The sequence below is a fragment of the Mycobacterium sp. WUMAC-067 genome, from assembly GCF_020217485.1.
In the GTDB taxonomy this organism is placed as follows: domain Bacteria; phylum Actinomycetota; class Actinomycetes; order Mycobacteriales; family Mycobacteriaceae; genus Mycobacterium.
In genome coordinates, this window is the sequence record NZ_JAEKMI010000014.1 from 55,582 (window position 1) to 137,066 (window position 81,485).

General features: G+C 65.9%; 89 protein-coding genes (1 of these 89 running past the window's edge). 45 read left to right on the forward strand and 44 right to left on the reverse strand.

Annotated elements, in window-relative coordinates:
- Window positions 1-439 carry the 5' portion of a TetR/AcrR family transcriptional regulator gene (locus tag JF781_RS12375; RefSeq protein ID WP_225327364.1) on the reverse strand. 98 nt of this gene lie to the left of the window's left edge, so the window shows 439 of its 537 coding nt (coding positions 1-439); its start codon is at window positions 437-439; its stop codon lies off the left edge, out of view.
- A 79-nt stretch (window positions 440-518) separates the two neighbouring features.
- Here JF781_RS12375 and JF781_RS12380 point away from each other — a divergent pair, with 79 nt between their 5' ends.
- The 3 genes from JF781_RS12380 to JF781_RS12390 are packed head-to-tail and all read left to right on the forward strand — an operon-like array spanning window position 519 to window position 3,277.
- Complete coding sequence (locus JF781_RS12380; RefSeq protein WP_225327365.1) at window positions 519-1,727, forward strand: FAD-dependent monooxygenase; 1,209 nt, start codon at window positions 519-521, stop codon at window positions 1,725-1,727.
- Between the two features lie 55 nt (window positions 1,728-1,782).
- On the forward strand, window positions 1,783-2,643 hold the full coding sequence (locus JF781_RS12385; RefSeq protein WP_225327366.1) for an LLM class F420-dependent oxidoreductase: 861 nt from the start codon (window positions 1,783-1,785) through the stop codon (window positions 2,641-2,643).
- A gap of 28 nt (window positions 2,644-2,671) precedes the next feature.
- Window positions 2,672-3,277, forward strand: a complete 606-nt coding sequence (locus JF781_RS12390; protein WP_225327367.1) for a class I SAM-dependent methyltransferase — start codon at window positions 2,672-2,674, stop codon at window positions 3,275-3,277.
- 71 nt (window positions 3,278-3,348) lie between these two features.
- Here the strand turns inward: JF781_RS12390 and JF781_RS12395 are convergent, their stop codons facing one another.
- Together JF781_RS12395 and JF781_RS12400 are read right to left on the reverse strand one after the other, a co-directional pair.
- Complete coding sequence (locus JF781_RS12395) at window positions 3,349-5,493, reverse strand: 3-hydroxyacyl-CoA dehydrogenase NAD-binding domain-containing protein (protein ID WP_225327368.1); 2,145 nt, start codon at window positions 5,491-5,493, stop codon at window positions 3,349-3,351.
- Between the two features lie 4 nt (window positions 5,494-5,497).
- Window positions 5,498-6,709: an acetyl-CoA C-acetyltransferase gene (locus tag JF781_RS12400; protein WP_225327369.1), complete on the reverse strand. Its 1,212-nt coding sequence runs from the start codon at window positions 6,707-6,709 to the stop codon at window positions 5,498-5,500.
- Window positions 6,710-6,983: 274 nt separating this feature from the next.
- On the opposite strand from JF781_RS12400, the gene JF781_RS12405 reads away from it, so the two are divergent.
- Window positions 6,984-8,168, forward strand: a complete 1,185-nt coding sequence (locus tag JF781_RS12405) for a pyridoxal phosphate-dependent aminotransferase (protein ID WP_225327370.1) — start codon at window positions 6,984-6,986, stop codon at window positions 8,166-8,168.
- On the opposite strand, the gene JF781_RS12410 is transcribed toward JF781_RS12405, so the two are convergent.
- From JF781_RS12410 to JF781_RS12425, 4 genes are read right to left on the reverse strand one after another with little or no spacing between them, the layout of a single operon-like run.
- On the reverse strand, window positions 8,161-8,616 hold the full coding sequence (locus JF781_RS12410) for an SRPBCC family protein (RefSeq protein WP_225327371.1): 456 nt from the start codon (window positions 8,614-8,616) through the stop codon (window positions 8,161-8,163). The two genes, JF781_RS12405 and JF781_RS12410, sit on opposite strands and share 8 nt — an antisense overlap.
- Window positions 8,617-8,674: 58 nt before the next feature.
- On the reverse strand, window positions 8,675-9,130 hold the full coding sequence (locus tag JF781_RS12415; protein ID WP_225327372.1) for an SRPBCC family protein: 456 nt from the start codon (window positions 9,128-9,130) through the stop codon (window positions 8,675-8,677).
- A gap of 58 nt (window positions 9,131-9,188) precedes the next feature.
- Window positions 9,189-10,271, reverse strand: a complete 1,083-nt coding sequence (locus JF781_RS12420; RefSeq protein WP_225327373.1) for a CaiB/BaiF CoA-transferase family protein — start codon at window positions 10,269-10,271, stop codon at window positions 9,189-9,191.
- A 5-nt stretch (window positions 10,272-10,276) separates the two neighbouring features.
- Entirely contained in the window at window positions 10,277-10,720 is a 444-nt protein-coding gene (locus JF781_RS12425; RefSeq protein WP_225327374.1) for an SRPBCC family protein, read from the reverse strand.
- Between the two features lie 35 nt (window positions 10,721-10,755).
- Here JF781_RS12425 and JF781_RS12430 point away from each other — a divergent pair, with 35 nt between their 5' ends.
- Window positions 10,756-12,471, forward strand: a complete 1,716-nt coding sequence (locus JF781_RS12430) for an alpha-keto acid decarboxylase family protein (RefSeq protein WP_225327375.1) — start codon at window positions 10,756-10,758, stop codon at window positions 12,469-12,471.
- Between the two features lie 21 nt (window positions 12,472-12,492).
- On the opposite strand, the gene JF781_RS12435 is transcribed toward JF781_RS12430, so the two are convergent.
- The 5 genes from JF781_RS12435 to JF781_RS12455 all read right to left on the reverse strand — a co-directional run bounded on the left by JF781_RS12435 (window position 12,493) and on the right by JF781_RS12455 (window position 16,450).
- Complete coding sequence (locus JF781_RS12435; protein WP_225327376.1) at window positions 12,493-12,678, reverse strand: bacterioferritin-associated ferredoxin; 186 nt, start codon at window positions 12,676-12,678, stop codon at window positions 12,493-12,495.
- Window positions 12,679-12,688: 10 nt separating this feature from the next.
- Complete coding sequence (locus tag JF781_RS12440) at window positions 12,689-13,315, reverse strand: fatty-acid--CoA ligase (RefSeq protein WP_225327377.1); 627 nt, start codon at window positions 13,313-13,315, stop codon at window positions 12,689-12,691.
- Complete coding sequence (locus tag JF781_RS12445; protein ID WP_225327378.1) at window positions 13,312-14,727, reverse strand: FadD3 family acyl-CoA ligase; 1,416 nt, start codon at window positions 14,725-14,727, stop codon at window positions 13,312-13,314. The genes JF781_RS12440 and JF781_RS12445 overlap by 4 nt, the downstream gene beginning before the upstream one ends.
- A 23-nt stretch (window positions 14,728-14,750) precedes the next feature.
- A complete protein-coding gene (locus JF781_RS12450; RefSeq protein ID WP_225327379.1) occupies window positions 14,751-15,941 on the reverse strand; it encodes an amidohydrolase family protein in 1,191 nt (396 codons plus the stop codon).
- A gap of 89 nt (window positions 15,942-16,030) precedes the next feature.
- The gene (locus JF781_RS12455; RefSeq protein WP_225327380.1) at window positions 16,031-16,450 is read right to left on the reverse strand and encodes a lipoprotein LpqH; all 420 of its coding nucleotides are present in this window, start codon (window positions 16,448-16,450) and stop codon (window positions 16,031-16,033) included.
- Between the two features lie 107 nt (window positions 16,451-16,557).
- Between JF781_RS12455 and JF781_RS12460 the strand changes: the two genes are divergently transcribed.
- Together JF781_RS12460 and JF781_RS12465 are read left to right on the forward strand one after the other, a co-directional pair.
- Window positions 16,558-17,313 (forward strand): enoyl-CoA hydratase/isomerase family protein, encoded by a 756-nt coding sequence (locus JF781_RS12460; RefSeq protein WP_225327381.1) that lies wholly within the window; start codon window positions 16,558-16,560, stop codon window positions 17,311-17,313.
- Between the two features lie 71 nt (window positions 17,314-17,384).
- Entirely contained in the window at window positions 17,385-17,750 is a 366-nt protein-coding gene (locus JF781_RS12465) for a hypothetical protein (protein WP_225327445.1), read from the forward strand.
- On the opposite strand, the gene JF781_RS12470 is transcribed toward JF781_RS12465, so the two are convergent.
- Window positions 17,666-18,367 carry a TetR/AcrR family transcriptional regulator gene (locus tag JF781_RS12470; protein WP_225327382.1) on the reverse strand — a complete coding sequence of 234 codons (702 nt, stop codon included), beginning with the start codon at window positions 18,365-18,367 and terminating at the stop codon, window positions 17,666-17,668. The two genes, JF781_RS12465 and JF781_RS12470, sit on opposite strands and share 85 nt — an antisense overlap.
- A 194-nt stretch (window positions 18,368-18,561) precedes the next feature.
- Here JF781_RS12470 and JF781_RS12475 point away from each other — a divergent pair, with 194 nt between their 5' ends.
- Complete coding sequence (locus JF781_RS12475) at window positions 18,562-19,857, forward strand: cytochrome P450 (protein WP_225327383.1); 1,296 nt, start codon at window positions 18,562-18,564, stop codon at window positions 19,855-19,857.
- Here JF781_RS12475 and JF781_RS12480 read toward each other — a convergent pair whose 3' ends face one another.
- Genes JF781_RS12480 through JF781_RS12495 form a run of 4 tightly spaced genes read right to left on the reverse strand, consistent with a single transcriptional unit; the run spans window position 19,858 to window position 22,326 of the window.
- Entirely contained in the window at window positions 19,858-20,142 is a 285-nt protein-coding gene (locus JF781_RS12480) for a cytochrome C oxidase subunit IV family protein (RefSeq protein ID WP_225327446.1), read from the reverse strand.
- Window positions 20,142-20,732 (reverse strand): cytochrome c oxidase subunit 3, encoded by a 591-nt coding sequence (locus JF781_RS12485; protein WP_225327384.1) that lies wholly within the window; start codon window positions 20,730-20,732, stop codon window positions 20,142-20,144. The genes JF781_RS12480 and JF781_RS12485 overlap by 1 nt, the downstream gene beginning before the upstream one ends.
- A complete protein-coding gene (locus JF781_RS12490) occupies window positions 20,729-21,544 on the reverse strand; it encodes a hypothetical protein (RefSeq protein WP_225327385.1) in 816 nt (271 codons plus the stop codon). Before JF781_RS12490 ends, JF781_RS12485 begins: the two co-directional genes overlap by 4 nt.
- Window positions 21,541-22,326 carry a hypothetical protein gene (locus JF781_RS12495; protein WP_225327386.1) on the reverse strand — a complete coding sequence of 262 codons (786 nt, stop codon included), beginning with the start codon at window positions 22,324-22,326 and terminating at the stop codon, window positions 21,541-21,543. The genes JF781_RS12490 and JF781_RS12495 overlap by 4 nt, the downstream gene beginning before the upstream one ends.
- 100 nt (window positions 22,327-22,426) lie before the next feature.
- On the opposite strand from JF781_RS12495, the gene JF781_RS12500 reads away from it, so the two are divergent.
- Window positions 22,427-23,029, forward strand: coding sequence for a TetR/AcrR family transcriptional regulator (locus JF781_RS12500; RefSeq protein ID WP_225327387.1), 603 nt, complete (start codon window positions 22,427-22,429; stop codon window positions 23,027-23,029).
- A gap of 5 nt (window positions 23,030-23,034) precedes the next feature.
- On the opposite strand, the gene JF781_RS12505 is transcribed toward JF781_RS12500, so the two are convergent.
- A complete protein-coding gene (locus JF781_RS12505) occupies window positions 23,035-23,424 on the reverse strand; it encodes a hypothetical protein (protein WP_014379207.1) in 390 nt (129 codons plus the stop codon).
- Between the two features lie 213 nt (window positions 23,425-23,637).
- Here JF781_RS12505 and JF781_RS12510 point away from each other — a divergent pair, with 213 nt between their 5' ends.
- The 3 genes from JF781_RS12510 to JF781_RS12520 all read left to right on the forward strand — a co-directional run bounded on the left by JF781_RS12510 (window position 23,638) and on the right by JF781_RS12520 (window position 25,684).
- Window positions 23,638-24,429 carry a hypothetical protein gene (locus tag JF781_RS12510; protein ID WP_225327388.1) on the forward strand — a complete coding sequence of 264 codons (792 nt, stop codon included), beginning with the start codon at window positions 23,638-23,640 and terminating at the stop codon, window positions 24,427-24,429.
- A complete protein-coding gene (locus JF781_RS12515) occupies window positions 24,426-25,031 on the forward strand; it encodes a hypothetical protein (protein ID WP_225327389.1) in 606 nt (201 codons plus the stop codon). The genes JF781_RS12510 and JF781_RS12515 overlap by 4 nt, the downstream gene beginning before the upstream one ends.
- Before the next feature lie 131 nt (window positions 25,032-25,162).
- Entirely contained in the window at window positions 25,163-25,684 is a 522-nt protein-coding gene (locus JF781_RS12520) for a hypothetical protein (protein ID WP_225327390.1), read from the forward strand.
- A gap of 61 nt (window positions 25,685-25,745) precedes the next feature.
- Here the strand turns inward: JF781_RS12520 and JF781_RS12525 are convergent, their stop codons facing one another.
- From JF781_RS12525 to JF781_RS12570, 10 genes are all read right to left on the reverse strand, one after another.
- On the reverse strand, window positions 25,746-27,479 hold the full coding sequence (locus JF781_RS12525) for an MCE family protein (protein ID WP_225327391.1): 1,734 nt from the start codon (window positions 27,477-27,479) through the stop codon (window positions 25,746-25,748).
- Window positions 27,480-28,814, reverse strand: a complete 1,335-nt coding sequence (locus JF781_RS12530) for an MCE family protein (RefSeq protein ID WP_225327392.1) — start codon at window positions 28,812-28,814, stop codon at window positions 27,480-27,482.
- An 8-nt stretch (window positions 28,815-28,822) separates the two neighbouring features.
- On the reverse strand, window positions 28,823-30,250 hold the full coding sequence (locus JF781_RS12535; RefSeq protein ID WP_225327393.1) for an MCE family protein: 1,428 nt from the start codon (window positions 30,248-30,250) through the stop codon (window positions 28,823-28,825).
- Window positions 30,247-31,365 carry an MCE family protein gene (locus tag JF781_RS12540; RefSeq protein ID WP_225327394.1) on the reverse strand — a complete coding sequence of 373 codons (1,119 nt, stop codon included), beginning with the start codon at window positions 31,363-31,365 and terminating at the stop codon, window positions 30,247-30,249. Before JF781_RS12540 ends, JF781_RS12535 begins: the two co-directional genes overlap by 4 nt.
- A complete protein-coding gene (locus JF781_RS12545) occupies window positions 31,365-32,387 on the reverse strand; it encodes an MCE family protein (protein WP_225327395.1) in 1,023 nt (340 codons plus the stop codon). Before JF781_RS12545 ends, JF781_RS12540 begins: the two co-directional genes overlap by 1 nt.
- Entirely contained in the window at window positions 32,384-33,547 is a 1,164-nt protein-coding gene (locus tag JF781_RS12550; protein WP_308011543.1) for an MCE family protein, read from the reverse strand. Before JF781_RS12550 ends, JF781_RS12545 begins: the two co-directional genes overlap by 4 nt.
- Window positions 33,548-33,676: 129 nt before the next feature.
- Window positions 33,677-34,525 carry an ABC transporter permease gene (locus JF781_RS12555; protein WP_225327396.1) on the reverse strand — a complete coding sequence of 283 codons (849 nt, stop codon included), beginning with the start codon at window positions 34,523-34,525 and terminating at the stop codon, window positions 33,677-33,679.
- A 26-nt stretch (window positions 34,526-34,551) separates the two neighbouring features.
- Complete coding sequence (locus JF781_RS12560; protein WP_225327397.1) at window positions 34,552-35,358, reverse strand: ABC transporter permease; 807 nt, start codon at window positions 35,356-35,358, stop codon at window positions 34,552-34,554.
- A gap of 368 nt (window positions 35,359-35,726) precedes the next feature.
- Window positions 35,727-36,932, reverse strand: coding sequence for a CaiB/BaiF CoA-transferase family protein (locus tag JF781_RS12565; protein ID WP_225327398.1), 1,206 nt, complete (start codon window positions 36,930-36,932; stop codon window positions 35,727-35,729).
- A complete protein-coding gene (locus JF781_RS12570) occupies window positions 36,929-38,506 on the reverse strand; it encodes an aldehyde dehydrogenase family protein (protein ID WP_225327399.1) in 1,578 nt (525 codons plus the stop codon). The genes JF781_RS12565 and JF781_RS12570 overlap by 4 nt, the downstream gene beginning before the upstream one ends.
- Before the next feature lie 253 nt (window positions 38,507-38,759).
- On the opposite strand from JF781_RS12570, the gene JF781_RS12575 reads away from it, so the two are divergent.
- The 6 genes from JF781_RS12575 to JF781_RS12600 all read left to right on the forward strand — a co-directional run bounded on the left by JF781_RS12575 (window position 38,760) and on the right by JF781_RS12600 (window position 43,143).
- Window positions 38,760-39,461 (forward strand): SDR family NAD(P)-dependent oxidoreductase, encoded by a 702-nt coding sequence (locus JF781_RS12575; RefSeq protein WP_225327400.1) that lies wholly within the window; start codon window positions 38,760-38,762, stop codon window positions 39,459-39,461.
- 57 nt (window positions 39,462-39,518) lie between these two features.
- The gene (locus tag JF781_RS12580; protein ID WP_009951811.1) at window positions 39,519-39,716 is read left to right on the forward strand and encodes a ferredoxin; all 198 of its coding nucleotides are present in this window, start codon (window positions 39,519-39,521) and stop codon (window positions 39,714-39,716) included.
- Between the two features lie 47 nt (window positions 39,717-39,763).
- Entirely contained in the window at window positions 39,764-41,128 is a 1,365-nt protein-coding gene (locus JF781_RS12585) for a cytochrome P450 (RefSeq protein WP_225327401.1), read from the forward strand.
- 100 nt (window positions 41,129-41,228) lie between these two features.
- Window positions 41,229-41,672, forward strand: a complete 444-nt coding sequence (locus JF781_RS12590; protein WP_225327402.1) for a hypothetical protein — start codon at window positions 41,229-41,231, stop codon at window positions 41,670-41,672.
- Window positions 41,673-41,704: 32 nt separating this feature from the next.
- On the forward strand, window positions 41,705-42,574 hold the full coding sequence (locus JF781_RS12595; protein WP_225327403.1) for a hypothetical protein: 870 nt from the start codon (window positions 41,705-41,707) through the stop codon (window positions 42,572-42,574).
- A complete protein-coding gene (locus JF781_RS12600; RefSeq protein WP_225327404.1) occupies window positions 42,571-43,143 on the forward strand; it encodes a hypothetical protein in 573 nt (190 codons plus the stop codon). The genes JF781_RS12595 and JF781_RS12600 overlap by 4 nt, the downstream gene beginning before the upstream one ends.
- A gap of 129 nt (window positions 43,144-43,272) precedes the next feature.
- Here JF781_RS12600 and JF781_RS12605 read toward each other — a convergent pair whose 3' ends face one another.
- The 3 genes from JF781_RS12605 to JF781_RS12615 form a co-directional block, all read right to left on the reverse strand.
- A complete protein-coding gene (locus JF781_RS12605) occupies window positions 43,273-44,448 on the reverse strand; it encodes an acyl-CoA dehydrogenase family protein (protein ID WP_225327405.1) in 1,176 nt (391 codons plus the stop codon).
- Window positions 44,432-45,430, reverse strand: a complete 999-nt coding sequence (locus JF781_RS12610; RefSeq protein WP_225327406.1) for an acyl-CoA dehydrogenase family protein — start codon at window positions 45,428-45,430, stop codon at window positions 44,432-44,434. Before JF781_RS12610 ends, JF781_RS12605 begins: the two co-directional genes overlap by 17 nt.
- A gap of 124 nt (window positions 45,431-45,554) precedes the next feature.
- Complete coding sequence (locus tag JF781_RS12615) at window positions 45,555-46,205, reverse strand: nitroreductase family protein (protein WP_225327407.1); 651 nt, start codon at window positions 46,203-46,205, stop codon at window positions 45,555-45,557.
- A gap of 235 nt (window positions 46,206-46,440) precedes the next feature.
- On the opposite strand from JF781_RS12615, the gene JF781_RS12620 reads away from it, so the two are divergent.
- The 6 genes from JF781_RS12620 to JF781_RS12645 all read left to right on the forward strand — a co-directional run bounded on the left by JF781_RS12620 (window position 46,441) and on the right by JF781_RS12645 (window position 51,563).
- Window positions 46,441-46,821, forward strand: a complete 381-nt coding sequence (locus JF781_RS12620) for a carboxymuconolactone decarboxylase family protein (protein ID WP_225327408.1) — start codon at window positions 46,441-46,443, stop codon at window positions 46,819-46,821.
- 2 nt (window positions 46,822-46,823) lie between these two features.
- Window positions 46,824-47,717, forward strand: a complete 894-nt coding sequence (locus JF781_RS12625; RefSeq protein ID WP_225327409.1) for an NAD(P)-dependent oxidoreductase — start codon at window positions 46,824-46,826, stop codon at window positions 47,715-47,717.
- 271 nt (window positions 47,718-47,988) lie between these two features.
- Window positions 47,989-49,080 carry an amidohydrolase family protein gene (locus tag JF781_RS12630; protein WP_225327410.1) on the forward strand — a complete coding sequence of 364 codons (1,092 nt, stop codon included), beginning with the start codon at window positions 47,989-47,991 and terminating at the stop codon, window positions 49,078-49,080.
- 40 nt (window positions 49,081-49,120) lie between these two features.
- Complete coding sequence (locus tag JF781_RS12635) at window positions 49,121-50,266, forward strand: amidohydrolase family protein (protein WP_225327411.1); 1,146 nt, start codon at window positions 49,121-49,123, stop codon at window positions 50,264-50,266.
- A 1-nt stretch (window position 50,267) separates the two neighbouring features.
- Window positions 50,268-50,681 (forward strand): Rieske (2Fe-2S) protein, encoded by a 414-nt coding sequence (locus JF781_RS12640; RefSeq protein WP_064933395.1) that lies wholly within the window; start codon window positions 50,268-50,270, stop codon window positions 50,679-50,681.
- 15 nt (window positions 50,682-50,696) lie between these two features.
- Window positions 50,697-51,563 carry an alpha/beta fold hydrolase gene (locus JF781_RS12645; RefSeq protein WP_225327412.1) on the forward strand — a complete coding sequence of 289 codons (867 nt, stop codon included), beginning with the start codon at window positions 50,697-50,699 and terminating at the stop codon, window positions 51,561-51,563.
- A 26-nt stretch (window positions 51,564-51,589) separates the two neighbouring features.
- Here the strand turns inward: JF781_RS12645 and JF781_RS12650 are convergent, their stop codons facing one another.
- A complete protein-coding gene (locus JF781_RS12650; protein ID WP_225327413.1) occupies window positions 51,590-52,063 on the reverse strand; it encodes a hypothetical protein in 474 nt (157 codons plus the stop codon).
- 36 nt (window positions 52,064-52,099) lie between these two features.
- Here JF781_RS12650 and JF781_RS12655 point away from each other — a divergent pair, with 36 nt between their 5' ends.
- The 3 genes from JF781_RS12655 to JF781_RS12665 are packed head-to-tail and all read left to right on the forward strand — an operon-like array spanning window position 52,100 to window position 54,900.
- Window positions 52,100-53,404 carry an NADH-ubiquinone oxidoreductase-F iron-sulfur binding region domain-containing protein gene (locus JF781_RS12655; RefSeq protein WP_225327414.1) on the forward strand — a complete coding sequence of 435 codons (1,305 nt, stop codon included), beginning with the start codon at window positions 52,100-52,102 and terminating at the stop codon, window positions 53,402-53,404.
- A complete protein-coding gene (locus JF781_RS12660) occupies window positions 53,401-53,697 on the forward strand; it encodes a ferredoxin (RefSeq protein ID WP_225327415.1) in 297 nt (98 codons plus the stop codon). The genes JF781_RS12655 and JF781_RS12660 overlap by 4 nt, the downstream gene beginning before the upstream one ends.
- A 27-nt stretch (window positions 53,698-53,724) precedes the next feature.
- The gene (locus tag JF781_RS12665) at window positions 53,725-54,900 is read left to right on the forward strand and encodes an acyl-CoA dehydrogenase family protein (RefSeq protein ID WP_225327416.1); all 1,176 of its coding nucleotides are present in this window, start codon (window positions 53,725-53,727) and stop codon (window positions 54,898-54,900) included.
- Here JF781_RS12665 and JF781_RS12670 read toward each other — a convergent pair whose 3' ends face one another.
- The 3 genes from JF781_RS12670 to JF781_RS12680 are packed head-to-tail and all read right to left on the reverse strand — an operon-like array spanning window position 54,901 to window position 57,557.
- Entirely contained in the window at window positions 54,901-55,857 is a 957-nt protein-coding gene (locus JF781_RS12670; RefSeq protein ID WP_225327417.1) for an LLM class F420-dependent oxidoreductase, read from the reverse strand.
- 21 nt (window positions 55,858-55,878) lie between these two features.
- Window positions 55,879-56,622: a hypothetical protein gene (locus JF781_RS12675; protein WP_225327448.1), complete on the reverse strand. Its 744-nt coding sequence runs from the start codon at window positions 56,620-56,622 to the stop codon at window positions 55,879-55,881.
- A gap of 17 nt (window positions 56,623-56,639) precedes the next feature.
- A complete protein-coding gene (locus JF781_RS12680; protein WP_225327418.1) occupies window positions 56,640-57,557 on the reverse strand; it encodes an NAD(P)-dependent oxidoreductase in 918 nt (305 codons plus the stop codon).
- A gap of 184 nt (window positions 57,558-57,741) precedes the next feature.
- On the opposite strand from JF781_RS12680, the gene JF781_RS12685 reads away from it, so the two are divergent.
- The 7 genes from JF781_RS12685 (at window position 57,742) to JF781_RS12715 (ending at window position 63,993) form a co-directional block, all read left to right on the forward strand.
- On the forward strand, window positions 57,742-58,065 hold the full coding sequence (locus JF781_RS12685; RefSeq protein WP_225327419.1) for a hypothetical protein: 324 nt from the start codon (window positions 57,742-57,744) through the stop codon (window positions 58,063-58,065).
- Window positions 58,066-58,180: 115 nt separating this feature from the next.
- Window positions 58,181-59,836, forward strand: a complete 1,656-nt coding sequence (locus JF781_RS12690; RefSeq protein ID WP_225327420.1) for an OB-fold domain-containing protein — start codon at window positions 58,181-58,183, stop codon at window positions 59,834-59,836.
- Between the two features lie 44 nt (window positions 59,837-59,880).
- The gene (locus JF781_RS12695; protein WP_225327421.1) at window positions 59,881-60,852 is read left to right on the forward strand and encodes an alpha/beta hydrolase; all 972 of its coding nucleotides are present in this window, start codon (window positions 59,881-59,883) and stop codon (window positions 60,850-60,852) included.
- Window positions 60,852-61,667 carry an NAD(P)-dependent oxidoreductase gene (locus JF781_RS12700; protein ID WP_225327422.1) on the forward strand — a complete coding sequence of 272 codons (816 nt, stop codon included), beginning with the start codon at window positions 60,852-60,854 and terminating at the stop codon, window positions 61,665-61,667. The genes JF781_RS12695 and JF781_RS12700 overlap by 1 nt, the downstream gene beginning before the upstream one ends.
- Window positions 61,664-62,464, forward strand: coding sequence for an NAD(P)-dependent oxidoreductase (locus tag JF781_RS12705; protein ID WP_225327423.1), 801 nt, complete (start codon window positions 61,664-61,666; stop codon window positions 62,462-62,464). Before JF781_RS12700 ends, JF781_RS12705 begins: the two co-directional genes overlap by 4 nt.
- A 112-nt stretch (window positions 62,465-62,576) precedes the next feature.
- Entirely contained in the window at window positions 62,577-63,782 is a 1,206-nt protein-coding gene (locus JF781_RS12710) for a cytochrome P450 (protein WP_225327424.1), read from the forward strand.
- Between the two features lie 10 nt (window positions 63,783-63,792).
- Window positions 63,793-63,993 (forward strand): ferredoxin, encoded by a 201-nt coding sequence (locus JF781_RS12715; RefSeq protein ID WP_007777398.1) that lies wholly within the window; start codon window positions 63,793-63,795, stop codon window positions 63,991-63,993.
- A 3-nt stretch (window positions 63,994-63,996) separates the two neighbouring features.
- On the opposite strand, the gene JF781_RS12720 is transcribed toward JF781_RS12715, so the two are convergent.
- The 8 genes from JF781_RS12720 to JF781_RS12755 all read right to left on the reverse strand — a co-directional run bounded on the left by JF781_RS12720 (window position 63,997) and on the right by JF781_RS12755 (window position 70,994).
- Window positions 63,997-64,281: a DUF1330 domain-containing protein gene (locus JF781_RS12720; protein ID WP_225324041.1), complete on the reverse strand. Its 285-nt coding sequence runs from the start codon at window positions 64,279-64,281 to the stop codon at window positions 63,997-63,999.
- A 30-nt stretch (window positions 64,282-64,311) separates the two neighbouring features.
- Complete coding sequence (locus tag JF781_RS12725; protein ID WP_225324042.1) at window positions 64,312-64,500, reverse strand: ferredoxin; 189 nt, start codon at window positions 64,498-64,500, stop codon at window positions 64,312-64,314.
- Window positions 64,497-65,771 (reverse strand): cytochrome P450, encoded by a 1,275-nt coding sequence (locus JF781_RS12730; RefSeq protein WP_225327425.1) that lies wholly within the window; start codon window positions 65,769-65,771, stop codon window positions 64,497-64,499. Before JF781_RS12730 ends, JF781_RS12725 begins: the two co-directional genes overlap by 4 nt.
- A 136-nt stretch (window positions 65,772-65,907) precedes the next feature.
- Complete coding sequence (locus JF781_RS12735; protein WP_225327426.1) at window positions 65,908-66,435, reverse strand: hypothetical protein; 528 nt, start codon at window positions 66,433-66,435, stop codon at window positions 65,908-65,910.
- Window positions 66,432-67,046, reverse strand: a complete 615-nt coding sequence (locus tag JF781_RS12740; RefSeq protein WP_225327427.1) for a TetR/AcrR family transcriptional regulator — start codon at window positions 67,044-67,046, stop codon at window positions 66,432-66,434. The genes JF781_RS12735 and JF781_RS12740 overlap by 4 nt, the downstream gene beginning before the upstream one ends.
- Window positions 67,047-67,170: 124 nt before the next feature.
- Window positions 67,171-68,325: a thiolase family protein gene (locus tag JF781_RS12745; protein WP_225327428.1), complete on the reverse strand. Its 1,155-nt coding sequence runs from the start codon at window positions 68,323-68,325 to the stop codon at window positions 67,171-67,173.
- 107 nt (window positions 68,326-68,432) lie between these two features.
- Window positions 68,433-69,599: an acyl-CoA dehydrogenase family protein gene (locus JF781_RS12750; RefSeq protein WP_225327449.1), complete on the reverse strand. Its 1,167-nt coding sequence runs from the start codon at window positions 69,597-69,599 to the stop codon at window positions 68,433-68,435.
- A 96-nt stretch (window positions 69,600-69,695) separates the two neighbouring features.
- Complete coding sequence (locus JF781_RS12755; protein ID WP_225327429.1) at window positions 69,696-70,994, reverse strand: amidohydrolase family protein; 1,299 nt, start codon at window positions 70,992-70,994, stop codon at window positions 69,696-69,698.
- Window positions 70,995-71,392: 398 nt separating this feature from the next.
- Between JF781_RS12755 and JF781_RS12760 the strand changes: the two genes are divergently transcribed.
- The 8 genes from JF781_RS12760 (at window position 71,393) to JF781_RS12795 (ending at window position 77,471) form a co-directional block, all read left to right on the forward strand.
- Window positions 71,393-71,926, forward strand: a complete 534-nt coding sequence (locus tag JF781_RS12760; RefSeq protein WP_225327430.1) for a carboxymuconolactone decarboxylase family protein — start codon at window positions 71,393-71,395, stop codon at window positions 71,924-71,926.
- Window positions 71,927-71,940: 14 nt separating this feature from the next.
- Window positions 71,941-73,218, forward strand: coding sequence for an aromatic ring-hydroxylating dioxygenase subunit alpha (locus tag JF781_RS12765; protein WP_225327431.1), 1,278 nt, complete (start codon window positions 71,941-71,943; stop codon window positions 73,216-73,218).
- Entirely contained in the window at window positions 73,202-73,525 is a 324-nt protein-coding gene (locus JF781_RS12770) for a hypothetical protein (RefSeq protein WP_095576547.1), read from the forward strand. Before JF781_RS12765 ends, JF781_RS12770 begins: the two co-directional genes overlap by 17 nt.
- 3 nt (window positions 73,526-73,528) lie before the next feature.
- Window positions 73,529-74,743 (forward strand): amidohydrolase family protein, encoded by a 1,215-nt coding sequence (locus tag JF781_RS12775; RefSeq protein WP_225327432.1) that lies wholly within the window; start codon window positions 73,529-73,531, stop codon window positions 74,741-74,743.
- Window positions 74,727-75,170 (forward strand): nuclear transport factor 2 family protein, encoded by a 444-nt coding sequence (locus JF781_RS12780; protein WP_225327433.1) that lies wholly within the window; start codon window positions 74,727-74,729, stop codon window positions 75,168-75,170. Before JF781_RS12775 ends, JF781_RS12780 begins: the two co-directional genes overlap by 17 nt.
- An 11-nt stretch (window positions 75,171-75,181) precedes the next feature.
- Window positions 75,182-76,291, forward strand: coding sequence for an acyl-CoA dehydrogenase family protein (locus tag JF781_RS12785; protein WP_225327450.1), 1,110 nt, complete (start codon window positions 75,182-75,184; stop codon window positions 76,289-76,291).
- 75 nt (window positions 76,292-76,366) lie between these two features.
- Window positions 76,367-77,122, forward strand: coding sequence for an acyl-CoA dehydrogenase family protein (locus JF781_RS12790; RefSeq protein WP_225327451.1), 756 nt, complete (start codon window positions 76,367-76,369; stop codon window positions 77,120-77,122).
- A 79-nt stretch (window positions 77,123-77,201) separates the two neighbouring features.
- A complete protein-coding gene (locus JF781_RS12795) occupies window positions 77,202-77,471 on the forward strand; it encodes a DUF4190 domain-containing protein (protein WP_225327434.1) in 270 nt (89 codons plus the stop codon).
- A gap of 8 nt (window positions 77,472-77,479) precedes the next feature.
- Here the strand turns inward: JF781_RS12795 and JF781_RS12800 are convergent, their stop codons facing one another.
- Window positions 77,480-78,655, reverse strand: coding sequence for an acyl-CoA dehydrogenase family protein (locus JF781_RS12800; protein WP_225327435.1), 1,176 nt, complete (start codon window positions 78,653-78,655; stop codon window positions 77,480-77,482).
- Window positions 78,656-78,898: 243 nt separating this feature from the next.
- Between JF781_RS12800 and JF781_RS12805 the strand changes: the two genes are divergently transcribed.
- From JF781_RS12805 to JF781_RS12815, 3 genes are all read left to right on the forward strand, one after another.
- On the forward strand, window positions 78,899-79,549 hold the full coding sequence (locus tag JF781_RS12805) for a TetR/AcrR family transcriptional regulator (RefSeq protein ID WP_225327436.1): 651 nt from the start codon (window positions 78,899-78,901) through the stop codon (window positions 79,547-79,549).
- A gap of 239 nt (window positions 79,550-79,788) precedes the next feature.
- Complete coding sequence (locus tag JF781_RS12810) at window positions 79,789-80,637, forward strand: mycofactocin-coupled SDR family oxidoreductase (protein ID WP_225327437.1); 849 nt, start codon at window positions 79,789-79,791, stop codon at window positions 80,635-80,637.
- 23 nt (window positions 80,638-80,660) lie between these two features.
- Window positions 80,661-81,485 (forward strand): SDR family NAD(P)-dependent oxidoreductase (locus JF781_RS12815; protein WP_225327452.1); only part of this gene is annotated, 825 nt, incomplete at its 3' end.

The following is an 81,485-nucleotide window of genomic DNA, read 5'->3' on the forward strand; positions in this document are numbered from 1 at the left end:
CGAACGCGACGACCGCGCGGGTGGACTGCGCGAGCGTCGGCGTCTCGCCGAACACCAGCCGCGCCAACCGCTCGCGCCACGCGAGCACGGTGTCGATGAGGTCCAAATCGATAAGCGTCGACAACTCGGTCAGCAACAGCACCAGATCCCGGCGGTGCCGGTAGTGAAAATCGAAATAGCCTTCCAACAACTCGCGCGCATCGACGGCGCCGCGGACCTCGTGGTCGGCGACGAATCGCTCGCCCTCGTCGATCAGCGGCACCAGGATGCTGCGCACCAGGTCCTCGCGTGACGGAAAGTGGTAGTACAGCGCGGGTTTGGTGATGCCCAACTGGTTGGCGATGTCCTGCAGGCTGGTGCGCTGCACGCCCCGCTGCAGAAACAGCTCGCGAGCGGCCTCCTGAATCCGCTCGCGCGTGTCCGACCGGGGCCTGCTCACCCCCAGAGCTTACCTGACTTACCGATCGGTAAGTGGGATGTTATGCTTACCGAACGTTAAGTAAGTCGGGAGGTGGATCGTGCGGATACTCATTTCCGGCGCCAGCGTCGCCGGCCCGGTCCTGGCGTACTGGCTGTCCCGTTACGGCTTCGACGTCACCGTCGTCGAGCGCGCCCCGGCACTGCGCAAAACCGGCGGCCACGCCGTCGACTTGTTCCGTCCCGCGATGGAGATCTCGGCGAAGATGGGCGTCCTGCCGCGCATCGAGTCGTTGGCCACCGGAACGAACCGGATGGCGTTGTACCGGGAAGGCCGGCCGCGGGCCACCGAGATCGACCTCACCAAGATCTACGCCGCCAGCTCCGACCGGCACGTGGAAATCATGCGCGACGACCTCAGCGAGATTTACTACGACGCCGCCCGCGACGAGGTCGAGTACCTGTTCGGCGATTCGATCACCGCGATCGAGCACGACGGCACCGTGACATTCGAGCGCTCCCCGGCGCGCGGCTTCGACGTCATCGTCGGCGCCGACGGCCTGCATTCCAATGTTCGGCGCCTCACCTTCGGCGAGGAGGCCGGCCTGACGCGCTTCCTCGGCGGATACCTGTCGGTGTTGTCGGCGCCCAAGACGCTGGTCGAGCCCGGCGAGATGGTCGGCCACCTCGGCGTCGGCCGCTTCGCCGGGATCTACACCGCGGACCACCTGGACGACGCGCGGGTGGTGTTCCTGTTTCGCAATAAGGAGGGTTTGGACTACGACCACCGTGATGTGTTGCGGCAGAAGGGTTTACTGCGCGACGCGTTCGCCGGGATGCATGACCAGGTGGACGGCTGGCTGGCCGAAATCGAGCGCACGCCCACCTTCTACTTCGACTCCATCACCCAGCTGCGCACGGACAGGTGGTCGCGCCGCCGCGTCACCCTGGTCGGCGACGCCGGATACTGCCCCGGGCCGGCGGTGGGCGGCAGCACCAGCCTCGCCGTCCTCGGCGCCTACGTGCTGGCCGGAGAGCTCGCCCGGGCCGACGGCGACCACCTGCGCGCCTTCGCCGCCTACGAACTGCAGATGCGCGAACCGGTGCATCGGAGCCGGTCCTTCGCCCGCGGCGCCGCCAAGGGGATCATTCCCGGTTCCCGCGCTGGAGTCTGGGCGTTAACCCGTGGAGCCCAACTGATCTCGGCGATGCCCGGGTCGCTGTCCCAGTCGCTGGCCAAGCTGAACACCAAGGGCGTCCGCATGCACGATTCGATGCCGGTCCCCGACTACACCGGATGCGACGTCTGACAGCATGTCCGGTAGGACGCGGACCGAAGCGCATGCCAAGAAGGGAAGGTCTCAGATGGAACTGACCGGTGTTGGGATCTGGAGCAGTCAGCTGCGCTACGGCGACCCGGCCGAATCCGCCGACGCGGCAGCCGAACTCGATGAACTCGGCTTCCCTGCGCTGTGGATACCCGACGTCGGCGGCCCGGTGTTCGACGCGGTGGGTCATCTGCTCGCCGCGACCAAACGGACCGTGATCGCGACCGGCATCCTGAATTTGTGGATGCATGCGCCCGGCGACGTCGCCGAATCCTATGCGACGCTGACCGCCGAGCACGGGGACCGCTTCCTGCTGGGAATCGGCGTCAGCCACGCACCGCTGATCGATGCCGGCCAGCCCGGGCGCTACCGCAAACCGCTGGCGGCGACGGCGTCCTTCCTGGACGGGCTGGATGCCGCGCCGCGGCCGGTTCCCATCGAGCGCCGGGTTCTTGCCGCGCTCGGACCGAAGATGCTGAAGCTGTCCGCGAGCCGCGCCGCGGGCGCCCACCCTTACCTCGTCACTCCCGACCACACCGCTTCTGCGCGTTCGGCTTTGGGCCAGGGTCCGCTGCTGTTGCCGGAGCAGACGGTGATCCTGACCGACAGCCCCGACGAGGCACGCCAGATCGGAATTGAGTGGCTGCGGTCCTATTTGGCGTTGCCCAACTACGCCAACAACCTGCTGCGCAGCGGCTTCTCCGAAGATGATGTGGCGCAGGTGAGTGACCGGCTCTTCAACGCGATCATCGCCTGGGGTGACGAAGACGCCATCATGCGCAGGGTCGCCGAGCATCGTTCCGCCGGCGCCGATCACGTCTGCGTGCAGGTGCTGCGGGCCGATCCGAGGGCCTTCCCGCGGGAGGAATGGCGCCGGATCGCCGCCGCCACCCGATAAAAGGTGACCGGCACGCTTAGGGTGAGCTATGGCTTCCAAGCAGACGCTGTTTCGGATCTTCTACCGCATCGGTTTCACCCCGTGGGACGGTCATCCGCTCGCCCAAAGCGTCCGGGACCTGGTCGAGGGAACCCGCGACGCCGTCGCGCTTCCCGCCAGGTCCGCCCTTGAACTCGGATGCGGTACCGGGGACTGTTCGATCTACCTCGCCCAACACGGCTGGAAAGTCACCGCGGTCGACTTCGTGGCCAAACCCCTCGAACGGGCGCGGGCCAAGGCCGGCGCGGCCGGCGCGGCGGTGGACTTCGTCCAGGCCGACGTCACGCAGCTGAGCCAGGCCGGAATCGGTGCGAACTTCGAGTTGATCGTCGACAACGGGTGCCTGCACAACATGAGCGACGCGGACCGCGACGCCTATGTGCGGGAGATCAGCGCCGTGGCGGCCCCGGGTGCCCGGCTGTTGATTGTCGCGTTCGTGCCCGGCGGCCGGGTCGGGGTGCGCGGCGTCGATCACGCCGAGATGGAACAGCGGTTCACGCAAAGCTGGACGCTGTTGTCCGCGGGCGCCGAACGCGAGTTGGACCGCGCGGAGAAAACCCCGGCTCGCTACTACCTGTTCCAGCGGCGCCCCTGACCGGCGAGCAGACGCAGAATCGCACGCGGAATCCCCGCGCAGTGCGATTCCGCGTCTGCTCGCGGTAGGGCTTACGTCAGCGACGCGGGCGGCAGGAAGCGGTCGCCGTACTTGGCGGCCAGTTCCTTGGCGCGCGCCACGAAGGCGTCCTTGCCCGTGCCGCCGGCACCGGAGTAGCCGACGATGAACTGCGCGCTGCCCCCGGTGTACGGCGGGAAGCCGATACCCATGATGGAACCGATGTTGGCGTCGGCGGTCGACGTCAGCACGCCCTCGTCCAGGCACTTCTGCGTCTCGAGCGCCTCGGCGAACAGCATGCGATCGATCATGTCCTGCAACGGAATGTCCGCGCTGCCCGACTTGAACGTCTCCTGCAGGCCCGGCCACAGGCGGGTCCGCTTGCCGTCCACGTACTCGTAGAAGCCGGCGCCCTTCAAACGGCTGGGCCGTCCGATCTCGATCATCTTCTCGACCACCGCCTCGGCCGAATGCGGCTCGTAGGTGCCGCCGGCGTCCTCGACGCCCTTGCGGGTGGCGGCGGCGATCTTGTGCATCAGCTCCAGGTTGAGCTCGTCGGACAGCTGCAGCGGCGGCGCCGGGTAGCCGGCCTGCGAACCGGCGTGCTCGATGCTGGCCGGGGCCACGCCCTCGCCGAGCATCGCCAGCGCCTCGTTGACGAACGTGCCGATCACGCGGCTGGTGAAGAAGCCGCGGCTGTCGTTGACGACGATCGGGGTCTTGCCGATGGCCAGTGTGTAGTCGAACACCCGGGCCAGGGCCTCGTCGGATGTCTTCTCGCCCTTGATGATTTCCACCAGAGGCATCTTGTCGACCGGCGAGAAGAAGTGGATCCCGATGAAGTCCTCCTGCCGCTTGACTCCGGTCGCCAGACCGGTGATCGGCAGCGTGGAGGTGTTCGACCCGAGCAGCGCGTTGGGTTCGACGATGTCCTCGATCTCCTGGAATACCTTGTGCTTGAGTTCCTGGTTCTCGAAGACGGCCTCGATCACGAAGTCGACGCCCTTGAGGTCGGCGGGGTCGGCGGCCGGCGTGATGCGCTCGAGCAGCGCCTTGCTCTTCTCCTCGGTGGTCTTGCCGCGCTGAAGCGCCTTGGCCTCAAGCTTTTCCGAGTAACCTTTGCCCTTCTGCGCGGCTTCGAGGCTGACATCCTTGAGCACGACGTCGAAGCCGGCCTTGGCCGAGACGTACGCGATGCCGGCGCCCATCATGCCCGCACCCAGCACGCCGATCTTGTTGATCTTGACCGGCTCGATGCCGTCGGGGCGGGAACCGCCGCCGTTGATGTGCTGTAGGTCGAAGAAGAACGCCTGGATCATGTTCTTGGCGACCTGGCCGGTGACCAGCTGGGTGAAGTAACGGCTTTCGATGCGGCTGGCCGTGTCGAAGTCCACCTGCGCGCCCTCGACGGCCGCGTCCAGGATGGCCCGCGGCGCCGGCATCGGGGCGCCCTTCAGCTGCTTCTTGAGCAGCGCCGGGAACGACGGCAGGATGCCGGCCAGCGCGGGGCTGGCCGGGGTGCCGCCGGGCATCTTGTAACCCTTTTTGTCCCAAGGCTGTTCGTGCGAGTCGGGGTTGGCCTTGATCCATGCCTTGGCGGCGGGCACCAATTCCTCCACGGAGCCGACGAGCTCGTCGACCAGGCCGATCTCCTTGGCCTTGTCCGGCTTGAAACGGGTGCCTTGGGACAGGATGTTCATGAAGGCGTTCTGGATGCCGAACATCCGCACGGTGCGGGTCACCCCGCCGCCGCCCGGCAGCAGGCCCAGCGTCACCTCGGGCAGACCGACGACCAATCCCTTGACGTCGGCGGCGATCCGGTGGTGACAGGCCAGCGCGATCTCCAGGCCACCGCCCAGCGCGGCGCCGTTGATGGCGGCCACCACCGGCTTGCCCAGGGTCTCCAGCGCGCGCAGGTCGCGCTTGACCGACTCGACGGTGTCGAACGCCTCGCCGGCGTTCTCGGGGCCGAGGTTGATCATGCCCTTCAGGTCACCCCCGGCGAAGAACGTCTTCTTCGCGCTGGCGATCACCACACCGGTGATCGAATCCTTCTCCGCGACAAGGCGTTCGACGGCGTTGTGCATGGACTCGCTGTAGTGCTCGTTCATCACGTTGGCCGACCCGGTGGGGTCGTCCATCGTCAGGGTGACGATGCCGTCAGCGTCCTTATCCCACTGAATTGTGTTCTCTGCCATGGCCTTAAACCCTCTCGATGATGGTGGCGACACCCATGCCGCCGCCGATGCACAGTGTGACCAGGGCGCGACGCGCGTTGCGGCGCTCGAGCTCGTCGACCATGGTGCCGGTGATCATGGCGCCCGTGGCGCCCAGCGGGTGGCCCATCGCGATGGCGCCGCCGTTGACGTTGAGCTTCTCGTCGGGAATGTTGAGGTCCTTCTGGAACTTCAGCACCACCGACGCGAACGCCTCGTTGAGCTCGAAAAGGTCGATGTCGTCGACGGTCAGCCCGGCCCGGTCGAGGACCTTCTGCGTGGCGGGCGTCGGGCCGGTCAGCATGATGACCGGGTCCGCGCCGCTGGTCGCGGTCGCGACGATGCGCGCCCGCGGGGTCAGCCCCTGCGACTTGCCGGCGGCCTCCGAACCGACCAGCACCAACGCGGCGCCGTCGACGATGCCGGAGCTGTTGCCGCCCGTGTGGACGTGGTTGATCTTTTCGACCCAGTGGTACTTCTGCAGCGCGACGTCGTCGAAGCCGCCCATCTCGCCGACGCCGTCGAACGCCGTCTTGAGCTTGGCCAGGCCCTCCATGGTGGTCTCGGGCCGCATGTGCTCGTCGTGGTCGAGCACGACCAGGCCGTTCTGGTCGCGCACCGGCACGATCGACTTGGCGAAGTAGCCGCCCGACCACGCCTCGGCGGCCTTCTGCTGGCTGCGCAACGCGTAGGCGTCGACGTCCTCGCGGGAGAAGCCCTCGATGGTGGCGATCAGGTCGGCGCCGATACCCTGCGGCACGAAGCCGATCCGGTAGTTGGTCTCGGGGTCGGTCGCCCACGCGCCGCCGTCGGAGCCCATCGGCACGCGGCTCATCGACTCGACGCCGCCGGCCAGCACCAGGTCGTCCCAGCCGGAACGCACCTTCTGCGCGGCGGTGTTGACGGCTTCCAGGCCGGAGGCGCAGAACCGGTTGAGCTGGACGCCCCCGGTGGTCTCCGGCAGGCCCGCGGCCAGCACCGCGGTGCGGGCGATGTCGCCGCCCTGGTCGCCGACCGGGGACACGACGCCCAGGATCATGTCGCTGATCAGGTTCTCGTCCAGGTCGGGGTAACGCCGGCGCAGCTCGTCGACCAGGCCCACGACCAGGTTGAGCGGCTTCACCTCGTTGAGCGAGCCGTTTTTCTGCTTGCCCCGCGGCGTGCGGATGGCCTCATAAATGAAAGCTTCTTCGGACATGACGACTTCCTTGTTCGCGAATAGGGTTCGAATCCCGTCTTCAAGACTAGGTCCCGCACCACCCTAACAGCAGGGCCCGGCCAACCTGTTGGTTGAGCCGGTCGGCGCAGGTCAGGGCCTCGAGCGTGACGCGACAGTCACGTTCGGCGGCGAGCGTGACGCTGCAGTCACGCCCGGGGCGGCGCGCATCGCCGCCGGGCCTAAGCTCGATTGCCCGCCTCCTCCTCGCGCCGCACCGCGGCGCGCATCGTCGCCGGGCCTAAGCTCGTCCACCATGACGGTCTCGCGACTGCGTCCGTACGCGACCACGGTGTTCGCCGAGATGTCGGCCCTGGCCGCGCGGATCGGGGCGGTGAACCTCGGCCAGGGATTTCCCGACGAGGACGGGCCGCCGGCCATGCTGAAGGCCGCCCAGGAGGCCATCGCCCACGGCGTCAACCAGTACCCGCCGGGGATCGGCATCGCGCCGCTGCGGCACGCGATCGCCGCCCAGCGTCGCCGCCAATACGGCATCGAGTACGACCCCGACACCGAGGTGCTGGTGACGGTCGGGGCGACCGAGGCCATCGCCTCGGCGGTGATCGGCCTGATCGAGCCCGGCTCGGAGGTCCTGCTCATCGAGCCGTTCTACGACTCCTACTCGCCGGTGGTGGCGATGGCCTCCGCGCGGCGGGTCGCCGTGCCGCTGGTCCCCCACGGCCGCGGTTTCGCCCTGGACGCCGACGCACTGCGCCGCGCGGTGACGCCGAGGACCCGCGCGCTGATCGTCAACTCACCGCACAACCCGACCGGCACGGTGCTCGGCGCGACCGAGCTGGCCGCCATCGCCGAGATCGCCGTCGCGGCCGACCTGTTGGTGATCACCGATGAGGTGTACGAACATCTGGTGTTTGACGGCCGCCAGCACGTGCCGCTGGCCGGTTTCGACGGCATGGCCGAGCGGACGATCACCATCTCCAGCGCCGCCAAGATGTTCAACTGCACCGGCTGGAAGATCGGATGGGCTTGCGGCCCAGCGCAACTCATCGCCGGAATGCGCGCGGCCAAACAGTATCTGAGCTATGTCGGCGGCGCGCCGTTCCAGCCGGCCGTGGCTTTGGCGTTGGAGCGGGAGGGCGCGTGGGTGGACGACCTGCGCGCCACGTTGCAGGCCAGGCGCGATCGGCTGGCCGCCGGGCTGACCGACATCGGGTTCGAGGTGCACGACAGCGCCGGCACGTACTTCTTGTGCGCCGATCCGCGCCCGCTGGGCTACGACGACAGCTCCGCGTTCTGCGCGGCGCTACCCGAAAAGGTCGGGGTCGCGGCGATCCCGATGTCGGCCTTCTGCGATCCGGACACCGTGCACGGGCCGGCCGACGTGTGGAATCACTTGGTGCGCTTCACCTTCTGCAAACGCGACGACACGCTCGATGAGGCGATCAAGCGATTGTCCGCGCTCAAGGACGGCGCTACCTAGCCGGGCCGAAGCCCTCGCGGCCCATCACCCGCTTGCGCAAGCCCTCCAGCGCGGCATGAAGGATTTTCTTGCGGGCCCGCGCGACCCAGAACTCCGGCAGCGGGGCCCACGGTTCGACGGTGATGGTGAACCGCACCCTGGTCTTGTCGTCGCCCACCCGGCTCAGGTTGTACTCCCCGTGCTGCCCGTGTTGCTGGGCGGTCTTGTGGGCGTCCCACACCATCCAGTCGGGCCCCCAGTGGTATTCGAGCAGTTCCGTGTCGTGGATGCCGGTCACCGCGATCGTGACCTTCACATGGTGCGGCCGCCCGTCCGGGTGCTTGTCGACGACCTCGACCCGCTTGTGCACCGACGACCACGACGGCACCGCGTCCATATCGGCGAGCGCCTCCATGATGACCTCCGGAGGCGCATCGATCACGATTTCCGACGATGCTTGTACAGCCACTACTAATAAGTTAACAACAGCGCCGCAACCGGTGAGGCCCTAAAACCACAGACACCCTCTATTCCGGCTCGGCTGAACGATTGGCGCGCATCACCATGTCGCGCAATCCCTTTTCCGCCCCGTCGAGGGCGCTTTCGCTTGCCCGCCGGACGATGAACGCGGGCATGGGCCGGCCCGGTTCGACGGTGATGTCGAAACGCACCCGGGTCTGGCCGACGCCTTCGGGTTTGACGTTGTACTCGACGTGTTGGCCGTGCTGCTGTGAGGTTCCCTTGGCGTCGTAGCAGACCCAGTCGGGGCCCCAGTGATATTCCAGGATCTCCTTGTCGACGAGGCCCAGAATCTTGATGGTGGTCTTGACGTGGTGGGGCCGGCCGTCGGGATACCGGTCGATCACTTCGATGTGTTTGTGCAGCGGTGACCACGACGAGAGGACGCCGACATCTGTCAGCGCCTCCATGACCACTTCTGGCGGCGCGTTGACGACAAATTCGCGTGATGCTTTTACGGCCACTGAGATCAAATTTAGCAACGCCGGCCCAGGCGTGGATAGGTTCGATGTAATCGACGGTCTACCAGTTGATTTCGTCAAGCGGTGTGGTCGCCGCCGGCGGTCGCTCAATGGGTCCGGACGGTGTTCGCGAAAAGCGTGGGGCGGGTGCGGCCTGGTCGACACCGTGGGCGGTGATGACGGTGGACCGCGTCCGCAAGTGGTCGTCGGCAGCGGCTTCGGTCCACGTCAGCACCGGGGTGACGCACGCATCGGTGCCGGCGAACGTCCGCGCCCATTCGTCACGGGTCCGGCTCGCGAACCGTTTCGCGAAGACGTCGCGCATCTGTGGGTAGGAGTCCCGGTCGCGCTGGCCGGGCACGTCCTCGGGTGACAGGCCGAGCCCATCGAGCAACGCCGCGAAGAACTGTGGCTCGATGGCCCCGACGGCCACGTAGCCACCGTCGGCGGTCTCGTAGCAACCGTAGAACGGGGCGCCGCCGTCGAGCAGGAAGGATTCGCGTCGGTCCCGCAGTGCGCCAGTGGACTTCATGGTCCACATCATCTGGGCCAGCAGGCTGACCCCGTCGACCATCGCCGCGTCGATGACCTGACCCTTGCCCGAACGTTCCCGTTCGTAGAGCGCGGCCGCGATGCCGAGCAGCACCAGCATCGAGCCGCCGCCGAAGTCGGCGACCAGGTTCAGCGGCGGGATCGGCGGCCGGTCGGCGTAGCCGAGCGCCGAGAGCGCGCCGGTCTGCGACAGGTAGTTGATGTCGTGACCCGCCGTGTGCGCCAGCGGCCCGTCCTGCCCCCAGCCGGTGATCCGCGCGAAGATCAGCCGCGGGTTGACCGCGGCGCAATCCTGCGGACCGATGCCGAGTCGTTCGCACGTGCCGGGCCGAAAGCAGTCCAGCAGCACGTCGGCCTTGGCGGCGAGGTCCAGCAGTGTCTGAGGCTGCGACTTGACGTCGAGGTCGACGACCCGCTTGCCGCGGTGCAACAAGTCCCGGCTCTCGGCCGGCATTTCGAGACCGCCCGAGGGCCGCCGCACCCGCACCACGTCTGCGCCCAGATCCGCGAGCATCATTCCCGCGTGCGGCCCCGGTCCGATGCCGCCGAGTTCGATGACTCGCACCCCGGCCAGCGGGCCACCGCCGCTCACGGTGACTACTTGCCCTTCTTGACCTTGAGCACTCGCTCACGCAGGGCCTTGGTCGCGGAGTCAATCGTCCCCTTCACGGCGCGCTTCAGCACGAAGCCGGGCAGCGGCACATTCGGGTCCGCGAGCAGCTCGAACTTCACCAGGGTCTTGTCGCCCTGCGGTATCAGGGTGTACTTGCCGTCCTGCGCCTTCTGCTGCGAGGAGCTGACCAGCGTCCAGCTCACCGCGTCGTCCGCCCAGGTGTAGGCCACCACCTGTTCGTCGGTGATCCCGGCGACCTTGACCTTCATCTTCACTTTGCGAGGGCGCCCGTCGTCGCCGGTCTCGAGGACCTCCGCGCTCTGGTGCGGTTCCGACCATTCGGGCATCGATTCGAAATCGGCGATGACGTCCAGAATCTCCTCGGGACTGGCTTCGATCACGATGTCGCGGGATTCTTTGAGTGCCATGGCCCGCACGATACTGGCACGGCGTCGCGCCCGGAATGGATTCGGCCGAGCGTACCGTCGTGCCTGTGACTGATGCTGCGACCGAACCCGCATACACCGTCGGTGACTACCTGTTGGACCGCCTCGCCGAACTCGGCGTCTCGGAGATCTTCGGCGTTCCCGGTGATTACAACCTGGAGTTCCTCGACCACATCATCGCCCACCCCCGCCTGCGGTGGGTCGGCAACGCCAACGAGCTCAACGCCGGCTATGCCGCCGACGGATATGGACGGCTGCGCGGAATGTCGGCCTTGGTAACGACATTCGGCGTCGGTGAGTTGTCTGCGGCCAATGCGATCGCGGGCAGCTACGCCGAGCAGGTCCCCGTCGTCCACATCGTCGGCGGCCCGTCCAAGGACGCCCAGGGCACCCGCCGGGCGCTGCACCATTCGCTCGGCGACGGCGACTTCGAACACTTCTTCCGGGTCAGCCGCGAAATCACCTGCGCTCAAGCCAATCTCATGCCCGCAACGGCCCGCCGAGAGATCGACCGGGTCTTGTCCGAGGTGCGCGAGCAGAAGCGCCCCGGATACATCCTGCTGTCCACCGACGTGGCACGTTTCCCCACCGAGCCGCCCGAGACTCCGCTGCCCCGCTACAGCGGCGGCACCAGCCCCCGCGCGCTGGCGATGTTCGTCGAGGCCGCGACCGAACTCATCGGCGGCCACCGGCTCACCGTCCTCGCCGACCTGCTGGTCCACCGCCTGCAGGCGATCAAAGAACTCGAGGCGTTGCTGGCGGCGGACGTCGTCCCGCATGCCACGCTGATGTGGGGGAAGAGCCTGCTCGACGAGAGCTCACCAAATTTCCTGGGGATCTACGCGGGCTTGGCCAGCGCCCCGGCGGTGCGCACCGCGATCGAAGAGGCTCCCGTGTTGGTCACCGCCGGCGTGGTGTTCACCGACATGGTGAGCGGCTTCTTCAGCCAGCGGATCGACCCGGCCCGGACCATCGACGTCGGCCAGTACCAAAGCAGCGTGGCCGGAGAAGTCTTCGCGCCGTTGGAAATGGGCGCCGCGCTGGAAGCGTTGGCCACCATCCTGGCCCGGCGCGGGACCTCGTCGCCCCCGGTGGCCTCGCCGCCGGCCGAGCCGCTCCCGCCGCCCCCGCCGCGCGATCAACCCCTGACCCAAAAAATGGTGTGGGATCGGCTGTGCCAGGCCCTCACACCGGGCAACGTGGTGCTCGCCGATCAGGGCACCTCCTTTTACGGCATGGCCGACCACCGGTTGCCGCAAGGGGTCACCTTCATCGGTCAACCGCTATGGGGCTCAATCGGTTACACGTTGCCGGCCGCCCTCGGGGCCGCCGTGGCGCATCCGGACCGCCGCACGGTGTTGCTCATCGGGGACGGCGCCGCGCAACTGACCGTCCAGGAGCTCGGCACGTTCTCACGCGAGGGGCTCTCCCCCGTCATCGTGGTGGTCAACAACGACGGCTACACCGTCGAGCGCGCCATCCACGGCGAGACGGCGCCGTACAACGACATCGTCAGTTGGAAGTGGACGGACGTTCCGCACGCGCTGGGCGTCACCGATCACCTGGCGTTTCGGGTCCAGACCTACGGGGAGCTCGACGAGGCGTTGACCGCCGCCGCCGAACACAAAGACCGCATGGTTTTCGTCGAGGTGGTGCTGCCGCGGCTCGAGATTCCTCGCCTGCTCGTCGAACTCGTCCAGCCGACGTCACCGGACGGCAGTCCGCGCCGCTGATATACAGCCGCGCCGGCCGCCTCAGATCGAGTTGGGCGTCCGGTCCGGCGCCGACGATCGCAGGATGGCCTGCACCGTCCGCCGGCAGCGACCGCAATCGGTGCCCGCTCCGCACGCCTGGGCGACTTCGTTGGTGGTCGACGCCCCGCACTCGACGGCCTCGGTCACGGTCTGGCTGGTGACCCCGTTACACAGGCACACGAACACCGGCGGACCCTCAGTCCGCCTCGATGCGCATCATGTCGGAGAACCGCCCGACGAACAGCGGCGGGTAGGCGCCGATGCCCGCTCCCGACATCCACTGCGCCGCGGCGTCAGGGTGGTCGATCCACTCCCGCGCGCTTTCCTCGTCGGGGAACTCCTGCAGGATCAGCACCTCGTGATCATCGTCGAAAGCCTGAAATACCCAGGTCTTTCGGATGCCTGCCGTGGTGAATCTGTCCATGGCCGTGCTGACTTCGGAGGTCAGCAGGGCTACATCGTTGACGGACGCGATGGCGGCCACCACGACCCCGGGGGCCGCCGGGGTGTGCGGTGGCTGGGCGATGAACCGGTCGATGATCTCGCCGGCGAATACCGCGGGGATGTCGTCCACGCCGGCTTCGTCGAACCAATCAAAGAACACCCGGGACCGCAGCAGCTCGACGATCGGCTCGCGGCTGTGGACTCCGATCATCACCAGGACCCGGCCGTAGTCGTGCGTCGAGGTGTAGACCAGCACGTGGTGCGCGCCGATATCGGCCAGGGCCGCCTTGTTGCGTTCCAGCAACGGCCATACTCGCGACGGATCCGGGACACGGTAGTCCGACGCGATCACCATCGAATGAATATCGCCGTCATTCATCGAAGTTGGTCCTTCATCACTTTCCCCGTCGCGTTGAGTGGGAGTGAATCAAGGAACTGTACCGCGCGCGGCACCTTGAACCCGGCCATGCGGTCACGGCACCAGCCGATCAATTCGTCGGGCCCGACCTCGCCCTTGCGGACCACGAACGCCTTGCCCACCTGGCCCATCCGTTCGTCGGGGATACCGATGACGGCCGCCTGCGCGACGGCGGGGTGATTGAGCAGGAAGCCCTCGATCTCGGCGGGATAGGCGTTGAACCCCCCGACGATGAACATGTCCTTCTTGCGGCCGACGATGCGCAGGCGACCGGCGTCGTCGAAATTTCCCAGATCTCCGGTGTGCAGCCAGCCCTCAGCATCGATCGCCTGGGCCGTCGCGTCGGGGTCGTCGAGGTAGCCCTGCATGACCCCGTAGCCGCGAACCACCACCTCGCCGTCGTCGGCGATGCGCACCTCGACTCCGTCGCAGGGCAGCCCCGCGGTGGTGGCGACGTCCTCGAAGGAATCCCCGGGCCGCGACAGCGTCACGTTGCCGGCCTCGGTGAGGCCGTAGCCGGTCATCAACGTCTCGAACGGCAGTTCGCCGTGGATGCGACGGACCAGTTCGACCGGGATGTCGGCGGCGCCGGTCACCGCGGCCCGCAGCGTCGACAGCTTGGACTTGTCACCGACACTGAGCAACGAGTGGTACAGCGTCGGCGGGCCGGGAAGCATCGTGATGCGTTCGCGTTCAATGAGATCCACCACGGTGTCGATGTCGAAGACCGCGACCGGCAGCATCGTCGCGCCGCGCAGGAAGGACGTCACCAACCCCGCCTTCAGGCCGAACGTGTGAAAGTACGGGTTGATCTGCAGGTAGCGATCACCCTCACGCAGATCCGCGAGCGAAGCCCACTCCTCGTACATTCGCAGCGTTTGGCCGTGATTGAGCATCGCCCCCTTGGGGCGGCCGGTCGTGCCCGAGGTGAAGATGATGTCGGAGATGTCCGTGCCGCGCACCGGCCGCTCGAACGGCGAACCGCTGGACAAAAAGTCGGACTTCAGATCGATGACCGGTGGAAGCCCGGAGGGCTTCGAAGACAGGGTGTAATCCTGGTCCAGAAAGCCCTTTTGGACCAGGACGGCCTTCACCTTGCTGCGGACGATGATGTCGCCGGCTTCCTCGGTCTTGAACCGCGTGTTGACCGGGACGAGCACGCCGCCGGCCGTCAGCAACCCGAACGCCGCGATGATCCACTCGGCCGAGTTGGGCGCCCAAATCGCGACTCGGTCACCCTTTTCGATGCCGAGTTCCGCGAAAGAGCCCGCGGCACAGCGTATCCGCTCGACAACTTCGGTGAAGGTGAGGCGCAGCGGACCGTCGACGACTGCTTCCGCGTCGCCGAAGCGGTCCGCCGCGCTCAAGACCATCTCGGGGATGGTCCGCCAGGACGTCACACCGTGACGAGTCGACCGAGGTTGCCGCCCATGATCTTTGCCTGGTCATCGACGGACAGGTGCGACAGCGCCTCGATGTAGTAGGTCGGCTCCGCCAACCCCTCGGGGTGCGGCCAGTCCGATCCGTAGAGCACCTGATCCACACCGACCAGGTTGACCAGGTCGTCGATGCCGTCCTCGAAGAACGGGCTGACGTGAATCCGGCTCTTGACCATCTCGACCGGGTCGCTCGGGAACGCCTCCGGGGCCTTGCGGAAGACCTCTGCCAGGCCGTCCAGCAACGGGGTCATCCACTTCGAACCGGCCTCGACGATCGCGACCTTGAGCTTGGGATGCCGGTAGAGCGCGCCGTGAATCACCCACGAGCCCACCGAGTCCTGGATCGGCCGCCACTCGTTGAGGATGCCCATCGCGTTGGTCTGGAACGGCAGCATCTCCTGGTCGGCGCCGTCCCACTCTGAGGTGTACCGGGAGTAGCCGCTGTCGCTCGAGTGCATGCCGACCAGCACGTCGTGCTCGACGACCCGCTCCCAGAACGGGTCGAACTCGGGCACCGCGAACGACCGCGGGCCGCGGAAGCCGGGGACCGGCGCCGGGCGGACCAGGATGGCGCGGGCACCACGCTTGACCGCCCACTCCAGCTCCTCGATCGCCTTCTCGACGATCGGCAAGGTGATGACCGGCGTGGTGAAGATGCGGTTCTGGTAGTTGAAGCCCCAGACCTCGTCCAGCCACTCGTTCAGCGCGTGGACCAGGACGTGGATGGCGAGCGGGTCGTCACGCAGGCGCTCCTCCAGGAGGCTGGCCAACGTCGGGAACATCAGGGTCTTGTCCAGGCCCAGCTCGTTCATCGTCTCCAGGCGCGGGCCGGGCTCGAAGAACGCCGGGATCGCGCGCATCGGCTCACCGAACAGCTCGCGCTTGCTCTTGCCGTCCGGGTTGCCGTACTTGAAGTACTCCTCCCAGGCGCCCGGCCGGGCGACGACCTCGAAGGTCGGATTGGGAATGTAGTTGCTGATCTGGCCGCGGATGGCGATCTTGGTGCGACCGTTGATCTGCACGTACTGGACGTAGTCCTTGTACTCCTTGGGCAGGAACTTGGTCAGCGCCTCCGGCGGCTCGTAGAGGTGGTTATCCGCGTCAAAGATCGGGAACGGAACGTCCACCTTGTGGGACAACTGGCCCATGGAATCCTCCTTCTTGATTTGTGAGAATACTATTCTCTACAGGCGCCCAACCGCAACGTGGGCCTCGCCGAGCCCGCTTCGGCGCGGTGTCAGCACGTCACGACGATTTTGAACGTGGCGGTGGCCGGTTCACTGGGTTTGTCGGTCTTGTAGCCGTTGGCGGTGCCGGTGACGGTGAATTTGTCGCCCGTCATGCTCATGTCGGCGTTGCCGTCGCCACCCTGGGAGTACATCCCGCTGAACCCGCCCACGTTCCGGATGCGCACAGACTGGGCCGTCGCCGGTTGCGCGCTCTCGTCGACGACGACCTTGGCGCCGGTGAATTCGCTGCCGATGTCGATCATCCGAGTCCACTGCACCTGACCGCACTTCACGATGTGGAAGTTTCGATCGGTCCCGTTCACGGTGACTGATGCCGTGCTGGCGATCTGGGTCGGTGGATGCGACGTGCATGCCCCCAGCAAGGCGACGGCAAGGGCCGCAGCGGCGGCCACTGTTCGGTTCCGCACCAAGCCACCTCCATCCCGCAGGCGAAAATTCTTTTGCCTGCAGCGATGATGTTATTCTCGCGAAAAGAGAATGCCAATATCGGGTTGCTGTCGAGGAGCGATGACGCATGGTGGACCTGGAGATCGACGACGGGCTGGCGGTGGTCACCATCGACCGCCCGCACGCCCGCAACGCGATCGGCCTGGACACCATGGACCAGCTGGAGAAGGCGATCGACGCGGCGGCGGGCGCCCAGGCGCTGGTGATCAAGGGCGCCGGAGAGCACGCTTTCGTCTCCGGTGGTGACCTCAAGGAACTGAGCGCGCTGCGGACCGAAGCCGATGCCGCAGCGATGGCCCGGCGCATGCGGTCGATCTGCGATCAGCTGGCGGACTTCCCCGCTCCCGTCGTCGCCGCGCTCAACGGTCATGCGTTCGGCGGGGGCGCCGAAGTCGCCGTCGCCGCCGACATCCGCGTGGCCGCCGACGACATCAAGATCGCCTTCAACCAGGTGCAGCTCGAGATCATGCCGGCCTGGGGCGGTGCCGAGCGGTTGGCCGCGCTGGTCGGAAAGAGCAAGGCGCTGCTGCTGGCCGGCTCGGGAATCACGCTGAGCGCGGCGGACGCGGAGCAAATCGGCCTGGTGGACCGCGTGTTACCGCGCGCCGTCTTCGACTCACCCGACGAAGGGTGGCGTGCTGTGGCACGGTCGCTCGCCCGCCTCCCGGCGACTGAGATAAAGCGCGTAATCCGCGGAGTTTCCCCTGAGGAGGCGATAGCATCCTTTGCACGGCTATGGGTTGCCGACCCGCACTGGCAGGCCGCGGAACGGGTCATGACCCGCAACAGCAAACCTCGCCCGGCGGCCGGAGGAGCGTCATGACCATCAATCTGAGGACGGCGATGGGCGTCGGGTCCGTCGTGTCGTCGGCTTCCCTGTTGGTGGCGGCCGGCGTGCTGGCGGGAAGTGGCCAGGCGCATGCCGACGAGGCCGTCATGCATCACGTCAAGTACACGGTGTCCGCGCAGAATCCGATCTACACCAGCATTTATTACCTGGATCATGAGCCGGCCATTTTCGCCGACTACAGCCACAACCCCTACGCGTTCACGCCGCACGTCGACATCGACCTCGCACCGGGCAAGCCGTGGAGTTACGAGCTGGACCTGTCAAAACCCGACGTGTATGCGATGGTCGTGGCGAGCACGGGTACCGAGCCCGGGGCGCCAAACCTTCACTGCGACTTGGCGGTAGACGGAGCTGTCGTCGTATCCAAGGACGGCCCCAAAGGCGTGCTCTGCTCGCTGCGGAATTGGTGAACCATCCAGGTCTGCGGGATACCTTCGATGGGTCGCGGCTCGCCCTCCAAGCGACGCAGATAACTTTCGACCAGCTCCACGGTTTCGGCGTGGCCACCGTCAATGCCCACCGCCTGCTCGAGCACCAGGAACCATGACAGGCTGCTCATCAAGACCGTCCAGACCACGGGTGGTATGTCTTCTCGGACTTGCCCATAGCGCTCCAGCGCGGCCGTCACCGCCTGGCGCTGGTCCTCGCGGAGGCGCGCAGCGTAGTAGGCAATTTCGGTACGCATCTCCTTTCGGTGGTTTGCCAGCGCCATGAATTCCATGGAAATCCGGGTGAATGCGGGATCGGTGCCGAACCGCCACAGCGCCCACAGCGGCTGCGGCGATTGCAGTAGTCGCGCATGCACTTCGAGCGCTTCCTCGGCGCGGCGGCGGAAGACTTCGAGGAACAACTCCTCCATGGTGCGGAAGTAGTAGTGCACGAGCTGAGGCTTCAGCCCCGCCTTGTTCGCGAGGCGACGCGAGGTGACCGCGGCATAGCCCTCTTCGAGCATCAGCTGCTCGGCGGCATCGAGCAGCAACGCGCGATTTTTCGCGTCCGGCGCCCCGATCCTGCGGGCAGATGTCATGTCCCTGCTCCGTACTGTGTGCCATCCCGTGCCGACCACTCGGATCGTATCGTGGCGCGGCGCCCTCGATCTTGACCCTGACATTACCGCCATGCTAAGCAGGTGCTCAGCACATTTCCGATTTCGAAATCACCGCGGCGGTACCGCTTGCCGCCGATACCACCGGTAAACCCAGCCCAGGGAGACGCAATCCGATGAGCACCTTCGAGTCGATCGACTTCTTCACCGATCCGTCTCTGGTCCCAGATCCGCACCCTTACTTCGACTATCTGCGCAGCCAGAACCCGGTACTGCGGCTGCCGCACTACGGCGTCGTCGCAATCACCGGCTACGAAGAAGCCACCGAGGTCTACAAGGACCCGGACACCTTCTCGAACATCGTCGCGCTCGGCGGGCCGTTCCCTCCGCTGCCGTTCACCCCCGAAGGCGAGGACATCAGCGCACAGATCGACGAGCACCGCAGTTCGTTCCCGATGTTCGAGCACATGGTCACCATGGATCCGCCGGACCACACCAAGGCCCGGTCGGTCCTGGCCAAGCTGCTGACCCCGAGCCGGCTCAAGCAGAACGAGGAGTTCATGTGGCGACTCGCCGATCGCCAGCTCGACGAGTTCCTGCACAACGGTGAGTGCGAGTTCATCGCCGAATACTCAAAGCCGTTCGCCACCTTGGTGATCGCCGACCTGCTCGGCGTCCCGGAGGAAGACCACACGCAGTTCCGCACCGTGCTGGGTGCCGATCGTCCCGGCGCGCGGGTGGGCGCCCTGGATCACGAGACGGTCGGCATCAACCCGCTGGAATGGCTCGACGACAAGTTCTGTCACTACATCGAGGAGCGGCGACGTGAGCCACGCGGCGACGTGCTGACCTTCTTGGCGGAGGCGAAGTACCCGGACGGGTCGACGCCCGAGGTGATCGACGTGGTTCGCTCGGCGACGTTCCTCTTCGCCGCCGGGCAGGAAACCACCGCCAAGTTGCTCAGCGCCGCCCTGCAGGTGCTCGGCGACCGGCCCGACATCCAGCGGCAGGTGCGCGAGGACCGCAGCCTGATCCCCGCTTTCATCGAGGAATCGCTGCGGATGGAGAGCCCGGTGAAAAGCGATTCCCGCCTTGCCCGTAAGGCCACGAGCATCGGCGGCGTCGACATCCCCGCCGGCACCGTGGTGATGATTTTGCCCGGCGCCGCCAATCGCGACCCGCGCCGGTTCGACAACCCGCACGAGTTCGACATCAACCGGAAGAATGTGCGCGAGCACATGGCGTTCGCCCGCGGCGTGCACTCGTGCCCGGGCGGTCCGCTCGCCCGCGTCGAGGGCCGTGTCTCGATCGAGCGCCTCCTGGATCGGATGTCGCACATCGAGATTGACGCGGCCCATCACGGACCGAGCGCCGAGCGCCGTTACAGCTACGAGCCGACGTATATCTTGCGGGGTTTGAGCGAGCTGCACCTGACGTTCACGACCGCCGATGCGGTCGCACCCGTGGCTTAGTCAGACCTGCATGCCGACGAAGTAGCAGCCGAGCAAGACGGCGCCGATCAGCGCCACCCACGCATCGGTGAGTCGGCACAGTAGGACCGGAGCGCTTCGCACCTCCATGAACTCGCGAAAAATGATGCGCACCTTGATGAGTGCGATCACGATGACGCTCGACGTCACCACCGCGCTGGACTTCAGCAGTGCGCCGGCGGAATGATCTATCCAGAGGTAGGCCAGCGTGAGCGCCGAGAGGACGAGCCAGACGATCATCAACCGCTTGTTGAACTTGATTCCGATCACCTCACCACGTACAGCAGCGCAAAGATGAGCACCCATAGGAAATCAACGGTGTGCCAATAGGTCGCGCAGGTTTCGACAAGTTGCTGGGCGTCGTTGGCGCCCCGCGCTTTTCGCGCCGCTCTGCGGATTTGGTAGACGATGACGCCGAGCGCGACGAAGCCGATCAGCAGGTGCACGAAGTGGATACCGGTGAGGAAGAAATAGTAGGTGAAGAAGTCGTCGCTGTCGAACCCGTGTCCGATGCCGACCAGACGTGCCCATTCGAACACCTTGAAGAAGAGGAAGACCGCGGCGAATGCGGCGGTGATGTAGACGTCTTTGAGCGCCGCCCGGTAGGCGCCGGCGCGCGCCGACTGAACGCAGCGCGCCACCGACCAGGAGCTCAGCAGCAAGACGAGGGTGTTGAAGACCCCGATCCGCAAATCCAGCTGCGCCTGGGAGTGCAAGAACAGCTCGGGATTGTGGGCACGGTAGAACAGGTAGAACCCGAAATACGCGGTGAAGACCAGCGTTTCGAACAACACGAACGCCCACATGTCCGGCTGCCCCGGTACGGCGCGTCGGTTCCGATCGGCGAGGTCCGTCATCGGGTGGCCACCTCTTTGCGGGCGCGGTCGGGCAGCGGCCCGGTGCCGAAGTCTTCGCGCCGGATCATCTGGAACAGCATGACGATGAACGTGACCTGGTAGATGCCGAACACCACCATGTCCAGCCACCAGGCGATCTGGCCGTTCCAGGCCAAGACGCCCCGCCGAAAGATCCAGCACGGCGCCACGACCACCTCGGTCAGCGCGTTGCACAGGTTGAGATAGCCGAACCATTTGGGGAACACGCGATTCTTGTCGAGCAGGATGGCGACCATCCAGATCAGCGACCCGATGAGGAACACCCCCATGGTCCCGTCGAAAGACAGGAAGGCGAAGTCGTAGAGCCATCCGAGAGCTTCGGGGTCTCGCTCGGGTCGCAGCGTCCCGACGATCAGCGCGATGTTGAGCAGCAGCATGCCGGGTACGGCGCTGAGCGAGTAGATGATCAGATAGCTGTACCCGAACGCGGGGCTGACGGACATGCGCCGCATCGAATACGCGATCAGGGCGTTGTTGATCGCGATCATGCCGCTGATGGCGAAGATGACGCCGAAGCCAAACGGTATGCCGAGGTGGCGTTCGGAGAACCAGTGGGCCTGCGTCGCAAGGTCCCAGGTGGGCTGCGGCGGGGGCTGGACTTGCGCCACGATGAAGAACATCGGGAAGAAGATGTTGTAGAACACGACGAGCGTCCACCACGCCAACCAGAGTTCGCGCTTGGGGTTGTGCCGTAGATGCCAGGCGAGTCGCTGGCGCAGCGGTCCGGCAGGCGGCGTGACCGGGAAGGCGGGCGGTGTGATCACCGCGCTCATGCGTCGACCAGTTCCTCTGCGCGCCCGGCGTTTTCGGCGCGCTCCCGGTAGACGGCTTGCCCCAGCACCACGCCCATCACGACGATCCAGGCCGCGATCGCAACGTTTTTGACCCAGAAGGACAAGAACCCGTCCCAGGCCAGTGGGCCGGTCAACGACACGCCGACGAAGGCGGCGGGAACCAGCGCGGCCGCCACCGCCAGGTTGAAGTAAGCCACCCAGCGGCGGAATACCGGACGCGGCTGATCGTCGAAATAGATTGCCAGGGCGAGGATTACGCTTTGCCCGATCAGGAACGGGACCAGGATGGTGAAGGTGATCCAGCCCAGATCATTGAGCAGCTGGGTCAGCGCCGGGCTGCGTTCCGGTCGAAAGGCGGCCAGCAACCAGCAGACGTTGGCGACGAGAAACAGTGTCGGACCGCCGGCCACGCAACCCAACATCGCATACGAGAAGATCGGCGTCCGATGCGCCATGCGGCGGATCTGCAGGACGATCAGCGCCAGAATCGGGACGAGGCAGACCCCGAACCAGTTGAACAGGATCATGCTGTAGCGAATCTGCGGGACGTGGGCCGGATCGCGGTAGAACGCGGCGACCGCATCCGCCGGCATGGAGGGTGACATCGGCGGATTGAAGCCCGGAAACAGGAAGAACGAGGCGATCCATAGGATCAGCGCCACCGGCAGCGTCCAGAGCAGGATCAGCTCGCCGTCGGTCCGCCGGGGCGCGGTGCGCGCCTGTTGGGCGCCGCTTGCATCGTTTGCGCCGACGTCGGACATCGGTACTCCTTCCCCGCACGAATCGCCGCCAAAGCTCGGCTAGTGAGCGAAGCTAGCCGATCGGCTAGCCTCGGTCAATAGCGTGGTCTAGTCTCGGTGCGTGGGAACAGCACGGCAGGCCGCCATCGGTGAGCGATTCTGGCTCGTCGCGCACAGCCCGGCCCGGACGCGGGTACTCGATGCCGCTTTGGATCTGTTCGCCACCCACGGGGTCAGCGGTACGTCGCTGCAGATGATCGCCGACGCCGTCGGGATCACGAAAGCCGCTGTCTACCACCAGTTCCGGACCAAAGAGCAGATTGTCATCGCCGTGACCGAGCGCGAACTCGGCCGCCTCGCGCCGGCGCTCGAGGCCGCCGAGGCCTATGACGACGGGCCTGCGGCACGAGATGCCTTGCTGGTGGGCGTGGTTGAGATGGCCGTTCGCGACCGCCGATTGGTGCGCACGCTGCAATTCGACCCCGTCGTCGTCCGATTGCTGGCCGAGCACAAGCCATTTCAACTCTTCATGGACCGCCTGTATCGGGTGCTACTGAGCGATGCGGGTCTCGACGGGCGCATCGAGGCCGCGATGTTCTCCGGCGCGCTCAGCACCGCGGTCATGCATCCGTTGGTCGCCGACATCGACGACGACACACTGCTCGACCGGGTTACCGATTTAAGCCGCCGGCTGCTCGGTCTACCGCGGGAGACCCGCGGCTGACGCGGCTACGTGTCGGCGCGGACCCAGCTCGATATGCCGTCGTGAGCAATACAAATCAGGAACAGACCATCGGGCGCCTGCGCGACGTAGTTCAGATAGTTCGTGCAGTCGGCGTTTTCTTCCTTGACCCCGGCCATCGGAGGCGAGCGGAACCAGCGAGGCTGATATCTCCGCGGCGAGCCGCAGAACATCAGCCGTCCGGGCTCGGAGGCGAAGGAAACGTATCCGTCGGCGACGCCGAAGGCGTAGTAGGTCGTGTTGTCACACGGCGCACCGAGAACCTGATGGGGCATGATGCCCGGGGTGCAGGCGGGGTAGTCGCAGACAGTCGGCCCGGCCGAGGCTGGCGGCGCCGCCACCACACCGGCGCCGAGCAACGCGGCAACCAGAGGCACGATTGATCGCACCCGATTACTCTGCCACACCTGAAAAGAAAATTCTCCTGGTTGGAGAAGATCACGTGGACCGAAAGGCGGTCAGCGCCGGGCCATCCCGAACGCCACCCGGCTCCGCGCCCCGGCGGGCGCGCATTTCCGCATGTAAGAGCCACGAAGGCGGCCGTCCGACGGCGGCGTTGAGCTCAGGCTCCAGTGATAAGCTGCTTCTCCGTGCACGATCCGGAGGGGCCCAACGCCGACGATTCTAGTGACCCGAGGAGTGCCGCTCCCGACGAATCACACTCGAACTCCGGCGCCGCGGCGGGCCCGTCAGAAACGGACGTAGAAGACGAAGTCGCCAAAGCCGAAGCGCGCGCCGAGGCGGCTCGGGCACGCCTGTTGAAGCTGCGCGGGGCAACCGAAGCCGGGCGCGCGGACGACGACGCCCAAGATGTCGAGCAGCACCCCGCCAAGGGGACCCGGAAACGGTTACGGTTGCGGCGTCCTGGGTGGCTTCGACGTCCAGGGTGGCTCCGGCGCCCGGGGCGGAAAACGCTATCTGTCGGCGTCGGCATCGTGCTCGCCTCCGCGTCTCTCGCCGCGAGCGGCTACATGCTGCGGCAGCACCACATCAACGTGCATAATCGCCAACTCGCCGCGGAGTTCAGTGCAGCCGCCCGGCAAGGGGTCACGGCACTGATGTCGATTGACCCCGATCATGCCAGGGAGGATGTCCAGCGCTCGATCGATGCCTCCACAGGGGACCAGAAAAACCAGCTAGCCGTGTTGTCGCCCCTGATAGTGAACAAGGCCGAGGAAACGAAGGTCGGCACCAAGGTGACCATCGAAGCCGTCGCCGTCGAGTCATTGAGCGACAATTCGGGAGTCGTGCTGGTGGCGGCGAAAACCACTCCCACTGGGCCGGATAACGCCAAACCGCCGCCGGCCTTGTTCCGGCTCAGCGTCAATCTGGACCGCGACGACGGCCAGCTCAAGATGTCGAAAGTCGATTTCCTGCGATGACCGTCGAACATGGCTCATCGCCGAACGGCTCCGACGAGGACGCGAAGCCACCCGCCGGCGAGGCACCGGCACGCCCGCGTCGGCGGGCAGCGATTCGGCGTCGCGCCCACCGGTATTTGGCACGGTGGCGTTCGATCGTCGCGGCAACGTTGGTGATTGCCGCCGTGGGAGTCGCTGCCGGCGTGTACTTCTTTCTGTATCGGCCGGATCAGCAGGTCGGCGACGCGGCGGCGCACCGGGCAATCCAGGCGGCGTCAGATGGTGCCGTGGCGACGTTGTCGTATTCGTACGAGCATTTGAACCGCGATCTCAACAACGCGAAATCCCATCTCACCGGCGGCTTTCTCACCTACTACAGCAAATTCGCCGACGAGGTGGTCGCGCCGACGGCGCAGAAGGGACAATTGACGGCGACCGCTAAGGTGATTCGGGCCGCAGTCTCGGAATTGCATCCTGATTCGGCCACCGTGCTGGTTTTCGTGGACCAGACCACGGCAAGCGTGCAAAAGAAAGATCCCGACAAGACGCAGAGCAGCATCCTGGTCACGCTGACAAAAGTCGACGGTTCCTGGCTGATCTCGAAATTCGACCCTTCCGGGTGAGCACGGCGGATGTTGTCCTAACCGTTACCGGGCCGGGCGAAGCGGTGTAACGTCATCGCTCGAGAACGCCGCGACCGACGGCGAAAAGGTGCCATAGGCACTCTCGGATTACGCGCTTCGAGGAGCACCTGATGCGTTCAACCAAAACACTCACCACCGCAACGCTGGTGGCTGCCACTGCATTCGGCGGTTTGAGCACCGCCGCCACGGCCCAGGCAATAACCAAGGACGACGTGGCGATCAACGGAACTTTCCGCGCCACATCCATTGGCGATTATGCCCAGACCAACGATCAGTACAAGGGTGAGCCGACGGTCTACCAAGTATGGACCATCAGTTCGACGTGCGACTCAACCCAGGAATGCCATGGTCAGGTGACGAGCGACCAGGGCTGGACCGCGCCCCTCTACATGACTGATGGGGAGACGTGGAAGGTGAGACGCGAAGTGCCGAACTGGGAACGGTGTGAAGACGGCACCACGTTCACCGGAGTGCAGACCTACATGTTCTTCCCCGTAAACGACAACGGCGGATGGCAACTCGGGTCGCGAGTCCTCTCGGGCAAGGACAAGACGGTCGGCCCCAGCGGTGCCTGCGGGCAGAACCAGTGGCTTGACGTCGCGATGCCGTTGCGCCTGGATCAGCTTTCCTGACCCGGGCGTCGTAACTTCACTGCCCCGCCGCTTCGCGGCTCCGCATTGCCTCAGGACGGATTCAGGTGGGAATCATGTCCTTCCACGTCTTGGGCGCCTTCGGAGCAACGAGATCCGACTGCTGGTACAACTTTCCGTCCGGACCGACATAACGACCGGTGTGCGGATCGTACTTTGCCACCACGACCGAGGGCGCGGGCTTAGATACGTTGGCTCCGAACGAGCTTGGCGCGGCCTGGGGCTGCCCACCGTCGACCTGATCCAGCGGTGCGGGCGCCGGTGGTGGCGGCGGCGATGGTGGCGCCGGAAGCTCGTCCGGCGCAGCGACATCGAGTGGCGCAAAAGCCGGAATGTCAGCCGACATTCTCGACATCGGCGCCAGCGTCGGTCCCGACGACGGCACGGGGGGCACAGCTGCTCCCACCGTGCCCGGTGGTGGGTTTGCTCCCCGCGGCCCCGCCGCGTCGCCGCGCGGCACCGCGCCCGGCGGCAGCGGCGTTCCCTCGACCGGGCCGAAGATCCTGTCATTGACGGTAATCCGGTCATCGGGCGGGACGCCCTGGGAAATCAGATTCGGATCCAAGGGATAGGGCCCGGTGGTGTGCTGACGCATCGCCAGCGGCATGTACGGCTTGTCGCTGTTGCAGATTTCGACGGTGGGCGCGCGCTTACCCGGGTGACCCATGCAGGGATAGTTGCGGGCGCCGCGAACCGCGATCGGTGAATCCTGCGGGAGTTTGCAATACAACCCGTCCGGTGTGTCGATGTCGCTCAGGTCGTCCGGGGATCGCCAGGTGTTGGGCGGCATGAAGCCGACCGTACAAATAGGTGGATCGTCGACGGTGGCCGCGAAGTCGCCGTAAGCCTTACCGTCGGGATGGTTTTCACCCGTGGCGGCCTGCTCGATGGCGACCCCCGACGGCAACAACACCAGCAGCTGCTCGATCGAGGGATGGTAGGTGATGCCGATCTGCCCGATGGTGGTCAGGTTGGCGAGCAACACCGGCAGCGTCGGTTTGATTTGTTCGAGAAGGCGGGATGCTTCGTTCGCGGTGTCAGGACCCTTCTGCAGGATGGTTCGGAAGTGGGAATCGTTGTTCACCATGACATCCGAGATGCCGGCGAAGCTACGCGCCCACGTTCTGATTGAATCGGTGGTGCGCGCCTGGGTATCCAGCAGCGGCCCGGTGTCTTCGGTGAGGGCCCGGGTGCGGTCGACGACGCCGTTGGAGTCGCGCGACAGCGTCTTCGAAGAATCGATCAGTGACCCCAGGTCGTAACCGGTGCCGTTGAAGCCCTGGAAGGATTCGTCCAGCAACTGGCCGAGTTTGGCCTTCGGGATGCTTTGGACCATGGCGTTGACCTGCTCGAGCATCGGGGCGACCGGCTGCGGAATTGTCGTGTCGCGCACGGAGATTACCGAGCCGTCGTGCAGGTAGGGCGGCGAATTGGTTTTGGGTCGCAGGTCCACGTACTGTTCGCCCACCGCGGAGACACTGAGGACCTGGGCCGTCAGGTCGGCGGGCACTTTCGGTGAAGTGCTCAGCGACAGCGTCGCTTTCGCGCCGGTCGGCGTCAAACCCACCGCGGTGACCTTGCCGAGCTGGACACCACGGTAGGTCACGTTGGAAAACCGGTAGAGGCCGCCGGTGGCCGGCAACTCCAGCGTCACGGTCATCCGACCGATGCCCAGCAGCGTCGGCGCTTGGATGTAGAAGAGCACCATCGCGATCACGCCGATGGCCCCGACGACCGTGAAAATCGCCAGCTGGATCCGAACGAAGCGCGTCAGCATCTATCCACCCGCTCCCGCCGGCGGCGCCTCTGCCGGCGCCGGCGTTTGTCCAAGACCCGCGTCAGGCACCGGCGCCTCAGCCGGGGCCGGCCCGGGGCGCGGCCCATAATTTCCCGGTCCCGGTGCCGGTACCGCTCCCGGCGGCGGCGGGGGCAGTGGCAACGCGTCGGGATCGACCCACGGTGGCCTCAGCGGGTTATGCAAAGGATCGAGTGTGTAATTGAGGCGATACGGATCCCCGGGCACCGGTGGTATGGGCATATCCAGTTGCCCCCAATGGGTTCCGAGGAACAATCCCTTCTTGAGCCGTGGGATCGTCAGGTCGAAATCGAGGTGCAGGTTGAAGAAGTCGCCTCGGACGGCTCGGTCGACGAAGTTCTGGGTGAACGGGAACACGAACGACGCCGCGATGGCCGCGCCGAAATCCGGTCCGACGTCGGCGAGCGCTTTGATGGTCGGCTCCAAGTTTTTGAGGTTCCTCACCAGGTCGGCCTGGGCGTCGTTGACCAGCCGGTTGGCGGTGTTGCTGAACACGCGAAGGTGATCCAGGGCGGCCGTCAGACGAGGCCGCTCCTTGATCAACACCTCGAGCGCCGGCGGGATCTTGCGCAGCGCGTCGGTGACGACGTCGCGTTGGTCGGCGAAGGTGGCCGACAGCCGATTCAGGGCCTGGATGGAGGCGACGATGTTGTCCTGTTCGTCGTTCAGAGTTCCCACGAACGTGTCCAGGCGGGTGATCAGATCACGCACCGCACCCTCGTGCCCGGACAGGGCGGCCGAGAAATTGTGGATGACCTCCCCGATCTGTCCCAGTCCACCGCCGTTGACCACCGCCCCCAGCGACGACAGCGTCTGCTCGGTCGACGGGTAGGCCGAGGACCGGCTCAGCGGGATGGTGGCGCCGGGCTGCAGCCGTCCGCTCCCCTGTTGGCCCAGTGGAGTATTGAGCTCCACATGCATCGAGCCCAGCAGGCTGGTCTGACCGACGGTGGCTACCACGTTGGCCGGGACCACCACGTCGCGCTTGACGGAGATCTCGACGTCGGCGTGCCAGCCTTGCACCCTCATCGTGCCGACACTGCCGACGACGACGTCGTTGATCATGACCGGCGAATTCGACTCCATCGTACCGACATTCGGGAGTTCGACGTGGTAGATGTTGGCCCCCGGCCCGCGTCCGACGGCACCGGGCAGGGGCAGTGAATTCAGGCCGTGGAACGCGCATCCCGTCGCTGTCAACACCACGCAACAGCCGACGGTGAACACCCGCCGTGCTACACCTGATGGCCCGACTCCTCCGCGGGCCGAGGGCCCGCATCGTCGCAGGGCCGCCATCCTGGCGATCATTGTTGTGGCCCGTCTGTCGGCAGCAGCATTTCCGACGCGCTCGGCGCCGGCGGTGGTGGCGCCGGTGTCGACGGCGGGGGCGGCAGCGGCATCGCCGCGCCCGGTATCCGCGCCGGCGGCACGGCCCCCGGCGGTCCCACCGGGTCACCCGGCAGGCCGGTGTAGGCCGACACCGCGGGCGGGATTTCGGGTGCTGTGGGTTTCGGGCCCTCGCCGCCGGGCGCCAGGCGCGGCTCGGTGTAGAGAACCCTCGCCGGGTCAATCGACTTGGCTATGAACGGGTTGATGGGAATCGGCGAGTTGTTGAAGTTGGTCTGCCGCAAGCCGGGACCGATGAACAGGGAGCACAGCTTGCCCGATTCGACCGCGGTGATGTTTTCGATGGCGCCGATTTGCGTGCAGCCCGGTACGCCCAACAGAACCTGGCCGCCCCATGTGGGATTCGCCATGTTCATGAGCCCGAATCCTCCCACGATGGTTCCGGTGTCGGCGTTGTAGTCGTTGAAGAAGTTGCCGAACGCGTTCGGCGCTGCGTGCAGGATGTTCTCCAGATCCATGTGGTGATCGACCAGGTTCTGCGTGACATCGGCCAACCGGGCAATCTGTTCGCTGGTCTGGTTGCGCGTGCCGGCGATGAAGCGCTGCACCTCGCCGACCGCCGTCGACAGATCGGTCAGCGCCGCGTCCAGGTCGGATTTGCTGTCATTGACGACGCTGGTGAGCGTGGCCAGGCGGTCGTTGAACTGCACGATCTGGACGTTGCTGTCGCGCAGCGCGCCGACGAAGGTCTGCAGGTTCTTGATGATGTCGACGATGTTGCCGCTGCCGTTGGCGAGGATCCGGCCGACGCCCGACAGTTGACCGAGTGTTTGCCTCAGCTTGTCACCGTTGCCGTCGAGGGCGTTGGCGGCGCTGTCGATGAACCGACCGACGGATGTGCCCGATACCCCGCTTTTGGGTCCCAAATCCGTTGCGAGCCGCATCAATTGGGTTTTGACCTCGTCCCACTCGACCGGCACCGCGGTCCGTTCGACCGGTATGACTGCGCCGTCGCGCATGACCGGCCCACTGTCTCGATAGGCCGGCGTGAGCTGAACGTAGCGGGCAGACACCAGGTTCGAGGCGACGACCACCGCCTTTGCGTCCGCCGGGATCGGCACGTCGTGGTCGACCTTGAGGGTCATCTTGGCCTGGGTGCCCTGCGGCTGAATGGATTTGATCGTGCCGACTTTGACACCCGAAACCCGTACATCGTCGTGGGGATAGATCGCGGTGGCGGTGGTGAAATAGGCGGTGATCGTCTTCTGCCCGAAGAACGTATTGCGGACGACCACGGCAGCTCCGGCAAGCAGGAGCCCGACCAAGACAACCGCCGTCACGGCCACCAGCCGCGTGCGCGGGATGCGGGAGGTCCGGGAGGTCACTGTGATCCTCCGATCCGTCCGCCCAACGTGCAGCCAGGGCACTGTGGAATGGAGTTGTAGGGCCAGGGGGTCAGCGCCCGAGGCACCGGCGATGGGAAGCCGGGGCCCTTCAACGTATCGAAGGTGCGGAATCCCCAGAGGTAGTCGAACAACTCCTGGAAGAGTTGCGGGATAAGGAAGTTCGGGGCGAACGCCTGGTAGGCGTACATGCCGGAGATGGCCTCACCGACCGTGATCTGAAATTTCTTGAGGCCCGCCAGCGATTTGGCGATGTTGTCGCGGTTCTTTTCCAGCATCGCCGTCACCGAATTCAATCTCTCCAGCGTCGGTGCCAATGTGCTTTCGTTGTCGTGCACCAATGCCGTCAGCTGCTTGGCCACCACCGACGTGTTGGCCAGCAGGTCCACGATCTCTTGACGCCGCGCCACCAGGACTTGGAGCAGGGAGTCGGAGTTGAGGATGAGCTTGTTGACCTGCTGGCTACGTTCGGAGAGAACCCCGGTGACGTCGCCGGCACTCTTGAAAAGGTCACCCAGGTTCTTGTTACGACTGTTGAGGGTGCGCGATAACCGGGTGAGCGCGTCGAAGGCCGGCCCCATTTGGGGCGCAATCTGATCGAGCGTCGCCGCCAGCGTGTCCAATGACTGGTTCAGCGCTGCGGTATTCGTTCCCGCAGTGTCGGTGGTCAAGTCGCTGACCGCTTCCGTCAGCGAGTAAGGCGAAGAGGTGCGCGAGACCGGAATGAGAGCCATCGGATGCATCGTGCCGCTGCCCGCGGACTCCACCGACAGCATCCGCTCGCCGAGCAATGTGCCCGTGCGGATGTGCGCGGAAGTCTCCGAGCCGAGCAGGATGTTGCCCTTCATCGTGAAAGTCACCAGCGCGTCGCCGTGACGCAGCTTCACATCCGACACCGTGCCGACCTTCATCCCCGACACGATGACCGGGTTGCCCCCCGTAAGGCCCCCGGCTTCGGTAAACAACGCCTGGTACCTGACCATCGTCGCCCATGCGACGAATCGGTCGGGCGACAGCCCCACCAGGATGATCATCACCGCCAGGACGACGCCGATGAGCCCGGCTTTGACCAGGCCAACTCCGCGATACTTGAGCATTAGGGTTCCGTGCACCTTCCTGCATCTGACCTGAAGATATTGGCGCGCACGGTCTTGCCATTGAGATCCGTACCGCGGAGCGCGAACTGGCAGATGTAGTACGGGATGGTGGCGCCGTTCACGCCGAGTCGGACCAGCTTGCGGTAGTTCCTCGGCGCCTTGGCGATTGCGGTCTCGAGGCGGTCCTTGTCGTTGTCGAGAATCGGTGCCAGTCGATTCAACTGAGCTATGGTGCCGGACAGCGGCGGACGGGCCTGGGCAAGCAGATCCGCCAGCGAGGCGGTTCCCTTGTCCAGGGCGTCAATCGCGGACCCGATCGTGTCGCGGTCATTCGACAATCCGCTGACAAGCTGCTCGAGGCGATCGATTGCGCCCGAGAACTGTTTGCCGTCCTTGGCCACCGTGCCGATCACGACGTTGAGGTTGTCGATCAGTTGCTGCACGGTTTGATCGTTGTCGGCCAAGGCGTTCGAGAACGACGTCGTCTTGGTGAACAGCGAGTCGATAGTCCCGCCCTGCCCCTGGAAGACCTGCAGCAGACCCGAGGTCAGCGCGTTGACATCGTGCGCATTCAGGCCCTGCGTAACGGGTTTCAGTCCGCCGAGCAGTAGATCGAGGTCGAGCGCGGGCGCGGTGCGGCTGACGGGAATCTGACCACCGGCGGGCAGGCGTTTGGGCGAGCCCGGACCATCGAGCAGTTCGAGGTAGCGGTCGCCCACCAGGTTCAGGTAGCGGACCGCCGCCCTGCTGCCCTCGGTGAGGACGACGTTGCGGTCGGCGTCGAACTTCACCACAACTTTTTTGTCGGGCCGCAACGAAACGCTGTCGACCGTGCCGACTCGAATCCCGGCGACGCGCACCGACTCGCCCGGCTTCAGCCGCGACACGTCGTTGAACACTGCCGAATACCCGGTCGTCGCACCCGTTCGGTACTGGCCGAAGATGAAGAACAGGAAGGCGGTCAGCACCGCCATCACGACTGTAAAGGTCGCGAACTTGATGAGCGTTGCGCGCGTTCTCATCCCTGTTGTCCGATCTGGGCGGGGTTGCGCGGCGGGCCGGCGATCGGCCCGTACAACAGCTGCTTCAGCCCGTCGAAGTTGAGCAGCAGCTGTGGGTTTCCATAGTTCACCGGGTCGGCGCCCGTATCGGCAATCAATTGCGGCGGGGCGGTATTGAACGGCAGCTTCGGCAGGCCCACACACTGCGGGCCGCCCGTCGCCGCGACCTTGGGCAGGTTCGTCGGATACCGATAACGTTCGGCGCCCCACGTGAGACTCGCCGAGATATTGATGCTCGGTTCCGACAACGGCGCCCCGTGCGATATCTGTACGAGCCCGGCGAATGCGCAGTTGAGCGCGGGGGCGTACTCGTTGGTCAGATCGGTGGTCGGCGCCAGCAGATGCACCACATCCGTCAGCGGTTGACGGTTCGTCGACAAGACGTCGTTGCCGATGTCGGCCAGGCCGATCGCGCTGATCAGCAACGCATCCAAATTGCGTTGCTCGTCGACAATCGTCTTGCTGATCCGCGTCGCGTTGGAGGCGGTCTTCATCAGGTCGGGCGCCGCGTCGGCATAGGCGTTGGACACCACCGGTAAGACCGAAAGGTCATGCCTGAAAGCGGGCAGGCTCGGCTCCAGCTTGGCGAGAAAGGAATCCAGGTCGCTCAGCGATTGGCCGAGCTGTGGACCCCGCCCACTGAACGCCTGTGCCAGCGCACCCAGCGACTCGTTGAGCTTCGGCGGGTCGATGTGACTCAGGACCGACACCAGTTGCTGGAACACCGTGTTGATTTCGACCATGACGTGCTGGCCCTGCAGCGTCTGGCCGCTGCGGAGCCGCTGCGCCGAGGGTTGGGCAGGCTCTACGAGAAGGATGGACTTGGCGCCGAACACCGTTGACGACGCGATGTCGACGAGCACGTTGCCGGGGATGAAGTGCAACTGGGACGGGTCCATCGCCAAGTGAATGGCCGCCAGGCCGTTGGGCAGCGAGTCGATCGAGGCGACCTTGCCCACCTGCACGCCGCGCATCTTGACCTTGGCGTCCGGGTTCATGACCAGGCCGGCTCGTTGCGAAATCACGGTCACCGGCACGGTTTCGGTGAAAGAGCCCCGAAACAGACCAATGGCAACGGCGACGATCACGGCGACCACGACGACGGTCGCCAATCCGGCCAGGGGGCGCGCATACGATTGCGCCCCGAAGTTGCCACCCGGTGACGCCGCGACAGGCGCTGCGCTGCTGGCTGTTTCCGAACGGTCGATAGGGCCGGGCCCGAGGCGGTTCGTCACGTCAGGTCTCCTCCCCTACCCGGACAAGTTGAAGTTGCCGTTGGAGCCGTAAATCGACAGCGAGACCAGCAGCGTCACGGATACCACCACGACCAGCGAGGTGCGTACCGCGTTGCCGGTCGCGACGCCGACACCAGCCGGGCCGCCGGAGGCAAAGTAACCGAAGTAGGTATGGATCAACAAGACGGTCAGCGCCATCAAAACGGCTTGCAGGAATGACCACAACAAGTCGATGGGGTTGAGGAACGTGGTGAAGTAGTGCTGATACAAACCGCTCGACTGACCGAACATGAACACCGTGATGAACTGACTGGCGATGAAAGACAGGATGACGGCGATGGAATAAAGCGGGGTCACGGCGAGCATCCCCGCGACGATTCGGGTGCTGACCAGATACGAAACCGGCCGGATGGCCATGGATTCCAGCGCGTCGATTTCTTCGTTGATCCGCATGGCACCCAGCTGCGCGGTCACGCCGGCGCCGAATGTGGCCGCCAAACCGATCCCCGCGACGATCGGTGCGGCGATTCGCACGTTGATGAAGGCCGAGAGGAATCCGGTCAGCGCCTCGATGCCGATATTGCCCAGCGAGCTATAGCCTTGGACAGCCAGCACGCCACCGGCGGCGAGCGTCATGAAGCCGACGATTCCGAGCGTCCCGCCGATCATCGCCAATGTCCCTGCACCCATGCTGATTTCGGCGATGAGACGAATGATCTCGCGGCGGTAGTGGGCAGCCGCGAACGGCACCCCGGCGAGCGCCCTGGCGTAGAACAGCGTGTGATCGCCGATCCGGCTCAGCGTGCTGACGGGCTTCCCCAGCTGTCGCGTCAGGCGCGGGTAGGTAGCGCGTAGGGCTGTCACGATCTGTCCTTACACCTCCTTCGTAATTACTTGGCCGCAAACCGGATGCCGATAGCGGTGACAACGACGTTGACGACCATCAGGGACATGAACGCATACACCACCGTTTCGTTGACGGCGTTGCCGACGGCCTTGGCGCCGCCGCCGGTGATCGTCAACCCGCGATAGCACGCGACCAGTCCGGCGATCAGGCCGAAAAGCGCTGCCTTGACGCAAGAAATGATCACTTCCGGCACGCCGGTGAGCAGGGTGATGCCGGCGGCGAACGCGCCAGGGTTGACATCTTGAATGAACACCGAGAAGGCATAGCCGCCGACGATGCCGATGATGACGACCAGACTGTTCAGCAACAGGGCCACCAGCCCCGCGGCCAGCATGCGCGGAGTCACCAGGCGCTGCACCGGATTGATGCCAAGCACCTCCATCGCGTCGATCTCTTCGCGGATGGTTCGCGACCCCAAGTCCGCGCACATCGCCGTGGAGCCGGCGCCCGCCACGATCAAAACGGTCACCATGGGGCCGATCTGAGTGACGGCACCGAACGCTGCACCCGCACCGGAAAGGTCCGCGGCACCGAGTTCTCGCAACAAGATGTTGAGGGTAAAGCTGACCAGAACGGTGAACGGGATGGCCACCAACAACGTCGGCGCAATGGCGACACGTGCGATGAACCACGATTGTTCGAGAAACTCACGCCACTGGAACGGGCGTTGGAACAAGAACTTGACCGCGTCCGCCGACATCGCGAACAATCCGCCGATCGCCTGCGCCGGTTTGGAGCCGCGCCCCAACACGATCCCGGGTGACCAGCGGTCAGCACCTTTACTCGCCATGGGAACAACGCCCTTTCGGCATTACGAGACTGCCAGTCTTGTTCCTGCGCAAGGCCTGCGGTAGATTCGGCAGAACCGGCCCCCACAAGGGCGTGCCGCCGACGGCGAAAAGCTCAGCGGGCGGCCGCATTTCGGAATTGACGTCCGATCCGACAGCGACCTCGCTCACGCCAGTCCTCCGTTCTGCTGCGGGAGTTGGCGCTGCAAGACGGGGGGCCCCACGTCTTGAAGCGTCCGGCGATTATGACTCATGCCGCGTCCAGAGGGAACGAAAAAGGCATAACCGTTATCGGACCTCGCAACATCAGAACGCCGGCGCAGGGCGGTTGGATCGCAACAACAATCTTCGGCATCGGCAAACTCCAGTCCTAGGTGACGGCGCCGGCCGTCTTGAGCTCGATGATGCGGTCCCAATCGAGTCCGAGTTCCATCAATATTTCGTCGGTCTGCTCAGCGAACCCGGGGGCCGGTCCGGTCTGTGGCGCTGCGACGTCGAACTGTACCGGGTTGGCAACCAACTCGAGCTCACCCGCTTGCACCATGTACTCGTTCGAGCGGATCTGCGCGTCGTCGACGGCTTGCAGGGTGTCCTGCACCGGCGCCCACGGCCCGGAGAGCGTGGCGAAGCGTTCGCTCCACTCGGCCAGCGTGCGGCCTGCGATGGCCTTGGTCAGTAGCTCCACCGCATCCGCCGTGTTGGCGGCGATCTTCTCCACCGTGGCGAAGCGCGGGTCGTCCGCCAGCTCCGGCAGGTCGACGTGCCGGCACACGTCAGCCCAGAACTTGGTGGGCTGCATCATCACAAAGGAGATGTAGCGCCCGTCGGATGTCGTGTACAGCCCCACCAACGGATTGTTGGGGGCGCCGTGCACGCCGGGCGGGGGCGCCTCGAGCCGCTGCCCCAGATGCTTGGTCAGCGCCACGGTGTGCCCCATCGACCACAACCCGCTGCCCAGCAGTGACACGTCGACGACGGACGGTTCGCCGGTGCGCTCCCGTTTGAGCAGCGCCGCCGCGATGCCGCCGGCGAGGTTGGTCCCCGAGATGGTGTCGCCGTAGGCGGGCCCGGGCGGGGCGATCATCCCGGGCATCCCGGCGGGAGTGATGGTCGCCGCGGTTCCGGCCCGGCACCAGAAGGCGGTCATGTCGTAGCCACCCTTCTCCGCCTCGGCGCCGCGCGGGCCGAGTGCGCTGCCGCGGGCGTAGATGATGTTCGGGTTGACCGTACGAATGTCGTCGACGTCGATGCCGAACTTGTTCCGATGAGCGGGAAGGAAGCTGGTGAGGAACACATCAGACCGGCGGGCCAGCTCGTAGAGCACTTCCTTGCCCTCGGGCACCGACATGTCCAGCCCGATGCTGCGCTTGCCGCGGTTGGCGTGCTCGATGTTGGGGTTGGGATCGCCTTCGACGCGCAACATCCCGGTCTGGCGGAGCCCGCGCTGCGGATCGCCGGTCACCGCGTGCTCGACTTTGACCACGTCGGCGCCCCATTCGGCGAGCACCGCGCCGGCCGACGGGACGAACCCGTACATGGCGACTTCCAGGACCCGGATGCCCTCGAGCGGCCTCACGCGCCCGCCCCCTTGGCCGGCACCGCGGGAACGGCAAACGTCTTGCGCTCCAGGAACTCTTCCAACCCTGCCACCCCCATCTCGCGGCCGACGCCGGACTGCTTGAAGCCCCCGAACGGGCTGTCGGCGCCGAAGTAGTTGCCGCCGTTGATCGAGAACGATCCGGTCCGGATCCGGCGCGCCACGGCCAGCGCCCGGTCCTGGTCGCGACTGAAGACCGCGCCCGCCAGTCCGTAGATCGAATTGTTGGCGATGCGCACCGCGTCGTCGTCATCGTCGAACGCGATCACCGCGAGCACCGGCCCGAAGACCTCATCCTGTGCGATCTCGCTGTCGGGATCGACATTGGTCAGCAGCGTCGGCGCGTAGAAATAGCCGGGGTCGAGCCGCTTGCCCCCGGTGACCAGGGTCGCCCCGGCGGCCACGGCGCGCTGGACCATGCCATCGACTTTGTCCCGCTGCCGTTCGTTGATCAGCGGCCCCATGTAGGTCTTGGGGTCGGCCGGGTCGCCGTGGCTCACCTTGGCGAAGTTCTGCGCGATCAGGTCGACGATTTCGTCGTGGTGCGACCGGGGTACCAGCAGCCGGGACGTGAGCGCACAGCCCTGGCCCGCGTGGGTCACCATGCTGAAGGCCGCGAACAGCGCCGCGTTGGCGAAGTCGGCGTCGTCGAGCATGATCGCCGCCGACTTGCCGCCCAGTTCCAGAAAGACGCGCTTGACGGTCTCGCTGGCGGCGGCCATGATCTTGCGCCCGACCTCGGTCGATCCGGTGAAGGTGATGACGTCGACGTCCGGGCTGGTGGTCAGGGCGACCCCCGAAGCGGGATCCGACGAACTGAGCACGTTGACCACGCCGGCGGGAATGTCGGAGTGGTTGGCGATCAGCTCGCCGAGCGCCAGGGTGATCAGCGGCGTGTCCGGGGCGCCCTTGAGCACCACCGTGCATCCCGCGGCCAGCGCCGGTGCCAGCTTGGCGAGCGCGAGTTGGTTCGGATAGTTATAGGCGATGATGGCGCCCACCACCCCGGCGGCTTCCTTTTCCACCCAGCGGTGGTGCCGCATGCCCCGCGATTCCCGTTCGCCGAGGTCTTCGGAGAACTGGTAGGTGCGCAGCAGGTCCGCGTAGAAGCGCACGATGCCGATCGGCTCGTCGAGTTGGGCACCCTGGGTCAGCGCGCGGGTGGCGCCGACTTCGGCGATGGTGAGCTCACGCAACTCGTCGGCGTGCTCGACGAGTGCCCGATGCAGCTGGTCGAGGCAACGGATGCGCAATTCGACATCGGTGGGCCAGCTGGTGTCGTCGAACGCACGCCGCGCCGCCGCGATCGCCGCTTCGGCCTCTTCGGCTCCGGCGTCCGGTGCCTGCCCGATGACCGCACCCGTCGCGGGGTTGAGCGAAGGGAACGTCTTGCCGGTGGCAACGAGCCGGCCGTCGATCAACAGACGGCGGTCTGCGATTGACTCCAGGCCCGGCGCAGGCGCGGCATCCGCGATGGTCGCTACTGACCCAGCGGCGGGTTCTGCCGTGTCCTGCGCAGGCATGCCGGTACCCCCTCGTGTGGTGACGATCACGATAATTTCATTCTCTTCCCCGGCGAATCTTACATTCGAGTTTCGATAATTCAAGAAAGTCTCAGGAATGAGATCCCGGTGCTGACCAGGGGCGCAAACGGCCAGAAGCTGCCGCCGCGACCCTCTCGACGCAGGCCGAACGCGGTTTCGCGGGCGTGTTGCACGCCACTCCGCGTGGAGAGTAGGGTTCTCATAATTGTAAGGGAGATTCTTTGTGGCTGAAATGGGCCCCCGTCGGAGTAGAGGCCTCAACATGAAGACTGCGGTGGTCACCGGTGGCGGATCCGGCATCGGCCTTGCCGTCGTGCAGCGCCTACGCGCCGACGGCTTGAACGTCGCCACCATCGACTTGCGACCGTCGGACGCCGACCTCACCTTCACCGCCGACGTGACCGACCGGTCGCAGGTGGATGGGGCGCTGTCGGCCATCCGCGCCCAACTCGGCCCGGTGACGGTTCTGGTCAACGCCGCCGGGCTGGACGGCTTCAAGAAGTTCCACAACATCACCTTCGAGGACTGGCGGCGGGTGATCGACGTCAACCTCAACGGTGTCTTCCACACCGTCCAGGCGGTGCTGCCCGACATGGTCGAGGCCGGGTGGGGACGCATCGTCAATATCTCGTCGTCGAGCACACATTCCGGCGCGCCCTACATGAGTCACTACGTGGCGGCCAAGTCGGCGGTCAACGGCCTCACGAAGTCGCTGGCACTCGAGTACGGGCCCAAGGGCATCACGGTCAACGCCGTGCCGCCCGGCTTCATCGACACCCCGATGCTGCGCGCCGCCGAGAAGAACGGCTTCCTCGGCGACATCGACGAGACCATCGCCCGGACCCCGGTCCGCCGCATCGGCACGCCCGAGGACATCGCCGCGGCATGCGCGTTTCTGGTGTCCGAGGAAGCCGGCTACATCACCGGTCAGATCTTGGGCGTCAACGGCGGTCGCAACACCTGAGCGGTGGCGATTCGTCAACGGTGCCCGGCAACCAGCATCAGGTGAGAGGAGACAGCCGTGAAGGTTTGGGTGGATTCGCAGCGGTGCCAGGGCCATACCCTGTGCGCGATGATCGCTCCGGATTCGTTTCAGCTCAGCGACATCGACGGCAGCTCGTCGGCAATCGACGAAGTGGTGCCCGCCGATCGGGAGGACCAGGTTCGGGAAGCGGCGCAGTCCTGCCCGGAGCAGGCCATCATGATCACCGAAGACTGAGCCGGCACCGAAGTCCTGAGCAGCGAAACACTGAGGGAGACAGAGCGTTGAGTGTCGACGACGTCGTCAATGACAACGACCGCAAGAAGAACCGATACCACTTCGATCGGCATTCTTCCGAGTACCGGTCGCAGTTCAAGGCGATCACCGAAGAGATGCACGCCAAGTGCCCCATGGCCTGGACGGACACCTATGGCGGACACTGGGTTGCGGCCGGTAGCCACGAGGTCTTCGAGCTGGCGCGCTGCCCGGCGGTCTCCAACGACCACGACCTTCACGGCGAACGCCGTGGCTATAAAGGCATTTCGATCCCCACGGCCAGCCGCGTCAGCGCGGTTCGCGGCGGCATCCTGGAAATGGACGACCCCGAGCACCGCACCTACCGGACCGTGCTCAACCCCTATTTGTCCCCGGCCGCGATCAAGCGCTGGGAGCCCTTCATCGACGACGTGACGCGCGCCTGCCTCGACGAGAAGATCGAGGGCGGCAGCATCGACTTCGTCGACGACCTCGCCAACATCGTGCCCGCCGTCTTCACCCTGGCCATGCTCGGCATCCCGCTGAAGAAGTGGAACATGTACAGCGAGCCGGTGCATGCCGCGGTCTACACGCCCGAGCACTCCCCCGACATCGAGCGGGTCACCGCGATGCACCGGGAGATGGGGCTCGACATGGTCAACAACATGATCGAGATCCGCGCCAACCCGCGGCCCGGAATCGTGAACGGTCTGCTCCAGATGCGCATCGACGGTGAGCCCGCCCCGGAGCTGGAAATCCTCGGCAACCTCGGGTTGGTCATCGGCGGCGGCTTCGACACCACGACCGCGCTCACCGCCCACTCCCTGGAATGGCTTTCGGAGCACCCGGAGCAACGGCAGCTGCTCAGCGATGAGCGCAAAACTCTGCTCGACCCGGCGACCGAAGAGTTCCTGCGCTACTTCACCCCGGCACCCGGGGACGGCAGGACCTTCGCCGACGACACCGAACTCGACGGCACCCAGTTCAAAGAGGGCGAGCGGCTCTGGATTTCGTGGGCGATGGCCAACCGCGACCCGGCGGTGTTCCACGACCCGGACAAGATCATCCTCGACCGTAAGGGTAACCGGCACTTCAGCTTTGGGCTCGGGGTCCACCGGTGCATCGGGTCGAATGTCGCTCGCACCGTGTTCAAATCCATGCTCACCGCGGTTCTCGACCGGATGCCCGACTACAAGTGCGATCCCGAGGGGACGGTCCACTACGAGACCATCGGTGTCATCCAGGGCATGCGTAAGCTGCCGGCGACCTTCACACCCGGCCGCAAGATCGGAGCCGGCCTGGACGAGACGCTCGAAAAGCTCCAGCGGATCTGCGACGAGCAAGAGCTCGCCAGGCCGATCACCGAACGCAAGGAGACCGCGGTCATCGACTAGGTAGGGCCGGACGTACCAGTCGTTGACTGGCGCAATTTTTCCGAGTAGGCCTGTTCAGCGTGACCGCCCCCTATATTTGGGCCCAAGCGCGTAGACAGAGATGGGAGACGCAACGGTGAAGCCTTTCGCAGTCAGCCTTGCGCTTGCCGCCGCCGCGCTGACTGTCACGCCGACCGCCCACGCGGACATGCTGTATGCCAACTACAGGGTGGACACGAGCCGGGACCCCGGCCACAGCTGGATCTGGTCGATCAACCCGTGCTTCCCCAACGCGCCGGGATGCCTGCAGGTCTACGCAACTCCGCAGCCCAACGGGCAGGCGGCGGTCTACCGCGGAGAAGCCCACCTGTCCAACGGCCGCTACACCATGGCCGTCGATGTGCCCGACGGTGTGCGGTGCGTGGTCCAGTTCTTTCCCTCGCATGACGTCTACTCATGGGATCCGGTGACCCTGGCGGGCCAGGTCGACTCGACGTTCGACACCGGCTGCGGCGGCGGACCGGGGGGCGCCGACAGTTGGCCGTTCTCGCTCGTGCGATGGTAGCCGCGTGAGAGGTACAGGAGTCGGTAAGCACGATGGCTGACGCCAAAGAACCGTCGCGCGATTCGGCCACCTCGAAAGCCGATGCGAGGGCATTGCTCGAGGAAGCCGAGGCCGAAGCCGCCGAAGCCGAAGCGCTGGCCGCAGCGGCGCGCGCCCGCGCTCGGGCCGCCAGGCTCCGGCGCGAAGCGCTAGCCGAAGCCGAGAAAGAGGCCGCCGAGGAGAAGGCCTCGGACGCCGAAGAAACGGTAGCCGCCGACGAGAACGCAACCGACGGCGCCGAGGAGAAGGCCGACGAGGGCGTCGCCGACACCACCGAAGCCGACGAGGCGGAGACCGAAAAAGAAGAAGTCTCGGACGAAACCCCCGAAGGCGCGGAACCCGAATCCGAGCCGGCCCGCTCCCGGCGGCGCTTGCGGATGCCGTCCCTGTCGGTGGCGTGGAAAGCGGCCGTCATCCTGCTCATCTGTGCCTTTGTCGCGGCCAGCGGATACATGATGTGGAACCGCCATCAAGTCACCGAGCGCAACCAGCGCGCCGCGAACTTCGTCGCGGGAGCCCGACAAGGTGTCGTCAACTTGACTTCCATGGACTTCAACAAGGCCAAGGAGGACGTCCAGCGGGTGATCGACAGCTCGACCGGCCCGTTCCACGACGACTTCCAGGCGCGCGCAAAGGATTTCACGACCGTCGTCGAGCAGTCCAAAGTGGTCACGCAAGGAACCGTGAATGCGGCGGCCGTGCAAACCATGAACGGCGATTTCGCGGTGGTTCTCGTCGCGGCGACATCGCACATCACCAATGCCGCGGGCGCCAAAGACGAACCGCGCAATTGGCGGCTCAAGGTGACCGTCAAAAACGACGGCGGGCAATACAAGATGTCCAACGTGGAGTTCATCCCATGAGCGAGGACGAGGCCGGCACGGACACCGCCGACGAGTCCGTCGAACAAACCGAGCGGAGCGAAACTAGTGCCCCACGCGCGCGGCGCGGGGTGAAAATCGTTCCGGTGGTTCTGATTACGCTGCTCCTGCTCTCCGGCGGCGCGGCGACGTGGCTGTACTTCAAGCAGTACCGGCCCGATAAACAGACCGACGCCAGCGTCGCGACCGCGGTCGCCAATGCGGCGTCCGACGGAACGGTCGCGCTGCTCTCCTACTCGCCCGATTCTCTCGACAAAGACTTCGCCGCCGCCAAGTCGCACCTGTCCGGCGACTTCTTGTCCTACTACAACCAGTTCACCGAGCAGATCGTGGCTCCGGCGGCCAAACAAAAATCGCTGAAGACCACAGCTCGGGTGTTGGGGGCCGGGGTCCAGGAATTACATCCGGATTCGGCGGTCGTGCTGGTGCTGGTCGATCAGAGCACCACGAGCAAGGACAACCCTGACCCAGCGATGGCCTCCAGCAGCGTGCTGGTCAGGCTGAGCCGGGTCAACGGCAGCTGGCTGATCACCAAATTCGACCCCGTCTAGAAACACGGTGAATGCCGTTGCGGCGTCTGGCGCTTCCTCGCCGAGCGTGAAGCTGGCCGCACGTTCGACGCCGAGCGTGAAGCTGGCCGCACGTTCGGCGCCGGATCTGGGCAGGCGCTCTGATACGCGCTAGCCGCGCGGAAGGCCGAGCACCCGCTGGGCGATGATGTTGCGCTGAATCTCGGACGTGCCGCCGGCGATGGTCCCCGAGAAGCTGCGGGCAAAACGCTCGAACCAGCTGGCGAAGTAGTGGTCGAGGTTCATGTGCGCATACGGCCCGGTCTGGCCCGGTTGCACGAGTCCGTCGGCCCCCGCCGAGGTCAGCGCCAGTTCCATCCCGCGCAACTCCGCTTCGGAGCCGAGCAGCTTGAGCACCGAGATCGCGGCCACGTCGTCTTCGCCGCGGGCGGTGCGGGCCAGCGCGGCCGAGCCCAGCAGGCGCAGCGCCTGTCGATCCATGATCGTCGTGGCGTACTGGTCGCGCTCGACGTCGGTTGTGGGGTGGAAGTCGTCGATCATGTTCTCGAGACGGTCCGCAAAGCCGAGCCACATCATGGTGCGCTCGTGGCCCAGCGAACCGTTGGCGACCATCCATCCCTGGTTGAGTTCGCCCACCAGGTTTTCGGCCGGCACCCGCACGTCGGTGAAGAACACCTCGTTGAAGTCCAAATCGTCGATCGAGCAGATCGACGGGAAGGGGCGGCGGACGACGCCGGGGGTGTCGGTAGGAATGATTAGGGCGCTGATTCCCTTGTGTTTGGGCGCATCTGGGTCCGTCCGCACGAAGGTCAACAAGAAGTCGGCGTCGTGAGCCCCGGAGGTCCACACCTTCTGCCCGTTGACCACGAAGTGATCACCGTCCAGCACCGCGCGGGTGCGCAGCGACGCCAAATCAGACCCCGCGCTGGGCTCGCTCATCCCCAGCGACGCGGTGATCTCGGCGCGCAGGACGGGCACGGCCCAACGTTGCTTCTGCTCATTGTTACCGAACGACAACAGCGATGCCGCAACGATATTCACACCCTGCGGGTTGAAGCTGTGATAGATGCGGCGGCGGCTCAGTTCCTCCAGGTAGACGAACTGCTGCAGCACCGTCGCGTTGCGCCCGCCGTATTCCGGCGGCTGGCTGGGCAACAGCCAGCCGTTGTCGAAAAGCAGCCGTTGCCAACGACGAGCCCACTGGGGCATGTGCGAAACCGATCGCGGTCGTTCCCCGGTTTCGCTTGCGGGAGGCAGGTTTTCGTCGAGAAATGCCGAAAACTCGGCGCGAAACGCCTCGACGTCGGGATCAAAAGTCAGCTGCACGATATTCCTGAGCGATCCGCGCCCGATGCTCCGCCGCGCCACCGAGCATCAGTTCGCCCGCCTTGGCACGCTTGAGCGCGAACTGCAGGTCGTTCTCCCACGTGAATCCCATTGCGCCGTGCAGCTGTAAGCCGTGGCGGAAGACCAGCGACTGGCACTCCCCCGCCGAGGCCTTGGCCATCGCGGCCGCCAGCCGGCGACGGGGATCGTCGGCCGCGATCGTCAATGCCGCGAAGTACGCCAACGCCCTCGCCCGTTGCACCGCGACGTGCATGTCGGCGGCCTTGTGCTGCACGGCCTGGAACGAGCCGATCGGCACACCGAACTGCTGGCGGCTACTCACGTGCTCGAGCACCAGGTCGAGGATGCGTTGGCAGGCGCCGACCATGGTGATTGCCATGCCCGTCAACGCAATATGGTGCGCGCGCTCGTGGTCGACGGTGAGCCGGGCGGTGTCGGGGACCCGGACTTCGCTGAACGACAGGTCGGCCACGTGCAGGACCGGGTCGAAGACCGCCGAGCGGCGGGCCGACACCTGGCTGGACGCGGCGACGAACACGCCCGCGTCGGTCACCACTGCCAGGCGATCGACGCGATCGCCGTCGAGCACATGGCGCGCGGTGCCGTCCAACACCCAGCCTTCGGCGTCGCGGTATGCCACGATCCCGCCGTACACCGCCGTGCCCGACTCGTGCGGGTCGAACCGATCCGCCACCAACGGCGCGAACTGGCTCATCGTCGCCAAGAACGGTGTGGGGTCGGTCGCGCGGCCCAGTTCTTCGAGAACGATGGCGAGTTCGACCGTGCTCTCCGGGTCGTTCAGCTCGGTCCAACCCTGATCCACGTAGGACTTCCACAGCGGGCTCGGGTCGACGCCTTCTTCGGCCACGCTGCGCACCAGCGAGGGCGGGCACTGCTTCGTGACGGCATCGCGCACCGTGTCCTGCCACAGCCGCTGATCAGCATCGAACTCCAACAGCATCCGCGCCGCCTCTCGTCGTGACTGTCACGGCGAGAATATCATTCTCGGTTCCGGAAGTAATAATCTCTGAATCCGGGCATGAGGTCACCGGAGGGTCCGTGACGAGCTGAATCGCACCCGGCGACTAGCCGCTGGTCAACAGCCCGTCGGCGGCGCCATCCCACCGGTCTAGGTTCACGAACTCGGCAAGCGGACGCCGGCGCAGCGGCCCATGGCTTCCCTTGGGCCACCCGACCACGATGTGGCCGGCGACCATCCAGCCCTCGGGGATACCGACGGCATCGCGTAGCAGTTGTTCACCGCCATAGGAGGCCCAGCTGGTCATGCAGGCGCCGAGCCCCTGCGCGCGGGCGGCCAGCAGAAAGTTCTGCATGGCGGGGAAGATCGAGCCGCCGAGCAGCAGTTCCGACGCCGTCGGGTAGTGCGCCTGCGCGAACAACACCGACGTGAATTCACCGGCGCGGTCGTGCAATTCGTAGGTCGCTCGGTAGGTTCGGGCGCGGCGGCTGTTGTCGCCGTCGGCGGGCCGGCTCATTCCGTAGACCGGCTCGATCACCTCCAGCGCGTGGGCGGCGGCCTTGGCCACTACGGCGCGCTGCTCGGGCGACCGCAGCACCACGAAACGCCAACCCTGGGCATTGGCGCCCGAGGGGGACCACCGCGCCGCCTCGAGGCACCGCGCCAGGGTCGCGTCGTCCACCGGTTCGTCGGTAAAGCGCCGGATCGTTCGGGCGGTCGCCATCACTTCCCAGACGTCGGCGCTTGCTCCGGTCATCGCTTCTCCTCAACGTCGAGGGTCGTTCCGCTCGTATTCCCGTTCACCGCAAGTGAATTGGGCGGTAGCGCCCTTGGGCCGGAAACAACCAGGCGAGCGGGCAGGTCCAGGTGAACCTCGACTGTAGCCCTCGCGGATATGGTGCGGTGAAAGACTGCGCTCACGCAATGGGAGCTCAGCGGGCGCGATCGGCAACCGCCGGGGCCGCCGCAACCCGGAGTGGAGGAGGACGACATTGGATCGCGAAACCTATGAGCGGGGGCTGCAAATCCGCTCCGATGTGCTGGGTGCGGAGTACGTCGAGCGCGCGCTGGCCGGCGCGGACGACTTCACCGGTCCCCTGCAGGATCTCGTCACCGAGTACTGCTGGGGTGCGGTATGGGGCCGCGAGGAGCTGCCGCGCAAGACGCGCAGCATGCTCAACCTTGCGATGATCTCGGTGCTCAATCGGCCCAACGAATTACGGATGCACGTCAAGGCGGCGCTGACCAACGGCGTCACCCGTGAAGAGATCCGCGAGATCTTTCTGCAGGTGGCCATTTACGGCGGCGTGCCGGCCGCTGTCGACAGCTTTCGCATCGCGCGCGAGGCGTTCGCCGAGCTGGAGCGGGACTAGTCATGCAGGTCGGGTTCATCGGGTTGGGAAACATGGGCTATCCCATGGCATGCCGCCTGATTCAGGAAAAACACGACGTCGTCGCCTTCGACACGCGGGCCTCGGCACTCGAGCGCATCGTCGCCCTGGGGGCATGCCCGGCGTCGTCGCCCAAAGAGGTCGCCGATCGCGCCGAGACGGTGCTGGCCAGCCTGCCCACACCGGACGTATCGCTGGAGGTGGCCACCGGCGCGGCGGGAGTGATCGGGGGCGAACGGATCAAGCGCTATGTCGACTTGTCCACTGTCGGCAGCCAAATGGCCATGCAGATCCATGGGCTTCTTGCGGAACGAAACATCGTGCGGATCGACAGCCCGGTCAGCGGCGGTGTCGGCGGCGCCGAGAAGGGGACGCTGGCGCTCATGGTGTCCGGCCCCCGCGGCGAATTCGATGCCATCCGAACGACGCTCGAAGCCCTCGGCCGGCCGGTGTATGTCGGGTACAAACCCGGATCCGCGCAGACGATGAAGCTGGCCAACAACATCCTGGCGGCCAACGTCTTGGCCGCGACGGCCGAAGTGGTCGTCATGGGGGTCAAAGCCGGGCTCGACCCCGACGTCATGATCGAGGTGCTCAACGCGGGTTCGGGCGCGACGAGCGCAAGCCGCGACAAGTTTCCGCGCGCGATCCTGCCGCGCACCTTCGATTACGGCTTTGCCACCGGCCTGATGGTCAAGGACGTGCGTCTCTACCTCGACGAGGCCAACGCGCTCGGTGTGCCCGCCGAGGTTGCGGAGGCGACCGCCCGCCTGTGGGAGGCCGTCGCCCGCGATGAGGGGCCCGATTCCGACTTCACGACGGTGATCAAACCGCTCGAGAGGGCCGCCGGGGTCACGGTGGGCCCGTCCCCGGCCTAGGCCGCTCGAGGCCCCACGTCGGGTTTGTGCCGGGCGTCCGCGGCGCAGGCCGCGCGGATCCCATCCCTCGTCAACCCGGAGAATGGTATTATCCGGAATGAAGAACCACACTTGCCCAGGAACCTACAAAAAGTCCGTTACCAGCGTTAATGACTAAACGAAATGCTTACCGGAAACCCATTGATTGACCGCTCAAGAAAATGTTAGATTGGCTATCATATGACCTCGCACGGCCCGCTTTGGCCGGCGCCGGAGCCGAAGGGTGGCTCTCGTGATCACACACGCTGACGGGACGAGCACACCGCTGATCGACGCGAGCGTGCACATCTTCTTTCCGTCCAACAAGGCGCTGCGGAAAACGCTGCGCGAGCCGTTCAAAAGCCGCGGCTTCCCCGATTACGAGATGGACTGGTACGGCGCCCCCGGCGGGGAGTACGCGCCCAACACCGAGGGGCCGGACCGTCAGTACCCCGGGTCGGATCCGGAATTCGTTGCCACTGAACTGTTTACCAAGCGCGGGGTCGACGTGGCGGTCCTGCACCCGATGGCCCGCGGCATCATGCCGGACCGGCATCTGGGCAGCGCGCTGCATGCCGCGCACAACGAAATGATGGTGTCGAACTGGCTGGAATCCAGCGAGTTCGGCGAGCGGTTCCGCGGCACCATCCGGGTCAACCCCGATGACATCCCCGGCGCTTTGCGCGAGATCGAGAGATGGCGCTCCCATCCGCGCGTGGTCCAGATCGGCGTCCCGTTGCAGTCCCGCGAGTTGTACGGCAAACCGCAGTTCTGGCCGATCTGGGAAGCGGCCGTCGACGCCGGCCTGCCCGTCGCCGCGCACATCGAGGTCGGGTCGGGCATCGCGTTTCCGCCGACGCCGAATGGGAACACCCGCACCTACGAGCAGTACGTCAGCTTCATGGCGCTGAACTACCTGTATCACCTGATGAACATGATCGCCGAGGGAGTCTTCGAGCGGTTCGACGGCCTCAAGTTCGTGTGGGGCGATGGCGCCGCCGACTTCATCACGCCGTTCATCTGGCGGATGGACACGTTCGGCCGGCCGCACCTGGAGCAGACGCCGTGGTCCCCGCGGATCCCCAGCGACTACCTGCCCGGGCACGTGTATTTCGTCCAGGGCAGCCTCGACGGCCCCGGCGACGTCGAGTTCGCCGGCGAATGGTTCGGCTTCACCGGCAAGGACGACATGGTGATGTTCGGATCCAGCTATCCGCACTGGCAGTGCGGCGATATCACGAAGCTGCCCAGCGCGCTCTCGGCCGAGCAGCGCGAGAAGTTGTGCTGGCGTAATGCCGCGCAGCTGTACGGCATAGACATTCCCGCCGGGGTGGGCGCACAGTAGAAGTGGACGCGGGCGGACCGAGAAAGACGAGGAGTTTCAGATGAGTTTGACCCATTCTCAGGAGCGGCTTCCCGCTGCCGAGCGCATCGCCGTCCGGTGCGTCGACTCGGACGTCCACCCGGCACCCAAGCGCGGAGAGCTCCTCCCGTACATCCCCGAGCCCTGGCGCAGCAAGTACTTCCTCACCCGCAACGTGGGCGAGCAGATCTACTACGACGCCCCGGACTACGCGCACTCGTACGCCATGCGGGTCGACTCCTTCCCCGCCAACGGCGAGTTCCCTTGCAGCGACCCGGACTTGGCGTTTCGACAGCTGATCATGGAGGCCGGCTCCGACATCGCGATCCTGGAGCCGGCGGCGTACCCGGCGCGCATTCCCGAAGCGCAACATGCGATGTCGGCCGCACTCAACGACTGGCAGGCCAATCACTGGCTGGACAGCCACAACAACTGGCACGAGCGGTGGCGCGGTTCGATCTGCCTCGCCATCGAGGAGCCGGAAGAGTCGGTGCGCGAGATCGAGCGCTGGGCCGGACACCCCTACATGGCGCAGATCCTGATCAAGGCCGAGCCGCGCCCGTCCTGGGGCCACCCGAAGTACGACCCGATCTGGGCGGCCGCCACCAAGCACGACATCACGGTGAGCTGCCACCTGTCGCGCAGCCAGTTCGACGAGCTACCCATCCCGCCGGTCGGGTTCCCCAGCTACAACCACGATTTCATGGTGACCTACTCGCTGCTGGCCGCCAACCAGGTGATGAGCCTGATCTTCGACGGCGTCTTCGACCGGTTCCCGACGCTGCGGATCGTGTTCGTCGAGCATGCCTTCAGTTGGATCCTGCCCCTGATGTGGCGCATGGACTCGATCTACGAGGCGCGCAAGTCGTGGGTGGACATCAAGCGCAAGCCGTCGGAATACGTCAAGGACCACATCAAGTTCACGACCCAGCCGCTGGACTACCCGGAAGACAAGACCGAACTGACCCGGGCGCTGGAATGGATGGAGTGCGAGAAGATCCTGCTGTTCTCCTCGGACTACCCGCACTGGACGTTCGACGACCCCCGCTGGTTGGTCAAGCACCTTCCCAAGGCGGCCCGCGACGCGGTGATGTACAAGAACGGCATCGCGACCTATCACCTGCCCGAGACCGTTCCGGTCCTCGAGGGTCAGACCCGGGTGCTCTGAATTGACGACGCAAGAAGAAGGGGCAACCACCAGGCGCCCCGAGCCCCGTCTCGCCCAGGGCCGCGAGCATGTCGTCGCGACCGTGGACGAAATCCCGCCGGGCACACACAAACTGGTACCGATCGGACGTCACGGCGTCGGTGTCTACAACGTCAACGGCACCTTCTACGCCATCGCGAATTATTGCCCCCACCAAGGCGGTCCGCTGTGTTCGGGACGCGCCCGGGGGCGCACGATCGTCGACGAGACGGCGCCGGGTGATTCGGTGATGGTGCGCGACCTGGAATACATCTATTGCCCCTGGCACCAATGGGGTTTCGAGCTCGCGACCGGCACCACCGCGGTCAAGCCGGAATGGAGCATCCGCACCTATCCGGTGCGCGTCGTCGGCAACGACGTTTTGGTACAGGCCTAACTACAGGAGAATCGGGTGCCTTCTATCGAGATCAACGGGGGAAATGTCGTCTACGAAATCCTCGGTGACTCAGGCGATCTCATTGCTCTGACGCCGGGCGGCCGGTTCAGCATGGAGATCCCCGGTCTGCGTCCGCTGGCCGATGCCCTGGTCGCGGGCGGCTATCGGGTGCTGTTGTGGGATCGGCCGAATTGCGGCACCTCAGACGTGCAGTTCTACGGGCAAAGCGAGTCCCACATGCGCGCCGAGACGCTGCACAAACTGGTGACGGGCTTGGGCTTCGAGCGCTGCATTCTCGCCGGAGGCTCCGGCGGGGCACGGGATTCCATGCTCACCACGATGCTCTACCCCGAGGTGGTCACCAAGCTCGTGGTGTGGAACATCGTCGGTGGCATCTATGGGACCTTCGTGCTCGGCTCCTTCTACATCGTTCCCAGCATTCTCGCGGTGCGCGGCACCGGCATGGACGGCGTGGTCAAGGTCCAGGAATGGCGCGAGCGCATCGAGGAAAACCCGGACAACAAACAGCGGTTCCTCGACTTCGACTCCGGCGAGTTCCTCAAGGTCATGCTGCGCTGGCTCAACGCATTCGTTTCGAAGCCGGGACAGACGATTCCGGGTGTCGAGGACGAGATGTTCGACCGGATTCAGGTGCCCACGTTGATCATTCGTGGCGGTGAGAACGACATGGATCACCCCAAGCGGACGTCGCTGGAGGTCAGTTGCTTGATCAAGGGATCAAAGCTCATTGATCCGCCCTGGCCGGAGGACGCCTGGGAGCGCGCGTCCGAAGACCGCGCCGCGGGCAGGGTGCAGCATTTCAACATGTTCGACACGTGGGTGCAGGCGGCACCGGCGATCCTCGAGTTCCTGGGCTCGTAATGGCGCTACGTCGTTCTGTGAGATTCCTACCTGGTGCGGATGTGGACCTCGCAATTGAGCGACGCCTCCAGCGCCGTGTGCACTCGGCTTTCCGGAATGCGTTCGAGGTCTTTCTCACGAAGCGTCACGTGAACGATGTCGAAGCCGTCGTCGCCCGGGGTCCGCTCGATGTCACCGGTGAGCCCGAACGCGGACAGCACCCCGTGCGCGTCGTCGTCGGTACCCCGGCTGACGAAGGTGATGACGCCCGGGTTGGGGGCGGTGCCAAACGCTCTGGCGCACACATCGATTGCGATTTTTTGCGCGGCGCCACCGTCTTCGGCCGCGATGAGCAATTCGACCTCGCGTCGGCTTACCGGCATGGTGGCGAGGTCGTTTTTGACCACCTCGGCGCCCACCGCGGCCGCGAGCTCGTGGAGAGCTGCCATGCCATCACGTAATTGTGCGGGCGTGAGCCCGCTTTCCGGGTCGACGTTGACACGCACCACGGCAGTTCGCATGTGTGCAAGCCTAACTAAGACGATGGCAGGCCAGCTTTGAACACCACTCAGTCCACAACCACCACCGCCGTGCCCGCCGGGTGCTCACCGCGGTTGCTGCCCGAGCAGTCCGGCCGGGAAGACCTGGCCGCCTATCAGCAAACCGGCGGCTATCAACCGCTGACCGATACCGACGCGTTGCTGAGCGAGGTGGAGGCCAGCGGACTGGTCGGCCGGGGCGGCGCGGCCTTCCCGCTCGCGGTGAAATTGCGCACGGTCCGCGAGAACGGGCGCCTGATGGCGGACACCGGCGGCCCCGTCGTCGTCGCGAACGGCGAAGAGGGAGAACCGGCTTCGATCAAGGACCGCTGGCTGCTGCGCAACCGCCCGCACCTGGTCTTGGACGGACTGCGGTCGGCCGCGACCATTGTCGCCGCCGACCGCGCCTATATCTATGTGTCGGACCCGGAATCGGCGCACAGCGTCGAAACCGCACTGGGCGAACTGGGTCCCGACACGCTCGGCGTGACGATCACCATGCTGAGCGTGCCGGCCGGCTACGTGGCCGGTGAGGAGACCGCCGCGGTCCGCGCGATCAACGGCGGCCCGGCCAAGCCAACGGACAAGCCGCCCCGCCCATTCGAGGCGGGCGTCGATGACCGGCCCACCTTGGTGAGCAACGTCGAGACCTTGGCCAACCTGCCCTACCTACAGCGCCACGGGTCGGCGGCGTTCCGCGCGCAGGGCACGCCGCTATCGCCGGGCACCTTCCTGGCCACCATCACCGGGGCCGGGCGGCCGCCGGTCCTCTACGAGCTTCCCCATGGGCTACCATTCACCGAATTGCTTGCCCTGCACGGTGTTCCGGCCGACCAAGTGCGGGGCGCGTTGATGGGCGGCTATTTCGCCGGCCTGCTCAACCGCTCTGTGCTGGAGACAACGCTGGACCACGAGACGATGCGACGGGTGGGCAGCGGCCTGGGCTGCGGTGCGATCTCGGTCATCACGGACGACTGCCCCGTGGCGGTGGCGGCGTCGGTGCTGGCCTATTTCGACCGCGAGAACGCCGGCCAATGCGGCTCCTGCTTCAACGGGACGGCGGCGATGGCCGCGGCGGCCGGCGCCCTGCGTGATGGCGCCGCGACCACAGAGGACGTCGAGCGGTTGCGCCGCTGGTCGGTGGTGCTGCGCGGGCGCGGGGCCTGCGCGACCCTGGATGCCGCCACCAACGTGGCCGCCAGCCTGCTCGACCAGTTCCCGGACGAAGTCGGTGCGCACCTCGACGGCGCGTGCCCGGACTGCGCCCGCGGCGCATTCCACGCCGACCGTCCCTACGAGGCGGAAGCTGTGAGGCAGGCATGAAAATCCGTCTGGACCGCACTGTTTGCGACGGCTTCGGCATTTGCGCCAAACACGCGCCGGGATACTTCTCGCTGGATGACTGGGGGTACGCGTCCCTCATCGGGGACGGCACGGTGGCGGAGGCGGACCGCGATGCGGTCATGCGGGCGCTGCTGGACTGCCCGGTGCACGCCATCACCGAAATCGGTCAGCGCACCTCCCGCGCCCCCCAGCCGCCACTCACCGATGCCTCAGATCCGGCCGCGAATCTCAAAACCGAAGAGAACGAGGCGGAATGGGGTTTCACGCGATGAACTTCTGCGGGCCCGGTTTTTAGCAACATGCAACTCACCTTTGACACCGAAGTCGAAGCCTTCCGCGCGGAGTTCGTCGCCTTCCTCGCCGAACATCTGCCCATAGAGGCGCAGGCCGCGGAGCGCCCTTCGTCGACCTCACACGTGCCCGAATGGTCGCGCCGCTGGCAGCGGCTCCAGTTCGACCACGGATGGCTGCTGCCCGGGAACCCGCCGGAATTCGGCGGCCGCAAGGCCAACATCCTGCAACAGTTCGTGCACCGCGAAGAACTCTCGCGGCGCCGGATCTATCACTGCTTCAACCCCCAAGGCGTCGGCATCATCGCGGCGTCGCTGCTGTCCTTCGGGACCGACGAGCAAAAGCAGAGCTGGGCCGTCCCGATTCTGCGGGCCGACAAGACCGCGTCACTGGGTATGAGCGAACCCGGAGCCGGCTCCGACCTGGCCGGGCTGCGGACAAAAGCCGAGTTGGTGGGCGAGCACTTCGTGGTCAACGGGCAGAAGGTATGGACCTCGGGCGCCCATGACGCCGACGTCATTCTCACGTTCGTTCGCACCGATCCAAATGCGCCCCGGCACAAGGGGATCAGCGCGCTGCTCATCCCGACCGACACCCCGGGGGTGGAGCGCCGCCCCTTCGCCTCGGTCTATGACCGCGACGAGCTGGACTTCAACGAGGTGTTCTTCAACGATGTCCGGGTACCGGCGGGCAACCTGGTCGGCCCGCTCAACGGCGGATGGCGGGTCGCCAACGGATCGCTCGGCCACGAACGCACCCTGATGTGGATGGCGTTCGCGAACCGGCTCGAGCAGCTGCTCGAGGACTACCGGCCGGCCGACGAGGTGAACGCGGACCACTACGCCACCATCGTGATGGACTACTACGCGCTGCGGCTGCTCGGTTCGGCGGCGCTGGGGCGCGCGGCCCGCGGGGACGTCGACGTGGCCGCTTTGTCGGTGCTGAAGGTCTTCGGTTCGGAAGCCGAGCAGAGCGCGCTGCGGCACGCGCTGGACGCGGCCGGCGTCGACGGATTGTGCGCCAAGGCGTTGACGGCCCCGTACAACCCTTACGCCCCCGACCTTTTCACCGCCAGCTGGTTCGCCCGCTACATCAGCAGCTACGCGGGCACCATTGCCGGTGGCACGTCGGAGATTCAGCGCAACATCATCGCCCAGCGGGTCCTGGGCCTGCCGGCACGCTGATCACAACTCCGGACACAGCGACGACAGGAACTCCTGGGTCCTGCGCCGCGATTCGGCTCGTTCACCGACATCCTTGCCCAGTGGCACAATTCGCGCCGCCAGGTCGGTGACGCCCGCATCACGGTAGCGGCACAGCCGCGCGAGGATCGTCGACTCATCACCGGCCGCCATGGTATCGCCGACGTCCTCGGCGTCGCCGTGTTCCAACAGCCGCACGTAGTTCGGCGAGAAATCCGCGTGCCCGAGCACCTCGCTGGCGTAGGCGCGGGCATCGGCCGTCTCGCTGGCCGAGCACAGTGCGACGGGAACGCCGGCGACAATTCGTGGCGCGGGCCGGCCGGCGCCGGTCGCGGCCGCGGTGATGCGGGGGACGACGTGGTCCCCGATTGCTCGCTCGTCGGCCATCCACAAAACGGTGCCGCCCGCGCGCTCGCCCGCGAGTCGCAGCATCGCCGGTCCCAGCGCCGACAGCAAGACCGGCATGCCGTAGGCGTCCGTGACGTCCACCGGCGAATGGACGCAATAACTTTCGTTGTCCACCTCAACGGTGCCGGGCCCGCCGAACGAGGCGGCGAGCACCTCGAGGTAGTCGCCCATCAGCCGCGCCGGGCGATCGTAGGGCAGTCCCAGTTGACCGTTGACGATCCAATGATGTGACGGACCGATGCCCAGCGTGAACCGCCCGCCGCACGCGATCTGCGTGGTCAAGGCTTGCTGCGCCATGATCATCGGATGGCGCGTCTGAATCGGGACGACCGCCGTCCCGATTTCGATGCGATCGGTCGCTTGCCCGATCAGCGTCACGGCGGTCATCGCGTCGAGGTAGCCGGGCACCTGGGGGATCCAGAACGCGGTGAAGCCGGCGGTTTCGGCGCCGGCGCCGTCGTCGATCAGCCCGGCGAGCCGGTCGGCACGTGAGCGCTCCTTGTCGGAGCCAATCATCAACCCGATGCGCATGCGACCCTCGACTCCCCTTGCCTAAGGGACATATCGGTCCCACTCGTAGGGCACCACCGCGAAAAACGGTGCGGCGAACAGCGGTTCGACACTGCCATCGGCCCAGCGGTCGGACAGCACCGCCCGCATCCGATCGGCGGTGACGACCGGATCGTCGTCCAAGAAGCAGTACGTGATCGACTGATTGCCCTGAGCGCTGGCCAGTTCGGCGTCGACCTGACGCGATAGCGCGGACCAGACGCCGGTGACACCGTCGACTTCGAGCAGCCGGTGCGCCGGTGCCGATCCGCGTTCGACCAACAGGTACACGCCCCGCGCGGGCAACCAGGGCAGCACGTCCGACCCGGCCTTGATTCCGGGCGCCGACGCCTTGCGCTGGACGTCGTACACGCCGCGCTCCACCGGGGGCAGCAAGGGCAGCTTGCGGCCGGCATTGCCGAGGGCGGTGGACAATTCGTTGAAATCGTGCAGGCCGGCGGCGTCGGCGAAGAAGTAGGTCATCACGTGGTCGACGGCGCTCAACGGCCCGTCGGTCAACGCACGCGCGGAGCGGCACGCCGGGGTGGACACCAGGCGCAACGAGGCGCGCACCGCGGCCAGACGGTGTTGTTCCGGACGGTGGTCAAGGGTGTGCCAGCGCAGGTACTCGGCATCCTTACCGTCGGGGTGGCGGGTCGCCATGGACACGAACAGGGTGTTGATCCCGCCGTCGCCGGTGGCAAGGACCTCGGTGACCTCATCCGAGGGTGTGCCGGGTAGATGCATCGCGTTCGTCCTCACGTTCACGTCGAATCATGCTGGGGCAGCGGTATTTCCGGGTGGCGGGCCGCGATCATGCGGCGGAAGCCCTCACGCCACGGCACCTTCGTGCGGCCGAGCACCTCATGCATGTGGGTGACGTCCGGCCATAACGGCGTGTGCGCGTCGGGCGTGTATTCGAAGATGGGCTCGACACCGATCAACTCACCCATGAAGGTGCAGTAATCCTCGACGCTGACCGTTTCGCTGCCGGCCCAGTTCACCACGACCGGCGGCGTCGCGGCCACTTCCATGGCGCGGATGCCGAGTTCCACGTAGTCGTCTTCATAGATCGGGTTGTAGTTGTTCGGCTTTTCGGGGTGCAGTCGAATGGGCTTGCCCGCCAGCATCGCATCGAGGCGGTCGGCGGGCGCGCCGCCCTGGGGACCGTACGTCGAACAGATCCGGATGATGGTCAGCGGAATGTGAAAATGCCTGGCGATCCACGTGCAAACCGCCTCTGCCGCAACCTTGGAGAAGCTGTAGTTGGCGCGCAGCGGCACCCCCGGCGGATCGGCCTCGGTCAAGGGGCGCTGTCCCTGGTAGGCGTAGATCGAACCGGTCGAGCACAACACGAAGCCCTTGGCGGTGCGGCAGTGGTAGAGCAGTTCGCCCGACATCTGCGCATTGGTTTCGACGCAGTGGCCCCAGTCGTCTGCGCCGGGGTCGACCGCCGCGTGAAAGACGTAGGTGAAATCCTCGGGGAGACCGGAGAAGTCGCCGGCACCGACGTCCAGCGCGACGGGTTTGATGCCGGCCTCGACGAGTTTGTCCCGGGCCGCGGCATCTTTCAGGCGGGCGGCGCCCCACACCTCGTTTCCCGCAACCGCCAGGGCGCGCGCGATGGGAAACGCGATCTTGCCCGTCGCCCCGGTGATCAGGATCTTCTCCGCTTCGAGCAACCAGGCCTCCGAATGTTAAGTACTTGATAACGCTCTTGGAGCATAACTCTCGGCCGAAGCGAAATGCCACGGCAGGGCGCGCTCGATGTCGTGTCGTCCGCGGAGGAACTTTCCCCTGGTCGTGGCGGTATCAACGGCATAAGCTGAACCCGCCAAGGTCGGAATGGCCCAGTGGGAGGCCCCCATGCAGTGGTTTGTTCGTCGCCTGACCGCCGTCATCGCGGTCGCCTTCGCGGCGATGGCGGTCGGGGTGATCGCAACCCCGGCGATCGGCTCGGCGGAGTGCGACCGCAACATGTCGTGGAATCGGACGACCGAAGAGTGCAAACCGCCGCCGCCGCCGCCGGACTGGTACGCCGCCCCGCCGGAATACGCGCCGCCGTTCGCGGCGCAGGATGTGCCGCCGCCCCCTCCGCCGCGGCCGTCGTGGTCACCGAACGAACCGATGTGGAATGCCGGCTTTCACCAATGGGGTACCTATTTCACCGGCACCTGGGTGCCGTACTGACGGTGCTCGCACGGCAGGCTGCGGTCTAGATCGTGCCTGCTCGCAAGTGATAACGTGATTCTCCGATTCGTATAACGGCCCTACCGAGTTGGCCGTGTGACGCACCGGAGGTGACGTGTCAGCAGCACCCGGCCGCCCATTGCCCCTGGTCACGCCCGAGAACGAGTTCTTCTGGACTTCGGGCGCCGACGGAAAGCTACGGCTGCAGGAATGCAAGAGCTGCGAATCGCTGATCCATCCGCCCGCGCCGGTCTGCCGGTACTGCCGCTCATTGGATATCGGGGTGCGGGCCGTCTCGGGCAGGGCGACCCTCGCCGGATTCACCATCAACCACCGGTTCAGCCTGCCCGGCTTGCCGGCGCCGTACGTGGTCGCCCAGGTCGCGATCGATGAAGACCCCCGGGTTCGGCTGACCACCAACATCGTGGAATGCGATCCCGACAAGCTCGAACTCGGCCAGCAGGTCGAGGTCGTCTTCGAGCAGGTCGAAGACGTGTGGTTTCCGCTGTTTCGGCCCGTCACCGACGCCGAGCCCGGCCGGCTGCCGGTCGACGAGATCGCGCCCGACCGCTTCGGCGAATACGTCCGGCCCATGCTCACGACCGAGAAGTTCGAGGACAAGGTCGCCCTCACGGGAATCGGCATGTCGCCCATCGGGCGTCGGCTGATGCGGCCGCCCCTGGCGTTGACCGTGCAGGCCTGCGAGGCGGCCATCGCCGACGCCGGACTGACGATCGCCGACATCGACGGCCTGTCCACCTACCCCGGCGCGATCAACGTCGGCGGATTCGGGGAGGGCGGCGTCACCGCACTCGAGGCCGCGCTGGGCATTCGGCCGACATGGCACAACGGCGCCATGGAGACGTTCGGCCCGGGCGGCTCCGTGATCGGCGCGATGCTCGCTGTCGCAGGCGGATTGGCGCGTCACGTGCTGTGCTTCCGGACGCTGTGGGAAGCCACCCACGGCGAGCTGATGAAGCAGGGCAAGATCGCCCCGACGATGGGCCGGATGTCGGGCTGGCAGATGCCATTCGGCGCGACCTCTGCGGCACACACCCTGGCGATGAACGCGCAGCGGCACTTTCACCGTTACGGCACCACCAAAGAGACGCTGGGCTGGATCGCGTTGAACCAGCGAGCCAACGCCGAACTCAACCCGACCGCGGTCTATCGGTCTCCGATGACGATGGAGGACTATCTCGACGCGCGGCCGATCACCACGCCGTTCGGCCTCTACGACTGCGACGTGCCCTGCGACGGGGCGATCGCCGTCATCGTCTCCGCCGTTGACGCCGCCCGCGACCTGGCCAAGCCACCCGTGCTGGTGGAGGCGGTGGGAACGCAGATTGTCGAGCGAATCGACTGGGACCAAAGCACTCTCACCCACGAGCCGCAGGTGCTGGGCCAGGCGGCGCACGTGTGGACGCGGACCTCGCTGCGACCCGCCGACGTGGACGTGGCCGAGCTGTATGACGGGTTCACCATGAACTGCCTGTCCTGGATCGAAGCGCTCGGATTCTGCGGAATCGGTGAGGCCAGGGAATTCCTGGACGGCGGCAAGAACATTGCGCGCGACGGCCAACTCCCGCTCAACACGCACGGCGGGCAGCTTTCGCACGGCCGCACCCACGGCATGGGTCTGCTGCATGAAGCCGTCACCCAGCTGCGCGGGGAGGGCGGTGACCGCCAGGTCGCCGACGCCCGCGTCGGCGTCGTCAGCAGTGGCGGCCTCACTCCCAGCGGCGTGATCCTGCTGCGAGCAGACCGGTGAGCACCGCCAGCGACGATGCAGAGCGAAGCGATGAGGGGCGGCGCATGAGTGCCCACCCCCGTCCCCGGCTCGTCATCGTCGACGGGGTGCCCATGTCGGCGATCGTCGCGGAAGCCCCCGACCCGAAGGCCGTCATCGTGGCCATCCACGGGGGCGGCACCACCGCCGTCTACTTCGATTGCCCCGGCCACCCTTCGTCGTCACTGTTACGGGCCGGCGCCGCAGCGGGATTCACGGTCGTCGCCCTCGACCGGCCGGGCTATGGCAGTTCGGCCCCCTATCCGGAGGCGATGGCCGAACCCGAGCAGCGGGTTGATCTCGCGTACGGGGCGCTGAATCGCATCCTCGGGCAGAAGCCGCGCGGTGCCGGGCTGTTCCTGATGGGCCATTCGGGCGGCTGCGAACTCGTCATGCGGATGGCCGCCGAGGGCGGGGCCGGGCGCGGCGCGGATCTGCTCGGCATCGAACTGGCCGGGACCGGCCGGCATTATCACCCCGCGGCCCGGGACATCCTGAAGACGGCGACTCGCGAACGTCGTCCCGCGGGATTGCGTGACCTGCTGTGGCAACCCGAAAACCTGTATCCGCCCGAGGTTCTCAACGGGGCCACGGTCTCCCCGACCGCGCCGTCCTACGAGGACCGGATGGTGTCGAACTGGGCGCGCCGGGATTTCCCGGCGCTGGCCCCGGCCGTGCGTGTACCGGTGCACTTCAGCATCGCCGAGCACGAAAAGGTCTGGCAGAACGACACTTCGGCGATGGAGGAGATCGCGGAGCTGTTCTCCGCGGCGCCGCGGTTCACCGTTCACCGACAGCCCGATGCGGGACACAACATCAGCCTCGGCCACACGGCGGCCGACTACCACGCCAAGGTGCTGGCGTTCGCGGACGAATGCGTGGGCGCCCGTGCGGATTCGCCCGGCTCGTCGAACGTGACCGCACAGTCACCTTCGGACCCGAACGTGACTGTGGTGTCACGCTCGCCCGATGACGAACCCGATTTGGAGGCCGGTTGATGCGCGTCGGATTCATCGGGTTGGGCAGTCAGGGCGGGCCCATGGCGCGGCGCATCGCCGAGGGCGGCTACCCCACCACGTTGTGGGCGCGCAGGCCCGTGACCCTGGAGGCGTTCGCCGACACCCCGGCCACGATCGCAGGTTCAACGGCCGAACTGGCCGCGGCCAGCGATCTGGTCTGCCTCTGCGTCGTCGGCGACGCCGACATCGACGAACTCACCGGCGGCGAAGGCGGATTGCTCGCGGCAATGCAGCCGGGCGGCATCATCGCGGTGCACAGCACGGTGCACCCCAAGACGTGCCGAGAACTCGCGAAGCGGGCTGGGGCGGTCGGTGTTTCGATCGTCGATGCGCCGGTGAGCGGGGGCGGCGGAGCGGCGGCCGAAGGCCGCCTGCTGGTGATGGCCGGCGGCGACACCGAGGCCGTCGAACGCTGCCGCCCGGTGTTCGAGACCTATGCCGATCCGGTCGTTCATCTCGGCGAGCTCGGTTCGGGGCAGACCACCAAGCTGCTCAACAACCTGTTGTTCACCGCCAACCTCGCCACGGCGGCCACCGCGCTGTCGCTGGCGGACGCGCTGGGTGTCACCCCGGAGCGACTCACCGAGGTCGTCTCCCGCAGCAGTGGAAATAGCTTTGCGCTCAACGCCCTTGGTGGCATCGGCGGGCTGGATCGGCTGGCCGGTGTGGCCGGCGGGCTGCTGCAGAAGGACGTCCGGCTGGTCGTCGACCTTGCCGAGCAGGCCGGGGCCGACGGCGGCGCCGTGCTCGAGGCGGCCGACGCGGCGCTGCGCCTCATGGGCAATCCACGGTGAGAGTCGGATTCGTCGGCGCGGGGCGGATGGGCCGCCCCATGGTAAGTCGTCTGGTCGCCGCCGGCCACGACGTCCACGCCCTGGGCCGGACCGCCGAAAAGCGCCGCGAACTAGAACAACTCGGCGCGCGCGCCGTACCGGAGGCGGCCGACGCCGGCGCGCACGCCGACGTGGTGGTGCTCTGCGTGTTCACCGACGAGCAGGCGCGCCAGGTGTGCCTGGACAGCGGATTGCTGCCGGCCATGCCGCCGGGTTCGGCGCTGGTGGTGCACACCACCGCCAGCCCCAACACCGTCGAGGCCATCGCCGCGCGCGCCGATCACGTCGACGTCGTCGACGCCGCGATCAGCGGAGGCCCGCACGACATCGCGGCCGGCCGGCTCACGCTGTTCGTGGGCGGCGCCGGGGCGGCGGTTGACCGGGTGCGACCGCTGCTGGCCTGCTACGGGGATCCGGTCCTGCACGTCGGGCCCGTCGGCGCCGGCCAGAAGGTCAAGCTGGTCAACAACGCTCTCTTCGCGGGACAGATCGGGCTGCTCGCGGAGGCCGTCCGGCTGGGCGAGCGGCTCGGCGTGCCCGAATCGACATTGCTGAGCGCGCTGGGCCGAGGCAGCGCGAGCAGTCGCGTGCTGAGCCTCGTCGCGGCAAGCGGGTCCGTCGCGTCGTTCATCGAGGTAACCGGCGACTTCGTCGGCAAGGACGTGGCCGTCGTCCGCGACATCGCCGCGGAACTGGGCGGCGGACTGGGCGCGCTGGACGACGTCCTCACGACGATCGACGTCGCGAAGAAGGTTTGAGATGCCAGCGTTTTGGTCTTTCCGGTTCGTCACGAAGGTATTACCGTTAGCGTTACAGTCGGGGACTCCGCTGTAAAGGTTTCAGCCCGACCTCGCCGCTGAGGAGGATTCAGTGACAAAACCGAAGGTTGTCTTCGATCCGTACTCCGAGGACTACTTCAACAACCCGTTCGACATCTATCGGCGGATGCGCGAAGACGCGCCCCTGTATTACGACGAAAAAGAGGACTTCTACGCGCTGACCCGCCATGAAGATGTGGCGGCCGCGTTCAAGGACTTCGAGACGTATTCCTCGGCGCGCGGCTGCGACCTGGCGATGGTGCGGCGGGGCATTGCCCCCGAGCAGAAGTCGATCATCTTCATGGATCCTCCGGAGCACCGCCACATGCGCAGCCTGCTCAACAAGGCGTTCACTCCCCGGGCGATCCAATCGCAGCGCGAGACGATCATCGAGGTGATCGACAAGTACCTGGGCGCGGTCGACCCCGACAACTTCGACGTCGTTCAGGACTTCTCCGGGCCGTTCCCGGTGGAGGTCATCACCCGGATGGCCGGTGTGCCCGAGGAATACCGCCAGCAGGTCCGGCACTGGATCGACACCAGCCTGCACCACGAGCCGGGCCAGATCGAGGTCAGCGAAGCGGGCGTGCAGGCCAACATCGACACGGCGATGTACTACTTCAGCCTGGTCCAGGAGCGGCGCCTGGAGCCGCAGGACGACATGATCAGCCGGCTGATCGCCGCCGAGATTCCCGGCGAAGACGGCCAGCTGCGCAAGCTCGACGACATCGAGATCTGCGGGTTCGCAACCCTTCTGGGCGGCGCGGGCGCGGAGACCGTCACCAAACTGATGGGCAACGCCGCGGTGATCTTCGCCAACCACCCCGACCAGTGGCAGAAGCTGCAGGAGGACCGGGACAAGATTCCCGGGGCGGTCGAAGAGCTACTGCGCTACGAGGGGCCGGTGCAATACAACGTCCGCTACACCCTCAAAGAGGCCCACGTCAGCGGTGGCGTCATTCCGGCGGGCAAACCGGTGTTCCTGTGCGGCGCCGCGGCCAACCGCGACCCGGAGGCCTTCACCGACGCCGACACGTTCGACATCGAGCGCGATCACACCGAGGCGCAGCACCTCGGGCTCGGGTACGGGATCCACAGCTGCCTGGGCGCCGCGCTGGCCCGCCTGGAAAGCCGGATCGCGCTGGAGCGGCTGCTCGACTTCATGCCGCGTTACGAGGTCAACTTGGCGGGATGTAAACGGGTGACCATGCAAAATGTGGCGGGCTGGAAGAACGTGCCCGTCAAGGTACTTCGCTGAGGGGGCCACGATGACGAAGAAGATCGAAGTCGATTGGGGACTCTGCGAAAGCAACGGTGTCTGCATGGGCATCAACCCGGACATCTTCGAGCTCGGCGACGACGACATGTTGACCGTCCACCAGGAAGAAGTCACACCGGAGAACGAGGCGGACGTGCGCGAGGCCGTCCGTCAGTGCCCTCGGCAGGCGATCTCCATCGTCGGAGAGTAGCGGTCAGAATCCGGAGAGGATGACCGCGTTGCAGTCGGCCGCCGCCTGGCGCAGTTTGGCCGCCTTTTGATAGCCCTCGGACTCGTACCAGGCGCGCGCGGCATCCACCGATTCGAATTCCAGGACGACGGTCTGGTCGCCGTGCCAGTCGCCTTCGATGACTTTGGGGGCGGTGTCCACCGCGAGAACCGTGGCACCGCTCATCGCCGATCCGGCTGCCTGGGCGTATGCCTTCATGCCCTCCGGGTCCTTGATCGCCTCGGTCAAGATGACATAACCTTTTGCCACGCCGAATCTCCTTGCCTGCCTGTGTATTAGTTACTTTTCGCTGATCGCCTGCTCGGGACAACACTGGATGGCCTCCCGGGCGTCAGCTTCCAATTCCGTTGGGACATCGGCATCTATCGCCACGGCGTAGCCATCGTCAGTCAGGCTGAACACGTCGGGACACAGTGTCAGACACATCCCGTGACCGCGACAGCGCTGATCGTCTACCCAGACCTTCATGCCAGCGTGAACTCCAGGTGCAGTTCGGTCAGACCGCGCAGGATGTACGTCGGAACATATTGGTAGCGGCGGTCATTCGCCGGACCGTGCTTGTCCTCGTTGATCCTGATGTCGGTCGTGCGGTCGAGCAGCCGCTCGAGCGCCACCCGGGTTTCGGCCCGCGCCAGCGGCGCGCCCGGGCAACTGTGAATTCCGCGGCCGAAGGAGATGTGCTGTCGGGCGTTCTTGCGCGCCGGGTCGAACGTGGCGGGGTCCTCGAAGCGACGCGGGTCGCGGTTGGCGGCCGCCTGCACGATCATCACGGTGCTGCCCGCCGGCAGGTCGACCCCACCGACGGTGGCCGGCACCCGGTTCATCCGGAAGTCGCCCTTGACCGGGCTCTCGTGGCGCAGCGACTCCTCGATGAAATTGGGTAGCAGGCTGCGGTCCTTGCGCAACTGCGCCTGGACGTCGGGCCGCTCCCCCAACGTCTGCAGCGCGGCACCGAGCAACCGCACGGTGGTCTCCTGGCCGGCCGAGAAGACGTTGGCCGCCACGCGCGCCACGTCCTCGACCTCCGGGATCGAGCCGTCGGGGAAGGTGGCGGTCGCCAGGCCGGTCAGCACGTCGTCGCGGGGCTCGCGGCGACGGTCCCGCACGTAGTCGGAGAAGAGGCCGTAGAGGAATTCCAGCGGGCTGTGCGCCAGCGATTCCTTGCCGGTGCCGCCCACGCCGCCACCCGAGTGCTCGCGGATGCCCTTGATGAATTTGTCGCGATCTTCCATGGGGACGCCCAGCAGATCGGCGATCACCAGCAGCGTGAAGGGCCCGGCGAAGCCCTTGATCCATTCGCCGTGGCCGGGCGCCAGGAACTCGTCGAGCGCCTGGTCGGCGAGCGCCCACATCGCGTCCTCGTTCTCCTTGAGGCGCTTCGGGGTGATCAGCCGCATCAGCAGGGAGCGGTGGTTGGTGTGGGTCGGCGGGTCGAGCGTGGGCAGCTGGTCGCTGAAGGGCAGCTCGTCGCGATGCCGCTCGATCAGCTCGGTGACGTCGTCACCCTCGAGCGGCACCGGAAAGCCGGGGAAGGGCCCGGTCACCGAGATGCACGACGACCACGTCTCGGCGTCGTTGAGCACCGCGCAGGCCTCGTCCCAGCCGGTGATCATGGTGACGTCGTGATGGCTCTCCCGCGTGACGGGGCACCGCTGACGCAGCGCCTCGTAGTAGGGGTACGGGTCTTCGATGAGCTCGCTGCCGCGGAAGAAATCCAACTCGGAGAATTCCCTCGTCATCCCCTGCTCCTTGAATCTCGGCGAGTGAGAACGTGCCTCTCGCAGATGAGTATTACATTTCCATAGGGGCACGGTGATCGTCAACGCGGGTCCGGCCCGGCACGGCCAAACGAGCGCTTTGCCCCGGGACAGCCGGTCAGCTGGCGGGCACCAGATCGGCGGCGACCGACGGCCACGCCAACAGCCCACTGCGGAAGGTCTCGACGTGGCCCACCGGAATCGGCGGCGCCCCTCCGATATTCGAGGCGGCCGCCAGGGCCTTGGCCTTGAACGTCTGCGCGGCCGTGCTCAGCTGGTGTTGCACCAGGCCGACGCTGTCGTCGAGTTCGGACGGCCAGTTCTCGCCCCACAGCGTGACCTCGGTGACGCCGTGATCGAGGGCCTGCAGGACGCCCTGGCGCACCCGCGGATCACAGCCGAACAGGTCGGCCGCGGCCGCCAGGGCCTGCGGGCGGGGGCGCGAATGCGCCGATGCCAGCGCGTCCTCAAGGTCGAGCACCCGGGCCCCGACGATCTGCAGGGGCCGGGCGTCGGGCTGGTCCGCCAGATCCATCAAAAGCACGGTGACGTCCCATCCCGCCATCGACCGGTCGAAGAGCCAGCCGCCGGCGAATCTCACCACGTCGATGACGGTGGCGGCGACGACGTCGAGCCGGTATCTCATGTCGTCGCGGTTTTCTTCGGCGGCGCGAAGTCCCGCGCCAGCGTCTCGGCGTACTGCTTGAACACCTCGGGTAGCGGTATCGAAGGATCGAGCAACCATGTGGTTTCCATTCCGTGGACAAAGGCGAGAATTTCTATCGCCTTGAGGGCGGGGTCGATGTCTTCGCGGTACCGGCCCTCGGCCTGACCGCGACGGATGAGGTCGATGACGATGTCGGTCGCGGCGCGGTGGCGGGCCAGCATGCGGTCATGCAACGGCGCCTCGGGAAGAATGCTCTCGACCAGCAAGACCGTGAACGTGCCCACCATGTCCGGTGCCCGACTGAAGCGGTCGGCGACCCGGGTGATCTCGACGAGGAGATCGCCGGCGCGGTCGGCATGGGAATCGTCGTCGAGGTCACGCGCGTCCAAGACCGCGTGCAGCAGCTGCTCCTTCGATTCGAAGTGATGCAGCAGCCCCGCCGGGGTGACCCCGGCTTCACCGGCGATCTGGGCGAGCGTCGTGTTACGCCAGCCGTTGCGGGTGAGGAGGCGTTGGGCGACGTCGAGGATCCGCTGCTTGCGGTCCTCACCCTTGGCGAGGAGCGTGTCGTAACGCCGGGCGACGGCCAAATGGACTCCTGAAGCAATGGGGCACGATCGGCGGGCTCAACCAACCTAGTGAACACACAGTAAGTTAGTTTGGCCGCTGTGACAAGGGTCACCGCGGGAGTGGTTCTCGCGAGAGTGGGTGTGGCTAGCTGACGAGCTCGACCAGCGTCGCGTTGGCGGTGCCCCCGCCCTCGCACATGGTTTGCAGCCCGTAACGAATCCCGTTGTCGCGCATGTGATACGCCATGCGGGTCATGAGCACCGCGCCCGAAGCACCCAGCGGGTGTCCCAGCGCGATGGCACCGCCCAGCGGATTCATCCGGGCGGGGTCCGCGCCGGTCTCCGCCAGCCACGCCAACGGCACCGGGGCGAAGGCCTCGTTGACCTCGAACACGCCCACCTCGGACAGCGCGACGCCGGCCTTGCTCAGCACCTTCTCGGTCGCCGGGATGGGCCCGGTGAGCATGAGCACCGGATCCGCCCCGGTCACCGCGCCCGCCAGGTAACGCACGATCGGGGTCAGGCCCAGCTCGACCGCCATCTCGGCGGTGGTCACCAACAACGCGGCGGCGCCGTCGGAGATCTGCGAGGAATTGCCGGCATGGATTACGCCGTCCTCGGCGAAGGCGGGCTTGAGCGCGGCCAGCTTCTCCACACTGCTTCCGCGCCGCACGCCCTCGTCGGCGGCCACGACGTTGTTCTCGGCCCCGTCGACGAATACCGGCACGATCTGGTCGGTGAACGCGCCGCCGTCCTGGGCCGCGGCCGCACGCTCGTGGGACTCGACGCTGTATTCGTCGAGCCGGGTGCGGGAGAAGCCCCACTTCTTGGCGATCATCTCCGCCGACAGGCACTGATTGAAAGAGAAATCGTCATAGCGGGCAAGCACTTTCGGGCCATAGGGCATGCCGGAGGCGCGTGCCGAACCGAGTGGGACTCGGCTCATGACCTCGACGCCGCCGGCCACGACGACGTCCTGCTGACCCGACATCACCGCCTGCACGGCGAAGTCCAGCGCCTGCTGGCTGGAACCGCAGGCGCGGTTGACGGTGGTCCCGGGAATGCTTTCCGGCCAGCCGGCGGCCAACACCGCATAGCGGCCGATGTTGCTGGACTGGTCGCCCACCTGGGAGACACAGCCCCACACCACGTCGTCGACGATCTCGGGGCCGATGCCGGTGCGTTCCACGAGTTCGTTGAGGACGACCGCGGCCAGGTCGGCGGCGTGCATGCCGGAAAGTGCGCCGTTGCGCTTGCCGACCGCAGTGCGGACGGCCTCGACGATGACTGTTTCACGCATATCTCTACTCCGATCGCTGCGCCCAACTATCCCATGATCGCCGAGCGTGTACTGAGGGCGAAAAACTCGCCAAAAATTCGCCGTGGCTGCACGTTCGCCGTCAGTGCTTAGTAGCTCCTCGGCAGCTTCAGGACGTTGGCGCCCAGGAAGTTCAAAATCATCTCCTGGCTCACGGGCGCGATCTTCATCAGCCGGGCCTCACGGAAGTAGCGCGTGATGTGGTATTCCTCGGCGTAACCCATGCCGCCGTGGGTTTGCAACGCCCGGTCCGCGGCGGTGAAGCCCGCGTCGGCGCACAGGTATTTGGCCGTATTGGCCTCGCGCCCACAGGATTTGCCGTTGTCATACAACCAGGTGGCCTTGCGCAGCATCAGCTCGGCCGCATCGAGCCGGGCCAGGGAATCGGCGAGCGGAAACTGCAGGCCCTGGTTCATCCCGATGGGCCGGCCGAAGACCTCACGCTCGTTGCCGTACTTCACCGCCTTCTCCAGCGCCACCCGGCCGATACCGAGGGCTTCGGCCGCGATCAGCATCCGCTCCGGGTTCAGACCGTCGAGGATGTACTGGAATCCCTTGCCCTCCTCGCCGACTCGGTCGGAGACCGGCACCTCGAGATTGTCGATAAACAGTTCGTTGGAGCTGACGGCGTTGCGGCCCATCTTGCGGATCGGGCGGATGTCGATTCGGCTACGGTCGAGGTCCGTGAGGAACAGCGTCATCCCGTCGGTCTTCTTGGTGACCTCGTCATAGCTTTGGGTTCGGGTCAGCAACAGGATCTTGTCGGACTCCATCGCCTTGGAGATCCACACCTTGCGACCGTTGACGATGTAGCGATCGCCGTCACGCTTGGCAAACGTGGTGATGCGGGAAGTGTCAAGCCCCGCACCAGGTTCGGTCACACCGAAGCAGACGTGCACCTCGCCGGTCGCGACCGCGGGCAACGTTCGGGCCTTGAGCTCATCGGAGCCGTGCACCACCACCGGCTGCATGCCGAAGATGGACAGGTGGATCGAGCTGGCGGCGTTCATCGCACCGCCGGATTTGGCGACCTCCTCGAGCAGGATTGTCGCTTCGGTGATTCCGAGGCCATGGCCGCCGTATTCGGTGGGGATGGTCATTCCCAACCAGCCGCCGTCGGCGATGGCGCGGTAGAACTCGGTCGGAAATTCGTGCGCCTGGTCTTTTTCCATCCAGTACTGGTCGTCGAACTTGCGCGCCAATTCCGCGACCGACCGACGGATCAGTTCCTGGTCATCGGTCAGCTCAAAGTTCATTCCAGCCACTGGTGGCACTCCTCGTCCTCAGCGCGAGAAGACGCAGAATCGCACGAATTCCTCCCGAACAGTGCGATTCTGCGTCTGCTCGCCAGATCAGTCCTTATTGCCGGAAAGGGCCTTGGCGTTGGCCGCGAAATCCGCGAAGGACGAGCCGCCTCGGCTGTCCTTGTCGTGGCCCTGGGCCTTGATGGACACATCGTGCCCCTCGGCGGCTTTGCGCAGCGCACCGACGGTCGCCTGTTCGCGCGAAATGTGCGTGAAGGGGTCGAACGAGTACCAGCGCATAGCGTTCTCGTAGGTCATCTTGTTGATCTCGTCGTCGGGAACGCCATTGAGGGACAAGACATCCCAGAGCTCTTCCGGCGCACCCGGCCACATCGAGTCGCTGTGCGGGTAGTCGGCTTCCCAACAGATGTTGTCGATGCCGATCATGTTGCGCAGCGCCACGCCAACCTTGTCGCTGATGAAGCAGGTCAGGAAGTGGTCGCGGAAAACCTCGCTGGGCAGCTTGCCCTTGAAGTCCTGGTGCGTCCAGGCGGAGTGCATTTCGAAGGTCCGGTCCGCGCGCTCTAGGAAGTAGGGGATCCAGCCGGTTCCGCCCTCGGACAGCGCGATCTTCAGGTCCGGGTACTCCTTGATCGGCTTGGACCACAACAGGTCCGCGGCGGCCTGCACGATGTTCATCGGCTGCAGCGTGATCATCACGTCCATCGGCGCATCGGGCGCGGTGATGGCCAGACGGCCCGACGATCCGATGTGCACGTTCATCACGGTGTCGGTGTCGCACAACGCCTTCCACAACGGAGCCCAATAGTCGTCGTGGAAACTCGGGTAGCCCATCGCGGCCGGGTTCTCGGTGAATGTCAGCGCATGCACGCCCTTCTTGGACACCCGGCGCACCTCGGCGGCGCACGCCTCGGCGTCCCAGATCACCGGTATCGCCATGGGGATGAACCGCGCCGGATAGGCGCCGCACCATTCTTCGATGTGCCAGTCGTTGTAGGCCTGCACCAGCGCAATCGAGAAGTCGTTGTCGTCGGTGGCGAACAGGCGCCCCGCAAAGCCGGGGAACGACGGGAAGCAGATCGAGGCCAGGATGCCGCCCGCGTTCATGTCCTTGACGCGCTCGTCCACGTTGTAACAACCCGGCCGGATCTCGTCGAGCCCCGTCGGCTCGATGCCGTACTCCTCTTTGGGCCGACCGGCCACGGCGTTGAGCGCCACGTTGGGGATGACGGTGTCGCGGAACTTCCACATGTCCGAACCGTCGGCGTTGTGCACCAGGCGGGGCGCATCGTCCTGATACTTCTTCGACAGATGGTTCTTGAACATGTCGGGCGGCTCGACGGTGTGGTCATCGACGCTGATCAGAATCATGTCTTCTTTGTTCATGGCCGTCCCTTTCGTCGGTTCCACCGAATCGATCACAGCCTCGGCGAATCGCTGTCCCGTGCCAAGATCACTAAAGTGAAAACTATCTTCTCGCCTGGCGAGAATCAACATCCATCGGTTGCTGAGCCGGCCCGCACCCGCCTGACCAGCGACCGAAGGAAACGGCGAATTTCGCGCCACCGAGCCGCGATGCCGTGAGGTAATACCTGGCGCGACGCACCGGCGCGATGGCCCGACCCCCTTATTCAGGAAAGCAGCCGTCCCGACCGCCCGGCGGACCACGCGGTGACCGGACTTGCGCCGGGGCGACACGCCGGCATTGACCGGGCACACGTTTCGTGCCAGTCTGTTAGTTGCAAATGAGAATCTAATTCTCTTTCACCGAGAGGACACTGCTAATGCGCTTGCGGCCGCTCCCCGCCGATCAGTGGGACGAGGCTACCCAGCAGGCCCTCTCGGCCATGCGTGAAGCGGACACCAACAACGCGCTGTCCACCCTGGCTCACCACCCGGCGCTGGCCAAGGCGTTCCTTCGATTCAACGTCCACCTACTGGTGTCGTCCACGCTGCCGCCGCGCATCCGCGAACTGGCCATCCTGCGGGTGGCCCACCGCCGGCAGTCTGCCTACGAGTGGTCCCACCACGTCAGGATGGCCAAGGAAGAAGGGATCACCGAGGACCAGATCGCGGCTTTGCAGCGCGGAGAGGCCCTCGACGAGTTCGACCAGGCCGTCATCACCGGGGTCGACGAGCTCGACGAGAAGTCGGAGCTCTCGGACGACACGTGGGCGGCGCTGGGCGAGCGTCTCAACGACCAGCAACGCATGGATTTCGTCTTCACGGTCGGCTGCTACGCCCTGCTGGCCATGGCCTTCAACACGTTTGGCATCCAGCCCGAGCACGCCGCCCCAGCCGCTACCAACGTCGAGTAAGAGGAGTAAGACCGTTGCCGCACTTCCCCAAGCCAGCCGCCGGCAGCTGGACAGAAAACTATCCCGAACTGGGCACCGAGCCGGTTGACTACACCGACTCGATCGATCCCGCGTTCTTCGAAGCCGAGCGCGACGCGGTCTTCCGGCGGATGTGGCTGAACGTCGGCAGGGTCAACCGACTCCCCCGCACCGGCAGCTACTTCACCAGGGAACTGCCGGCGGCCGGCAAGGGCACGTCGGTGATCATCGTCAAGACCAAGGACGGGTCGGTCAAGGCGTATCACAACGTCTGCCGCCACCGCGGAAACAAGCTGGTGTGGAACGACTTTCCCAACGAGGAGACCTCCGGCACCTGCCGGCAGTTCACCTGCAAGTACCACGCCTGGCGCTACAACCTCGACGGTGACCTGACCTTCATCCAACAGGAAGAAGAGTTCTTCAACGTCGACAAGGGCGACTACGGGCTGGCGCCGGTGCGCTGCGAGGTGTGGGAAGGCTTCATCTTCATCAACTTCGACGACAACGCGGCGCCGCTCACCGATTACCTTGGGCCGCTGGCCAAGAGCATCGAGGGGTACCCCTTCGGCGAGATGACGGAGGCCTACTCCTACCGGGCCGAGGTCGGCAGCAACTGGAAGCTGTTCATCGACGCGTTCGTCGAGTTCTACCACGCGCCGATCCTGCACCAGGGGCAGTACACCAAGGAAGAAGCCGCCAAGATCCAGAAGTTCGGCTACGAGGCGCTGCACTACGAGCTGGCCGGTCCGCACAGCCTGCAGTCGACCTGGGGTGGTCAGGCGCCGCCCCCGGACATGTCCATGGTCAAGCCGATGGACCAGGTGTTGCGCAGCGGGTTGTTCGGCCCGTGGGACAAGCCGGAGATCATCGAAAAGCTTGACCTGCCTTCGGGTGTCAACGTCAAGCGGGTGCCGCAGTGGGGCATCGACTCGTGGCTGTTCTACCCGAACTTCATGCTGCTGATCTGGGAGCCGGGCTGGTACTTGACCTATCACTACTGGCCGACCGCGGTGGACAAGCACATCTTCGAGTCCACGCTGTATTTCGTCCCGCCCCGCAATGCGCGGGAACGCCTGGCCCAGGAGTTGGCCGCGGTGACGTTCAAGGAGTATGCGTTGCAGGACGCCAACACGTTGGAAGCGACGCAGACCATGATCGGGACCCGGGCGGTCAAGGAGTTCCTGCTGTGTGACCAGGAAGTCCTGATCCGCCATCTGCACCACACGACCGCCAACTACGTCAAGGAGTACCAGCGCAATGGCGCTACCGTCTGAATTCGCCGCCCTCGAGCCCTATTTGGATTGGGACCTGGCCACCGAGCCCGAGCGCTACGCCAAGCGGCTCGCCTCGACGATGCCTCAGATGCAGGAGTTCTACGACGCCGCGTTCCCGTTGCTCAATGACGTGATCGCCTACTGCGACAAATTTCCGCTGAACGACCTGCCGGATGACGCAAAGACCCTGATGCACATCATGCAATCATTGGTCATGGTGTCGTTCCCGATCGAGGCATGGAAGCAGCCGCGCGTCCCCGACAGCGGCGCGGCGTGGGTGGAAGTGCTTCGGGAGCCGGTGATCTGACACGTGCTTACGCTCAAGGCGGCCGGGCTGCTCGACGTCGACGCCGGTGAGATCGTTCGGCCCGGCATTGTGCGGATCGAGGGTGACCGGATCGTCGGTGTCGGGGGCGAGCCGGAAGGCGAGCTCATCGATCTCGGCGATCAGATCCTGCTGCCCGGGTTGATGGACATGGAGGTCAACCTGCTCATGGGTGGTCGCGGGGAGAAACCCGGTCTGTCCCAGGTGCAGGACGACCCGCCGACGCGCATGTTGCGGGCGGTCGGCAACGCGCGCCGCACGCTGCGCGCCGGGTTCACCACGGTGCGCAACCTCGGTCTGTTCGTCAAAACCGGCGGATACCTGCTGGATGTCGCGCTGGGCAAGGCGATCGATGCGGGCTGGATCGACGGTCCACGGGTGGTGCCGGCGGGGCACGCGATCACACCGACCGGCGGGCATCTGGACCCGACGATGTTCGCCGCATTCTCGCCACACGTGTTGGAGCTGACCATCGAGGAAGGCATCGCGAACGGAATCGACGAGATCCGCAAAGCGGTGCGTTATCAGATCAAGCATGGCGCCGAGCTGATCAAGGTCTGCTGTTCGGGTGGGGTGATGTCGTTGACGGGTCCCCCTGGCGCACAGCACTATTCGGACGAAGAGCTGTGCGCGATCGTCGACGAGGCGCACCGGCGCGGGATGCGCGTCGCCGCGCACACCCACGGCGCCGATGCGGTCAAGCACGCCGTCGCCGCCGGGATCGACTGCATCGAGCATGGCTTCTTGATCGACGACGAGGCGATCGCCAGCATGGTCGAACACGGCACCTTCCTGGTGAGCACGCGGCGGCTGGCCGAAGGAATGGACGTCTCGCACGCGCCGCCCGAACTACAGGCCAAGGCCGCCGAGATGTTCCCGAAGTCGCGCACGTCGATCTTGGCCGCGCACAAGGCCGGTGTGAAAATCGCCGTCGGGACCGACGCCCCGGCGATCCCGCACGGAAAAAACGCCGACGAACTCGTCACGCTGGTGGAGTGGGGTTTGCCGCCCTTGGCGGTGCTGCGCGCGGCCACCACCACCGCGGCCGATCTCATCAACTCGAGCGACCGCGGCCGGCTGGCGCAAGGCCAGCTCGCCGATATCATCGCCGTGCCGGGAAACCCGTTGGAAGACATCACTGTTACCCAGCGCGTCAGCTTCGTCATGAAAGGCGGCAAGGTCTATGCCAACGAGAACTGACGACCTTGTCGAGATCCAGCAGTTGCTCGGCCGCTATGCGGTGACCATCACCCAGCAAGACATCGACGGTCTCGTCGCCGTCTTCACTCCGGACGGGACCTACAGCGCGTTCGGCGAAACCTACAGCCTGAACCGGTTTCCGGAACTGGTGGCCGCGGCCCCAAAGGGCTTGTTTCTCACCGGGACCGCGGTGGTCGACCTTGACGGTGACGCGGCCAGCGGAACCCAACCGCTGTGCTTCATCGACCACTCCAGTCACGACATGCGGATCGGTTACTATCGCGACACCTATGTGCGAACCGCCGACGGGTGGCGCCTCAAGACCCGCGCGATGACCTTTATCCGCCGCAGCGGTGTGCACGATTCCGGGCGCCCCCACGCCATCGGGCGCCCCGCCGGTGACTCGGCGACCCAGGCAACGACCTAAGGAGCCAACCAATCGACAGTGCGGTCAATGTCGAGCAGTTCCGAGCAGACCTGCGCGCGTGGCTCGACGACAACGATCTGACACCCGGGCCCGACCATTCGCTGCAGGGCCACATGCAGCAGTTCGCCCGGGTCAGTCGCGCGCTCTACGACGCCGATTGGATGCGGTACGGCTGGCCGAAAGAAGTCGGCGGGTTGGGCGGTCCGGCGCTGCTGCGCGCGGTCGTCGGCGAGGAGGTGGTGGGCCGTCGGCTGGCCGAACCCGGCCCGTACTCGATGCTCGAAGTGCTCGCACCCACCATGATCGACTACGCGCCCCCGGAGCTCGCCGCGGAAATGGTGCCGAGACTGCTGAGCGGCGAAGAGCAATGGTGCCAGGGCTTTTCCGAGCCGGGATCCGGCAGTGACCTCGCGTCGCTGACCACCCGCGCGACCCCCCAAGGCGACAACTGGATCGTCAACGGGCAAAAGGTGTGGACCAGCTTCGCGCAGTTCTCGACGCGGTGCGTCCTGCTCACCCGCACCGCGCCCGGCCACGAGGGAATCACCGCCTTCTTCGTCGACCTCGACACCCCCGGCATCACCGTCCGGCCACTGCGCACCATGCACGGCGTCGACGAATTCTGCGAGGTGTACTACGACGACGTCGTGATTCCGGCGAGCAGGATGCTCGGCCGCCCCGGAGACGGCTGGCGGCTCGCCATGGACCTGCTGCCCTTTGAGCGTTCCTCCTGCTTCTGGCAGCGAATCGCCTACCTCTACTCCCGCTTCGACGACCTCATCGCCGAAGCGTCCGAGATCGGTTCCCCCGACGAATCCGCGCTGGGCGGAGCCTATCTGGCGCTGCACACCCTGCGCTGCCGGTCGCGCGCCACCCAGCACCGGATGCGCGACGGGGCCCGCTTGGGCCCCGAGACCTCCATCGACAAGGTGCTCCTGGCCGCCGCCGAGCAGCGGCTCTACGACACCGTCCGCGACCTGCTGCCGGCGAGGCTCGAACTCGAGGACACACCGTGGCGTTCGGAGTACCTGTACTCACGCGCGGCGACGATCTATGGCGGCACCGCCGAGATTCAGCGCAACATCATCGCCCGCCGACTGCTCGACCTCGGGAAGGAGTGAAGCGTGACGCCTTCGCCGGACACCGAGTCAGATCCCGAATCGCTGCGCCTGCTGGCTGACTCGCTGCGGACGACGATGGGCGCCGCCTCGGGAGCCAAGCTCGACGCGGCGCTGACCGACCTCGGTTGGCGCGACATGCTCGACGAAATGCCCGACATCGCAATACCGTTGGTGTTCACGCTGCTCGGCGAGACCGGTGCGCACGCGCCCGTGCTCAACGACGTGGTGCTGTGCGCGGCCGGTGAAGCGCCCGGCGGCGCCCTGCCGTTGCCGTTCGCCGGCGGAACGTGGGTGCTGTGGGAGCGTCGCGACGGGTCCGAGTCGGCGATCGATGAGTTGCTCCCGATACGCCCTGTGCCGCAAGGTGATCCATTGCCGTCGGCCGCGCTACAGGCGGGATGGCGGGCCCTGGGCTGGTGGCTGGTCGGCACCAGCCGCGCCATGCTCTCGCTGGCCCGTCAGCATGCCCTGGACCGCGTTCAGTTCGGTCGGCACATCAGCTCGTTCCAGGCGATCCGCCACCGCCTGGCCGAGACGTTGGTGGCCATCGAGGGCGCCGAGGCGACGCTGCGGGCCGCGACCGAGTGCGACGACGAGGGGCTGGCCTCCTTGCTGGCCAAGGCCGCGGCCGGCCAGGCGGCGCTGACCGCCGCGCGGCACTGCCAGCAGGTGCTCGCCGGCATCGGATTCACCGCCGAACACCCGCTGCACCACCACATCAAGCGCTCCCTCATCCTCGACGGACTGCTGGGTAGCGCCCGAGAACTCACGCGCGAAGCCGGAAGCGCGCTGGTGGCAACGGGATCCGCGCCACGGCTTGCCCAGCTGTAACGGAGCTGTTTTCGCGCCATGAGCGGACCCCTGGGGGCGTCGACGTAGACTCGTCCCGACACCTAAAGGATGGGACCCAATGAGTCACCCCGACACACCGCGAAACGAGGTCGGCGTCGCCTCGCTGCTGCTCGGCCTGGTCGGGCTCATCACGTGCTGGATGATGCTGGGGGTGCCGTTCGGCATCGCGGCGGTGGTGACGGGCGACATCGCCCGGCGGCGCGTCGCCCGCGGGGAGGCGAACAATCCTCGAATCGCGTTGGCCGGGATGGTTTTAGGCGTGATCGCGATACTGGTGGGCCTCGTCGCAATCGGCTACTACGCCAGGCTGGACGTCGCCAAGCACTGACGCGCGGATCAATTCCGCGGCAGCCCGAGTACGCGTTCGGCGATGATGTTGCGTTGTATTTCCGAGGTTCCGCCGGCGATGGTCGCGGCGAAGGTGCGCGTGTACCGGTCGAACCAGGCGCCGTAGTGGCTGTCCAGGTTGAGCGGGGCGAACGGGGCGGTGACCCCGCGCAACACCAGTCCGTCGCCGCCCTTGGCGGCCAGCGCGTCCTCGCAGGCGCGTTGCATCGCCTCCGAGCCGAGCAGCTTGAGCACCGACTGGGCGGGCACGTCTTCTTCCCCGCGCGCGGCTTTGGCCAGCGTCGCCGACCCGAGCAGTCGCATCGCGTAGAAATCCATCACCAGCGTCGCGTAGCGATCCCGCTGGACGGGCCCCGCGGGGCTGGTTTCGACGGTCAGCGCGTGCAACATGTCTGCGTAATCCAGCCACAGCATTGCGCGTTCGTGACCGAGCGAACCGGTCGCGACGCGCCAGCCCGCGTTGAGTTCGCCCACCAGGTTCTCGGCCGGCACCCGCGCGTCGGTGAAGAAGACCTCGTTGAAGTCGACGTCTTCGATGTCGCCCATCGAGGCGAACGGGCGGCGGACCACACCGGGGGTGTCGGTCGGAATCAGTAAAGCGCTGATGCCCTTGTGTTTTGGGGCGCCCGGATCGGTGCGCACGAACGTCAACAGCACATCGGCGTGATGGGCGCCCGATGTCCACACCTTTTGTCCGTTGACCACGAAGTGGTCACCGTCAAGCACCGCGCGGGTTTTCAGCGACGCGAGGTCCGATCCCGCGCCCGGTTCGCTCATACCCAGCGACGCGGTGATCTCCGCCCGCAGGATCGGTACCGCCCACCGCTGCTTCTGTTCGGGGGTGCCGAACGTCAACAACGACGCCGCGATGATGCCCACGCCCTGCGGGTTGAAGCTTTGATAGATCCGCCGTCGTGACAACTCTTCTTGGTACACGTATTGCTGCAGCAGCGTCGCATTGCGCCCGCCGAACTCCGGCGGATTGCCGGGCAGGAGCCACCCGCTGTCGAACAGCAGGCGCTGCCACCGGCGGGCCCACGCGGGGATGTCCGAACTCGACTGCGGCCGGTCGAGCGCCTCGGCCTCGGACGGCAGATGCTCATCGAGGAAAGCGACGAATTCGGCGCGGAACGCCTCCACGTCGGCGTCAAACGTCAGCTGCACGGCACTTCCCGAAATGGTCCTGAGCGCACTTACTCCGTCGGTAGATCACGCTTTCCGCCAACGGCGCGGTTCGCTCTTGCGATTACGCTTCCCTAGACACGTGTAAGAGAATACTATTCTCGTGGTAAGAAAGTTACAATCTCCGACACGTGATCCGTGAGGGGGTCGAGCGCAGCGATGTCACGGCGTTCTCCGGTAGAGTCCAACCATGTTCTCCCAGCGCGGCAATCACCTGAGTCGGCCGTGACCAATCCCAGCGAAGAGCCGGCCTGGAAGCAGCGCGCCGTCGAGCGGTCCATCAAGACGGCGAAATTGCGTGCGGCGCAACGGGTTCAGCGCTTCCTCGACGCCGCCCAAGCCATCATCATCGAAAAGGGCAGCACCGACTTTACCGTCCAGGAGGTCGTGGACCGCTCCCGCCAGTCACTGCGCAGCTTCTACCTGCAATTCGACGGCAAGCACGAGCTGTTGCTGGCGCTGTTCGAAGATGCGCTGAGCCGCTCCGCCGACCAGATCCGCGCCGCCACGGAAAGCCACAGCGATCCGCTGGAGCGGCTGCAGGTCGCCGTACAACTGTTGTACGAAGCCTCGCGCCCGGATCCGACCGCCAAGCGCCCGCTGTTCACCGACTTTGCTCCTCGATTGCTGGTGACACATCCGGCCGAGGTCAAGGTCGCGCACGCTCCGTTGCTAGCGTTGCTGACGGAACTGATGGACGCGGCCCACGATGCCGGGAAGTTGCGCACCACCATCAACCCCAAGCGCGTGGCCGCCATGACCATGCAGACGGTGATGTTCATCGCGCAGTCCAGCGGCGGCCCCGACGACGCGACGACCCACCCCATCACCGCAGAAGAGGTATGGGACTTCTGCTCACGCGGCTTCGTCGCGTAACACCGCCCCACGGGCCGTAATCTTCCTCACTCCGGAGCTGAGCAAATAGCGCACGCCGTTTGCCGGTGAGAATGAGATTCTCTAATATCTAGAACCACGAGTAGCCGAAACGGATTCGCCATTGACACCCGTGACGGCCGAATGACAGAGTTCAAAAGCGGCAAGACCCACGATCCGGGGACGCGATTGTTCTCCGCGCAGGCGTGCCGATCAGATCAAAGTCAGGAGTTGAGGTAGCCATGACCGGACGTGTTGAGGGCAAAGTCGCCTTGGTCACCGGAGCGGCGCGCGGTCAGGGCCGCAGTCACGCGGTGCGGTTGGCGCAGGAGGGCGCGGACATCATCGCCATCGATATCTGCAAGCCCATCCGCGAGGGCGTGCTGGACACCGCGATCCCGGCGTCGACGCCCGAGGACCTGGCCGAGACCGCCGACCTGGTCAAGGGGCACAACCGCAGGATCTTCACGGCCGAGGTGGACGTCCGCGACTACGATGCGCTCAAGGCGGCGGTGGACAACGGCGTCGAGCAACTCGGGCGTCTCGACATCATCGTCGCCAACGCCGGAATCGGTAACGGCGGCGAGACTTTGGACAAGACCAGCGAAGAAGACTGGACCGAGATGATCGACATCAATCTGGCCGGGGTGTGGAAAACCGTGAAAGCCGGTGTGCCCCATCTGCTGGCCGGTGGTCGCGGCGGTTCCATCATCCTGACCAGCTCGGTCGGCGGCCTCAAGGCCTACCCCCACACCGGCCACTACGTCGCGGCCAAGCACGGCGTCGTCGGGCTGATGCGTGCCTTCGGAGTTGAATTGGGACAGCACATGATTCGCGTCAACTCCGTGCATCCCACGCACGTCAAAACCCCCATGCTGCACAACGAAGGCACCTTCAAGATGTTCCGGCCGGACCTGGAGAACCCGGGCCCCGACGACATGGCGCCGATCTGTCAGCTGTTCCACACCCTGCCGATCCCCTGGGTTGAGCCGATCGACATCAGCAACGCGGTGCTGTTCTTCGCCTCGGACGAGGCCCGCTACATCACCGGTGTGACCCTGCCGATCGACGCGGGTAGCTGCCTGAAATAGAGTTCCGTCCCATGGACGGATCTCTGTCTGGTTTCGACGGCCGCGGGGCCGTGATCACCGGCGGTGCCAGCGGCATCGGCTTGGCCACGGCCACCGAATTCGCCCGCCGCGGCGCCCGCCTGGTGCTCTCCGACGTCGATCAGCCGGCGCTGGAACAGGCGGTGAATCGGCTGCGCGGCGAGGGCTTCGACGCGCACGGCGTCGTCTGCGACGTCCGGAATCTCGACGAGATGGTTCACCTCGCCGACGAGGCCTTCCGGTTGCTCGGCAGCGTCGACGTCGTTTTCAGCAATGCCGGCATCGTCGTCGCGGGTCCGATGGGCCAGATGAATCACGACGACTGGCGGTGGGTGATCGACATCGACCTATGGGGATCGATCCATGCCGTCGAGGCATTCGTGCCCAGGTTGATCGAACAGGGCACGGGCGGGCACATCGCGTTCACCGCCTCCTTCGCCGGGTTGGTGCCCAACGCCGGTCTCGGGACGTACGGCGTTGCCAAATACGGGGTCGTCGGACTCGCCGAAACGCTGGCGCGTGAGGTCAAGGCCAATGGCATTGGCGTATCGGTGCTGTGCCCGATGGTCGTGGAAACCAAGCTGGTCTCCAATTCCGAGCGGATCCGCGGCGCGGACTACGGGCTGTCGGCCAGTCCGGAGGGGGCGTTCGGAACGTTGCCCACCCAGAACGAGAGCGTCAGCGCCGACGATGTCGCGCGGTTGACGGCGGATGCAATTCTGGCGAACCGGCTGTACATCCTGCCGCACGCGGCGGCCCGCGAGTCCATCCGCCGCAGGTTCGAGCGCATCGACCGGACCTTCGACGAACAGGCCGCCGAGGGCTGGACG

Excerpts from the sequence above, each read along its gene's own strand:
- JF781_RS12385 (WP_225327366.1), top strand. The coding sequence starts at position 1,783 with ATGGAACTGACCGGTGTTGGGATCTGGAGCAGTCAGCTGCGCTACGGC.
- JF781_RS12390 (WP_225327367.1), top strand. The coding sequence starts at position 2,672 with ATGGCTTCCAAGCAGACGCTGTTTCGGATCTTCTACCGCATCGGTTTC.
- JF781_RS12395 (WP_225327368.1), bottom strand. The coding sequence starts at position 5,493 with ATGGCAGAGAACACAATTCAGTGGGATAAGGACGCTGACGGCATCGTC.
- JF781_RS12400 (WP_225327369.1), bottom strand. The coding sequence starts at position 6,709 with ATGTCCGAAGAAGCTTTCATTTATGAGGCCATCCGCACGCCGCGGGGC.
- JF781_RS12405 (WP_225327370.1), top strand. The coding sequence starts at position 6,984 with ATGACGGTCTCGCGACTGCGTCCGTACGCGACCACGGTGTTCGCCGAG.
- JF781_RS12425 (WP_225327374.1), bottom strand. The coding sequence starts at position 10,720 with ATGGCACTCAAAGAATCCCGCGACATCGTGATCGAAGCCAGTCCCGAG.
- JF781_RS12430 (WP_225327375.1), top strand. The coding sequence starts at position 10,756 with ATGGATTCGGCCGAGCGTACCGTCGTGCCTGTGACTGATGCTGCGACC.
- JF781_RS12440 (WP_225327377.1), bottom strand. The coding sequence starts at position 13,315 with ATGAATGACGGCGATATTCATTCGATGGTGATCGCGTCGGACTACCGT.
- JF781_RS12445 (WP_225327378.1), bottom strand. The coding sequence starts at position 14,727 with ATGGTCTTGAGCGCGGCGGACCGCTTCGGCGACGCGGAAGCAGTCGTC.
- JF781_RS12450 (WP_225327379.1), bottom strand. The coding sequence starts at position 15,941 with ATGGGCCAGTTGTCCCACAAGGTGGACGTTCCGTTCCCGATCTTTGAC.
- JF781_RS12460 (WP_225327381.1), top strand. The coding sequence starts at position 16,558 with ATGGTGGACCTGGAGATCGACGACGGGCTGGCGGTGGTCACCATCGAC.
- JF781_RS12470 (WP_225327382.1), bottom strand. The coding sequence starts at position 18,367 with ATGACATCTGCCCGCAGGATCGGGGCGCCGGACGCGAAAAATCGCGCG.
- JF781_RS12475 (WP_225327383.1), top strand. The coding sequence starts at position 18,562 with ATGAGCACCTTCGAGTCGATCGACTTCTTCACCGATCCGTCTCTGGTC.
- JF781_RS12485 (WP_225327384.1), bottom strand. The coding sequence starts at position 20,732 with ATGACGGACCTCGCCGATCGGAACCGACGCGCCGTACCGGGGCAGCCG.
- JF781_RS12490 (WP_225327385.1), bottom strand. The coding sequence starts at position 21,544 with ATGAGCGCGGTGATCACACCGCCCGCCTTCCCGGTCACGCCGCCTGCC.
- JF781_RS12495 (WP_225327386.1), bottom strand. The coding sequence starts at position 22,326 with ATGTCCGACGTCGGCGCAAACGATGCAAGCGGCGCCCAACAGGCGCGC.
- JF781_RS12515 (WP_225327389.1), top strand. The coding sequence starts at position 24,426 with ATGACCGTCGAACATGGCTCATCGCCGAACGGCTCCGACGAGGACGCG.
- JF781_RS12520 (WP_225327390.1), top strand. The coding sequence starts at position 25,163 with ATGCGTTCAACCAAAACACTCACCACCGCAACGCTGGTGGCTGCCACT.
- JF781_RS12525 (WP_225327391.1), bottom strand. The coding sequence starts at position 27,479 with ATGCTGACGCGCTTCGTTCGGATCCAGCTGGCGATTTTCACGGTCGTC.
- JF781_RS12530 (WP_225327392.1), bottom strand. The coding sequence starts at position 28,814 with ATGGCGGCCCTGCGACGATGCGGGCCCTCGGCCCGCGGAGGAGTCGGG.
- JF781_RS12540 (WP_225327394.1), bottom strand. The coding sequence starts at position 31,365 with ATGCTCAAGTATCGCGGAGTTGGCCTGGTCAAAGCCGGGCTCATCGGC.
- JF781_RS12545 (WP_225327395.1), bottom strand. The coding sequence starts at position 32,387 with ATGAGAACGCGCGCAACGCTCATCAAGTTCGCGACCTTTACAGTCGTG.
- JF781_RS12560 (WP_225327397.1), bottom strand. The coding sequence starts at position 35,358 with ATGGCGAGTAAAGGTGCTGACCGCTGGTCACCCGGGATCGTGTTGGGG.
- JF781_RS12575 (WP_225327400.1), top strand. The coding sequence starts at position 38,760 with ATGAAGACTGCGGTGGTCACCGGTGGCGGATCCGGCATCGGCCTTGCC.
- JF781_RS12590 (WP_225327402.1), top strand. The coding sequence starts at position 41,229 with ATGGGAGACGCAACGGTGAAGCCTTTCGCAGTCAGCCTTGCGCTTGCC.
- JF781_RS12595 (WP_225327403.1), top strand. The coding sequence starts at position 41,705 with ATGGCTGACGCCAAAGAACCGTCGCGCGATTCGGCCACCTCGAAAGCC.
- JF781_RS12600 (WP_225327404.1), top strand. The coding sequence starts at position 42,571 with ATGAGCGAGGACGAGGCCGGCACGGACACCGCCGACGAGTCCGTCGAA.
- JF781_RS12610 (WP_225327406.1), bottom strand. The coding sequence starts at position 45,430 with ATGCTGTTGGAGTTCGATGCTGATCAGCGGCTGTGGCAGGACACGGTG.
- JF781_RS12615 (WP_225327407.1), bottom strand. The coding sequence starts at position 46,205 with ATGACCGGAGCAAGCGCCGACGTCTGGGAAGTGATGGCGACCGCCCGA.
- JF781_RS12625 (WP_225327409.1), top strand. The coding sequence starts at position 46,824 with ATGCAGGTCGGGTTCATCGGGTTGGGAAACATGGGCTATCCCATGGCA.
- JF781_RS12635 (WP_225327411.1), top strand. The coding sequence starts at position 49,121 with ATGAGTTTGACCCATTCTCAGGAGCGGCTTCCCGCTGCCGAGCGCATC.
- JF781_RS12650 (WP_225327413.1), bottom strand. The coding sequence starts at position 52,063 with ATGCGAACTGCCGTGGTGCGTGTCAACGTCGACCCGGAAAGCGGGCTC.
- JF781_RS12660 (WP_225327415.1), top strand. The coding sequence starts at position 53,401 with ATGAAAATCCGTCTGGACCGCACTGTTTGCGACGGCTTCGGCATTTGC.
- JF781_RS12665 (WP_225327416.1), top strand. The coding sequence starts at position 53,725 with ATGCAACTCACCTTTGACACCGAAGTCGAAGCCTTCCGCGCGGAGTTC.
- JF781_RS12670 (WP_225327417.1), bottom strand. The coding sequence starts at position 55,857 with ATGCGCATCGGGTTGATGATTGGCTCCGACAAGGAGCGCTCACGTGCC.
- JF781_RS12675 (WP_225327448.1), bottom strand. The coding sequence starts at position 56,622 with ATGCATCTACCCGGCACACCCTCGGATGAGGTCACCGAGGTCCTTGCC.
- JF781_RS12685 (WP_225327419.1), top strand. The coding sequence starts at position 57,742 with ATGCAGTGGTTTGTTCGTCGCCTGACCGCCGTCATCGCGGTCGCCTTC.
- JF781_RS12695 (WP_225327421.1), top strand. The coding sequence starts at position 59,881 with ATGAGTGCCCACCCCCGTCCCCGGCTCGTCATCGTCGACGGGGTGCCC.
- JF781_RS12700 (WP_225327422.1), top strand. The coding sequence starts at position 60,852 with ATGCGCGTCGGATTCATCGGGTTGGGCAGTCAGGGCGGGCCCATGGCG.
- JF781_RS12715 (WP_007777398.1), top strand. The coding sequence starts at position 63,793 with ATGACGAAGAAGATCGAAGTCGATTGGGGACTCTGCGAAAGCAACGGT.
- JF781_RS12725 (WP_225324042.1), bottom strand. The coding sequence starts at position 64,500 with ATGAAGGTCTGGGTAGACGATCAGCGCTGTCGCGGTCACGGGATGTGT.
- JF781_RS12730 (WP_225327425.1), bottom strand. The coding sequence starts at position 65,771 with ATGACGAGGGAATTCTCCGAGTTGGATTTCTTCCGCGGCAGCGAGCTC.
- JF781_RS12735 (WP_225327426.1), bottom strand. The coding sequence starts at position 66,435 with ATGAGATACCGGCTCGACGTCGTCGCCGCCACCGTCATCGACGTGGTG.
- JF781_RS12745 (WP_225327428.1), bottom strand. The coding sequence starts at position 68,325 with ATGCGTGAAACAGTCATCGTCGAGGCCGTCCGCACTGCGGTCGGCAAG.
- JF781_RS12750 (WP_225327449.1), bottom strand. The coding sequence starts at position 69,599 with ATGAACTTTGAGCTGACCGATGACCAGGAACTGATCCGTCGGTCGGTC.
- JF781_RS12755 (WP_225327429.1), bottom strand. The coding sequence starts at position 70,994 with ATGAACAAAGAAGACATGATTCTGATCAGCGTCGATGACCACACCGTC.
- JF781_RS12760 (WP_225327430.1), top strand. The coding sequence starts at position 71,393 with ATGCGCTTGCGGCCGCTCCCCGCCGATCAGTGGGACGAGGCTACCCAG.
- JF781_RS12770 (WP_095576547.1), top strand. The coding sequence starts at position 73,202 with ATGGCGCTACCGTCTGAATTCGCCGCCCTCGAGCCCTATTTGGATTGG.
- JF781_RS12780 (WP_225327433.1), top strand. The coding sequence starts at position 74,727 with ATGCCAACGAGAACTGACGACCTTGTCGAGATCCAGCAGTTGCTCGGC.
- JF781_RS12790 (WP_225327451.1), top strand. The coding sequence starts at position 76,367 with ATGGGCGCCGCCTCGGGAGCCAAGCTCGACGCGGCGCTGACCGACCTC.
- JF781_RS12795 (WP_225327434.1), top strand. The coding sequence starts at position 77,202 with ATGAGTCACCCCGACACACCGCGAAACGAGGTCGGCGTCGCCTCGCTG.
- JF781_RS12810 (WP_225327437.1), top strand. The coding sequence starts at position 79,789 with ATGACCGGACGTGTTGAGGGCAAAGTCGCCTTGGTCACCGGAGCGGCG.